This window comes from Rhodovulum sp. 12E13, from assembly GCF_003340565.1.
GTDB lineage: Bacteria > Pseudomonadota > Alphaproteobacteria > Rhodobacterales > Rhodobacteraceae > HLUCCA09.
Map to the genome: position 1 here is coordinate 1 of NZ_QPLK01000008.1, position 113,316 is coordinate 113,316.

A 113,316-nucleotide genomic window follows, 5' to 3' on the forward strand; every position below is an offset into this window, starting at 1 on the left:
TGATGTCGGCCTCCTTCACCAACCAGGTGCTCGCCCAGATCGAGCTCTGGACGAAGGGAGAGCAGTACGACAACGCCGTCCACGTCCTGCCCAAGCACCTCGACGAAAAGGTCGCCCGCCTCCACCTCGGCCGCATCGGCGTCAAGCTCACCGAGCTCGCCCCCGACCAGGCCGACTACATCGGCGTCACCCCCCAGGGCCCCTTCAAGCCAGACCACTACAGGTATTGAGGGGCGCGAGCCCGGCAAGAAGGCCGCCGGCCATGCCCATCGGGGCGCGGCCGGCGGCCTTTTTCGTCGGGCCCGGTTGTGCAGGGCGACCGCCGTTCAGGCGGTGCCGGCGTCGGCCTCGGCGCCCGCGTCCTGCGGCTGGAACGTTTCGGCGAAGCACGCGAAGAACTTGGCCGACAGCTTCTTTGCGGTGCTCGCCACCAGCCGGCTCCCGAGCTGGGCGAGCTTGCCGCCGATCTCGACATGCGCCTTGTAGGCAAGGATCGTGCGCTCCGGCCCGTCCTCGGTCAGCGTCACGTCGGCGCCGCCCTTGGCGAAGCCGGCCGCGCCCCCGTTGCCCTGCCCGCTGAGGGTGAAATGCTCGGGCGCGCCGCTCGGGTCGAGGTGCACGACGCCCGTGAACCGGGCCTTCACCGGCCCGATCTTGAGCGTGACCTTCGCTTCGAGGTCTCCCTCCTCGTTGCGTTCGAGCTCCTCGCATCCCGGGATGCACTGGCGCAGCACCTCCACGTCGTTGAGCCGCGCGTAGACTTCGTCGCGCGGGGCCTCGATGACGACTTCCTCGGCGAGATCCATGGCGTTTCCTTTCTCTTCCGTCCCTGTCCAGTGTTATCGGTCGCGCGCCCCCACGTCACCGGGCGGCGTCGGCCATCTCGTCGCGGACTCGAGCGAGGTCGTCCGCGGTGTCGACATCCGCGAAGAAGGCGGGCAGATCGGTCTCGAAGCGGTGCACGAGGCCGGGGTTGCGCCGGGTGAAGCCGCCGCAGCCGAGGCGCGGCCCGCCAGCCAGCACGGCCGCCCGCGCCTGCCGCGACAGCACGACCGGGTTGCCCCGCACCCTGCCCCGCATCGGCACGGTCACCCGGCCGGGTGGCGCCGTGCGCGCTGCGGAGAGCAGGTTGAAGAGCGCGGAAGCGGTCAGACGGGGCAGGTCGCCCGGCACGACGAGCGTCAGGTCGGCATCGGCCACGCGGGCGAGGCCGAAGGCCACGCTGCCCTGCTGCCCCGCGGCGTGCTCGGGATTGGTGGCGAGATCGACCGGCAGGCCGCCGAGGCGCGCGCCCACCGCCTCGGCCTGATGGCCGAGCACGACGAGCGGCGGCGCGGTGGTCGCACCGAGCACCGCATCGAGCGTGCGCAGCAGGAGCGGCCGGCCACCCACCTCCGCGAGCAGCTTGTTCCCGGCACCGAACCGGGTCGAGAGACCGGCGGCGAGCACCACGGCGGCGACGCTCATCGCGCCCCCTTGCGGCGCACCTGCACGATCTCGGCCAGGATCGACAGGGCGATCTCGTCGGGTGTCTCGGCGCCGATGTCGAGGCCCGCGGGCGCCGAGAGCGCGGCGAGGGCCGCGGCGTCGGCCCCCTGCCCGGCCAGCTTCTCGCGCAGCGCCGCCGCCTTGCGCCGGCTGCCGACGAAGGCGACATGGGCCGCCCCCGCACCCAGCGCCTCGGCCAGCGCCCGCGCATCTCCCTTGCCCTGGGTGGCGACCACCACGTAGGCGCCGGGCCCCGTCGCAGCCTCGCACAGGCGGAAGTCGAAGCCGCGGGCGAGCGCGCGCAAGGCCCGCGCCACCGGCCCCTCGCCCATGACCACGAGATCGGGCAGCGGCACGAACGGCTCGACGAAGACGTCCATCGAGCCCTTCGAGGCGCAGCCGTTGCGCTCGTAGATCATGCCGTCGCGCACCTCGCAGGGCTCGGCGCCCTCGGCGGCCAGCCGGTCGTCGGGGCGCAGCGCCACCAGCACCGGCTCGCCCCGCGCCACCGCCGACCGCGCCGCCCGGCCGAGTGCGGCGCGCACGCAGCCGCCGCCCACCCAGCCCTCGATCAGTTCTCCCTCGGCGGACAGCAGTGCGCGCGCGCCAGCGCCGGCCGAGGTGCTGTCCATCGTGCGCACGATGGTGGCGGTGGCGAAGGGCGTGCCGGCCGTGCGCATCTCGCGGGCCAGCGCGTCGATCCGTTCGACGGTGAGGGCGGCGGGTTTCACAGGCGGGCGAGCTCCCCTTCGAGCGCGGCGAGGCCGGCGAGCGTGTTGACGGAATGCACAGCGTCGAGATGCGGGCGCGCCTCGGCCATGCCGGCGGCGATGGCACCGTGATCGGCCCAGCCCTTGAGCGGGTTGAGCCAGACGATCCGGCAGCCGCGGCGCCCGAGGCGGGCGAGGGCGGGGCCGATCGCCCCCTTGCCTTCGCTGTCGTAGCCGTCGGACAGGATGAAGACGACCGTGCGCCCGTCGACGAAGGCGGGGGCGTAGCCGCGGGCGAACCGCTCGAGGCAGGCCCCGATACGCGAGCCACCGCCGAACCCCTCTGCGAGCAGGCTCATCCGGTTGAGCGCGCGCAACGGGTCGGGGTCGCGCAGCGCCTCGGTGATCCTGACGAGGCGGGTGTGGAAGAGATAGGCATCGGCCGACGGATCGCCCCGCATCAGCCCCGCGAGAAAGGCGAGGAAAGGGCGCGCATAGACCGTCATCGACCCCGAGACGTCGGCCAGCGCCGCGATCCGTACCGGACGGTCGGGGCGGGCCTTGCGCGGCAGGTGCAAAGGCTCGCCGCCGATGGCCAGCGAGCGGCGCACGAGGCGGCGAAAGTCGATCTCGGCCCCCCGCTTGGCCGCGCGGCGCCGGCGCGAGCGGCGGTCGCGCAGCGCCCGGCCCAGCCGCTCGGCCACCCGCTCGGCCTCGGCGATGTCGTCGCGCGAGACCAGCTCGCGCAGGTCGCGGCGGGCGATGCTCTGGCTGCGCACGGCCAGAAGCCGCCCCTCGCCGCCGCCCTCCGCCTCGCCCTCGCCCTCGCCATCGGGGCTGTCCTGCTGTCCCGCCCCCTCGGCCTGCGGCCCCGTCGCCTCGGCCGTGCTGCGCATCGCCCTGGTCGGCGTTCGGACACTGGGCGTGGCCCGCGTCACCACCCGCCCGCCGTTCATCCAGAAGGCCTCGAACAGCGCGTCGAAGCGCCGTGCCTCGTCGGCGCTCCCGCAGCACACGGCCTTCAGCGCGGCGCGGGCCTGGGCGGGATCGGCCGCCTCGACGCTTGCCAGCGCGCGCAGGGCCGTCTCCGTCTCCGACACGCCGAGGCGCAGCCCGTTCTCGCGGCAATGCCCGAGAAAGCCCGCGACGCGCGCGCTCGGCCCGGGGTCGCGCCCCGCGAAGCGGGTGACGCGGCTCATGCCGCCTTCCCCGCGAGGCGCTGGGCGACCTCGGTCGTCATGTTGGCGCGATCGGCCCGCGTCTTGAGCAGGGTGGCGAGGGCGGCCTGCAGCACGGCCGGGTCCTCGGTCAGGTCGTTGACGCCCAGCCCCGCCAGCGCCGCGGCGAAATCCAGCGTCTCGGCGACGCCCGGTACCTTGTCGAGCTCTTCGCGCCGCAACGCCTGCACGAAGCCCACGATCTGCGCTGCAAGCCTCTCCTCAACCTCCGGGCAGCGGGCGGCGAGGATGGCGATCTCGGTCGCCCGGTCGGGGTAGTCGACCCAGGCATACATGCAGCGCCGCCGCAGCGCGTCGGACAGGTCGCGCGTGCCGTTGGCCGTCAGGATTACGATGGGCCGCGCGGTGGCCTGCATCGTGCCGAGCTCGGGGATGGTGATCTGGTAGTCCGACAGCACCTCGAGCAGGTAGGCCTCGAATTCCTCGTCGGCCCGGTCGATCTCGTCGATCAGCAAGACCGGCGGGGCGTCCTGCCGGATCGCCTGCAGAAGCGGACGGGCGAGCAGGTACTCCTCCGAGAAGACCCGTTGCTCCACCTGCCGCCCCGTCTCGCCCCCCTCGGCGGCGGCGCGGATGGCCAGAAGCTGGCGCTGGTAGTTCCACTCGTAGATGGCGTGCGCGGCGTCCAGCCCCTCGTAGCATTGCAGCCGGATCAGGCGCGTGGCGCGCGCCGCGGCCAGCGCCTTGGCCACCTCGGTCTTGCCCACGCCGGCCGCCCCTTCGAGCAGCAGCGGACGGCCGAGCGTGACGGCAAGGTGCAGCGCCATCGCCAGATCGGGCGCGGCGACGTAGCCCTGGGCGGCGAGATCGGTCGCAAGCTCGGTCCAGTCAGCCATTCCGTAGCTCCGAGTACCGGGCGTTACCCGCTTCTTCCTGTGCCAAATCCGCGTCGCCCACGCTCTGGTCACCAGCGTCCGGCGGGGGCCGTGGCGCCCGCCCGCCGCACTCGGGCGGGAGGTCGCCGCCGGGCCTTCCCCGGCGCGCGGGGGTGGGCGGGCGGGCCGCGTGCCGGGGAAGGCCCGGCGGCGCAGCCCGCGCCGCGGACGGATCAGCCGTGCAGGCCGAGCCCGTTGGCGATCTTCCACACGCGCCAGTGATCGTGCGGCATGTGGCTCTGTCGCAGGCCGAACGCGCGGAAGGCGTCGTGCACCGCGTTCGAGAAGGCCGGCACGCCGCCGACGTTCGGGCTCTCGCCCACGCCCTTGGCCCCGATCGGGTGGTGCGGCGAGGGCGTCACCGTGTGGTCGGTCGTGTAGTGCGGCGTCTCCCAGGCGGTCGGCACGAAGAAGTCCATCAGCGTGCCGGTCTTGACGTTGCCCATCTCGTCGTAGGCGATCTCCTGCCCCATCGCGATGGCCAGCGCCTCGGTCAGCCCGCCATGCACCTGCCCCTCGATGATCATCGGGTTGATCCGGGTGCCGCAATCGTCGAGCGCGTAGAACTGCCGGATCTCGGTCTGGCCGGTATCGACGTCGATCTCCATCACGCAGACATAGGCGCCGAACGGATAGGTCATGTTGGGCGGGTCGTAGTAGCTGACCGCCTCGAGGCCCGGCTCGATGCCCGGAATCGCCTGGTTGTAGGCGGCGAAGGCGATCTCCTTCATCGTCTTGAAGCGCTCCGGGTCGCCCTTGACCGCGAAGCGGTCGACGTCCCACTCCAGATCGTCGTCGTGGACCTCCAGAAGGTAGGCCGCGATCATCTGTGCCTTGGCGCGGATCTTGCGGCCGGCCATCGCCGTCGCCGCCCCCGCCACGGGCGTCGAGCGCGAGCCGTATGTGCCGAGGCCGTAGGGCGCGGTGTCGGTGTCGCCCTCCTCGACGGTGATCGAATCCGCCGGCAGCCCGATCTCGCTGGCCAGGATCTGCGCGAAGGTCGTCGCGTGCCCCTGCCCCTGTGAAATCGTGCCGAGCCGCGCGATGGCCGAGCCGGTGGGATGGATGCGGATCTCGCAGCTGTCGAACATCCCCAGCCCGAGGATGTCGCAGTTCTTGACCGGCCCGGCGCCCACGATCTCGGTGAAATGCGTCAGCCCGATGCCGAGGAGCTTGCGGGTCTCGCCCCGCTTGAAGGCCTCGACCCGCTCGGCCTGTTCGCGGCGCAGGCCGGCGTAATCGACCGCCTCCAGCGCCTTGTCCCATGCCGTGTGATAGTCGCCGCTGTCATACTCCCAGCCCAGGGCCGACTGGTAGGGAAACTGCTCGGCCTTGATGAAATTGATCCGGCGCAGCTCGGCGGCGTCCATCCCCAGCTCGATGGCGAGGATCTCGATCATCCGCTCGATGAAATAGGCGGCCTCCGTCACCCGGAACGAGCAGCGATAGGCCACGCCACCCGGCGCCTTGTTGGTATAGACGCCGTCGACCGAGAGATAGGCGGTCGGGATGTCGTAGCTGCCCGTGCAGATGTTGAAGAAGCCTGCGGGAAACTTGGTGGGGTCGGCGCAGGCATCGAACCCGCCGTGATCGGCCGTGACGTGACACCACAGGCCGGTGATCTTCCCCTCCTTCGTCGCCGCGATCCTACCCTTCATCCAGTAGTCGCGGGCGAAGGCGGTGGTCATCAGGTTGTCCATCCGGTCCTCGACCCATTTCACCGGCTTGCCGGTGACGATCGAGGCGACGGCCGAGCAGATGTAGCCCGGATAGGCGCCCACCTTGTTGCCGAAGCCCCCGCCGATATCGGGCGAGACGATCCGGATGTTGTGCTCCTCGATGCCCGAGATCAGCGAGACCACGGTGCGGATCGCGTGCGGCGCCTGGAAGGTGCCCCAGATCGTCAGCTTGCCGTTCACCTTGTCCATGCTCGCCACGCAGCCGCAGGGCTCCAGCGGGCAGGGATGGGTTCGGTGGTAATAGATCATCTCCTCGGCCACCACGTCGGCCTCGGCGATGACCTGCTCGGTCGCCTCGCGGTCGCCCTGCTCCCAGGTGAAGATGTGGTTGTGGTGCTTGCGCGGCCCGTGGGCGCCCTCGGTCTTGCCCTCGAGGTCCTCGCGCAGCACCGGGGCGTCGGGCTCCAGCGCCTTGAACGGGTCGACGACGACCGGCAGATCCTCGTATTCGACCTCCACCGCCTCGATCCCGTCGGCGGCGGCGTAGCGGTCGGTCGCCACGACGAAGGCCACCTCCTGGCCCTGGAACAGCACCTTGCCGTCGGCCAGCACCATCTGCTTGTCGCCGGCGAGCGTGGGCATCCAGTGCAGGCCCAGCGGCTCGAGATCCTTGGCGGTGATGACGGCCAGCACGCCCGGCACCTTCATCGCCTCCTCGGTGTGGATGGCCGTCACGCGGGCATGGGCGTGGGGCGAGCGCACGAAGTCGCCAAACAGCATCCCGGGCAGCGTGATGTCGTCGACGTAATTGCCCTTTCCTTGGGTGAATCGGGCGTCCTCCACCCGCTTGCGGGACGAGCCGAGGCCCTTGAGCTTTTCGGCGCGCTCGGCGCTTTCGGGAAGGTCCTTCATTCCGCGGCCTCCTTCGATGCGTTCATCTCCGCCGCGGCGGCGAGAATGGCTTTCACGATGTTCTGGTAGCCGGTGCAGCGGCACAGGTTGCCCGCCATGCCGAAGCGCACCTCCTCCTCGGTGGGGCTGGGGTTCTCCTGCAGCAGACGGTAGGCGCGGGTGATCATCCCCGGCGTGCAGTAGCCGCATTGCAGCCCGTGATGCTCGCGGAACGCCTCCTGCAGCGGGTGCATCGCGTCGGGGCTGCCCAGCCCCTCGACCGTGGTGATCTCCTTGCCCGCCACCTGCGCAGTGAACACGGTGCAGGACTTCACCGAGCGGCCGTCGATATCCACCGTGCAGGCCCCGCAATGCGAGGTCTCGCAGCCGATATGCGGCCCGGTGATCCGAAGCTGCTCGCGCAGGGTGTGGATCAAGAGTTCGCGCGGCTCGGCGAGCACGTCCTGCGGCTCGCCGTTCACCGTGATCTGGTAGTGTTGCTTGCCCATGGCTGGCTCCCCTCCCCTTACGCGCGGCTCACGGCGCGCTCGATGGCGCGGCGGATCATGACGCCCGCGACATGGCGCTTGAAGTCGACGGGGCCGCGATTGTCCTCCGTCGGGTCGATGTCGGCCTTCGCGGCCTCGACGGCAGCCGAGACGGCCTCGGCGTCGCAATTCGTTCCCACCAGCGCGGCGCCGGCCGCCTCCGACCACACGGGCACGTCCGACAGGTTGGTCATGGCGATCGAGGCGGCGGTGCAGCGCCCCCCCTCCATCGTCACCAGCGCGGCGCAGGCGGCGGTGGCGTAGTCGCCGATCTTGCGCTTCTGCTTCTCGTAGGCATAGCCGCCCGCGGGCACGGCGAAGGAGATGGCGGTCAGGATCTCGTCATCCTCCCGCGCGGTCATGTAGGCGGCCTCGTAATAGTCGCGCGCCGCCACGCTCCGCTCGCCGCCGGGCCCCGCCAGGTGGAAGGTGGCGCCGAGGCACTGCATCAGCCCCGGCATGTCGTTGCCCGGATCGCCGTTGGCGACGTTGCCGCCGACGGTACCGCAATAGCGCACCTGCGGGTCGGCGATCTGCAACGCGGCCTCGCGGACGAGCGGCGCCGCCCGTGCCAGCTCGGCGCTCGCGATCAGCTCGGCCTGCGTCACCATCGCGCCGAGGCGGACGGTGCCACCCTCGACCACAATGCCGCGCAGTTCGGCGATGTCCTGCAGATCGACCAGATGGCCGAGGTCGGCCATTCGCAGCTTCATCATCGGGATCAGGCTGTGCCCGCCTGCGATCACCCGCGCCTCGTCGCCGTGCTCGCCGAGGATGGCGAGGGCGGCAGCGATGTCGCCGGGCCGGTGGTAGTCGAACCGCGCCGGTATCATGTGCTCCTCCCTGGTGCGTTCTTCTGACGCATGCGGTGTTGTATGCCGCCGTCGACGGGCGCGGGAACGGCGAATGAACGACACCGGTCGCCCGATGCACGAGATGCGAAATACGCGCACGAACGGCGAAGCCGGGGCGAACGGCCTTCGAAGGCCGTTGGGTCAGGCCGCATCGGAGTGACGTGGAAGGCGGAACGGCGCCACGGGGCCAAGGCGTTTCGAAACGCCTTGCGCCCGGCCCCGGCCTTGCCGTCAGAGGCCCAGCGCAGCCCGGACGTCTGGCAGACGCGAGCGGGAGACCGGCACCTTTCCCAGCGTGCCGACACCGTCGAAATAGGCTATGCCGCCGTCCTTCTTGCGCTCGAAGGCCGAGACATGCGCGGGATTGATCAGGTAGCTGCGATGCGCCCGCACGAAGGGCGCCGGCGCGAGCCGGCGCTCCGCCTCCGAGATCGACCAGGGGCAGAACCCGCGGGCCTCGCCGCGGTAGATCACCGTGTAATGCCCCTCGGCCCGGAAGGCGGCGATATCGCCGGGATCGGCGAAGAGCGTTCGCCCGTTCTGCTCGTAGGGCACGCCACGGCGCGGCGGAACAGGGCGCGGCGCGGGCTCCGGGGCCGGCTCGGGCACCGTCCCGATGGCGCGCGCGACGGCGGCGGGTGCATCGTCAGCCGGGGCGGTGTGCGCGTCGGGGGCGGACGCAAGCGCAGTCTCTGGCGTCGCCGTGGCGGGCGCTGCCGCGGCAGCCGCCATGCCCCGGGCCGCGCCGCCGGTCGTCGCCCCGCCCGGAAGGAAGGTCGCGCCCGAGAGCAGGAACCCGCCGCAGATGGCGAAGGAGGCCAGCGTCACCACCAGCGCCAGCATCTCGTTGCCCAGGGTCAGTTCGGGCATCCGCGGCACCGGGTCGGCGAAGAAGCGCGTTCCCGCGATGGCGAGGTAGTGCAGCGCCACGACCGCCACTGCGAAACACACCGTCCCGAGCACGATGTTGCGCCGCGTCCGCTCGCCGTAGGCGACGCGGATCGCCACGACCGAAAGGCCGAGCGACACGGTGGCCGAGGCGGCAAGGCCGAGCGGTGCATAGGCGGCGCGGCACGCCTCCATCCCCGCCATGCCGATGTAGTGCATCGCCAGAATGCCCACGCCGAAGACAAGGCCCGCCAGCGTGATCGTCGAAGCGGTCCGCGCGCGGAAATGCAGCAGGATCAGGCCGAGGCCCACGATCAGGATGCCGACGAGCGCCGAGATCAGCGTGGTCAGCGCATCGTAGAAGAACGGGATCGGCAGTTGCAGCCCCAGCATGGCGACGAAGTGCATCGACCAGATGCCGCCCCCGAGCACGATGGCCGAGGCCGCGACGGCCCGCTTGCGCGGCCCCACGTCGAGGGCCTGCGCCCCGCGGGTGAGGCACAGACCCGTGAATCCGGCCATGAGCGCGATCGCGAAGGACGCGACCACGAGCAGCGGATCGTGCGAGACGTCGAGCGCCAGCGTCAGACCCTCCCCTGCCTGATGCCCTGGCTCTCGATACGCCATTTCCCGGCCCGGGCAAAGTAACGACGCGCGGACCTGCGCCGTCCGCGGGCCGACTGCGGCCGGCGCTGCGCCGGCGAGCGCCGGGGCCCGGCCACCGCGGAACTTCGGCCGGACGGATCGACTTTCCCCGAGACGGCCCGCCGCGGAACGATGGGAGAGACACCATGACGATCGACAGCCTGAAAGACCTATACATCGCCGAGTTGCAGGAGGCCCGGTCGTTCGAGGGCCAGATCGCCAATGCCCTCGGCGGGTTCGCCGACAGGGCCAGCGACGGCGCGCTGCGCGAGGCGCTCGCCGGCGACAGGCCGGAGAGCGTGCGCCACGGCGAGCGCATAACCGCGCTGCTCGAGCGGCACGGCGCCGACCCGCGCGCCCACGAGGACCAGACCATGAAGGCCATTCTGGCGGAGGCCGGCAAATGGGCCGCAGAGATCGACGACCCGGCCGTGCGCGACGCCGCGCTCATCGCCAGCGTCCAGCGCATCCAGCACTACGAGATCGCCGCCTACGGCGCCCTCGTCGCATGGGCGAGGGAAGAGGGCCTCGACGACGCAGAAACGCTGGCCGAAATTCTCGAAGAAGAGAAGGCCGCCGACGAAAAGCTCAGCGCCCTGGCCGGCGAGCGGGTGAACGAAGGGGCATCGTAGGCGCGCCGATCCGGCATCGGCCGGAGATGCGGGCGACCTCTCCCGGCCGGTCGGGTCTCGTGCCGTGTCGCCGTGACCGGGCGGGCTCGCTGCGCACGGAGCCGGCGGCGGCGCTTCCCCTTGCCGCTCTGCGCTCGCCTCACCCCTGTGCCCCTTCCAATGCCGCGGCGAGGTTCGGCCCGAGATCGTCGGAGAGGTAGCCGCCCTCCTGCACCCAGAGCGTGGGCAGCCCCGCCCCGGCGATGGCGCGGGCGATGCGGCGGAAGCCGTCCGTGGTGACCGCGAGGCCCTGGAAGGGGTCGTTCACATGCGCGTCGAGGCCGAGCGCCACGACCAGCGCGTCGCAGCCGAAGGCGTCGATGCGGGCGAGGGCGGTATCGAGGGCGCGCAGGTAATCCTCGTCGCCCGTCCCGCGGGGCAGGGCGAGGTTGAGGTTGGCGCCACGGCCCGCGCCTTCTCCACGCTCCTCCGGGTAGCCCCAGAAGAACGGATAGAACCGCTCCGGGTGGGCATGGATCGACACGGTCAGCACGTCGCCGCGGGCGTAGAAGATGCCCTGCGTGCCGTTGCCGTGATGCACGTCGACGTCGAGCACCGCAGGCCTGCGGCCCGCGCGCAGCAGGCGCTCGGCGGCGATGGCGGAGTTGTTGAGAAAGCAGAACCCGCCGGCGAGGTCGGCATAGGCGTGGTGCCCCGGCGGGCGCGAAAGCGCATAGGCCGCGCGCTCGCCGTCGAGCACGAGGTCGGCCGCCGTCACCGCGCTCTGTGCCGACCAGTAGGCCGATTCCCACGTATGGGCACCGATCGGGCAGGCCGTGTCGGCCTGGTGGTAGCCGGCCTGCCCGACGGCGGATTTCGGGTAGCCGTCGGTGCGGGCAGCGGGGTGGATGTTGGGGATCACCTCTTCGCCCGCGCCCTCGATCCGCAGCCACCGGGCGTGGATCGTGCGCAGGAAGTGCAGGTATTCGGCACTGTGCACGGCGGCGAGGGGGGCCATCCCGTGATCCTGCGGCGCGACGAAGCCGCAGCCCGCCCGTTCGGCGGCGGCGCGCAGGCGCACGACGCGCTCGGGCTGCTCGGGGCTCGGCCGGGGCACGCCGTTGACGAGGAAGAACTTCGGGTCGTGGCGGGCCTGCCTGTCGTCATGGACGGCTTTCATGGGTCTCCTTTCACTCTGTCCGGCTCAATCTGGCGGTCGCCTCGGGGCCGAGCGTCAGCCGCGCCTGCCCCTCGACGGGGGCAAAGCCGAGCCGGTCGTAGAAGGCCCGCGCCCCGGGGCTCGTCTCGTAGACGGCAAGGGCGAGGTAGAGCGCGCCCCACTGCGCGGCCGCATCCCGCGCCACGGCCCCGAGCAGGCGGCGGCCGAGGCCGGTGCCGCGCGCCGCCGGCGCCACCCAGAGGTCCGAGACCCAGGCCCCCGCCCCGCCGGTGACGGTCGAGAACACGGGCGAATAGAGCGCAAGGCCGGCCTCTCCTGCCAGCAGCGCCCGGAAGGGCGGCAGGGGGGCGCGCATCGCGTCGGCGAGGCGCGTGGCGTCCATCCGGTGCGGTTCGCCCAGATCGGCCGAGAGCCGGGCGAGGCCGGCGGCCAGCGCCCCGGCATCCTCGGGCCCCGCGAGGCGGATCTCGGGCGTCATGGGATCGCGGTCGCCGCCGCCCCCTTCAGCCCGAGCAGGGCGCGCGCCTCGTCGGGGGTGGCGGGGGTGCGGCCGAGCTCTTCCACGATGCGGCGCACCTTCTCGACCTGGGCGGCGTTGGAGGGGGCGAGCTGCCCCTTCCCGATCGTCAGGCTGTCCTCGAGACCGACGCGCACATGCCCCCCCATCGCCGCCGCCATGGCGGCGAAGCGCATCTGGTGGCGGCCGGCGGCGAGCACGGAAAAGGCGTAGTCGCGCCCCAGAAGCCGGTCGGCCGTGCGCACCATGTGGCTGAGATTGTCGGGGTGCGCGTCCATCCCGCCCAGAACGCCGAACACGAACTGCACGAAGAAGGGCGGCGCGACCAGCCCGCGCTCGGCGAAGTGGGCGAGCATTGCGATGTGGCCCGCATCGTAGCACTCGAACTCGAACCGCGCGCCGCGCTGGGCGCCCATCTCGTGCAGGACGGTGGCGATGTCGCGCGGGGTGTTCTTGAACACCAGGTCGTCGGAGCCCTCGAGAAACGGCCGCTCCCAGTCGTGCCGCCACTCGCCGATCCGGGCCGCCATCGGGTAGAGGGCGAAGTTCATCGTGCCCATGTTGAGCGAGCACATCTCGGGCGCGGCGGCCTTCGGCGCGGCCAGCCGGTCGTCGAGGCTCATCACCGCGCTGCCCCCGGTGGAAAGGTTGAGAACGGCGTCGGTGCCCGCCTTGAGGCGCGGCAGGAAGCCCATGAAATGCTCCGGCGCGGCCGAGGGGCGGCCCGTTTCGGGATCGCGGGCATGCAGGTGCAGGATGGCCGCGCCCGCCTCGGCCGCCGCAATGCCCTGTTCCACGATCTCGTCGGCCGTCACCGGCAGGTGCGGCGACATGGTGGGCGTGTGGATCGAGCCCGTGAGGGCGCAGGTGATGAGGATCGCCGACATGGGAGGTCAGACCGGCTCGGGCACGGCGAACTCGGCCGAGAACTCGGCCAGGGTCTCGTCGAGCAGGCCAGCGATCTCGTCGATCTGCGGCTCGGTCACGATCAGGGGCGGCGCGACGAGCACATGGTCGCCGGCATAGCCGCCCCGCGTGCGCCGGGAATAGACGATGAGGCCCCGCGCATAGGCCATCTCGACGAAGCGGGCGAAGGCGCGGGCGCCCGGCGGCAGCGGTGCCATCGTCTGCCGGTCGGAGACGAACTCGAACGCCGTCAGCAGGCCCTTGCCGCGCACGTCGCCGATCACCGTGTAGCGCGCCATGAGCGTGCGCAGCCGCGACAGCAGAACGTCGCCCCGCGCGGCGGCGTTGGCGACCAGCCCCTCGCGCTCGATCTCGTCGATCACGGCGAGGCCCGCGGCACAGGCGAGCGGGTTGCCCGCGTAGGTATAGCCGTGCAGGAAGCCGCCTGCGTCGAGGATCGCCTCGACGATGTCGCGGTGCGCCACCATCGCGCCGAGCGGCACGTAGCCGGCGGCGAAACCCTTGGAGAGCACCATGATGTCGGGGCGCGTCGCGCTATGCTCGGCGGCGCAGAAGGCGCCGGTGCGGCCCGCCCCCGTCATCACCTCGTCCAGGATAAGCAGGATACCGTAGTCGCGGCAGACCTCCTCGACCGCCTCCATGTAGCCCGCCGGCGGGACCAGCGCGCCGGTCGAGGCGCCGCCCACCGGCTCGACGATGAAGCCGAGCACGGTCTCGGGCCCTTCCGCCTCGATCCGGGCGCGCAGCTGGTCGGCATAGTGGCGGCCTGTCGCCGGGTCGGCGGGGTCCAGCCCGTCGAGATAGGCGCGCGGGGCCGGAACGCGCGGCATCGGCCGCATCATCGGCAAGAAGGGATCGGTCAGCGCGTCGTAGCCCGTGATCGACAGCGCGCCGAGGGTCGAGCCGTGGTAGGAAGGCTCGCGCGTGATGATCTTCCAACGCCCCGGCTGGCCGGTGGCGAGCGCCCATTGCCGGGCGAGCTTCATCGCCGATTCCACCGCCTCGGAGCCGCCGGAGACGAAGAAAACGCGGTCGAGCCCCTCGGGCATCAGCGCGGCCGTCCGGGCCGCCAGCGCCTCCGACGCCTCGGTCTCGAAGTGCAGGCGGTAGCCGAAGGTCGCCCGCTCCATCTGGCGGCGCATCGCTTCGAGCACGCGCGGGTTCGAGTGGCCGATATTGCAGACCATCGCCCCCGACGAGCCGTCGATGTAGCGGCGGCCGTCGACGTCCCACATGTAGATGCCGCGGGCCTGGTCGAGCACGGGGCGGCGCTCGCGCCCCTGGTAGAACAGGTGCGACGGCGCCCGGCTCATGCCCGCCCCCCGGGCAGGGCGGCGCAATCCTGCGGGCGCAGGTGCAGCGTGACCTCCGCGCCCTCTGGGAAAGGTGCCTCGTCGATCATGTTGATCGCCTGCAGCTGCACCTCGCCCGCGCGCACGAAGTAGCGCACCGCCTGCCCCTGGTAGTCGACCGTCTCGACCCGCGCATCGACCGTGACGGCGCCGTTCGCCTCGGCACCGCGGGGTTTCAGCGTCAGCTTCTCGGCGCGGATCACCAGCTTGGCCGGCCCCTCTGCGCCGACATTCGGCGCCTTCCCGGCCGGCACGGGCAGCGTGCCGAAGACGGGGCTTTCCATCACCGCGGTGCCGTTCGCGCGGCTGGTGCAGCGCGCCTCCATGATGTTGGAGGCGCCGAGGAACTGCGCGACGAACTCCGATGCGGGCGTGTTGTAGACCTCCTGCGGGGCGCCGACCTGCTCGACCCGCCCGTTCGACATCACCACGATCCGGTCCGACATGGCCAGGGCCTCGGACTGGTCGTGGGTGACGAACACGGTGGTCACGCCGATCTGGTCCTGGATGCGCTTGAGCTCGACGCGCATGTCCTCGCGCAGGTTGGCGTCGAGCGCCGAGAGCGGCTCGTCGAGCAGCAGCACGTCGGGCTCGATCACGATGGCGCGGGCAAGCGCGATGCGCTGCTGCTGGCCGCCCGACAGCTCGCGCGGGTAGCGCCCGGCCATCTGCGGCAGTTGCACGAGTTCGAGCGCCTGTCTCACCCGGCCGGGGATCTCGTCTTTCGGCACGTCGCGGTATTTGAGGCCGAAGGCGACGTTGTCGGCCACCGTCTTGTGCGGGAAGAGCGCGTAGTTCTGGAAGACGAGGCCGAGGTTGCGCTTGTGGATCGGGATGTTGGTCACGTCCCGCCCGCCGATCTCGATCGCGCCCTCCGTGGGGTCCAGCAGGCCCGCGATCATCCGCAGGTTCGTCGTCTTGCCGCAGCCCGAGGGGCCCAGCAGCGTGACGAACGCACCTTCGGGGATCTCGAGCGAGGTCTTGTGGACGGCGGTGAAGGTGCCGAACCGCTTGACGATGTTCCTCAGGTGAACCGAGCTCACGTGGCGATGCCTTTCGATGCGCGCCGGCCCGCCTGCCGGGCCGGCGCCTGTTGCGTGCATGAGGGCGCCCCGGCGGAGCGGGCCCGAGCGGGCGGCCGACACGCGCCGGCCGCGCGCCCCTTGCGGCGTCAGTAGCCCCGCGCCACGCGGCCGAATTCCCTCGACCAGTCGGCCTCGTTGCCGTTCCAGTACTCGGGATCGGCGAAGGTGAGGCCCGAGAGCGTGCCGGTCGGGTCGAAGGCCGGCAGCGTGGGGATCTTCGATCCCAGATCCACCTTCGTCGCGTCGAGCGCGGGCGGGTAGTTCTGCCCTTCGGCCACGGCGATCGAGGTCTCGGGCGCGAGCATGAAGTTGAGGAGTTCCTCGCAGGCCGCGACCGGGGAGCCCTTGATGACGAACAGGCATTCCTGCCAGCCGAAGCCGCTCGGCGGGTCGTAGTATCCGATGTCGTGGCCCTGCTCCTGCAGCGCGGCGATCCGGCCCGACCAGCCTTCGGTGACGTAGATCTCCTCCTCCGCGAGCAGGCTCATGAGCTCGGCGCCCGAGCCCCAGTACTTGAGCGCGAGGTCGCGGTGCTGGCGGATGGCGTCCCAGACCGCCTCCATGTCTTCGATGTTGTTGGGGTCCTGCCCGGTCTGCAGCGCGCCATACCAGATGCGGGTGCGCCAGTCCGACCAGCCGCCGATCTTGCCCTCGTAGGCGGCGTCGATGAGAATCCTTGCGCCCTTCTCCTGCATCTCCTCGTCCGAGATGTAGGCGCGGTTGTAGGCCAGCCCCGTGGTGCCGTAGTTGTAGGGAACGGCCGAAAGCGCGTCGGGCGTGATCGCCCGGTAGGGCGTGACGATGTTCTCCATCACCAGCGCGAAGTTGGGGATGTTGTCGAGGTTGAGCTCGGTCGTCAGGCCGAAGTTGTTGTAGCGGGCATAGTCGAACACGCCCGACAGGTGGGCGATGTTGTACTCGCCCGGCTGACTCGCGCGCACCTGCGCGAGATACTCGTCGCCGCCCGAGAAGGTCCCGTCGACCACCTCGATTCCGGTCTCGGCGGTGTAGGGGTCGAAGGCGTGCTCGCGGAAGGCCTCCGAGACGACGCCGCCCCAGCCGTCGAAGCGGACCTGGCTCACCTCCTGCGCGCGGGCGTAGCGCGCGAAGGGCGTTTGCATGCCATAGGCGAGGCCCGCGGCCCCGATCAGGCCGAGGAAGTTGCGGCGCTCGATGTCGCCGTTGCGGTAGCGCTCGAGCAGGCGCTCGTAGCGGGTCGTGTCGTCGATCTTGCGGGTCATCTCCCTGTCTCCTTTTTTCTGTGGGTGGGGTCGGGGCGGTTCACCCGCCGCTTCTGATGGCGAGCGCGCGGGCGAGGGCGAGGCCCAGCAGGGGCAGGCCCACGGTCATGACGATCATCACCGTGCCCAGCGCGTTGATCTCGGGCGAGATGGAGTTGCGCAGCATCGAGAAGATCTGCGTCGGCACCGTCTCCACGCCGCCCGGCTTCCAGAAGAGCGTCCCGGTGATGTCGTCGAAGCTGATGGTGAAGGCGAAGAGCGCGCCCGCGAGCACCGCCGGCATCATCAGCGGCAGGGTGATCTGGAAGAAGGTCTGCACCGGCGAGGCGCCGAGGCTCTGCGCCGCCTCCTCGATGTCGCGCCGGATCGAGACGAGGCGCGCCTGCACCACGAGGATCACGAAGGGCAGGGTGAAGATGACGTGGCCGAGCAGCAGCAGCGTGAAGCTCTTGTTCACCTCGAGGAAGTTGAGGAACAGCAGCAACGCCACCGCCAGCACCACCTCGGGCACGAGAATGGGCGCGATCAGCAGCGTCGAGATGTAGTTCTCGCCCGGGACGCGATAGCGCACGAGCGCAAGCGAGGCGAGCACGCCCAGCGTGGTCGAGATCAGCGCCGTCAGCGCCCCGAGGATCAGCGAGGTGCGGAAGGCCCGCAGGATCGCGTCGTTCTGCGCCAGTTCGACGAACCAGCGGAACGAGAAGCCCGTCATCGGGAAGGAGCCGAATTGCGAGGCGTTGAACGACAGCAGCACCACCACTCCCACGGGCAGGAACATGAACCCGTAGACCAGCAGCGTGTAGAGCCTCAGCGCCCCCCAGCCCATCAGCCCAGTCCCTTCATCAGCTGCGCCATGCCGAGATAGCGGTTGTAGATCAGCACCAGCGCGCCGAGCACGATCAGCAGCATCAGCGAGAGCGCCGAGCCGAGCGGCCAGTTGAGCTGGGTGATGATCGCCTCGTAAACGAGGTTGGCGAACATCGCGTCGCGCGGCCCGCCCAGCACCATCGGCGTGATGTAGGTGCCCGCGCCCAGCACGAAGCACAGCAGCGATCCGGCCGCGAGGCCGGGCAGCGACAGCGGCAGCGTCACCTGAAGGAAGGCCTGCCAGCGCGTCGCGCCGAGCGAGGTCGCGGCATCCTCGAGGTTGGTGTCGATCCCCTCGAGGCTGACGAACACGTTCAGCACCATGAAGGGCAGCAGGAAGTGAACGAGGCCGAGAATGACGGTCGTCTCGTTGTAGAGCATCTGGACGGGTTCGGAGAGAATGCCCGCGCCAACCAGAAGCGTGTTGAGCGCGCCCGACGTGCCCAGGATGTTGATCCACGACATCGTGCGGATGATGTAGCTGATCCAGAAGGGCAGGATCAGCAGAAGCAGCAGCAGCGCCTTGTTGCCCTTCGAGCGCGCGATGAAATAGGCCGCCGGATAGCCCATCAGCGCGCAGACGATCGTGGTGATCGCCGCGATCTTCAGCGTATTCAGCAGGATGTCGCGGTAGAAGGCGTCGGTCAGCGCCTCCTGCCAGTTCTGCATCGAGAAGGCGGGTATGTCGGCACCGGTCGCCGAGCTCAGCCAGAACGAATACACCACGATGAACAGCAGCGGCACGAACAGGAGCAGCGTCACCGCTGTGAGCGCGGGCGTCAGCAGGATCCAGGGCTGTCGCGCTTCGCGCGCTTCCACCGACATGGTGCGGCGTGTCTCCCTCGCTGGTGCGGGCCGCCTTCTGGCAGGGCAGCCTCGGGGCAGGAGTTGACGCGGCTCCACCCCATCAATCAAATAGATAGGAACGATACTTGTCAGAGGCCGTATCTATGCTGCGCCCCGACGCCCCCGAGCGCATCGTGCGCGAGCTCGACTGGAACCTCCTGCGCACCTTCGTCGTGCTGGCGCAGTCGGGCTCGATCACCGAGGCCGCGGGCAAGCTGCGCCTCGCCCAGCCCTCGGTTTCGGCCGCGCTCAAGCGGCTGGAAGAGCGGGTGGGCAAGCAGCTCATCGTGCGCGGCGCGGGGCAATTCCACCTGACCGAGGCGGGCGAGGCGCTCAGGCGCGAGGCGGTCGAGATCCAGGGCTCGATCCTGCGGATCGCGACGCTGATGCGCGACGTGACCGACGAGATCCGCGGCCACCTGCGGATCGCGCTGGCCAGCCACGTCGTCTGTCCGCTCTTCGACCGGGTGCTGGCCGAGTTCCATGCCGCCCACCCCCGCGCCACCGTCTCGCTCGAGGTGCGGTCGTCGGCCGAGGCGATCGCAGGCGTGGCCGACAAGAGCGCCTCGCTCGCCGTCTGCCTCGTGCGCGAGCGCAACCCGCGGCTGGAATACCGCCGGCTCTACCGCGAGTTCTTCGGGCTCTACTGCGGCCCGCCCCATCCGCTCTTCGGCCGCGAGGGGCTGACGCGGGCCGATCTCGCCGGGCAGTCGGCCGTGGGCTTCGAGACCGACCGGCTGGGCGGCATCCTGCAGGCGGTGACCCTGCTGCGCGCCGAGGCCGAGATGCGCGACGAGATGGTGGGCGTGTCGAGCCACCTTGAGGAGGTGCGGCGGATGATCGTGGCCGGTCTAGGCATCGGCGCCCTGCCCCTCCACGTCGCCGCCCGTGACGTTGCCGACGGCCTGTTGTGGCGGCTGCCGCCCTACGATGACCCGCCGCCGGCCGACGTGCACGTGGTGTGGAATCCGCGCACGCGGATGAACCGGGCCGAGCGCACCTTCCTCGCCACGCTGACCGAGGCCATCGAGGCGACGCCGATCGAGGAGCGGACGTATTCCTGACCGGTGGCTCGCCCCACGCAGAGCGGCTGAACGCCCCTCAACCGGCCTCCGCCACCGTCATGTCGGGCAACTCGCGCCTGGGCCGCGACAGGAAGTCGGGCACGGGCAGCCCCTTCTCCGCCAGGAAGTCGGCGTTGAAGAGGCGCGAGGCATAGCGGTTGCCGTAATCGCAGAGGACGGTGACGATGGTATGGCCCGGCCCCATCTCGCGGGCCAGCCGCATGGCCCCGGCCACGTTGATGCCCGACGACAGGCCGAGGCAGAGCCCCTCGCGCTCGAGCATCTCGAAGACGAGCGGCAGGCCCTCGGCATCGGGCACGTTGCAGGCGAAATCGGGCGTGAACCCTTCGAGGTTCGCCGTGATCCGCCCCTGCCCGATGCCCTCGGCGATCGACGAGCCCTCGGCCTTGAGCTCGCCATGGGCATAGTAATGATACAGCGCCGCGCCGTCCGGGTCGGCGATGCCGATCTTCACGCCCCTAGGTTGCAGCGCCTCGGCCACGCCCGCGAGCGTGCCGCCCGAGCCCACCGCGCAGATGAAGCCGTCGACGCGCCCGCCCGTCTGCTCCCAGATCTCGGGGCCGGTCGTCTCGACATGGGCCTGCCGGTTGGCCACGTTGTCGAACTGGTTGGCCCAGATCGCGCCGCCCTCCACCCTGTCGGCCAGCGCCTCGGCCAGCCGGCCCGAGTAGCGGACGAAGTTGTTGGGGTTGCGGTAGGGGGCGGCGGGCACCTCGACCAGCTCGGCCCCCGCGATCCGCAGCATCTGCTTCTTCTCGTCGCTCTGCGTCTCGGGGATGACGATAACCGTCCTGAACCCCATCGACGCGCCCACCAGCGCCAGCCCGATCCCGGTATTGCCCGCCGTGCCCTCGACGATGGTGCCGCCGGGGGCGAGCGCGCCGCGCGCCACCGCGTCGCGGATGATGGAGAGCGCGGCGCGGTCCTTGACCGACTGGCCCGGATTCATGAACTCGCACTTGCCGAGGATCTCGCAGCCCGTCGCCTCGGACGCGCCCTTGAGGCGGATCAGCGGCGTGTTCCCCACCGCGTCGGCCAGGTCGTTGCGGATGGTCATGGGCTCGGCCCTCCTCTCGCTCGCGCCCCCGGTTCAATCCCTGCCCGGAGCCGCTGTCAACTCGCGGCCGGCAAGGCCCGGCCATGCAGCCCTTCCGCCGCCCGCCGCACCGCGCCTGCCACCTCGTGCAGCCGGTCGGCGAGGGGCGATGAGCGGCGCCAGACCATGCCGATGGTGCGCGAGGGCTGCGGCTCGGGAAAACGCGCCACCGACACGTCGGCCGAGCGCGTCTCGACCGGCACCGCCATCTCGGGGATGAGCGTGACGCCGATGCCGGCGGCCACCATCTGCACCAGCGTCGACAGCGACGAGCCGTCGAGCAGGTCGCGCGGGCGCGCCGGGCCGAGATCGCAGAACGACAGCGCCTGGTCGCGGAAGCAGTGGCCCTCTTCCAGCAGCAGCAGGCGCATCCGCGCCAGCGTCTCGGCAGACGGCACGGGGCGTCCGGCCTCGGCCGCCGGCCGCACCAGAACGAAGGCCTCGGTGAACAGCGCCACCTCCGCGAGCGCGGGCTCGGAGACGGGCAGCGCCACGATGGCGGTGTCGAGCCGCCCCTCGGAAAGCTCGGTCAGCAGCTTCGGCGTGACCGTCTCCCGCACACGGATGTCGAGCGCGGAATGGGCGCGGCCGAGATCGCCGACGATGGCGGGCAGCAGGTAGGGCGCGACAGTCGGGATCACCCCGATCCGCAGCCGCCCCGCAAGGCGGTCGCGCGAGGCACGGGCGAGGTCGTCGAGCTCGTCGACACCGCGCAGGATGTCGCGAACCCGCGCCGCCACCTCCTCGCCGAAGCCGGTCAGCCGCACCTGGCGCGCGCCCCGCTCGAACAGGGCCGCGCCGAACGCCGCCTCCAGGTCGCGGATCTGCATCGACAGTGCCGGCTGGCTGATCGCGCAGGCCTCGGCCGCCCGACCGAAATGGCCATGCCGCGCCAGCGCCTCGAAATAGCGGAACTGCTTGAGAGTGAGCCCCTTCATAAGCCCATCTTATCCTTCTGATCAGAAGATTCAACTTACCCTGATGGGGCCGCTCTGGTAACGATCATCGCGGGAGGGCTGGGCGAGTCGCGCCGCATCGCGCCGCAGCGGCTCCGGCGACGGCCTCCCGCCGCCCGTGCGCACCGGGCGGCCGCACCCTGAGAGGCACGATCGGAGAAGACGATGGACGGAAACGACATGGAGACCGGGTGCCCGGTCATGCACACGCGGTTCGGCGGCCGCTCCAACCGCGACTGGTGGCCCAACCAGCTCAACCTGCGGATCCTGCACCAGCGTCCCGTCGCGGGCAATCCGATGGGTCTGGACTTCGACTACCGCGAGGAGTTCCTCAAGCTCGACCTCGACGAGATCAAGAAGGATCTCTACGCCCTGATGACCGACAGCCAGGACTGGTGGCCGGCCGATTACGGCCACTATGGCGGCCTCTTCATCCGCATGGCGTGGCACTCGGCCGGCACCTACCGCACCGGCGACGGCCGCGGCGGCGCGGGCGCGGGCCAGCAGCGCTTCGCGCCGCTCAACTCGTGGCCCGACAACGCTAACCTGGACAAGGCCCGCCGCCTGCTCTGGCCGATCAAGCAGAAATACGGCAACCGCATCAGCTGGGCCGACCTGATGATCCTCGCCGGCAACGCCGCGATCGAGCACATGGGCGGCAAGACCTTCGGCTTCGCCGGCGGCCGGGAAGACGTGTTCGAGCCCGAGGAAGATGTCTACTGGGGCTCCGAGGTCGAGTGGCTGGCCACCTCCGACAAGGAAAACAGCCGCTACCAGGGCGAGCGCCTGCTCGAGAACCCGCTCGCCGCGGTGCAGATGGGCCTGATCTACGTCAACCCCGAGGGGCCTGACGGCAAGCCCGACCCGCTCGCCTCGGCCAGGGACATCCGCGAGACCTTCGCGCGCATGGCGATGAACGACTACGAGACGGTCGCGCTCACCGCCGGCGGCCACACCTTCGGCAAGTGCCACGGCGCCGGCGACGCCGCGCTCGTTGGCGCCGAGCCCGAGGCGGCCGACATCGCCGAGATGGGCCTCGGCTGGAAGTCGTCCTACGAGTCCGGGCATGGCGCGCAGGCGATCACCTCGGGCATCGAGGGCGCGTGGACGCCCAACCCCACCAAGTGGGACATGGGCTATTTCGACATGCTCTTCGGCTACGAGTGGGAGCTGGTGAAATCGCCCGCCGGCGCCTGGCAGTGGCAGCCCAAGGACGTCGACGCCGATCACATGGCGCCCGCCGCCGACGACCCCTCGAAGAAGGTGACCACCATCATGACCACCGCCGACATGGCGATGCGGATGGATCCCGACTACGAGAAGATCTCGCGCCACTTCCACCAGAACCCCGACGAGTTCGCCGACGCCTTCGCGCGTGCATGGTTCAAGCTGACCCACCGCGACATGGGGCCGAAGTCGCGCTACCTCGGCGCCGAGGTGCCGGCCGAGGATCTGATCTGGCAGGATCCGGTGCCGGCCGTCGATCACCCGCTCGTCGACGAGGCCGACGTCGAGGCGCTCAAGGCCAAGGTGCTCGACAGCGGTCTCTCGGTGCAGGAGCTCGTCCGCGTGGCGTGGGGCGCGGCGGCCACCTTCCGCGGCTCCGACATGCGCGGCGGCGCCAACGGCGCGCGCATCCGCCTCGCCCCGCAGAAGGACTGGGAGGTGAACCAGCCCGACGAGCTGGGCAAGGTGCTGGGCGTGCTCGAAGGCATCAAGGCCGACTTCGACGGCAGCGCCTCGGGCGGCAAGAAGATCTCGCTCGCCGACCTGATCGTGCTGGCCGGCTCGGCCGCCGTCGAGGCTGCGGCGAAGGCCGCCGGCCATGACGTGACCGTGCCCTTCACCCCCGGCCGCACCGACGCGACCGAGGAGCAGACCGACGTGGAGAGCTTCGAGGTGCTCGAGCCCTTCGCGGATGCGTGGCGCAACTACCTCAAGGCCGAGTACAACATGTCGGCCGAGGAGCTGATGGTCGACCGCGCCCAGCTGCTGACCCTCACCGCGCCCGAGATGACGGTGCTCGTGGGCGGCATGCGCGCGATCGGCGCCAACCATCCCCAGGCGGGCGACCGCGGCCTGTTCACGACCCGCGTCGGCCAGCTCACGACCGACTTCTTCCGCAACCTCATGGACATGGGGCTCGAGTGGAAGCCGGCCGACGACAGCCAGCAGACCTTCGAGGGCCGCGACCGCAAGACGGGCGACCTGAAGTGGAAAGCCACGCGCGTCGACCTCGTGTTCGGCTCGAACTCGCAGCTGCGAGCGATCTCGGAGGTCTATGCCCAGGAGGACGCGCAGGAGAAGTTCTTGCGCGACTTCGTGGCGGCCTGGACCAAGGTGATGGAGGCCGACCGCTTCGACCTCGAAAAGCCGACCAGCAGGGCCGCCTGAGCGGCCGCCGGGGCGCACGCCCCTCGGCCCTTGCCCGGCACATGCGGCGGGCCGCCCTGCGCGGCCCGCCGTTTTCCTGCGCGGGCCAGCGCGGCGCAAGCCGTTTCCCGCGCGCCACGCTGTCGCGTCCTTTGGGCGCGCACGCTTTGCGAACGTGGCGAAACCCTGTATACATTCTGGCAAAACAAGCTCCGCAACGGGGCGACCGAGCAGTGCGGCCGAAGTGACGGCCGGAAGAACGCGGGCGCAGACCTGCGTGAAAGGGGCGAAAATGGGCAGCAAGCTTTCCTTGTATGTCGGCGTATCCGTTGCGGCCGTGGTTCTGGCCGGGTGCGAAGATGGCACGGGGCTGGGCTCGTCCCGGCCGGAGACGGCGGCAACCGCGGCCGCCGACCGGCCCGCGGCGACGCGGCTGGTCGAGCGCGACGTCGAGGCGCCCGACGTCTTTCAGATGTCCGAGGCGGGCCTGTGGGACGGGCGCCCCTCGCTCGGCGGTGTCTGGGTCGCGCATCCCGCGGCGACCGACCCCGAGCGCGTGATGATCCGCAACGCCGCCAACGGCGAGACCGTGATCGGCGCCCTGTTCCGGCGCGAGCGGACCGGGCCCGGGCCACGCTTCCAGGTCTCGTCTGACGCGGCGAGCGCCCTCGGGATGCTGGCAGGCGCGCCCGTCGAGCTGGACGTGACCGCGCTGCGCCGCCAGGAGGCGCCCGAGCCTGCCCCCGAAGCCGAGGCCGAAGCCGCCGAACCCGCCGCGCTGGCAGAGGCCGAGCCGGTCGAGACCGAGGCGCTCGACCCGATACAGTCTGCCGCCGCCGCGATCGACCGTGCCGAGGCGAGCGCCGAGCCCGCCGAGCCGGTCTCAGCCGAGACGCAGGCATCGTCCGACGGCGAACCGGCCGCGCCGCAGGCTGCGCCCGAACGCGAACGCCGGGGCCTCTTCGCCGGCCTGTTCCGCCGCCAGGCATCCGAGCCGCTCTCGGCCATCTCCGGTGCGACGGCCGTCGGCGCCGCCGCCGGCACCGTCGTTTCGCCGGGAATCGGATCCGGCGAGCCGTCTCCGCAGCCGGCCGCCGCGCGCGCCCCTCAAGCTGCGAACGGAACCTACATCCAGATCGGCATCTTCTCGGTCGAGGCCAACGCCAAGGAGGCGGCCGACGCCCTGCGCGCCAACGGGATCGTGCCCACGATCTACGAGCAGCAGAGCGCGGAGCGCACGTTCTGGCGCGTCGTCGCCGGCCCCGCATCCTCGGAAGGCGACCGCTCGGCGCTTCTCCGAAAAGTGAAGGGGCTCGGCTATGCCGACGCCTATGCCGTCTCGAGCTAGAGGTGTAATGCGCTGCCCATGACCCGCCTGCTGCCCCTCGCGCTCGCCGCCCTTGTCGCCCTCGCCAGCGCCGCCCACGCGGCCTTCGAGACCCGCGCCACCGCTGCCTGGATCTACGACCAGACAACGGGCACGGTGCTTCTCGAGAAGAACGCGCACCAGCCGCTGCCGCCTGCGTCGATGTCAAAGCTGATGACGCTGAACATGCTGTTCGAGGCGCTGCGGGACGGTCGCGTCACGCTCGACACGCGGTTCTCGGTCTCGTCCAGGGCGCGCGCGATGGGCGGCTCGACGATGTTCCTCGACGAGACCGACCGGCCCACGGTCGAGAGCCTCATAAAGGGCATCATCGTGCAGTCGGGCAACGATGCCTGCGTCGTCGTGGCCGAGGGTCTGGCGGGCAGCGAGGAGGCCTTCGCCCGGCTGATGAACGAGCGGGCGAGGGTGATCGGGCTGACCGACAGCAATTTCGTCAATTCCTCGGGCTGGCCGCACCCCGACCACAGGATGTCGATGGCCGATCTCGGCAAGCTGTCGGTGCGCCTGATCGAGGAGTTTCCCGACTACTACCAGTACTTCGCCCTGCAGGAATACGAGTTCGACGGGCGCGCGCCGTCGAACACGCGCAACCGCAACCCCATCCTGGGGCTCGGCATCGGCGCCGACGGGCTCAAGACGGGCCACACCCAGGAGGCGGGCTACGCACTCGCCGGATCGGCCGTGCAGGGAGAGCGGCGCATCGTGTTCGTGATCAGCGGTCTCGACAGCCGTGCCGCCCGCGCCGAGGAATCCGAGCGGATCATCAGCTGGGCCTTCCGCCAGTTCGTCGAGCGCACCGTGGCCGAGAAGGGCACCCGGCTCGCCGAGGTGCCGGTGCATCTGGGCGCCGAGCGCAGCGTGGGCATGATCGTGCCCGAGGACGTGTCGCTGCTCGTGCCCGCGCTGGTGCAGGGCCAGCTCGAGGCCGAGATCTCCTACGAAGCGCCGCTGGTGGCGCCGGTCCGGGCCGGTCAGCAGATCGGCACGCTGCGGATCGACCTGCCCGAGCTCGGCCTGCGGGAGCTGCCGCTCACGGCCGCGAACGACGTCGCCGCCGGCGGATTCATGCCCCGGTTGCGGACGGCGGCCGAGGTGCTCCTGCGCGACATCGCGGGCCGCGCCTCGCCACTCTGAGCGGCCGCCGCATGAAGGGCGCGACGCGGCGAGGGCTCTTCGTCAGCTTCGAGGGGATCGACGGGTCTGGAAAGTCGACCCAGGCACGGCGGCTGGCAGAACGGTTGCGTGCCGGGGGCGCCGAGCCGCTTCTCACGCGCGAGCCCGGCGGATCGCCCGGCGCCGAGGATATTCGCCGCCTGCTGGTCGAGGGCGACCCGCACCGATGGTCGCCGACCACCGAGATCCTGCTGTTCACCGCCGCCCGGCGCGACCACCTGGAGCGGACGATCCTCCCCGCCCTTGCGCAGGGGCAGACGGTCATCACCGATCGCTTTGCCGATTCCACCCGCGTCTACCAGGGCGCGGCGCGCGACGGCGGCGCGCTGCGCGCGCTGGTCGACCGGCTGCACGCCGAGGTGATCGGCACCGAGCCCGACCTGACGCTCGTCATCGACACCGATCCCGAGGTGGCGCTGGCCCGCGGGCTTGCGCGGCGGTCAGGCGAGGATAGGTTCGAGGAGATGGGTCTCGACTTCCAGTACCGCCTGCGCGACGGCTTCCGCGCCCTCGCCGCCGAGGCGCCCGCCCGCGTGCGGCTGATCGACGGCGACCGCCCCGAGGCCGAGGTGGCGGCGGAGGTGGCGGCTCTGGTCGCCGCGCAGACCGCGCGACCGCCCCCGAGCGCCCCCGAGTGAGCCTCCCGTGAGCCCCCAGTGAGCGACGACGACATCCCCGAGGCCGACCGCCTGCCCGGCGCCCCGCACCCACGCGAGGCGGCGCAGGTCTTCGGGCACGGCGAGGCCGAGGCGGCGTTTCTCGACGCCTATGCTTCGGGCCGGCTCCACCACGCCTGGCTGATCGCGGGGCCCGAAGGCGTCGGCAAGGCGACCCTGGCCTGGCGGCTCGCGCGCTTCCTGCTCGCCCAGCCGGCCGAAGAGGGCGGCGGCCTGTTCGGTGCCCCCGAGCCGCCCGGCAGCCTCGACGTCGCGCCCGACCATCCCGTGGCCCGCCGCGTGGCCGCGCTGTCGGAGCCGCGTCTCTTCCTGCTGCGCCGCCCGTGGGACGACAAGACGAAGAAGCTCAAGACCGAGATCACCGTCGACGCCACGCGCCGGCTCAAGGAGTTCTTCGCGCTGTCGGCGGCCGAGGGGGGGCGGCGGGTGGTGATCGTCGATGCGGCCGACGAGATGAACCGCTCGGCCGCCAACGCGCTTCTGAAGCTGCTCGAGGAGCCGCCCGAGCGCGCCACCCTCCTGCTGGTCGCGCACAGCCCCGCGCGCCTGTTGCCGACGATCCGCTCGCGCTGCCGCACCCTGCGCCTGCGCCCCCTGCCCGCCCCGGACCTCGCCGAGGCGCTGGCCCAGGCGGGCGCCGAGCCGGTCGAGGGACCGACCGCGCCGGGCCTCGCGGCGCTCGCCGACGGCTCTGTCGGCGCCGCCTTCCAGCTTGTCGAGAGCGACGGGCTCGCCTTCTATGGCGGTCTCGTGCAGCTTTTCACCGCCGCGCCGGGCATCGACCGTCCTGCCGCCATCGCGCTCGCCCAAGAGCCGGGGCCGGAGGGCTTTCCCCTCGCGCTGCACCTGACCGAGATGTTCCTCGCCCGCCTCGCCCGGGCGGGCATCACCGGCCCGCCCGAGCCCGAGGCGGTGCCGGGCGAGGCCGCCGCTCTCGCCCGCCTGTCGCCGGATGCCGCCGCCGCCCGCGCCTGGGCCGCCGTGGCGCAGGAGGCCGGCGAGCGCGCCCGCCACGGGTTCGCGGTCAACCTTGACCCTGCCGCGCTCCTCCTCGATATGTTCCTGCGCGTCGACGGGGCCGCCCGCCAGCCCGCCCCGGCCTGAGACGCGCGCCAGCCCAACGCCGCCACACCCCGAGGAGGCCCGGATGCCCACCCCCGCCTCAGGCGAGACCGCGCCCCACGACGGAGCCCAAGCCGCCCGGATCACCGACAGCCACTGTCACCTCGACTTCCCCGATTTCGCCGGCGAGTTGCACGAGGTGATCGCCCGCGCAGGCGACGCGGGCGTGCACCGGATGGTGACGATCTGCACCAGGCTCGCCAACGAGCCGCAAGTGCGCGCCGTGGCCGAGACGCATTTCCCCGTCTTCTACGCCGCGGGCACCCACCCGATGTCGGCCGCGACCGAGCCGATGGCCACGGCCGATCAGCTCGAGGCGCTGGCCGCCCACCCCAAATTCGTCGGCATCGGCGAGTCGGGGCTCGATTACCACTACACCTCCGAGAGCGCCGCCGTGCAGCAGGAGAGCCTGCGCGTGCACATCGAGGCCGCGCGCCGCACCGGCCTGCCGCTGATCATCCACGCCCGCGACGCCGACGACGACATGGCGCGCATCCTGACCGAGGAGCATCGCGCAGGCGCCTACACCTGCGTCATGCACTGCTTCTCGTCGGGGCGCGCGCTGGCCGAGGCGGCGCTCGATCTCGGCTTCTACCTGTCGATGTCGGGCATCGCCGCCTTCCCCAGGTCGACCGAGTTGCGCGAGATCTTCGCCGCCGCCCCCCTCGACCGCATTCTCGTGGAGACCGACGCGCCGTATCTCGCGCCGCCGCCGCACCGAGGCAAGCGCAACGAGCCGGCCTATACCGCCCACACCGCGCAGGTGGGCGCCGAGCTCTTCGGCCTGCCCTATCCCGAGTTCGCCGCCGCGACGGAGGCCAATTTCGACAGGCTGTTCCGGAAGGCGGCCGAGTGGGGCCACACGCGGGAGGCCAGGCACGCCTGATGGGCACCTTGCGCTTCACGATCCTCGGCTGCGGCTCGTCGGGCGGCGTGCCCCGCCTCGGCGGTCACTGGGGCGATTGCGACCCGGCCGAGCCGCGCAACATGCGCCGCCGCTGCTCGCTGCTGGTGGAGCGCGAGGCGGGCGGCAAGACGACCCGCGTGCTGATCGACGCCTCGCCCGACCTGCGCGCCCAGCTGCTCGACGCAGGCGTGGGCGAGCTGCAGGGCGTCGTGTTCACCCACGCCCATGCCGACCATACCCACGGTCTCGACGACCTTCGCATGATCGTCTTCAACATGCGGCAGCGCCTGCCCGTCTGGGCCGACGCGCCGACGCAGGCCGATCTCTATCAACGCTTCGCCTACGCCTTCGTGCAGCCCGAGGGGTCGAGCTATCCGCCCATTCTCGAGATGAACCCGATCGAGGGCGAGATCGCGATCGACGGCCCCGGCGGCACGATCCGCCTCGCGCCGTTCGATGTCGGGCATGGCGACATCGGCGCGCTCGGCTTCCGCATCGGGGGCGTCGCCTACCTGCCCGACGCCAACGCGATACCTGAGGCGAGCTGGGCCGCGCTCGAGCGCCTCGACTGCTGGATCGTCGATGCGCTGCGCCGCCGCCCGCACCCGAGCCATGCCCATCTCGAGATGACCCTGGGCTGGATCGAGCGCGCCCGGCCCGCCCGGGCGATCCTGACCAACATGCATGTCGATCTCGACTACGCCACCGTCGATGCCGAGACGCCCGACCACGTCACCCCCGCCCATGACGGGCTGACGCTGACCTTCCCGGACTGAGCGCTTGGCGGCCCTGCTCGAGGTCATCCTTCCCGTCTTTCTCGTGATCGGGGCGGGCTATGCCGCTGTCTGGCGCGGCGTCTTCGCCGACAGCGCGGTGGACGGGCTGATGATCTTCACCCAGCGCTTCGCCATTCCGTGCCTGCTGTTCCGCGCGCTGGCCGAGCTCGACCTCGGGCTGCACCTCGACATCCGGCTGCTCGTATCGTTCTACGCGGGCTCGGCGGCGAGCTTTGCCGTCGGGCTGGCGGGCGCGCGGGCGCTGTTCCGCAGGCCGTGGCCCGACGCAGTGGCCATCGGCTTCGCCTGCATGTTCTGCAACACGGTGCTGCTGGGCCTGCCGCTCACCGAGCGGGCCTACGGCACCGAGGCGATGGCGGGCAACTACGCGATCATCGCCTTCCACGCGCCGTTCGGCTACGCGGTGGGGATCACGGCGATGGAGACGGTGCGCGCGCAGGGCATGGGCCTGTCGCCCGGCGCCTTCGGCGCCAAGGTGCTGCGCGCGATGTTCTCGAACGCGCTGATCCTCGGCATCGCGGCGGGGTTCGCCGTCAACCTCCTGGCCATCCCCCTGCCCGGCCCCCTGACCGACGCGCTCGACCTGATGATCCGCGCGGCGATCCCGGCGGCGCTGTTCGGCCTCGGGGGCGTGCTCTACCGCTACCGGCCCGAGGGCGATCTGCGCCAGATCGGCTTCATGCTGGTGGTCACCCTGCTGATGCACCCGACGGTGACATTCGGCCTCGGCTCGGCGCTCGCGCTGCCGACGGAGGGTTTGCGCTCTGCGGTGGTTACGGCGGCGATGCCCGCGGGCGTCAACGCCTACATCTTCGCCAACATGTACGGGGTGGCGCGGCGGGTGGCCGCCTCGACCGTGCTGATGGGAACGGGGGCCAGCCTGCTCACCGCGTGGTTCTGGCTGGCCGTGCTGCCCTGAGCGCTCCCTCTTCCGGCCGGTCGCCCGCCGTCAGGCGACGGCCGCAAGATCGGCGAGTCTGACGCCCATGCCGGGCAGGCGGCGCTGGCATTCGGCGTCGCATTCGACCCACTCCACCGCGCCGGGCGTGGCGAAGAGCGCGCGCAACAGGCCGTTGGTCAGCGCGTGGCCCGCGCGGCGCCCCGTATAGGCGCCGAGCAGAGGCGCGCCCGCGAGCGCGAGATCGCCCAGGGCATCGAGCATCTTGTGGCGCACCGGTTCGTCGCTGTGGCGCAGGCCGCCGGGCGAAAGCACGCGGTCGCCCTCGACCACCACGGCGTTGTCCAGCGTTCCGCCCAGTGCGAGGCCCGCAGCCCGCATCCTGTCGATGTCGGCCGCCCGGCAGAAGGTGCGGCTGTCGCAGAGCTCGCGCACGAAGGCGCCGTTGCCCATGTCGAGCGAGAGGCGCTGCCGACCGATGGCGGCGTCGGCAAAGTCGATCTCGAAGGCGATGGACAGCCCCTCGGCCGGCTCGATCCGGGCGAGCGCGCCCCCGGGGCCGGCAACCTCGACCGGGCGGCACACCCGGAGTGCGCGCACGGGGGTGTCGAGCCGGCGAACGCCCGCGCCGAGGATCGCCTGGGCGAAGGCGGCGGCCGAGCCGTCGAGGATCGGGATTTCGGGCCCCGTGACCTCGATCATCGCGTTGTGCACGCCGCACCCCGCGAGCGCCGCCATCAGATGCTCGACGGTGGAGACCGACACACCATCCTCATTGACCAGACGCGTGCAGAGCGGCACCTGCTCGACACCGTCCCATCGCGCCGCGATGTAGGGATCGGCCGCCTTGACGTCGGTCCGATGGAACCAGATGCCGAGCTCGGCAGCGGCGGGCGAGATCGTCACCCGCGCGGGCCTCCCGGTATGGAGCCCGATGCCGCTGAGCGCCACGGGTCGTCTGAGCGTCGTCTGCACGGTCGCGCCCTCGCCTGCTGTCGTCGCGTTTCCACCGACCGTTCCCTTGGTCGGCGCCTGGCCTCCCCGCCGCTTCGGGCGGGTTCGAGGCAGGCTTGCGCTCGTCGCGCCGGCCCGCCCCTTGCCGGATGCGGCACGGCCGAGGCCGCGCCTGCGCACCCACCCAAGAGCCGCATACAGAGCGGACCGGGTAAGAACAATTCAACGATAGTTACCGCCTGAAACATGGGGCGCGGCCCATCGGCAGGATATTGCCGACACATTCACGTCAACACGCAGATTCTTGATATAAAACAAAAAACGGGCCGGCATAGCCGGCCCGAACTGGAGGTTGCTGCTCGTGCGCGTCAGCGCTTTTTTCTTGCCTGTGTCAGTTTGCCTGACGCCTCAGGAAGGCAGGAATCTCGATGCGTTCCTGCTCGGGATTGGTGTCGGGTTCGTCTTCGTAGCCGCGTGGCGGGATGCTCGCGCGCGGTTGCGGGCGCGGCGGTGCCTCGCGCGGCTCGGAGCGCAGGTGCGGCTCGGCGCGGTGGGCCTGTGCCTCGCCGCCATGCCCCGACATGCGGTTGATGAGCGAGCCGATGCCGAAGCGGCCCGCTTGCCCGCGTTCGGCCGCCGCCCGCTCCTCGGTGTGGCCCGGGCCGGCCGGAATGCCGCCCTCCTGTTCGGGGCGCGAGCGGCTCACGGCGGCCTGCAGGCGGGCGAGCGTCTCGGCGCTGGGCTGGCCGCGCGTCGCCGGCCCCTTCGGCGCGACGAAGGCCGGCTCGTCGGGTGTCTGGTCGCGCGCGGCGGCCGGCGGCTCGGGCCGATAGGCCGGCGGCGGCAGGGCGTCGTCGGCCGTCTCGTCGTCATGCGCCTCGTCGGCGTCGCGCAGGGCCGCTTCGCGCGGGGGGAACGTGTCGAAAAGGCCCGGCTCGGGCGCCTCGGCCACCTCGTCCTGCGGCTCGGGGGCGGGGGCGGCTGCGGCAGCCGGTGCCTCGTCGCGCTCCTGCTCCGCAGGCTCGACCGTGCGGAGAGCCAGAGGCTCGCTCATCGACCGGCGCGGACGCGGGATGTCGTGGCTCGCCGCGGTGGCGTCGATCCCCGTGGCGACGACCGAGACGCGCATCCGCCCCTCCATCTCGGCGTCGAGAGTGGAGCCGACGATGATGTTCGCGTCGGGGTCGACTTCCTCGCGGATGCGGTTGGCGGCTTCGTCGAGCTCGAACAGCGTCAGGTCGTGGCCGCCGGTGATGTTGATGAGCACCCCCTTGGCGCCCTTGAGGCTGATCTCGTCGAGCAGCGGGTTGGCGATGGCCTTTTCGGCGGCCTGGATCGCCCGATCCTCGCCGTCGGACTCACCCGTGCCCATCATCGCCTTGCCCATCTCGTCCATCACCGCGCGCACGTCGGCGAAGTCGAGGTTGATGAGGCCGGGGCGCACCATCAGGTCGGTCACGCCCTTGACGCCCTGGTAGAGCACGTCGTCGGCGAGGCTGAAGGCCTCGGTGAAGGTCGTCTTCTCGTTGGCCAGGCGGAACAGGTTCTGGTTGGGGATGATGATGAGGGTGTCGACCACCTTCTGCAGGCGCTCGACCCCCTCCTCGGCCTGGCGCATCCGCTTGCCGCCCTCGAACTGGAACGGCTTGGTCACGACGCCGACGGTCAGCACGCCGAGCTCGCGCGCGGCCTGCGCGATGATCGGCGCGGCCCCGGTGCCGGTGCCCCCGCCCATGCCGGCGGTGATGAAGCACATGTGCGCGCCGGCGAGGTGGTCGACGATCTCCTCGATCGTCTCCTCGGCGGCGGCGGCGCCGATCTGGGCCTTGGCACCGGCGCCGAGCCCTTCGGTCACCTTGACGCCCATCTGGATCTTGGCGGGCGCGCGGCTCTGCTGCAGGGCCTGCGCGTCGGTGTTGGCGGTGACGAACTCCACCCCCGCCAGCTCCTTCTCGATCATGTTGTTGACGGCATTGCCACCGGCGCCGCCCACGCCGAACACTGTGATCCGCGGCTTGAGCTCGGTCTGGTCGTTCTTGGGCATGGAAAGGTTCAAGGTCATTGCTCCGGTCGCCTGCTGCTGTCTCGCGGTGCCTCTCGGGGGGCCTTTTTGCCCTCTCCGACCGCCGTCCCCGTGATTTTTCAGCAACCATAGCCACGGAAGGGCCATTCGTCACGCGGAAATCACGATTCAGCCACGAAATATCGCGTGGGCCGGCAGGAAACCGCCCCGATCTCGGATGCAGACCCATATGTAGCGATCATGGGCGCAGACACACCGAGGCACCCGCGGGAGAGCCCTCGCGCGGGGATATGCGGTATCGACGATTAGGGGGCGACTGCTCTGCCTGCCGCCAGGCCTCTGACGGGCCTTGGGCGTGAGCCTAGCAAGGGCGCACGGCGCCGTCATCCGGAAAATCGCGGACGGGCCCACGCACGAAAAAGGGGCCCGCAGGCCCCTCTCGACAAACGACACGTGCCGACCGCGTCACGACCTGCGGCGCATCACCCGAAGCGCGCCGAACGCGGCCATCCCGCCCAACGCCAGAGGAAGAGCCCCGGGAACGGGAATGGGCGTGGCGTGCACGACCGCGGTGGCGCGGAAACCAGCCTGCCCCCCATCGTCCTCCAGTTCGAAGCGCAGCGTGTTCATCCCGGCATTGAACAAGGTGGCGTCGCTCGTCCCGTAGACTCCGTTCGCGAGGATGTCGTTGAACGTATCGACTGTTGTCGTGCTGAAGCTGGCGAGTTCATTGCCATTGAGAAACACGGTGCCCAAGTTGTCCACCGCCCAGAGCCCCGACAACGACGCCGTGCTGACGATGTATTGCGACATGTCGAACTGGAACTCGAAAATGGCCGAATCGACGGTTTGGATGTTGTCGACCCAGACAAAGTGCGAGGCCGGAGCCGTCGGGGTATCGCCCTCGTCGTCATAGGCTGCATTCGTCGAGCGGATCTCGTCGCCGGAAACGGGTTCGATCCCGCCGAGCGGCCCAGTAAGGGTCGATGCCTCGTACGCAACGGTCGCGGCCAGCGCCGAAGACGCCATCAGCGCGCACGCAATCGCGACCGACGAAGACAGAACTACACGACGCACTTTGAGCACTCCCAAAATCTTGTTGAACCAACCGTAACCTTCGCAATTGCGGCACGTCAAGGCCGGTGTGCAGATCCGCGCTCACCAGTTGTCGCGAAACCACCGGATCGCGCGCTTGAGCGAGCGGGCGGGCAGGCGGTCGGCCGGCATCTCGAAGTCCCACCACTCGTCCTGCGGGTGGGCGGCGAACAGGCACAGGCCCACCGACGAGGCGAAGGCCGGGCCGGCCGCCGCCTGCGGCAGGCCCTGCACGCGCAGCGGGCGCCCGAGGCGCACCTGCTGGCCGAGGATGCGGCTGGCCAGCCCGTCGAGCCCGGGGATCTGGCTGCCCCCGCCCGTCAGCACGATCTGCTGGGCCGGCAGATGCTCGAACCCGGCCGCGTCGAGCCTCTGCCGGACGTCTTCCAGGATCTCCTCCACCCGCGGCCGCATGATGCCGATCAGCTCGGCGCGGCTGACGGTGCGGCGGTCGTGCTCCCAGTCGCCGGTGTCGCCGCCGATCTCGATCATCTCGCGGTCGTCCATGCCCGTGGCCACGACACCGCCATGCACGGTCTTCAGGCGCTCTGCCACATGCATGGGCACCTGCAGGCCCTTCGAGATGTCGGCGGTGACGTGCTCGCCGCCGATTCGCACCGAATCGGCATAGATCATGTGTTTCTTGATGAAGATCGACAGGCTGGTGGCGCCCCCGCCGATATCGACGCAGGCGCCGCCCAGCTCCTGCTCGTCCTCGACCAGCGCCGAGATGCCCGAGACGTAGGCCGACGAGGCCAGGCCCGCGAGCTCGAGATCGCAGCGCTTGATGCAGTAGGCCAGGTTCTGCACCGCCTGCTCCTCGACCGTCAGCAGGTGCATGTCGGCCATCAGCGCGTTGCCCGTCTGGCCGCGCGGGTCCATCAGCCCCGTGCGATGGTCGATGGCGAAGTTCACCGGCTGGGCGTGCAGCACTTCGCGGTGGGGGCCGATGTCGGGCACGTCGCAGGCGGCGAGCACGCGCGCCACGTCGGCCTCCTGCACCACGCTGTCGGTCAGCTCGATCCGCCCCTCCAGCCCGTAGGAGCGCGGCCGCGCCCCCGAGAAGCAGGCGATCACGTGATCGACCCTGACGCCGGCCATCTTCTGCGCCGCCTGGACGGCGGTGCGGATCGCGCGCTCGGTCTCCTGCATGGCGTGGATCTCGCCGAACTGCACCCCGCGCGAGCGCGTCGTCGCCGCGCCGATCACCCGGAACGACGACTGCCCGGCGAGCGAGCCCACGCCCTCGTGCGCCGGCAGGCGGCCGGGGCCGTCGAAACGCAGCACGAGGCAGGCGATCTTGGCCGTGCCGACGTCGAGGATGGCCACCACGCCGCGGTCCATCGCCTGCTTGCGCATGCGGCGCATGGCCCGCTGGGACTGGTAGAGGTCGGTCATCGTCATCAATCTCCGACGGTGTCGAGGGAACGGATGCGCACGAGCTCGGCCATGGCGTCGGCCGTGAGCCGCAGGGTCGGCCGGCCGGGCAGGCGGAGGTCGACATGGGTCAGGTCGCGGTCGAGCAGGTCGCGCGCCTCGTCGAGCGCGATCAGCCGCTCGAGCGCGGCGACGGGCCGTGCTTCGGGCAGCAGGATGCGCTGGCCACGGGTCAGCACCACGTCCCACCGCCGCTCGCCCATGCGTTGCAGGCCGCGCAGGCGGTCGGACAGCGGCCGGGCGGCCTCGAAGAGGGCCAGCGCCTGCGCCGCGGCGTCATTCGCGCCCTCGCCGGCGATCAGCGGCAGCTCGGGCCAGTCGGCCCGGGCCGCGGCGGCGGCGATGGGGTGGCCCTCGGCATCGACCAGCATCAGCCCCTCGACCGTGCGCCAGATCAGCGCCGGCTCGCGTTCGACGATCTCGACCTGCAGGGTGCCGCCGGGCTTGATGCGCAGGTGCGCCGAGGCGACCGCGTCGATCGTCTCGATCTCGGCGCGCATCGCCTCGAGGTCGAGGTCGAAGGAAGAAAGCGGGAAGTCGACCGGCACCGTCTCGCGCACCGCGCGCGACAGCTCGGCCGAGGCGCCGTCGATCGCCATCAGGTGCACCATGAATTCCGGCCGCTCCTCGACGGTGCGGCGCATTTCCTGCGCGGTCTCGCGCAGGGTCTGCACGCGGGCGGGGTCCGACGCCCACCAGACGGCGGCCGCGCCTGCCACGACCAGCGGCAGACCGGTGCGGACGGCGCGGCGCACCAGCGGGCGCAGCCACAGCCGCTCGAGCCGATAGGCCAGGCGCGAGGGGGCGGGATCGCGCCGCATCACCCCGCCCTTCCGCCACGACGCCGTGCGGCGCCTGCCCTGCCGCCGCGCCCGGTCATGACGAGCCGGGCCCGGCGAAGGCGCGCCGCATTTCCGAGAAGGTGTCCGAGACCACCTGCATCGGCTCCGGATGGGCGGCGATCCAGCTCGCCAGCCCGACGACACCGCCAAGCGTGAGCGCCCAGCCCAGCAGTTTCGGGCCGGCGCGCGGCGCTGCGGGCGGCGTCTCCGCCTCGTGCCCGCTCTCCGTGTCCTGTCGCGCGTCGGTCTCTAGCGGTCGCATGAGGCGTCCTCCACAAGCCAGCGGCAGAGCGCGCCGAAGCCGAGGCCGGCATGCTCCGCCTGTTCGGGGGTGAGCGAGGTGGGCGTCATGCCCGGCTGCGTGTTGGTCTCGAGCAGCACCAGCCCGTCGGCGCCGCGCGCCTCGTCCCAGCGGAAGTCGGTGCGCGACACGCCGCGGCAGCCCAGCGCCACGTGCGCGCGGCGCGCGTAGTCCTCGCAGAGGGCGGCGATCTCGGGGGGGATATCGGCCGGGATGACGTGGCGCGACCCGCCCGGGGCATATTTCGCCTCGTAATTGTACCAGCCGTCGGTCAGGATGTCGGTGACGCCAAGCGCGCGGTCGCCCATCACCGAGGTGGTCAGCTCGCGCCCGGGCGCGTAACGCTCGACCATCACGGCGGCAGGCATGTCGGGGGAAAGCTGCGGCGGCCCGCTGGCCGCATCGCGCACGATGTAGATGCCGACCGACGAGCCCTCGTTGTTGGGTTTCACCACATAGGGCGGGGCGATCACATGCCGGGCGCGCACCTCGTCGGCGGGGGCGATCACGCTCTCGGCACAGGGCAGCCCGGCGGCGCGATAGGCGGCCTTGGTCCGCTCCTTGTCCATTGCCAGCGCCGAGGCCAGCACGCCGGAATGGGTGTAGGGCAGGCGCAGCCACTCGAGCAGGCCCTGCACGCAGCCGTCCTCGCCCCAGCGGCCGTGCAGCGCGTTGAAGCAGACGTCGGGCGCGAGGTCGACCAGACGCGCGGGCAGGTCCGGCCCGGCGTCCAGCTCGATCACGTCGTATCCCTCGCCCCGGAGCGCCGCCGCGCATTCGCGGCCCGACGAGAGCGACACCTCGCGCTCCGCCGACGGCCCCCCCATGAGGACCGCGATCCGGGGGGCTGCCCTGCTCGACATGCCCCGTTCCTGCCTCGGGGCCGTTACCCGGCCCGTGTTATCGGCCCCGTTGGGGCCGTCTGCCGATGCGGCGAACAGACATAACGCGCCCCGCCCCGTCCGGGGGCGTCGGGGGCTGGATGTCAGGTGGCCTGCTCGCCTCTGCTCTCGGGGGCCGTTTCGCCGACCCTCATGATCTCCCACTGTAGCTGGAGGCCCTGCGTCTCGTAAACTCTTTTCCGCACGAGTTCTCCCAGCCCCTCGAGGTCCGCGGCGGTGGCGCCACCGGTATTGACGAGGAAGTTGGCGTGCATCGGCGACATCTGCGCGCCGCCGAGCCGCGCGCCCCGCATGCCGGCGTCTTCGATCACCTTCCACGCCTTCAGCTCGTGGCTGTCGTCGGGCGCCCCGGTGGAGGACTGGCCCGACGGGTTACGGAAGGTCGAGCCGGCGGTGCGCTCCTTCGTCGGCTGGGTGGCGTCGCGTTTCGCCAGTTGGTCCGCCATCCGCGCGGCCAGCGCCTCGGGCGCGCCCGCGGGCGGGCGGAACGTCGCCTCGACGATCACCCAGCCTGCCGGCAGTTCCGAGTGGCGGTAGGCGAGGCGCAGGTCGGCGGCGGACAGCGTGACGGCCGCGCCCGCCCGTGTGACGGCGCGCACGCTCTCCAGCCGGTCGGCGGTGTAGGTGCCGTAGCAGCCCGCGTTCATCCGCACCACGCCGCCGATGGCGCCGGGGATCGTGCGCAGGAAGGTCAGGTCGAGCCCCGCCTCGGCCGCGCGCCTGGCCACCTGCGCGTCGAGCGCCGCGGCCCCGGCGACCACCCGCTCGCCCTCGACGCGCACGGCGTTGAAGCCCCGCCCGAGCCGGACGGTCACGCCCCGCAAGCCCCCGTCGCGGACGATCAGGTTCGAGCCGACCCCCATGGGGAACACAGGCACCTCCGCCGGCAGCGCGGCGAGGAACGCCGCCAGATCAGCCTCGTCGGCGGGCTGGAACAGCCACTCCGCCGGCCCCCCCACCCGCAGCCAGGTGAGATCGGAGAGCGGCTTGCCGGCCGTGAGACGGCCGCGGGGGGTGGGGAGGGTCGCTGACGGATCGCGGTTGGTCATGCGGCCGTCCTTCGCCGATTTGTCGTCGGTATGCCAGCGCCGCGGGGAGCGACGAGGGACGCGCCCGACCCTGGGATGGGCGCATGGAGGGCCACGTTCATTCGGAGCGAGGCACCGAGGGAGCTCACGCCGTCAGCGCGGCGCGGAAGGTTCCCCATGCGCCCGACCCGGGGGAGGGTCGGGCGCGGCCCGGCCTGCGGCCTGGCGATGCCCGATCGAGCGATGGACCGGCCCAGGCCGGCCGTCCATGGGGGACACGGGACTGTCGACGCCCTACACCGCCCGCTGCGATCCTGCCCGACGCAGGTCACTCTCCCTGCCGGGCCGGCGAGGCCTCCGTCCGCTCGGTCTGAGGCGGGGCCTTGCGGGGGAAGGCGACGCTGCGCAGCCAGCGGAAGAAGTAGATCAGCGGCCAGCGCAGGATCGAGGCGCCGGCGGCGAGGCAGAGCAGCCCCGCCGTCGGCCCGTTCTCATAGGTGACGTAGCCCAGCAGCGGGATGCCCACCGCGATCAGCACGTAGGCGTGCGGCCAGTGCTGCCGCTTCGAGGGCAGCAGGGCGATGACCGAGGCCACCAACGCCCAGAGGCAGGCCAGGGCCAGGGAGAGCGTCACCGTCGCGCCTCCCTCTGCGGCCCGCGACGGGGATCATGCAGAGGCGTCATCGGCCCGTCCCCTCCGCGGCGGGGGCCGCGGCCAGCCGCTCGGGCAGGCGGCCCGCCCAGGCGCTGATCGTGCCGGCGCCGAGGCACACCACCATGTCGCCCGGCTGGGTCTGCTCGCGCACCAGCCGCTCGAGGTCGTCCTCGCCGAGGATCGCGCGGGCGTGGCGGTGGCCGTGCCGGATCAGCCCCGCCACGAGGTCGTCTCGGCTGGCGCCCGCGATCGGCTCCTCGCCCGCGGCATACACCTCGGCGATGGCGACCACGTCGGCATCGTTGAAGCAGTTGCAGAAATCCTCGAACAGCGTCGAGAGGCGCGTGTAGCGGTGCGGCTGGTGGACGGCGATCACCCGCCCCTCGCAGGCCTGCCGGGCGGCGCGCAGCACGGCCGCGATCTCGACCGGGTGGTGGCCGTAATCGTCGATGATCGTCACGCCCCCCACTTCGCCCACCTTGGTGAAGCGCCGGTTGACGCCGCCGAAGGCCGCGAGCGCGGCGCGAATCTCGTCGCGCTTCATGCCGAGGTGCCGGGCCACCGCCACCGAGGCCAGCGCGTTCGACACGTTGTGGTCGCCGGGCATCGGCAGGGTGCAGCCCTCGATCACGGTGCCCTCGGCCTGCAGCGCCACGTCGAAGCACGCCACGCCCTTCTCGTAGCGCAGGTTCACCGCGCGCACGTCGGCCTGGGCGTTGAAGCCGAAGGTCAGCACGCGCCGGTCGGTGATCCGGCCCACCAGCGCCTGCACCTCGGGGTGGTCGGTGCAGCAGACGGCAAGACCGTAGAACGGGATGTTCGAGACGAAATCGGTGAAGCCCTGCCGCAACGCCTCGATCGTGCCCCAGTGCTCCATGTGCTCTGGGTCGATGTTGGTGACGATGGCGATGGTGGCGGGCAGGCGGTTGAACGTGCCGTCCGACTCGTCGGCCTCGACCACCATCCACTCGCCCTGCCCCGCCCTGGCGTTGGAGCCGTAGGCGTGGATGATGCCGCCGTTGATCACCGTGGGGTCCATGCCGCCCGCATCCAGCAGCGTGGCGACCATCGTCGTCGTGGTGGTCTTGCCGTGGGTGCCGGCGACGGCCACGTTCGACTTCAGCCGCATCAGCTCGGCCAGCATCTCGGCCCGGCGCACCACCGGCAGGCCGCGGGCGCGGGCGGCGTCGAGCTCGGCATTGCCCGGCTTGATCGCCGACGAGATGACGACGACCTCGGCCGCCTCGAGATTGTCGGCGCTCTGCCCCTCGAAGATGCGCGCGCCCAGCGCCTCGAGCCGCTCGGTGATCTTCGATCGCTTCAGGTCCGAGCCCTGCACGTTGTAGCCGTGGGTCAGCAGCACCTCGGCGATCCCCGACATGCCGATTCCGCCGATACCGACGAAGTGGATGGGCCCCACGTCCTGGGGAAGCTTGGTCGCGGGGGTCATGATCGTGCTGCCGTCCATCACTTCGCTGCCTCGTCGTTGTTGTCGTTGTGGGTGCCGGCTGCAACCCGTTCGACCAGCGCCGTCAGCCGTTCGGTCGCGTCCTCGACGCCGAGCCGCCGGGCCGCGAGCGCCATGCCGAGCGCGGCGTCCGGATTGTCGAGGATCTCCGCGACATGGGCCGACAGGTTGTCGACGGCGAGCCGCTCCTCGGCGAGCACGACCGCCGCTTCGGCCTCGGCCAGGGGGCGGGCATTGGCGCTCTGGTGGTCCTCGGCGGCGGCCGCGTAGGGCACCAGGATCGACGGGCGCCCGATCACGGTCAGGTCGGCGACCGACGAGGCCCCGGCGCGGCTGATCACCAGCTGCGCCTCGCTCATGCGGCGGGGGATGTCATGAAAGAAGGTCTCGACCTCGGCCGCGACGCCGTGCTCGGCGTAGTACTCCGCCACGCGCTCGCCATCCTCCTCGCGGGCCTGGTGGGCGACACGCAGCCGCTGCACGGTCTCGAGCGGCAGGGCGGCGAGCGCGGGCGGCACCACGTCGGAGAGGATGCGCGCGCCCTGGCTGCCGCCGATCACGAGGATCGAGAGCGGATAGTCGCCAGGCGGAATGTAGGCCGCGCCCGCCCGCTCGCGCACCGCCGCGCGGACCGGGTTGCCGGTATGCACACCCGCCGCGCCCGCGGGCAGCGCGGTGGGCGAGGTGCCGCAGGCCACCGCGTCGACCCGCCGGGCGAAGGCGCGGTTGACCCGCCCCAGCACCCCGTTCTGCTCGTGGATCATGCGTGGCCGGCGCAGCGCCCAGGCCGCGGTCAGCGCCGGGATCGAAGGATAGCCGCCGAAGCCCACGACCACGGCGGGCCGCTGCCGCAGCATCCGCACCATCGCCGCCGCCACCCCCGCCGCGATGCGCAAAGGCACGAGCGCCTTCGCCGCCAGCCCCCCGCGCGCGAAGGTGGCCGAGGCGACCTGCTCGATCTCCACCGCCTGCGGAAACCCGCCCGTGTAGCGCGCGCCCCGTGCGTCGGTCGACAGGCGCACCCGCCAGCCACGCGCCAGCAGCGCCTCGGCCAGGGCCTGCGCGGGGAACATGTGCCCCCCCGTGCCGCCCGCCGCGATGATGCAGAGCCGCCCGCTCACCGCCCGCGCCCTCCGCCCCGGGCTTCTTCTTGCTGAAAATATCCCCCCCGGAGGGCCGGCCGGCCACACGCGCCGCGGCGCGGAAGGAGGTGCGCCGCCATCATCGCCCGCCCCGCCCGAAGACGTCCGACATCTCGCCTTGCGGCCGCGCGCGTGTGCACGCCAGAAGCATCCCCATCAGGAGGCCGCCGGCGATCAGCGACGAGCCGCCGTAGCTGACGAAGGGCAGCGTCATCCCCTTGGCGGGCAGCAGTCGCACGGCGACGCCCATGTTGATCATGGCCTGCGCGCCGAACATCGCCACCAGCCCCGCGCCCGCAAGACGGATGAACGGGTCGCGCTCGCGCATCAGCCGCCAGAGCGAGCGGATCACGATGGCCGCATAGAGCGCGATCACGAAGAGCACGAGGACGAGGCCGTATTCCTCGGCCGCGACCGCGATGATGAAGTCGGTATGCGCGTCCGGCAGCGACCACTTCACCTGCCCCTCGCCCACGCCCACGCCGAAGAAGCCGCCCTCCTGGATGGCGTTGGTGGCAAAGCCGAGCTGGGTGCGCGGGTCGAGATCGGGGGCGAGGAAGCCGTCGATGCGCCGGGCGAAATGCTCGGACGCGTTGTAGGCGATCGCCCCCGCTCCCACCGCCGCGCCCGCGAGCGCGATCAGCAGCGCGATGGGCGCGCCGGCGACGAAATACATCACCCCCCAGCCGAAGAGCACCAGCGCCGCCTGCCCGAAATCGGGCTGAACGGCGAGCAGGCCCACCACGACGAGCGCCACGGCGAACGACACCGAGCGCCCCGGCGGGCCGGCCACGTCCTGCGCGGCGGCCATGAGCCAGGCGGCGAGGACGACGAAGCAGGGCTTGAGGAATTCCGACGGCTGCACGCTGGCGAAGCCGAGCGAGTACCACCGCACCGCGCCCTTGCCGAAATCGGTGCCGAGAAACGGCAGCAGCGCCAGCGCCACCAGCCCCGCGGCGAAGCCGAGCACGCCGATCCGGCGCACGAGAAGCGGCGACATCATCGAGACGACCAGCATCGTCGCCAGCGCCATCGCGCCGAACACCGCCTGTCGTTCGACATAGTAGAAGGGTGGCAGACCGTTGCGCGCGGCGAGCGGCGGTGAGGCCGCAAGGCCCAGGAGCAGGCCGACGCCGAACAGCAGGAGCACACAGGTGATCGCCCACTTGTCTACCGTGCGCCACCACCGCGGGAGCACCGGATCGCCCGCATGGGCGCGGGCCGTGCCGTGGACCATCTCCGTCATGGAGCCCGCCCGATCTGCCTGTCTCTGCCTCTATGCCCGCGAAGCGCGTTGTAACCCGCGCGGGCGCCCGTTTACCGGGTTTGGGGGGACTCTACGCGCTCGGCGCCGACAATTCCACGGAAATCTGCCCCGATCCTGCCGCCTTTCCGCCGCGCCCGCGCGACGCCGGCATCGAACCCGGGCCGCGCCGCCCCGCTGTCGTGCCCTCACCCCCGCGCGGCGAGCGCCTCATGGACGCGCGCCGCGAAGTCCTCGCCGCGCCGCTCGAAATTGTCGTACTGGTCGAAGCTCGCCGCCGCCGGGGCGAGCAGCACCGTCTCGCCCGGCTCGGCCTCGGCCACGGCCCGCGCCACCGCGCGCTCCATCGTGCCGCAGACCTCGGCCTCGACGCCCGGCCCCAGCCGGCGGGCGAAGGCCTCGGCCTCGCGCCCGATCACATAGGCCCTGGCGACCCGCCCAAGCTGCGGGGCGAGGCCGTCGAGCCCGCCCTCCTTCTCCAGCCCGCCGCAGATCCACCGCACCCGGTCGAAGGCGCCGAGCGCGCGGGCGGCGGCGTCGACATTCGTCGCCTTGCTGTCGTTGACGAAGGTCACGCCACCCGCCTCGGCGATGACCTGCGAGCGGTGGGGCAGGCCCGGATAGGTCTCGAAGGCCGCACCGACGGTGCGGGGCGCGAGGCCCAGCGCGCGGGCGACGGCCCAGGCGCAGCAGGCGTTCTGGTGGTTGTGCGCGCCGGGCAGGCCACGCACGCCGCGCAGATCCCAACTGCCTACCTGCTTCGACTTGCGGTATTCCGAGAGGAACCCCTTGCGCGCAAAGACCGACCAGCCGGGCCCGTCGAGCTTCTGCCCCGCCGAGACGCGGATCACCCGGTCGTCGCCCGGCCCCGTGGCGAGTTGCCCCGCCATGAACAGGCCCTCCACCTCGTCGACGCCGACAACGGCCCGCTCCGGCCCGCCCTCGGCGAAAAGGCGGCGCTTGGCGGCGAAATAGCCGCCCATGCCGCCGTGCCGGTCGAGATGGTCGGGCGAGAGATTGGTGAAAACGGCGATGTCGGGGGTGAGCGCGCGGGCGAGGTCGGTCTGGTAGGAGGAGAGCTCCAGCACCACCACGGAGCCGTCGCCCGGCGGGTCGATATCCATCACCCCGCGCCCGATATTGCCGGCAAGCTGCACGGGCTTGCCCGCCTCCCGCAGGACATGGGCGATCAGCGCGGCCGTCGTCGACTTGCCGTTCGAGCCGGTGACGGCGACGACACGCGGCACAGTATCGAACCGGTTCCATTCGTCGACGGCGAGCGAGCGGAAGAAGAGGCCCACATCGTTGTCGACCGGCACGCCGGCGGCGAGCGCGGCGGCCACGCCCGGATGCGGCGCCGGGTAGAGATGCGGAATGCCGGGCGACAGGATCAGGGTCGAGACGCCCTCGAAGGCCCCGGGCGCCGTGGGGTCGTGCACCGCGAAGCCCTCTCGCTCGGCCCTTTCGCGGGCAGGCGCCCCGTCATCCCAGCAGAGCGGTGTGGCGCCGCCCGCGGCGAGCGACCGCGCCGCCGACAGGCCCGAGCGGCCGAGGCCGAGCACGGCGACGCGTTCACCCTCGTGGCTGCGGGCGGGGATCATGGCTGTGGCGCTCCTGTCCGGCGCGGGCTGGCCGCGTCGCCCATGGGTTAGGGGCGGGGCACCGCGCGTGCAAGAGCGCACTCAGCGCCACAGGTGAGCATGTCCGGCCAGCCAGCCCTGCGCCTTCGCGAGCGCCCGGTTTACAGGGCCGCGGCGCGGCGGCAGGCCCGCCTCCAGACGGTCGAGCGCCACTTCGACCGGGCAGGGCAGGCCCGAGACCGGATCGTGGTAGCGCGGATAGGCGATGAGCGCGGCGTGAACGAGCGCGGCGAGCGTGGGCCGCGCCGCCTGCCGGCGGTCGGGCACCGGCGCGCGGTCGTCGGTCAACCCCCAGCCCGCGTAGAACGGGGCACCGAGGCACGTGACGCGCAGACCGCGGATCAGCGCCTCGAAGCCGGTGGCCGAGGTCAGCGTCCAGACGCCCGCGCACGCGGCCAGCGCGGTGGCGGCGTCGACGCCCGATAGCACGACGTCGGCCAGCCCGTCGGTCTGCTCCTGCGGGACACGGCCCGCCCGCAGACCCGCCTCGACATCCGGGTGCGGCTTGTAGAGGATCACCGCGTCCGGGTTGGCCGCACGGGCGGCCGCCAGCAGCGCGAGGTTGGTGCGCGCCTCGCCGGTGCAGCCGGCACGGATCGAGGCGTCGTCCTCGACCTGCCCGGGCACCAGCAGCCTGCGGCCCTCGGGCAGCGGCGGCAGCGCCCGGCCTCCGGTGTTGTACTTCGTCACTCCGCCGCGCCGCAGCCGCTCGATCAGCCGCTCGGCGCGGGCGAGACGCCCGGGCGGCAGCGCAGCGGCCTCGATCACCGCGCGCTCGAGCCGGCTCTCGCGGCGCGGGTCATAGTAGATGCCGAGATCGTCGGCGACGAGCGACAGCGGCGGCACCAGCTCTGCGCCGAGGCCCCGTGAACGCAGGAACCCGTCTTCGATCCGCTTGAGTTCGGTGCCTGTGCGGGCGGTCGCCGCGTCGAGATCCTCCCCCGCCTGGCCTGCCCAGGCCAGCAGCGGCACGTCCCGCTCCGCCGCCCGGGCCGCCGCGCGGGCGGGCCTGTCCTCGAACACCAGCGCCTTCCGGGTGCCGTAGAAGCCCTGGAGCGGACGCCGCTTCCACAGCCGCATGCCGGTGGCGACGTAGCCGCGCCGATCCTCGCGGTCGGCGCGGACGCGGGCCTCGAGATGGTCGATGGCATCCTCGAGCTCGCAGAGGCGGTCGCGACACGGATCGTACCACGCGGGCGCGAGGATCAGCGCGCCGGCGGCGAGCTGGGCGCGGGTCAGCCGGCGGGTGCGGCGGGGTGGTGGAGCCTCGTCTTCCGACAAGCCCCAGCCGGCGTAGAAGGGCTGGCCGAACACCCGCGGCCGGTGCCCCGCGAGGATCGCCTCGAACCCCATCTGCGACGAGACCGTGTAGACGGCGACCGCCCCCTCAAGCAGCGCCCAGGGCGAGACGGCGTCGGAAAAACGCATGGTCCGCGCATCCTCGTCCTCGGCGCCGAAATGGCCGGGGCGTTGTCCGGCAGCCGTTTCGGGGTGGGTGCGCAAGAGGATGCGCGCGCCGGGATGTTCGATCCGGGCAAAGGCCAGCATCTCGCGGAAGCGCGCCGGCCCGGCACCCGAAGCGATCACCGAGGCGTCGCCGGCGGTCTGGTCGACCACCAGGACGTAGCCGGGCGCAGGCGGCTCGGCGCCCGGGTCGAACATGTTGTATTTCGACAGGTGCGCCGCACGCAGCCGCTCGACCGCGCCGCGCGCCCGGTCGAGCAGGGCGGTGTCGTCGAGCGGATGGCCGACGAGCAGGCGCTCGAGTTCCGACGGCTCGGAAGGGTCGAAATGCACGCCGCGGCGGTCGATCAGCAGCCCCAGCGGCGGCTCGCCCGACCGACCCGTGCGGACGGAGCGCAGAAACGCGTCCTCGACCCGCACGATCGGCACCCCGGTGCGCGCGGCGATTGCCTCGCCCCGGTGCGCGGTCGGGCTCCGGCCCCAGACGCCCACGCGGTCTGCCGGGCCGGGGCGGCCGGTCGTCAGCCGCCAGCCCGCCAGGGTGAGGATACGCCGGACGCGGGGGGCGAGAAAGCCGCCGTTGTAGACGAAAAGACGCCCGGGTGGCGCATCCCGGGCGTCGGTCCGATCACCGACCATGAGCGGCGCGCGGTGCCTGCGACCGCGGCGTCAATTGGCGAGCGCCTGCACGTTGTTGATCGGTGTCAGCGTGCCCGTGACGGCAGAAAGGATCTTCTGGAACTGGGTATAGGGCGCCTCGGTCACGTAGAGCAGGTCGTCGTCGCGGATGGCGAAGTCGCGCGCCTCGAACATCCCGTTCGGCGACGTGAGATTGAGCACGTAGACGATGCGCTGCGGGCCCGTCAGGTCCTCGCGGCCGAGCAACTGCTCCGCGATCGGCTCGGGCTCCGTGCGGAACACGAAGACGCCGGTGGGATCGGCGAGATTGGTGTTGAGCCCGCCCACTTGCGCCAGGGCCTCGATGGCCGAGAGCGTCTGGCTCTCGAACGGCACGCGGTTCTGCGTGCCCGTCGCGCCGAGAACCGAGAACGCGCGCCGATCCTCCTCGACGAGAACGCGGTCGCCGTCGCGCAGGGCGATGTCGAGACGGGGGTCGGTGTAGAGATCCTCGAACCAGATCTTCGCCCGGTGACTGCCGCGCACCACGACGATCTGCGCGATCTCGGGCTCGATGGCGAGGCCGCCGGCGGCGGCGATCATGGCCGACAGCGTGCGCGTTGGCCGCTCGATCGGAAAGACGCCCTGCTGGGCGACACCGCCCACGACCGACACGGTCGCGCCGTTGCCGGCGAGGCGGCGCACCAGCACCTGCGGGTCGGGTGTCTGCTCGTCGAGGCGCTGGGTAATGATCTGGCGGATGCGCTCGGGCGTGTTGCCGGCGGCGCGGATCCGTCCGGCATAGGGCACGAAGATGAAGCCCTGCCCGTCGACCTGCACCTCTTCCAGCGTGCTCGAGGCGAGCCCATCCGAGACGAGAAGCCCGTCGTCGACGTTTTCCCAGATCGTCAGGCCCAGCACGTCGCCGGGCCGGATCGTGTCCGAGCCCAGCAGACCTGCGTCGAGAAACCCCTGGGTGAAGCCGAGAACGGGGGTGACCGACGCGATGCGCGTCACCCGCGGCGACACTTCGAGGATGTAGGCGTCTCCCTCGCGCTGGACGGAGCCGGCGAAGATCTCGTTTTTGTTGGGCCCGGAGCGCGGCAGCGCGCAGCCGGCTAGGAGCGCGAGGGCCGCCAGCAGGGCGAGCCCCCGCGCGACGGGGGAGATCGATAATGGCACTGCTCGGGCTCCTTGACGGATTTTCTGCCTCAAGTTTTGCCCGCAACCCTACCCGTCTGAACGAGAAAGGGTAGACAGCCCGTCGCCGGCGGCAGGCCGCTGTTGCCCATCCGCCGCGCCGGACGAGACCTTGGGCCGCTGCCTGCCGCCCCCCGCAAGGTGTGGGGTCGCGGACAAGAGCCTTGCACAAAGGCTCTTGCAAATCCCTTGCTTCAAGGGATTTGCGGCGCGCCCGGTGGAGTCCGACGCGCGCCGATCGACCGGGAACGCGACGTCGGGGCGGCGCGGGGGAAGAGCCTTTTCGAAGGCTCTTGCAAATCCCTTTCTTCAAGGGATTTGCGCCCGGACGCCGCCGGCGGATACGGCGCGCGGGCGCAATGCCTCACGTCACGGCGCGCAGCAGGCGCCGGGGCGCGGCGGTGCCGCGGGCAAGTGCGTCGTAGGGGTCGTGCGGCGCGAGCATCATGTCGACGACCTGACGCAGGAGCTGCCGCCGCCCGCGGCCGGAGTAGAATCCGCCGGCAACCTGGCTCGTCTCCAGCAGGAAGGTGCGAAAGTCGCGGTAGGCGCGCGTGTCGGGGCGCTGGGGTCCGGAGAAGAACTCCGCCATCGGCTGGGACGAGACGAATTCGGGCTTGGCGTAGACTGCCCGGCCGAACGCCTTGACCGGCAAGCCGCGCCAGAGCGCCTGCTGCGCGGCCGTCGAGTTGACGGTCACCGCGCTCGAGGCGTGATCGAGCAGGGCGGCGAGCTTGCCGCCGCGGATGAAATGCAGCCGGTCGGCCACCCCGTGCGCCCGGCCGAGGCGCGCGAGGTCCGCCCGCAAAGGCGTGCGCCCGTCCTCGAGCGGATGAGCCTTGAAGACGAGGTGGTGGTGGCGCGGCGCCCCTTCCGCGAACCCCGCGATGACGGTTTCGAGGAACTCAGCCATCGAGGCGAAGGGGCCGTGCGCGGTAAAGCTCGAGTCGTGCGCCAGTTGCAGCAGGCACAGATGGTAGGGGAAGCCGCCGCGCCGCACCCGCGTCGTCGCCACCGCGCGCCCCGCGGCGTGGGCGGGCATCAGCATGAGGCGGCGGGCGTAGAGCGCGAATTCCTGCGCGACGGTGCGGTCGCGGTGGGGGCGGAAATTGCGGTAGCGCCCGTTCCGGAACATCACGAACCAGTGATAGAGCGCCCCGTAGAAGACGTGCTGGCGCATGTCGCCCCAATGCGCGGGCGCATCGGGCACCGAGAGGTCGCATTGCGCGAGCGCCGCGCGCATCTCGGCGACGCCGAGTTCCATCAGGCGCGAGTTTCCATTGGTGCCGCCGCGCTCGTAGGTCACCCACCAGGGCCGCAGGTAGCCTTCCTCGAAGACGTGCACGGTCACGCCGGCCCGCTTCGCCTCGGCAACGGCGGTGGCGTGGATGGGGCGCGCGTCGCCGTAGAGCACGAGATCGGTCACGCCCCGCTCGCGGATCAGGCGGGCACAGTCGGCCGGCCAGTCTCCGACCGCGCCGCGATAGGGCACGAAGCTCTCGCGGTGGAACCAGAAGGCGTCGTCGCCGGTGTTGAAGCCGACGCGCAGTGTCGTGCAGCCGGCCGAGCGCAGCATCCGCCCCAGCTGGTGGAAGAAGGGCCCGTGGGGCCCCTGCAGGAACAGGAAGACGCGGTCGCCGGGATCCATGGCACTCGTATCGGGGGCTCGGGTGAACGCTTCCCTTACATGCGTGCCCTGCGAATGCGGCGGTGGCGTGGCGTGCAGAAGGCGAGGGGCGCACACGGGCGAGGAGCGGGGCGGGGGCCAGCCCCCGTCGCCTGACGGCGACTCCCCCGGGATACTTGAAGCAAGAAGAAGGGGCGGGGCTCGCGGCTGGGCGGGGGCGTGCGGCGAGGCGGGCGCGTGCGGCGGGGCGGGCGTCTTGTCTCCGGGGCGTGGCACGGCTAGGTCGCGGGGCGGCCCGCCGGGCCGGGTCGGCAGAGGAGACGTGCGCCATGTTCACCGGGATCGTCACCGACATGGGGGCCATCCGCGCGCTCGAGAGGCGCGGCGACCTGTGGGTGCGGATCGGCACGTCGTACGACGTCGACAGCATCGCCACGGGGGCCTCGATCGCATGCGACGGGGTCTGCCTGACCGTGGTCGAGGCCGGTCGCGACGCGGCCGGCGGCTGGTTCGACGTCGACGTGTCGGCCGAGACGGTATCGAAGACCAACCTTGGCGACTGGGCGCCGGGCCGGGCGGTGAATCTCGAGCGGGCGCTGCGGGTGGGCGACGAGCTCGGCGGCCACATCGTGTCGGGCCATGTCGACGGGCTGGCCGAGGTGATCTCGGTCGCCGAGGAGGGCGACAGCACCCGTGTCCTGCTGCGCGCGCCCGAGGCGCTCGCGCGCTTCGTCGCGCCGAAAGGATCGGTCGCGCTGAACGGCACATCGCTGACCGTCAACGAGGTGTCGGGGGGCGACTTCGGCATCAACTTCATCCCGCACACCAAGGCGGTGACGACCTGGGGGCGCGTGGCCCCGGGCGACCTCGTCAATCTCGAGATCGACACCCTCGCCCGCTATGTCGCCCGTCTCGTCGAGGCCGGCACGGGCTGAGGCGAGGGGCGCCCGCGCCCGCCGCCGGGGGATGCTGCACGGCGCCGCAACGGCGCGTGACGGGCGTATCGCCTGCCGCCGGCTTGCGCTACCGTGCAGCTGCGGCACGGGCGGCAGGCGAGAGGGCGCGGATGGAACGGTTCGGCACGACCCGGGCAGGGGCTGCGGTGCACGCGATCGACCTGCGGGACGGGGCGCTCACGGCGCGGGTGCTGACGTTCGGCGCGATTCTTCAGGATCTGCGTCTCGAGGGCCGCCCGCTGACCCTCGGCGCGCCCTCTCTCGCGGCCTATGACGGGGGGCCGATGGCCTATTTCGGGGCGGTGGTGGGCCCGCTCGCCGGGCGGATGCGCGACGCGCGCGCGCCGCTGGGCGGGGGCCATGTCGCGCTCGACGCGAGCGATCATCCGCACGCGCTCCACAGTGGCGCGGCCGGCCTGCACCGGGCGGTGTGGGAGGTGGCGGAGGCCGCAGCCGACCGTGTGCGGCTGGTGGCGCGGGCCGAGGCCGGGGCCGGCGGCCTTCCCGGGGCACGCCGCTTCCGTGCCATCTACGCGCTGGAAAAGGGGGCCCTGCGGCTGACGCTCGAGGCGGAAACCGACGCGCCGACGCTCGTCAACCTCACCCACCACGGATACTGGCATCTCGGCGGGCCGCCGGGCCTGGACGGGCACAGGCTGTGGATCGCGGCCGACCGCTACCTGCCGATCGACGCCGAGACCCTGCCGACAGGCGAGATACGGCCGGTCGCGGGATCACGCTTCGACTTCCGCGAGGGGCGCAGGCTCGGGGCGGAAGACATGCTCGACCATTGCTTCTGCCTTGCCGGGCGCGAGCGATCGCCCGTCGAGGTGGCCCGACTCGAGGCGCCGGACGGCACGGCCCTCGTCGTGGCCACGAGCGCTCCGGGGCTGCAGGTGTTTACCGGCGACGGGGCGGCGACGCCGGGGCATCCCGGGCATGGGGGGGCCGCCTATGGCGCCCGCCCCGGCCTCGCCCTCGAGCCGCAGGGCTGGCCCGACGCGCCGAACCACCGGGATTTTCCGCCGATTCGCCTCGATCCTGGCAAGACCTGGCGGCGCGAGATCGCCTGGCACGTCATCCCCGGGCTACGTCGGACGCAGGAGTGACGCGGACCCCGGCCGGGCAAGCGATGCTCTGCCGGAATCCGGCGGGCGAGGGGCGTGGCGGCCGGCGAGCGGTCGGGGCAGCCGCGCACGGGGCCGCCGAAAGCCGCCGATCCGCTCGCCCGGACTATCCCCTGATCCGCGAGGGCCTGTTGCTCGACAGGGGAGACCGGCGATGGAGGCTGCGCCGTCGGGAAATACCCCTTCGGCACCGGAGCATCGCCCGGACGTCTGAACCACCTCGCCCGCTGAGCGGGGTGAGACAGGCGGGGAGAGGCGGCGAGGGATGCCTCGCACTGGCCGAGCAGCCTGCGCGTTCACGGCCGCCACCGCGTCGGGCTCTGCCTCGTCCCGCGACGGCTGCCGGCATGAGGCGGAGGCTGCTCTCAAACGTCACGCGTCGAGGTTTTCCACGCTCAGGGCGTTAGACTGGATGAAGGCGCGGCGCGGCTCGACCACGTCGCCCATCAGCTTGGTGAAGATGTCGTCGGCCTCGGCCACGTCGTCGATCTTGACCTGAAGCAGGCGGCGGTCGCCCTCGGGGTCGAGCGTCGTCTCCCAGAGCTGGTCGGGGTTCATTTCGCCGAGCCCCTTGTAGCGCTGCAGCGTCAGACCCTTCTCCCCCTCGGTCAGGATCGCATCGAGCAGTCCCAGGGGGCCGTAGATCTCGACGCCCTTGTCCTTGCGCATCAGTCGGGCGACCTGCGCGTAAACCTGCTGAAGGCTCTCGGTCAGCGCGCCGAGACGCCGTGCCTCGCCAGAGCGGAGCGCCGGGCCGTCGAGCGTGCGCACCTCCTCCACGCCGCGCACCGTGCGCGACAGGCGGATGCCCCGGTCCTGCGTGGGGCGGCCCTGCCAGCCGCGCTCGTACTCCACCGCCACCATGTCGAGCCGCCGTGCCACCGCGTCGGCCACCGCCTGCAGGTCGCCGTCGGCCTGGCCGGGCAGGAAGGCGCCGGCGATGGCCGCCTGCTCAAGGATGTCGCGGCGGTAATGGGTGGGGAAGCTCTCCAGCACCCGCTTCACCTGCCGGGCCTGCTCGACCACGCGGGTCAGATCCTCGCCCGCGATCTCCTCGCCCGTGCCGAGGCGCAGCAGCGCACCCTCGACGCCGGTGGCGATCAGGTACTCCTCCAGCGCCGAATGATCCTTGAGGTAGACCTCGGACTTGCCGCGGCTCACCTTGTAGAGCGGCGGCTCGGCGATGTAGAGATACCCGTCCTCGATGATCTGCGGCATCTGGCGGAAGAAGAACGTCAAGAGCAGCGTGCGGATATGCGCGCCGTCGACGTCGGCATCCGTCATGATGACGATCTTGTGGTAGCGCAGCTTGGAGATGTCGAACTCGTCGCGCCCGATGCCGGTGCCGAGCGCGGTGATCAGCGTGCCGATCTCCTGGCTCGAGAGCATCCGGTCGAACCGCGCGCGCTCGACGTTCAGGATCTTGCCCCGCAGCGGCAGCACGGCCTGGTTCTGGCGGGAGCGGCCCTGCTTGGCGGAGCCGCCGGCCGAGTCGCCCTCCACGAGGAAGAGCTCCGACTTCGCCGGGTCCTTCTCCTGGCAGTCGGCGAGCTTGCCGGGCAGGCTCGCCACGTCCATCGCCGTCTTGCGGCGGGTCAGCTCGCGCGCCTTGCGCGCGGCCTCGCGGGCGAGCGCCGCCTCGACGATCTTGGTGACGATGATGCGGGCTTCCTGCGGGTGCTCCTCGAACCACTCCGAGAGCTTCTCGTTCATCAGGCTCTCGACCACGGGCCTGACCTCGGAGGACACCAGCTTGTCCTTGGTCTGCGACGAGAACTTGGGGTCGGGCACCTTGACCGAGAGCACCGCGGTCAGCCCTTCGCGGGCGTCGTCGCCGGTAAAGCTGATCTTTTCCTTGCGCGCGATGCCCGAGGCGCCGGCATAGTGGTTGAGCGTGCGGGTCAGCGCGCCGCGGAAGCCGGCAAGGTGCGTGCCGCCGTCGCGCTGGGGGATATTGTTGGTGAAGGGCAGCACCATCTCGTTGTAGCTGTCGTTCCACCACATGGCGATTTCCACGCCGATGCCGTCGCGCTCGCCCTCGATGTAGATGGGCTCGGGCATGTGCGAGGTCTTGGAGCGGTCGAGGTAGCGGACGAACTCGCGCACGCCGCCCTCGTAGCACATCTCGGTCTCCTCGACCTCCGGGTGGCGCTCGTCGCGCAGCACGATCTTCACCCCGGAATTGAGGAAGGCGAGCTCGCGCAGGCGGGTCTCGAGCGTCTTGTAGACGTAGTCGAGATTGGAGAACGTCCGGGTCGAGGCGAGGAAGCGCACCTCGGTGCCCTGCTGGCCGTTCGCATCGCCGACGACGCGCAGGGGCTCGACCGTCTCGCCGTGCTCGAAACGGGCGTAGTGTTCCTTGCCGCCCCGCCAGATGCGCAGCTCGAGCCATTCCGACAGGGCGTTGACGACCGACACGCCCACCCCGTGCAGGCCGCCCGACACCTTGTAGGAGTTCTGGTCGAACTTCCCGCCGGCATGCAGCTGGGTCATGATGACCTCGGCGGCGCTCACCCCCTCTTCGGCGTGCATGTCGACGGGGATGCCGCGGCCATTGTCGCTGACCGATACGCTGTCATCGGCATGGATCGTGACGCGCACGGAGTCGGCGTGGCCGGCAAGCGCCTCGTCGATACCGTTGTCGACGACCTCGTAGACCATGTGGTGCAGGCCAGAGCCGTCGTCGGTGTCGCCGATATACATGCCGGGCCGCTTGCGGACAGCCTCCAGCCCCTTGAGAACCTTGATGGATTCCGCGCCATAGGCGTCGGTCGCGCGCGCTTCTTCGGCCATTCGGGGACCGTCCTCCTCAACTTGCCGCCTTATAGGGGTTTCTGGGGGGCATGTCACGCCACACACCCAAGATATGGTGCTATCCGAGCCCGATTGCGACCCCCACGCCGATCAGCAGGACGCCCGCGGCGAGGTTGGTGCGCCGCAGCGCCTGCGGCGAGGCGAGCAGCCGCCGGACGCGCCCGAGGAAGCCCGCCAAGACGAGGTTGCCCGCAAGCGGCACGACCGTCGAGACGGCCACGATGGCGGCGATGTCCGGCCCCGTGACCGAGCCGATGTCGAAGAAGCCCGGCAGCACGCCCATGTAGAACAGGATCGCCTTTGGATTGCCGAGGATGACGGCGAGACCCGCGGCGAAGCCCGCCCACATGCCCGGCCGCGTCAGCCGGCTGTCGGGCGCGAGCTGGCGGTCGGCATGGCGGATCAGGCCGACCCCCATCAGCAGGAAGATCGCCACCGCCACCCAGCGCAGCGCGTCCATGAAGCCGCCGTAGACCGCCGTGATCCACGCCAGCCCGAAGATCGCCGCGAGCGGCCAGATCGCGTCGCCCACGACCACGCCGAGCGCGAGCGGCCACGCCGCGTGAAAGCCGCCCGACACCCCGCGGGCGATCAGCGCCACCCAGACCGGGCCCGGCGTGAGAAACAGGATGGCCACCGCGCCCGCATAGAGCGCGAGGTCGGCCGGCGATAGGGTCATGGACAAGGTCTCCGGCGGCGCAGGCGGGCGCCTCCCGTTCCCTACGCCCGGTGGCGGGGAATGTCACGAGGCTCAGCCGTCGTAGCCCCAGAGCGCGGGCTCGGCGAACTCCACCGAATTGCCGGCCGGGTCGCGCACGTAGACCGAGCGCGCGCCGTTCGGCCAGGTGAAATCGGCCTCGATATCCACGCCCGCATCGGTCAGCCGCGAGCGCCATCGCGCGAGCTCGTCGGAGGTGGCCGCGAAGCAGGCATGGCCCGGCCCGTGCGCGCCGTGCGGCGGCACCGGCAGGTCGGGGTTGCCGGGCGGCTTCCCCGTCTCGTGCGGGTTGAAGACCAGCAGCAACCCCGGCCCGCAGCGGAAGAAGACGTGCCGCTCGCCCACCCGTGCGATTCGCTCCAGCCCCAGAAGACCGCCGTAGAATGCCTCCGCCGCATCGAGATCGTCGGCATAGAGCGCGGTCTCCAGCAGCCGGCGGAGCGGGGGCGGGTCGATCATGCGCTCAACCTAGCGGTCGCGCACCCGCTGCCGCAAGCGTCAGGGCAGCGCCAGCCGCCCGTCGACGTCGAGCGGCCAGAACGGGTTGTGCGCCATCTCCCAGACATGCCCGTCCGGGTCGGCCCAGTAGCCGGAATATCCGCCCCAGAACACCGCCTCGGGTCGCTTGAGCACCTCCGCCCCGGCGGCCTCGGCCCGGGCGAAGGCGGCGTCGACCGCCGCGCGGTCGGCAAAGTTCTGCGCCAGCGTCATCGCCCCGGTCCCCAGCGCCGCCCCCGGCCGCCCCTGATCGGCGGCCAGTGCCGCGCGCCCGAACAGGCTCAGCGCCATGCCGTCCAGCCGGTAGAAGGCCGCGCCCTCGGTCTCCTGCGCCGGCTCCCAGCCGAGCGCGGCGTAGAACCCCGTCGACCGGGCCAGATCGTCCACCCCCAGGGTGATCAGCGTCACGCGCTGGTCCCTCATGCCTCCTCCTTCACCGCGCTGTCGCCGCCCGCTTCCGTCACGGAGAGGAATTGCGCCCGCCCCTCCAGCCCCGCGAACAGCTCGCGCCCCGTGCCCGTGAGCCACGCCTGCGCCCCCAGCGCACAGACCTCGTCATAGAGCGCCGCGCGCCGGCCGGCGTCGAGATGGGCCGCCACCTCGTCGAGCAGCAGGAGCGGCGGCGCCCCGAAATCCTGCGCCAGCGCACGGGCGTTGGCCAGCACCAGCGACAGAAGCAGGGCCTTCTGCTCGCCGGTGGAGCATTGCGCCGCCGGCACCCCCTTCGCGGCATAGACCGCCGTCAGGTCCGCCCGGTGAGGCCCGGCGAGCGTGCGCCCCGCCGCCATGTCGCGCACGCGGCCCGCCGCGAGGGCCTCGGCCAGGCCGCTCTCCGTCGCGGCCGGTTCCGCGCCCTCCGGGCCGGTGAGTGCCAGATCGGCCGCGGGAAAGGTCGTCGCCGCGCCCGCCTGCGCGGCGGCCACCCGGGCCAGCGCCGCGGCCCGGTGGGCCGCGATCCGCGCGCCCGCCTCCGCCATCCGCCCCTCGAGCGCGCCATACCAGGCCGGGTCGCGCACCTCGTCCTTCAAGAGGCGGTTCCGCTCGCGCATCGCCTTCTCGTAGGCCAGAACCGCGTCGCCGTGGCCCGGCTCGAACGACATCGTCATCCGGTCGAGGAAGCGTCGCCGCCCCTCCGCGGCCTCAGTCCACAGCCGGTCCATGGCCGGCACCAGCCAGACCACCCGCGCAAGCCGCCCCAGCGCCACCTGCGGCGCCGCCTTGCCATCGATCCGCACGGTGCGCGGGCTGCCGGGCTCGGCCCCCGTCTCCACCTCGTGGGCATGGCCAAGGCTGTCGATCTCGGCCACCACGCGCCAGCCGACGCCCGCCGCGCGCCGCCCGATCTCCTCCGGCGCGGCCCGGCGCAGCCCCCGGCCCGGCGAGAGCAGCGACACCGCCTCCAGCAGGTTGGTCTTGCCCGCCCCGTTGGGCCCGTAAATCGCCACCGGCCGCCCGTCGAATTCGAGCGACAGCTTCCGGTGCGAGCGGACCTGCGCGAGCGCGAGCGAGGTCACGGCGAGGCGGGACAGGCCGGGGCCAGATGCGGGCGGTCCGGACACGCGGGCGCACCCCCTGCTTCTTTCTGTTCAAAATACGCATTCCGCCCCGGCGCCACACGCGCCGGCGCCGATCAGACGCGCATCGGCATCACCACGTAGAGCGCCGAGGTGTCGGTGCCTTCGCGCATCAGCGTGGGGTCGCCCGACGAGTTGAACAGGAACACGGCGTTCTCGCGGTCCACCTGGCTTGCGATCTCGAGCAGGTACTTGGCGTTGAAGCCGATCTCGAGCTTCTCGTCGCCGTAGGCCACCGCCAGTTCCTCCTCCGCCGCGCCGGCATCGGGGGCGTTGACCGAGAGCACCAGCCGATCCTCGTCGAGCGACAGCTTCACCGCGCGCGAGCGCTCCGAGGACACGGTCGCCACCCGGTCCACCGCCTTGGCGAATTCGGTGGCGTCGACCTCCATCCGGCGCGGATTGTTGACGGGGATGACGCGCGTGTAATCGGGGAAGGTGCCGTCGATCACCTTCGAGGTGAGCGTGATCTCGGGCGTGGCGAAGCGCACCTTGGTCTCCGAGACCGACACCGCGATCTGCGCCTCGTCGTCCTCGAGCAGCTTGCGCAGCTCGCCCACCGTCTTGCGCGGCACGATCACGCCCGGCATCCCCTCGGCCCCCTCGGGAAGGGGCGCGTCGACGCGGGCCAGCCGGTGCCCGTCGGTCGCCACGCAGCGCAGCACCGGGCCCTCCTCGCCCTCCGAGACGTGCATGTAGACGCCGTTGAGGTAGTAGCGCGTCTCCTCGGTCGAGATCGCGAATTTCGACTTGTCGAACAGGCGCCGCAGCACCCTGGCCTCGGCCGAGAAGTTGGCGGCGTAGTCGGTCGCCGCCATGACGGGAAAATCCTCCTTCGGCAGCGTGGCCAGCGTGAAATGCGCGCGGCCCGCCTCCACCTCCAGCCGGCCCGAGGCGCCGTCGTCGGTCAGCTTCACCAGCGCGCCGTCGGGCAGCTTGCGCACGATGTCGTGGAAGGTCACGGCGTTGACCGTGGTGGCGCCGGCCCGCTCGACCTGTGCGGCCGTGCGGTCGACCACCTCGATGTCGAGATCGGTGGCGCGGAAGCTGACCTGCTCGCCCTCGGCCTCGATCAGCACGTTGGCGAGGATCGGAATGGTGTTGCGCCGCTCCACGACCGATTGCGCCTGGGCCAGGGCCCGGAGCAGGGTGCCGCGTTCGATGCTCATCTTCATGTGGGCCGCTCCCCCTTCGACCGTCCCCGCGGCCGGCGTCGTCTGGCAGCCCGACGGGCCGCGCGGGCCGGCCGGGATCGGCACGTTAGCCGAAATGGGGGCGGGCACAAGTGCCGCGCCGCAACACTGCCGGCGCCCGCGCCACCCCGGCCGGGCGGGTTCAGGATTCGAGCATCTGGCGCAGCAGTTCGAGGTCTTCGGCGATCTGCGTATCCTTGGCCTTGAGCTCTTCGACGCGCTTGACCGCGTGCATGACCGTGGTGTGGTCGCGGCCGCCGAAGCGGCGCCCGATCTCGGGCAGCGAGCGCGAGGTGAGAGTCTTGGCCAGATACATCGCCATCTGCCGCGGCCGGGCGATGGTGCGGTGGCGCTTCGGCCCGACCATGTCGGACAGCCGCATGTGGTAATGCTCGGCCACCGTGCGCTGGATCTCCTCGATCGAGACTTTCCGGTCGGACGCGCGCAGGATGTCCGACAGGCATTCCTGCGTCATCTCGAGCGTCACTTCCTTGCCCACGAAGGAGCCGAAGGCGAACAGCTTGATCAGCGCCCCCTCGAGCACGCGGACATTGGTGGTGATCCGGTGCGCGAGGAACTCGAGCACCGCGTCGCGGATCACCACGCCGGCGTAGCTCTCGGCGTACTGGTCGCGCTTCTGCTGGAGGATGCCGAGGCGAAGCTCGTAGTCGGTGGGGTGAAGGTCGACGACCAGGCCCGACTGGAGGCGGCTCGCGATCCTGTTCTCGAGCTTCTTGATCTCGACCGGAGCACGGTCGGCCGAGATGACGATCTGCTTGTGCTGGTCGACCAGCGCATTGAACGTGTGGAAGAACTCTTCCTGCGTGCCATCCTTGCCGGCGATGAACTGGACGTCGTCGACCATCAGCACGTCGACCGCGCGGAACAGCTCCTTGAACTCGATCATCTCGCGCTCGCGCAGGGCCTGCACGAACCGGTACATGAACTGCTCGGCAGAGAGGTAGAGCACGCGCAGGTCGGGCCGAGCCTGCTGCAACTGCCACGCGATGGCGTGCATCAGGTGCGTCTTGCCGAGGCCCACGCCGCCATAGAGGAACAGCGGGTTGAACGTGACGGTCGCCCCCTCGGCCACCCGGCGGGCGGCGGCGTGGGCGAGCTGGTTGGGCTTGCCCACGACGAAGGTGTCGAACGTGTAGCGCGGGTCCAGAGCGCCGCCGGGCAGCTCGGTCCGGGCGGCGCGCGCCTCGGCCGGTGCGGCCCTCGCGGCGCCGTCGGGGGCGCTGCCTGCGAGGGGCGCACCATCTACCCGCGCCTCGGCCGCGGCCGAGCCCCGCCTCGGCACCCCGTTCTCCGGGCCCGGCCGGGCCCCGCGGCTGGCCGCGGCGGGCCGGCCGGCCCCCGGGCCGACGCTCAACTCGATGCGCTCGACGGCGGCGCCGGTGCGCGCGATGTGGTGACGGATCTGGTCGGCGTAGTTACGCGCCACCCAGGAGCGGATGAAGGTGGTCGGCGCCCGGAAGCGGGCCACCCCGTCCTCGAGCGCATCGAATTCCAGCGGCTCTATCCACGCCGTGAAGTTGGTCTGCCCGATGGTCTTCGCCAGATCCTCGCATACGCGCCCCCAGGTTTCATTCGTCATCGCAGCCGGCTCGCCCCCAATTTCTTACTCTGACCGGATACCCGCGCCGCAGCGACCCGGGACCGTTTATGTGCCGTGTCGGACGCGTCACGACGCAAGGGGGGTGGTCGCCGGCGGACCTGCCGCCAACGGGAAAAGCGAGTGCCGGCGATCGAACGCCGACTCCCGCACTCCATTTCCTCGGGTGCATCGTGCCCTGAACCCCGTGCAGCACACCGATGCTCCGCCCCCGAAACGGGGCACGCCTTGGACGATCAAGGTAGCAGGGCTCCCCCAACAGAGCCGTGTCTCGCTGCCTGATCGACCCTGTCCCCCCGGACATAACGAGTCGCATCCGGAAGCTAGCAAGGCCGTGAGAGACCGCGCAACTTATCTTCTCAGTTGACTTCACGGTTTCGTAGGCGAATCCGCCCAAGGGCTTGCAACGTCAATGAAACAAGGGGCAAGGCACTTCGCATGACAAAGGGCGCACCGTCTGGCGCGCCCTTTCGGTCAGGTCGATCCGCGAGGATGCGTGGCGCGGGCGCCTCAGATCCGGAGCCCCGGATCCAGTCGCTCAGCCGCCCAGCGCCTTTACCCGCGACGACAGGCGCGACATCTTCCGCGCCGCGGTGTTCTTGTGGACGACCCCCTTGGTCACGCCGCGCATCAGCTCGGGCTGGGCGGCACGAAGGGCGGCCTTGGCGGCCTCGGCGTCGCCCGAGGCGATCGCCTCCTCGACCTTGCGCAGGAAGGTGCGGATGCGCGAGCGGCGGGCCTTGTTGACGGCGTAGCGGCGCTCGTTCTGGCGGGCGCGCTTCTTGGACTGGGGCGTGTTGGCCATGGGCTCTCTCTTGTCAGGTCTTCACGATACGGCACTTGCGCGGGAAGACCCGACCCCGGGTTCGATACCGGGAGATTCCGGCCAGGCGGGCCTCACGCGCATGTCTGGACGGGCGCATAGGCCAATTCGACGGCGAAGGGAAGCCCCCCGGGACGCCCCTACGAGACGCCCCTGCACGACACCCGCACGCGGCGCCCAGGGGGGACACCACCGGCGCCCCCTGCCCTCACTTGTCGCGGAACTGGGCCTCGCGCTTCTCGAGGAAGGCGCCCATGCCCTCCTTCTGGTCCTCGGTGGCGAAGAGCGCGTGGAACAGCCGACGCTCGAACAGCAGGCCCTCGCTGAGCGGCGTCTCGTAGGCCCGGTTGACCGCCTCCTTGACCGCCATCGCGGTCAGCTGCGACTTCTCGGCGATCTTGCCGGCGGCCTCCATCGCCTCGTCCATCAGCTTCTTCGACGGCACGACGCGGCTGACGAGGCCGCACTGCTCGGCTTCCTCGGCATCCATGAAGCGCCCCGTCAGGTGCATGTCCATGCTCTTCGACTTGCCGACGAGCCGGGTCAGGCGCTGGGTGCCGCCCATCCCGGCCACGACGCCGAGATTGATCTCGGGCTGGCCGAACTTGGCGGTGTCGGCGGCGATGATGAAGTCGCACATCATGGCGAGCTCGCAGCCGCCCCCGAGCGCATAGCCGGCCACCGCGGCGACGATCGGCTTGCGGATGGCGAGGATGCGCTCGGCCTCGTTTCCGAACAGGTCGCGCCCGAACACGTCGACGAACGACTTCCCGGCCATCTCGGAGATGTCGGCGCCCGCGGCGAACGCCTTGTCGGAGCCGGTGAGCACGATGCATCGCACCTTCTCGTTCGCGTCGGCCTCGCGGAGCGCCTCGCCGAGTTCGCGCAGGATCTGGCTGTTGAGGGCGTTGAGAGCCTCGGGGCGATTGAGCTTGATCAGGCAGATATGGTCGCTGACCTCGACGATGAGCGTCTCGTAAGCCATGGCGTCGCGCCTTTCGCTGGTTTCGCCCGGGCGAGGCTTAGCAGCCCGGACCGCGGGTTCAAGCTATCTCTGGCACACCGGGCAGTAGAACGACGACCGCCCCGATTGCACGACGCGGCGCACCGTTCCCGCGCAGCCCGGCGTGCGGCACGGCTGGTCCTGGCGGCCGTAGACGCGGAAGACGTGCTGGAAATAGCCGAGTTCGCCGTCGGCCTGACGGTAGTCGCGCAAGGACGAGCCCCCGGCCTCGATCGCCTCGGTCAGCACCGCGCGGATCGCCGGCACGAGGCTTGCCGCGCGCGCGGCCGAGAGGCGCCCGGCCTTGCGCACCGGCGAGATGCCGGTGCGGTGCAGCACCTCGCAGACATAGATGTTGCCGAGACCCGCCACCAGCCGCTGGTCGAGCAGCGCCGCCTTGACGGGGGTGTTGCGCCCCTTGAGACGGGCGGCGAGGTAGGGCTCGTCGAAGGCGTTGCCGAGCGGCTCCGGCCCGAGACCGGCAAGCAGGCGATGCCCCTCTTCCGTGCCGGTCGCCATCAGATCCCACATGCCGAAGCGGCGGGGATCGTTGTAGGTGACGCGGGCACCGCCCTCCATGTCGAGCACGATGTGGTCGTGCGCCTGCGGCGCGGCGTGCTCGTGCTGGTAGGCGCCGAGCTGCACGCCCGAGATCAGCACGCGCCCCGACATGCCGAGATGGATGAGCAGCGTCTCGCCGGTGTCGAGATCGGCGAGGATGTATTTCGACCGCCGCCGCAGCCGCTCCACCCGCGCGCCGGTCAGCCGCTCGGCCATGCGCTCGGGCAGGGGCCAGCGCAGATCGGGCCGGCGGACCTGCGCGGCCGCGATCCTGCGCCCCGTCAGAACGGGCTCGAGCCCACGGCGGACCGTCTCGACCTCGGGTAGTTCCGGCATTCGCCCCCTTCTCGCCCTTCGTTCTCCGACACCCTGGCCGCCAGCGTCTCCTCGAGTTCGTCGCGGCCCGCGAGGTATCTCAGAACTTGCGCGCGCCTCCCATCCCGAAAGCGCAGACGCAGGAAATGGGGATCGGGGTCTTCCACCGCCACCAGCCCGTCGAGCGGCAGGCTGCGCCGCACGAAGGCCAACGTCGGCACGAGAGCCGTGTCACGCCCGATCTCGACCGAGTAGGTCCAGACCCAGGCGAGATACCACAGGAGCAGGGCGAGCGCGCCCAGGCCCAGCCACTGCGCCGTCGCCGCGTCGACGTCGCGGCCCCGCGCGTCGATGAGCATCGTGTTGACGACGTAGAACAGAAGCGGCGCGATCACCGTCGCCAGCGCCTTCACCCCCCATGATGCCCGGTGCCGCCGCGTCTCGAATCCCGCCTCGCGGGCGGGCCGCCCGGTGCCGAGAGCGGCCACGACACGGGCCTCCGCGGCACCTGTCGACATGCGGTCTGCGTGGCGGAACAGGGCCTTTTCCCCGCGCACGCCCCACAGCAGCCGGACCGCCACGTGCAGGGCGAAGGCCAACCCGACCGTCATGCCGAAATAGTAGAGCCCGTCCATACTCGCTTCCCTCGCTGCCTGCGGCCTCGGATGCGTTTGTCACTCTCCCGGCGGGGCTATATGGACGGCGTGACAAGAAAGGGGCGCAACCATGCCAGAGTCCGACCGCACCACGCATTTCGGCTATCGCACCGTCGCGGAGGACGAGAAGAAGGGGCTTGTCGAGGGCGTGTTCACCTCGGTCGCCTCGCGCTACGACATCATGAACGACCTGATGTCGGGGGGCGTCCATCGCCTGTGGAAGGACGCGATGATGGACTGGCTGGCCCCCCGGCCCGGCCAGAAGCTGCTCGACGTGGCGGGCGGCACCGGCGACATCGCGTTCCGTTTCCTCAAGCGCGCCCCCGGCGCCCACGCCACCGTGTGCGACCTGACGGCGGCGATGCTGGAAGAGGGCCGCAAGCGCGCCGAGGCCGCGAACATGGCCGACCGCCTCGACTGGGTGGTCGGCGACGCGATGGATCTGCCCTTCCCCGATGCCACGTTCGACGTCTACACGATCTCCTTCGGCATCAGGAACGTGACGAAGCCCGAGGTGGCGCTGGCCGAGGCGTTCCGCGTGCTCAAGCCCGGCGGGAGGCTGATGGTGCTGGAATTCTCGCAGCTGCCCAACCCGGCGATGCAATGGGCCTACGACCGCTACTCGTTCAACGTGATCCCGACGATGGGCCGCGTCGTGACGGGCGACCGCGACAGCTATCAGTATCTCGTCGAATCGATCCGCAGGTTTCCCGATCAGGAGACCTTCGCGCGGATGATCCGGGCCGCGGGCTTCGAGCAGGTGAAGTATCGCAACCTGACGATGGGCGTCGCCGCGCTGCACTCGGGCTGGAAGCTCTGATCCCTTGCGCGGCCCCCACAACATCTGGCGGCTCGTCCGCACCGGCGCCACGCTGGAGCGCACCGGCGCCATGGGCCAGGTGCTCGAGGCGATGGAGGCGCCGACGCATCTCAGGCTGATCGCCCGAATCCTCGGCTGGCCGTTCAAGTGGCTGGGGCTCAAGGGCGACCCGGAGTTGCCACCAGCCACCCGCGCGCTCACCGCGCTCGGCCCCGCCTACATCAAGTTCGGCCAGATCATGTCGACACGGCCCGACGTGGTGGGCGACGAGCTGGCGATGCAGCTGCGCGTGCTGCAGGACAAGCTGCCGCCGTTCCCCAGGGCGCAGGCCCTGCGGGCGGTCCGCGACGAACTGCAGATGCCGGTCGACGAACTGTTCTCGGAATTTTCCGAGCCGATCGCCGCCGCCTCGATCGCGCAGGTCCACCGTGCGCGGCTCGCCACGACCGGCGAAGAGGTCGCCGTCAAGGTGCTGCGACCGGGAATCGAGAAGGCGTTCCAGACGGATATCGACGCCTTCTACCTCGCCGCCTGGATGGTCGAGACGCTGTCGCCCTCGTCGCGCCGCCTGCGGCCGCAGGGGGTGATCCAGCATTTCGAAAGCGTGGTGCACGCCGAGCTCGATCTGCGGCTCGAAAGCTCGGCCGCCGCCGAGTTCGCCTCGAACACCGCGAAGGACGACGGGTTTCGCGTGCCGAGCGTGCACTGGTTCATGTCGGGCCGGCGGGTGATGACGCTCGGCTGGGTCGAAGGGGTGCCGGCAGGCGATATCGCCGCGCTGGATGCGGCAGGTCACGACCGCGCGGCGCTGGGAGAGCGGGTGCTGCGTCTCTTCCTCAGCCACGCGCTGCGCGACGGCTACTTCCACGCCGACATGCACCAGGGCAACCTCAAGATCGGCCCCGACGGCGATATCATCGCCCTCGACTTCGGCATCATGGGTCGGATCGACGAATACACGCGCCGCGCCTATGCCGAGATCCTGTTCGGCTTCATCCGTAAGGATTACCGCCGCGTCGCCGAGGTGCATTTCGAGGCGGGCTATGTGCCCCCCGACCGCGACGTGGACGAGTTCGCGCAGGCGCTGCGCTCGGTGGGCGAGCCGATCTTCGGCATGGATGCCTCCCGCATCTCGATGGGCAAGCTGCTGGCCTATCTCTTCGAGGTGACCGAGCGGTTCGGGATGGAGACGCGCACCGAGCTGATCCTGCTGCAGCGGACGATGGTGGTGGTCGAGGGCGTGGCGCGCTCGCTCAACCCGCAGATCAACATCTGGCGCGTCGCGCGGCCCGTAGTCGAGGATTACATCCGCGACAATGTCGGGCCACGGGCGCTGGCCGGCGACCTGCTCAAGACGGCGCGGGTGCTCGCGCGCTTCGGGCCGCGGCTGCCGCAGCTGACCGAGGCGGCGCTTCTCCAGCAGGGGCGCGGCGAGCCGCAGCCTCGGCGGCGCGCGTCGTCGGAGGCGGCGGCGTGGTTCGTCGCCGGAGCGGCGCTCGCGGGGCTGGTCGCCGCCATCCTCGCCTGAGCGCCGCTCAGACCCGCGGCAGCGCGATCACCTTCAACCGGAAGAGGATCGCCATGCCCGCCGCCCAGAGCGCGGCGCCGAGCGCGAGATGGGCGAGCGTGGCGGCCAGCAGCGGCAGGGGAGCCACCAGCGCCGCCAGGGCGAAGACCGAGCTGCCGCACACCGCCGCCAGCCCTGCCCCGGGCAGAAAGGCGGTCGCGACCGCCCGCGCCGAGAGGCCCAGCACCCGAGCGACGGCGGCAAGGCAGACAAGGCTCATCGCGCCGGTGGAGATTGTGACGGCCCACGCCGCCTCGACCGGGCCGAAGCGGCCCAGCGTCAGCAGGGCGAGGAGCAGTGCGGCCCCGCTCGCCAGCCGCAGGCGGAATTGCAGCGCGCCCCGACCTGTGCACATGAGCGCCGGTTCCATCAAGGCCATCGGCACCGAGAGCGCCCGTGCCAGCGCGAGCACCGCGAGCACCGGCGCCGCCGCGGCCCAGGACGGGTCGAAGACCAGCACGACCAGCGGCTCGGCCAGCAGCGCCAGGCCGGTCGAGGCGGGCCAGAGCATCGCGCAGGCCAGCGCCACGTCGCCCCGCCAGCTGCGCGCTATGCCGTCCCGGTCGCCCTCGCGCTCGAGCCGGGCGAGGCGCGACCAGCCGAGCATTCGTACCGGCTGCAGCACCACGTCGGAGGCGGTGACAGCGATGCGCGCGCCCGACCGGTAGGCACCGACCGCCGCCGGAGCGAGGAAGGCCGCGAGCACGAGGTCGGCGCCGTAGGCCGAGAACATCCCGATGCCGGTTGTTCCCCAGAGGGGCCACGCGGTTCGGCTGGCCGTCCGGGCCTCACCGGCGGCGAACCGGGCGCGCGGGCAGCGGCGCACGAGCGCGGAGGTGACGACGAGCCCGGTCAGGGAAGCGACGTAGCGCGAAAGGATGAGGCCCCACAGTCCCAGCCCCGCGTCCAGCGCGGCGACCGCCGCGGCGAGGCCGGTCGCCTCGCCTGCCAGAACCTGCAGGCTCGCCGCGCGCGCCCGGCCCGCCCGCCAGAGCTGCGCCTCGTTCCACGCGGTGGGCACGGCGAGCAGTGGCAGCGGGGCGACGGCGAACAGTGCGCCGCCAATCGGCGCCCCCGGCCCGCCGACGATCAGCCCGGCCGCGGCGAGGATGGCGCCGCCCGCTCCTGCGACCGCGATCTTGACCCAGAACAGAGTGTCGATGCACGCCTCCAGGTCGTCGGCCCGCAGAAGCGCGTGGTAGAATCCGGTGTAGACGAAGCTCGTGGCGATCACCGCCCCCGCCCAGGCCACCGCGTAGGTGCCGAAGGCGTCGAGCCCGAGATGCCGCGCGGCGACGACGACCAGCGCGAAGGCGATGATCTGCCCACCCGCCCGGGCGGCGACCCCCACGGCGAAGGGCGAGGCCATCGGCGCCAGCCCGCGCGTCAGCGCAGAGGCCGCCAAGGGCGCGATCCGGGCCGTCACCGCGCCGCCGGCCCGACCGTGCCGCCCCGCAGCCCCCCCTGCCGATCGAGGCGAAGGTCGATCACCCGCGCCATCCGCTCGAAGCCGCCGCCGAGCAGCGCGTCTTCGTGCCAGCCCTCGAGCGGCAGCACGGGCGTATCCTCGGTCAGGATCCCGCGCCAGCCGAAGAGGGCCGCCGCCGCGCGGGCCGGCTGGCTCTCGGTGGCGAAGAGCAGCGCCTCGCCCGGCCACGGGCCGAAGTCGTGCTCGGCCCAGACCCGCTGGTGATGGGCGTTGACCTCCCATGCGAGACGTTCGGCCTCGGTCGGCCGCGGCTCGAGCCCGGCGGCGCGCATCAGCCGCAAGACGGGGCCGAGGCGGCGGGCGAGATCGCGCGGCCCAAGCCGCCCGCGGGCCGCTCGACCGAGGTAATGCGACCAGCGCATCAGGCCCGACCCGACGCGGCGTGCGAGTGCCACGGCGCGCGGCGGCGCGGTCTCGGCGTCCTCGGGCGACCAGGCGTCGGTGAGGGCGAGCAGCGGCACGTCGTGGCCGCGCGCGGCCAGCGCGTGCGCGGTGGCGAGCGCGGTCAGCCCGTCGGCACAATGGCCCACGAGCACGAGGGGCCGGCCCGGAAAGGCGCCGGCGAGCGTGGCGGCCGCGTCGTCGGCGACGGTGGCCCCGTCCATGCCCAGCTGTCGCGTGTAGGCGGCGCGGTCGGGCACGGTCAGGTTGACGACGGTCCGCCCGGGCGCGAAGGCGCGGGCGATCCCGTGCCAGAGGAAGGTCTGGTTGACGGTCGCGATGACCGGTCCGCCCCTATCGCCCCCGCGCAGGGGCACGATCGACCATGTGCCGGCGCCTTCGGCGCCCGCATCGGCCCCGCCGGGCGAGAGGCGGGCGGCCAGCCCGTCGAGCGTGGGGTCGGCGAGGAAGGCGGCGACTTCGACCTTGCGGCCAAACTCCGCCTCGGCGCGTGCCAGCATCCGCAGCGCGAGGATCGAGTGCCCGCCGAGGGCGAAGAAGTCGCCGGCGCACGCCTCCTCCGGCAGGCCGAGCAGATCCGCCCAGAGCCGGGCGAGGCGCGCGCGGGTCTCGCACGGCGCCGCCGCCCCCGCCGGCTCCGCCCCGGCGGGCGCCGCCGCCCCCGCCGGCTCCGCCCCGGCGGGCGCCGCCGCATCCACGACGCTCCGTGCCGCGCGTCCCGCAGGCGGCGCGTCGAGAAGCGGGGCCGAGGGCGTCTCGACCAGTCGTCCGAGGGCGTCGATCACGCGCTGGCCGAGCGCGGCGATCCGCTCGTCGGAATGGCGAGCGCCGTCATGGTCGATCACCAGCGTCCAGCCATCGCCGTCACCGACGAGATTGAGGTTGAGAGGGTAGAGCGCCCCCGGTGTCTGGCTCATCTCGCCCTCGATGCGGAAGGACCCGTGATCCACCCCCTCGAGGAACCCCCGACTCAGGCCGAAGGCGACCGAGGTGTAGGGGGTCCGCGCCTCGCCGGGATCGACCGGCCGGGGCGGCGGGGCGGCGCGCATGACCTCTTCCAGGGGGCAGGACTGGTGGGCGAGCGCGGCCTCGACGGCGGCGCGCGTCCGCTCGAGATGATCCGCACCGCTCGCGCCGTCGGGGGCGGGCAGGCGCAGCACGATCGTGTTGACGAAGACGCCGACGAGCGGCTCGAGATCGACCTCGTCGCGGCCCGACACCGGCGTGGCGAGCAACACTTCGGGCGCCCCGGTCTCGGCCGCGAGCACGGCCGATGCCGCTGCCGCCCCGACCATGAAGGGCGAGGCGCCGAGACGGGCGGCCGCGCCGGGGAGACGGGCGGCGACATCGGCCGGCAGCGGCAGGGTGAGGCGCCGGGGCGCAGCCCCCGGCTCTGCCGGCGGGTCGGCCACGTCGGGGGGAAGCGCGAAATGCGCGGCCCCGGCGAGCGTGTCCGACCAGAACGCGATCTCGTCGGCGCGGGCGGGGCTCGTCGCGCAGGCCTCCTGCCAGAGCGCGTAATCGGGGTAGTGCAGCGACAACTCGGGCAGGTCGGCAGGCCGGCCGGTCAGCCCCTCGGCTGCCAGCGCCCCGATCTCGCGGCCGAGCAGCCCGCCCGACCATCCGTCGAAGACGCAGTGATGCGCGGTGACGAGCAGCGTCGCCCGGCCCGGCCCGGTGCGCACATGGGTGGCCCTCAGGAGCGGCGGCCGGCCGAGGTCGAAGGGCTCCCCGGCCATGTCGGCAGCGATGCGGGCGATGCGCGCCTCGTGGTCGTCGATCGGCAGGGCGCGGATGTCGACGAGCCCGAGCTTGAAATCGACCGCATCGCGCACTTCCTGCAAAGGGGCGCCATCCTCTTCCACCAGGCAGGTGCGCAGCGCCTCGTGGCGGTGGATCACCGCCCTGAAGGCCGCCTCGAGCGCGTCTGTGGGCAGATCGCCCGTCACCCGCCAGCGCAGGGTGATGGCGTTGTCGGGGTTGCCGGGGCGGACCCTCTCGAGAAACCAGAAGCGGGCCTGCGCGGGCGAGGCGGGAAAACGCTCGATCGACGTCTGCGGACTCTGCCTGCTCACATGTACCCCCTGCGCACCGCGGTCGCGGTGCGGCACGCGATCGCTGAGCCCCCGCGGCAGCAGGTGCGCCGTCGTCCCAGGGAAGTCAAATTCGGGCGCCTATGAGGCTGCTCAGCCGTCGATGACGGCGACGGTCGCGCCCGCGCGCGACCGACTGTGGAGGATCTGGCAACGAATGTGGACCCGACGACGAATGCCCCGCAGCGACCGCGAGGGGAGTCGCGCAAGGCGCCATGCCGGGGATGGCGGAAGAGCGCGCAGAGCGGCCGCCCGCGCGAAGGTCAGGACCCCGGAATGAACCGTGGCAGCGGCTCCTGCATCGCGGCGAGCACCTCCAGCAGACGGGCCTCGGCGGCGGCGTCGGTCTCGTTCCCGCGGATCGGCGTGGTCAGCCGGAGCATCGAACCGTCGGTGCGCCGAGTCGTGATCCCGTCGACCATCAGGTAGAACTTGGCCATGATGTCGGAGGCGATGCGCCGGTCGCGCTGCTGGAACCAGTAGAGCACCATCATGCGGGTCTCGCCCCTCTGGATGATCGCGCGATTGACGTCGAACCGGCCATCAAAGCCGATCTTCGGCCCGACATCGGAGCGCTCCAGCCACGCGATCTCCCATCCGGCGCCGGGCAGGCAGATTTCGGGAGAGTGCACGCCGCCGTCGGTCTGGTCGAGATACCACGCCATGAACAGGTTGACGTGCGCGGCCTCCCCCGCCTTCAGGAGATTGACGGAGTGGTAGTCGTCCGCTCGCAGTTCCCGCTCGACGCGGGCGTCGAGCGTCTCGCGCGGGCCCGACTGGCGCCAGCCCGCCAGGTCGCGCGGGAAGGCTGCGAAGGGCTCGCGCTCGACCTGCGCGTCGCCGGGCTCGGGCACGGCCTGCCATGCCACCGCGGCCAGCACGCCTGCAAGCGCGACACCGACGAGGGCGCTCGACGGGCGAAGGTATTGCAGCCGCATGAATTGCGTGCCGAGGCCCTCGGTGTCGAGGTCGAGCGACTCGGCCAGCGTCATCTTGACCGGGTTGAAGAAGAGCAGCACGCGGGCCAGCCCGAACAGGATCACGACGCAGGCGAGGAAGATCACCCACCCCTCGAAGAAGTGGGTGAAGCCCTCGACCCACTCGACGCCGTAATTGTTCACGATGAGGCCCGCGACCGCGATGCGGACGGAATTCATCAGGACGGTGATCGGGGCCGCCGCCAGAAGCAGGATCGCCTTGTGCCAGATCGAGCCCTGGTAGAGCACGGCGAAGATGTAGGAGAAGCTGAGAATCGGGAACAGGTATCGCAGGCCCGAGCAGGCCTCGGCGACGTGCAGCTTGTACACGCCGAGATCGATGATGTTGCCATCGAGAAAGACCGGCACCGACAGCAGCTTGAGGAACCACACCCCGAGTTCCGACGAGATGAGCTGCAGATTGGCCGACATCTTGAAATAGAGCGTGTCCGGCAGCGGCAGCATGTAGACGAGGTGCAGGACCGGCGGCCAGAACGCCCAGCCCACGCTCCAGCCGAAGCTGACCAGCAGGATACCGAAAACCCACAGGATCAGCCCGTAGGCCACGATGTCGGGGATGCCCGAAAGCTTGCCCAGCGCCGCGATCGTCAGCGACAGGAGCACCACCACAACGCCCACCCATCGGTCGGGCACCGGGCCGCGGTTGACCGGCACATCCTTGAGTTGACGCAGGAAGAGAAGGCCCGACAGGATCGGGATGAGCGGGCCGTGGCTGTATTCGGGGCGCTGCCACTCCTTGAAGAGCTTCTCGATCCCCTCGACGAAGAACAGGCCCGCGCCGACGAGCGCGACAAAGAGCCAGAACATCCCCCAGGTCGCCAGAGGCGCCAGGAACCTGGGCGCGCTCCGCACCTGCTCGACCAACGCCATCGCACCCCTCCAACCTTGCCCTTGCGTCCTTTAGCAGAGGCAGGCGGCGCATGACAAACTCCACGAGACCTTCAAGCCCCCCTCCGTGACATCACGCATGCGTGACGGGCAACGGGCGGGCACCGTTCCCACCGTTCGCACGTCCAACGGCTCGGCAACCGGGCTTCGGCTAGGGTCCGAGCCGTACCGCGCCCGAGGGGCCACGCGCCCCTCGGCCGCCAGCCTAGGAGCCCTTGGATGCCTGTCGACCGCTACGCCGCCTTTTCCCGAGCCCCCTCGCTCCCTGCCACTTCGGTGCAGGAGATCGTTCCCGACGATGCCGCCGACATCGCCCACGTCTCGCTCGCGCTGAACGTGGCCACGCCGGGCAATCTCCGCGTCACCACGCTCGACGGCGACGTGGTCGACATCGAGGTGGCCGCTGGCGTGGCCTTTCCGCTGCGCGTCTCGCGCGTCTGGGCGACCGGCACCACGGCGACGGGGATCCGCGCGCTGTACTGACCTCGCGGGGCAGACCGCCCGCGCCCGACTTGCCCGGGGGCTTGTCCCGGCCGCCGCGGCGGTCCAACACGGCGCTGCCGGTGGGCCGCGTCGAAGCATTCCCGCCGGGCGTTTCCGGATGGCCCGCAGGACCCCGAGGCATGGCAGAGAGCGACGCTACGGCAGACACCGCCCGCGAGGACGAGGCGCCCGAGGCCTCCGCGTCCGGCGACGCCGCCCCCGGCACCCCCGCGTCCGATGCCTACGTCCTCATTACGCCGTGCAGGAACGAGGCGGCGCATGCGCGCCGCACCCTCGACAGCGTTCTGGGGCAGACCCGCCCGCCCGATCTGTGGGTGATCGTCGATGACGGCTCCACGGACGGCACGCCCGGGATCCTTGCCGACTACGCTGCCCGCCATCCCTCGCTGCGCATCGTCAGGCGGCAGGACAGGGGGCGCCGCGCGGTCGGGCCCGGCGTGATCGAGGCGTTCTACGAGGGCCTCGCCACCGTCGACCTCGCGCGCTTTCCCTTCCTGTGCAAGCTCGACCTCGATCTGGAGCTGCCGCCCGGCTATTTCGAAGGGCTTATCGCGCGGATGCGCGCCGACCCGCGGCTCGGCACCTGCTCGGGCATGCCGTGGTTCACCGCCCCCTCCGGCCGGCGTGTGAGCGAAAAATGCGGGCCCGAGATGTCGGTCGGCATGACCAAGTTCTACCGCCGGGAATGCTTCGAAGAGATTGGCGGCTTCGTGCGCGCGGTCATGTGGGACGCGATCGACTGCCACACCGCCCGACGCCTGGGCTGGACGGCGCGCGCCTTCGCCGACGCAGGGCTCGCCTTCGAGCACCTGCGCCCGATGGGCTCGTCGGAAAAGGGGGTGCTGACGGGGCGGCGTCGGCACGGGGCGGGTCAGTACTACATGGGCTCCGACCCGCTCTACTTTGCGGCGACCGCGATCTACCGGATGGCGCACCCGCCCTACCTGCTCGGGGGTCTCGCCATGCTGCGGGGATATGCCGGCGCCTGGGCCTCGGGCGCGCCGCGGCACGAAGATGCCGCGTTGCGCGCCTTCATCCGGGCCTATCAGCGGCGGGCGCTGCGCGTCGGCAAGGCCCGCGCCGTCGCCGAGATCGAAGCCCGCCATCGCCGCCCGGGAACGGACTGACCCGTCACCCCCTTTCCGGACGGCCGGCCGGAGAAACCTCCCCGGCCGGCCGCTTCCGGCTCTGTCGTGCTCAGGAACCGACCGTGGCCGAGGCGGATGCGATGGTGGCTGCACCGCCGGCGCCGGTCACCGTCTCGACGACGCGCAGCAGCGTGCCGGCGTGATCGAGCTGCGGCGTGAACACCTGGCCGGTCGCCCCGGGGATGTCGACGCCGTCGCTCTGCCATTGCCACGCGCGCGGAGGTTCCGTCGCCGCCCCGTCGTAGGCCCAGAGCGCAGGACGCACCTCGAGCGGCACATCCACGACCGGCGGCCCGGAGAGTTCGGGCGGACGCAGGAATACCGGCCCCGAGGCAAGCGCCGCGGGATCGAAAGGATAGGTTCCGGCATAGGCCAGCGGCGCCAGCACGGTCACCAGAAGCGGGGCGTCGCCAGCCGAGAGCAACGCCGTGTTGCGCGTGGTGACGGCGAAGGACAGCCCCGCCTGGCCCATCAGGAGGTAGCTGGATCCGCCAAGCAGCTTCTTGGCGTCGATCGTCTCCATTACACCGCCTCGCGCACGATCAGGGCGGCGGTGAGCCCGGCCTTACGATAGCGCACCTCGCGACCGGCGCGAATCAGCACGCCCTCGCCCTGAAGCAGGTGAAAGCCGTCGTCGGGCGCCGGGCCGGGGGTCGTGGTCAGGAAGACGCTGCCGTGGCGCGTCTGCCAGATCTCGTCGCTGACGAGGGTGACAGGGTCCGACCAGGTGGTCGTTGCGTCGGTGATGAGAGCCATGTCTGCGATCCCGGTTGATTGCGGTTTATCGTGGTCGTCGCTGCAACGCGGCGGCGAGGGCCGGCGCGGGGCGGCAGCATCGGCGGCCTGGGCAAAGACTCCGTCAGACCACCGCACGGTGTTTCGCGGTTTGAGCCACGGGCCGCTCTGGGTTATCTGCCAGGGTGGAGCGATGCGGGAGACGCCGGGGTGGACTGGCTGGGAGAGAGCGACGGCGGCACGGCTCGCGCCCTTGTCGCGCGGGAGGCGCTGCTGGCCGACCTGCGCTCGCGGCTGCGCGCGGGGCGCGGTTTCGCCATCGCCACGCTCAATCTCGATCACGCGGTGAAGCTCCGGGCCGATCCCGCCTTTCGCGCGGCTTACGCGGCGCACAGCCACGTCACCGCCGACGGCCACCCGATCGTCTGGCTGGAGCGGTTGGCCGGGCGGCGGGCCGAGCGCGTGACGGGGGCCGACCTCGTCGTTCCCCTGGCCCGGCTCGCTGCGGCAGAGGGCTGCTCCGTTGCCCTCGTCGGCTCCACCGCGGCATCGCTCGACGGCGCCGCCGAACGGTTGCAGCGCGAGGCGCCGGGCCTGCACGTCGCGGCACGCGTCGCCCCTAAGGCGGGCTTCGACCCGGCATCGAGCGACGCGGCGCGCCTTCTCGACCGGATCGGCGAGAGCGGTGCGGGCCTGTGCTTGCTCGCCCTCGGCGCGCCGAAGCAGGAACTCTTCGCTGCCCGTGCCGCGGCTTGCCTGCCCCATATGGGCTTCGCCTCGGTCGGCGCTGGGCTCGACTTCCTCTCGGGTCGGCAGGTGCGGGCGCCCCGGGCGGTCCAGGCGTTCGCGCTCGAATGGGCGTGGCGGCTCGCCCGCGACCCCCGTCGCCTCGGCGGCCGCTACGCGCGCTGCGCCGCGGCGCTGCCCGGGCTGGCCCTCGCCGCCCGTCGTGCCCGCCCCGCCCGGCGTGGAGGGGCGGGGCCATGACAGGGATGGAAGAGCTTGTCATCTACACGTTTCCCTTCGTTGCCTACGTGGTCTTCGCCACGACGAAGTTGCTCCACGCGATCCCGGCCACGGTGCTCGCGGGCTTCCTGCTCTTGCCGCCGCGCTATGCGTTCAACCTTCCGCTGCTGCCCACCATCGACAAGGCGAACGTGATCGCGCTGACCGTCGCAGGGCTCGCGCTGGCATTCGCGCCGCGCCCCGGGCGCGCGGCGGCGCCGGCCTTCGATCATGTCGCCGCGCAGGAGATGCTTCCCGGCCTGCTGCCGCGAGAGCGCTGGGCGCTGGTCTGCGTCGTGTCCCTCGTGCTCGTCGTGCCCGTCGGCACTGTGTTGACCAACCGGTCTGGGCTCGTTCTCGCCGACGGGTTCGTTCCCGGGCTGACTTTCCGCGACATCGGCAACAGCGTGTGGCTGTTCGGGCTGCCGCTCCTGACGCTGCTTACGGCGCGCAAGTTTCTCGGCGGCGAAGCGGGGCAGCGGACGGTCCTGTACGCGCTGCTGCTGGCCGGGCTTTTCTACAGCCTGCCCACGCTGCTCGAGATCCGCCTGTCTCCGCAGCTGCACAACTGGATCTACGGCGGCTTCCCGCATTCGTGGATCCAGCATCTGCGGGGGGGCGGCTTCCGGCCCGTCGTGTTCATGACCCACGGGCTCGTCCTGGCGCTTTTTCTGTGCATGAGCCTTCTGGCGGCGCTGGCCTGCCTGCGCGTCGCCGATTTCGACCGGCGCTGGCTCTACGCCGTCGCGGCCGGTCATCTCTTCCTCGTGCTGGTCCTGAGCAAGTCGCTCGGCGCGCTCATGATCGCGCTGGTCCTGGCCCCGCTGATCATGCTCTGCTCGGTCAGGACACAGCTCCTCGCCGCAGCTGCCATCGCGATCTTCGTGACGACCTACCCGGCCGTGCGCGGTGCGGGCGTCAATCCCTTCGGAACGGTTGCGCATGTGGTGGAAGCGGCCGGTCAGCCGAGTCGCGCCAGTTCCCTGCGGTTCCGCCTCGCCCAGGAGGAGATCCTGACACGGCGGGGCTGGGAGAAGCCGCTCTTCGGCTGGGGCGGCTTCGGCCGCGCCATGGATTTCGAGGCGGAAGGACGGCATGCCTCGGTCCGCGACGGGCTCTGGCTGATCACCTTCGGAGAGCGGGGCGTGGTGGGCTTTCTCGCCTATTTCGGCTTGTTCGCCTTTCCCCTGGTTCTCCTTGCGGCCCGATCACGCCGGATCGAGGTCTCGCCGGCCACCACTGCGCTCGCCGTGATCCTCGCAGCCAACCTGCTCGACCTGATCCCGAATTCCGGCAGCACGGTCGTCACGATGCTGATCGCCGGGGCGCTCATCGGCCGGCTCGAGCACGCGCGGCAGACAGCCCCGGCAGGCGCGACCCAGGCCGCGACCGCGCCCGTCGGCGGAGAGCGCACATACGGACGCAGCGCCCCGCAGGCGGCGCGGGCGAGAGCGGGGGTGGGGGCAGGCCTCCGGGCGGGGGGGGCGATGCGGACCGCTTCAGCCGCACGCGCGCAACCGGCGCTCCCCGTTGCACCGGCGCGGCCGCGTGGACCGGCGCAACGCGCCGGCCCAACGGAGGTCTCAAGAGCTCGCGACGTGCGCTACACGCGCTTCCCGGCCGGTCCGCCCTCTTCCGAGGGCGAGTGACATACGACGACAGCGGGCAGGCGCGCGCCGCAGCGCGGCCCACGACCGCCGCCCGTGTCCAGCGCCACGCGCAGGCGCCCGCGGGACGGTCATGAACCGTCCCTCGATCGGATGCCGCGCGCCCCCTCACCGGGTTCTGCGCTCTCCGCCCGTGCGGCACCCGGAACGGCCGGCCCCGGCACATTGCCGCCCTCCTGCCTATCCGACCGGAAAAGCGCGGCGAGCTTCGACGCCTCCACGTCGAGGTCGAACCCGGTCTCGACGATCGCGCGCCCGGCCTGCCCGATCTTCCTCCGGATCTCGAACGGCATGCCCGCGAGGCGCTCCAGCGCGCCGGCCAGCGCCGCAGCGTCGCCCGGAGGCACGACGATGCCGCTCTCGCCGTCGCGCACCAGTTCCTCGACGCCGGCCACACGCGTCGCCACCACCGGCAGGCCACTTGCCGCCGCCTCCATCAGCACGACCGGCACGCCCTCGGCGAAACTCGGCAGAACCAGCGCGTCGGCCTCCCGCAGCGCATCGGCCACCTCCGACTGGCTGCGATAGCCCAGAAAGCGCGCTTCGACCCCCAGCCGTCGCGCCTCGGCCTCGAGCGCGGCGCGGTCGGCCCCGTCGCCGATCAGCGTCAGCCGAAGATCGCGCTGCCCCAGCCGGGCCAGCGCCTCGAGCAGCACGAACAGGCCCTTCACCCCGACGAGCCGGCCGACGAAGAGAAGCTCCAGCCCCGTGCCCGGCGCACGCGGCACACCGCCGCCGTAACGGTCAAGCTCCACCCCGCAATGGACGACGTGCAGCTTCGGCCAGTGCCGCCTGTCCGACCACAGCATCGCCTGCGACCGGGCAAAGTGGCTGATGCAGACGACGAAGCGGGCCCGTGCCACCTTTTCGTCCAGCCGCCAGCCCCGCGGGTCGAACAGGTCGGCCGGGCCGTGCAGGGTGAAGCTGTACGGCAGGCCCGACATCTCGGAGGCGATCATGGCGAGACTCGCGCTCGACGTGGCGAAGTGGTTGTGCAGGTGCGTCGCGCCGCGCCGCCGCAGATGCCGGGTGAGCACCGCCGCCTCGAGGAAGTAGAAGACCTGCCACAGCGCGCCGCGCAGACCGGGCCGCGCCGTGCGCGCGGCGAGGGCCGCAGCGCGCATGTAGCGCCCCGGCGCCGCCGCAAGCGCCGCGGCATGGTCGCCCAGAAGCGCCAGCGGATTGCGGGCCCGGGAAAGCACGTAGAACGTCTCGCGCGCGGCGTCCTCCTCCTCGGGCCCGATCAGATCGGCGGCCCCCGTTCGCCGCACGGCGCAGGTGAGCACGTCGAGCCCCTGCCGGCGCAGCGCCGCCACCTCCCGCAGCACGAAGGTCATGGACGCCCGCGGATACTCGCCCGTCAGATAGGCGATCCGGGGATTCGCGCCCGCCGCGCCCTTGTCGCTCATGCGTCCCCCTGCCGATGCTCCGGCCGCTTCTAGGGGCCGTCCGCGCCCGTGTATAGCGGCCCCGGACGCCGCGCGATGCATCGGCGGGTCAGAGCGGCCAGATGAGCGGGATGAGCAGCGAGGCGAGCAGCCCGACCGACAGGTTGAGCGGGATGCCCACGCGCAGGAAATCTCCGAAGCGGTAGCCGCCGGGGCCATAGACGAGCATGTTGGTCTGGTAGCCGATCGGCGTGGCGAAGGCCGCCGAGGCCGCGATCATGACCGCCACGACGAAGGGCCGTGGGTCGTAGCCCAGTGCGACGGCCAGCCCGATGGCGACGGGGGTGACCACCACCGCGACGGCGTTGTTGGTGACGAGTTCGGTCAGAACCGAGGTGATCAGGTAAACGGCCCAGAGCGCGAGCACTGGCGGCAGCGCGCCGATGTAGGGCGCAAGCGCATCGACCACGATGCGCACCGCGCCGGTCTCCTGCAGCGCCGCGCCCACGGCGAGCATCGAGAAGATCAGCGCGAGCAGGCGTCCGTCGACGAAAGAGAACGCCTCGTCGGCATCGACGCAGCGCGCCAGCAGCACCACCGCCACGGCGAGCACGGCCAGCATCAGGATCGGGGCGACCCCGAAGGCGGCGAGCACGACGAGCCCCGCGAGCGCCGCCACCGCCACCCAGGCCCGACCGCGGCGGAAGGCGCGCTCGGTCGGGCGCGACACGTCGACGAGTTCCATGTCGGCGGCCAGCCGCTGGATGTCGGCAGGTGCCCCCTCGAGCAGCAGCGTGTCGCCCACCCGCACCACGAGGTCGTCGAGCTGCCGGCCGATATTCTGGTTCCGTCGGTGCACGGCCAGCGGGTAGACGCCGTATCTGCGCCGCAGCCGCATCGATCCGAGCGAGCGGCCGACCATGCGCGCGCCGGGGGTGATCAGCACCTCGACCGTCGAGGTGCGCACCGACGACAGCTTGTCGACCGCGCGCAGGTTCTTGTTCTCCTGCAGGCTCAGCAGTTCCGCCATCTCGGTGCGCAGCACCACGCGGTCGCCGGCGGCGAGTTCGACCGCGCCCAGGTCGCGCCGGAGCGAGGCATCGCCGCGCAGCACGTCGATCACGCGCACGCCCTCGCGGCGGAACAGATCGACCTCGGTCACCGGCCGGCCCACCAGCGCCGAGCCCTCGGGCACCGCGACCTCGGTGAAGAACTTCATGCGCGAGCGGTCCGACAGGACGCCGGCGAGGCTTTCGCGGTCGGGCAGCAGACGCGGCGAGACGACGCGGATGTAGAGAAGGCCCCACGCAACGAGGATCACCGCGAGCGGCGTCACCTCGAAGATCGAGAAGGCCGCCAGCCCCTCGGCCCGCGCCACCCCGTCGACCAGCAGGTTGGTCGAGGTGCCGATGAGCGTCAGCGTGCCCCCGAGGATCGCGGTATAGGAAAGCGGGATCAGCAGTTTGGACGGCGACAGGCCGAGCGTGTTGGCGATCTGCACGACGACCGGGATCATCACCACCACGACGGGCGTGTTCGACACGAAGGCCGAGGCGACCACGACGAAGCAGATCAGCACGCCGAGCGCGCGTGCCGGGCTTTTCTCGGCCTCGGTCTGCGCGATCTGGGTAAACCGGTCGAGAGAGCCGGTGCGCACGAGCGCTCCCATGACCAGGAACATGGCCGCGATTGTCCAGGGCGCCGGATTGGACAGCACCTCGAGCGCCGACTCGTAGGGGAGCACGCCGGTTACAAGGAGAACCGCGACGCCGCCGATGGCGGTCACCTCGACCGGGAAGACCTCGCGCATGAAGAGCACGAACATGCCCAGCACGACGCCGAGCGCCACGATCGCATCCGCCTGCGGGCCGAGGGGAAGAAGCTCCATGCACGCCCCGTCGATGGTTCGGCGGTCATGGTTCGCATGGCGGTGTCGCGCTGACAAGCGCCGCACGGGGCCCTCGGCACCGGGCGGGCAGGTCGGGCGGCTCGCTTGCCTGGGGACGGGGCGCAAAAGCCTTGGAAAAGGCTTTTGCAAATCCCTTCTTCAAGGGATTTGCACCGGGCCCTGCTCTGCGACGGGGGCGCGCCGCCTTGACTCCATCTCCGTGACACCGATCTCGGATGATGGTGCCATGGTCGCCCTGCGGCGGCACGAAACCGAAGAAGACAGATGAGCCTGCGCGCCTTCGCCACCCGCCTCGCCCTCATGACAGCCGCCGGCTGCGCCCTCGTGCTCGCCTGGCACGTCGGGCTCGCGCTGCAGGCGCGGCTCGACGCGCCCGCGCGGCAGGCGCCCGCGCAGGTGCTGGTCGACCCGGCCCCCGGGGCGCCCGACGAGGAGCAGGTCATCGACCTGTTCGAGCGCGCCAAGAGCAGCGTCGTCTTCATCTCGACGCGCAGGACCGTGCCGGAGTTCTGGACCGGCGCGCAGCGGGAGGTTCCGCGCGGCAACGGCTCTGGCTTCGTCTGGAGCGCCGACGGCCACATCGTCACCAACGCCCACGTGATCCGCGGCGCTTCGTCGGCCACGGTGCGGCTCGCCAACGGCGCCACTCACCAGGCCCGCCTTGTCGGCGCCGCGCCCCGGCACGACCTCGCGGTGCTGAAGATCGAGGCGGAGGGTCTCGAGGCGCTGCCCCGCGGCACGTCGCGGGACCTGCAGGTGGGGCAGTCGGCCTTCGCCATCGGCAATCCGTTCGGCCTCGACTTCACGTTGACCACGGGCATCGTCTCGGCGCTCGACCGCGAGCTGCCGGCGCAGGGGGGGCCCGGCCTGCGCGGCCTGATCCAGACCGACGCCGCGATCAACCCGGGCAATTCGGGCGGGCCGCTCCTCGACAGCGCGGGCCGGCTGATCGGGGTCAACACCGCGATCTTCTCGCCCTCGGGCTCGTCGGCCGGCATCGGCTTCGCCGTGCCGGTCGACACGGTGTCCCGCGTCGTGCCGCAACTCATCCGCACGGGCAGCTACGCCCCGCCCTCGCTCGGCGTCGACATCGACGAGCGGGTCAATGCGATGGCGCGACGGCAGGGCATCGAGGGGGTCCTCGTGCTGGGCGTGGCCGCGGGCTCGGCGGCCGAAGCGGCGGGGCTCGAACCTGCGCGCATGACACCGGACGGCCGATTGCGGCCTGGCGACGTGATCGTGGCACTCGGCGGCGAGCCGGTGGGCAGCGTCGACGACCTGTTGGCCGCGCTACTGGCCCATTCGCCGGGCGACGAGGTCAGCCTGCGCGTGCGAAGGGGGGGCGAGACGCGCGAGACGACCGTCACCCTCGACCCGCCCCGCCGCGGCTGAGCGCCACGGCCGCAGGTCGGTCGCCGGTCATGCGGGAAACGCTTCGTCCGCCGGATGCCAAGCGTTTCGCTCATGAAAGCCTTGAAAGCGCACCCGCGCTCCCCGATATTCCCAACGATGCCCTCGCCCGCCTGCGACCGGGCTCTTTGTGGACGGCTATGGAGGAACGAATGGCTGACTATCAGACGGCGCGGACGCAGACGGGCTACGCCGGCGCCCGCACCGCCGCGATCGACGAGGGCCTCAAGGCCCACATGAACAAGGTCTACGGCACCATGTCCGTGGGCATGCTCATCACGGGCGCGGCCGCCTGGGCCATCTCGGGCCTGGCGACCACGGCCGACCCGGCGATGGGCGTGGCCCAGATCGGGCCGAACGAGTATCTCACCAGCTTCGGCGCGGCGATCTACACCTCGCCGCTGCGCTGGGTGATCATGTTCGCGCCGCTGATCTTCGTCTTCGGCTTCGGCGCCATGGTCAACCGCATGTCGGCCGCCGCGGCGCAGCTCGTCTTCTACACCTTCGCGGTGGTGATGGGCCTGTCGCTCAGCTCGATCTTCCTCGTCTTCACCGGCTACTCGATCGCCCAGGTCTTCCTGATCACCGCGATCGCCTTCGCCGGGCTCTCGCTGTGGGGCTACACCACGAAGAAGGACATCTCGGGCTGGGGCTCGTTCCTGATCATGGGCGTGATCGGCCTGATCGTCGCCTCGATCGTGAACATCTTCCTGGGCAGCCCCGCGATCATGTTCGCGATCTCGGCGCTGGGCGTTCTGATCTTCGCAGGGCTGACGGCCTACGACACCCAGCAGATCAAGAACGAGTACATCCAGTTCGCCGCCGCGGGCGACCAGGAATGGCTCGGCAAGGCGGCGATCATGGGGTCGCTGCGTCTCTACCTCGACTTCATCAACATGTTCATCATGTTGCTCCAGCTTTTCGGCCAGCGCGAGTGATCGCTGCGCCACATCACGATCCGAGAGGCCGGGCCCAGCGCCCGGCCTTTTTCGTTGCCGCGCCCGTATGCATCGCGCCTCGACACCCACGGACGATGCGCACCGCGGGACAGGCGATGCCCGGCGCGAGCGACAGATCGAACGGGTCCACCTCGCCGAAGCGGAGGGCGCGCGAGAACGGCACTGGGATGCACGTCGCCATGCAGTCGAACGCGCGCACGCCCCGCGCTGCGCCGCCGGCTCGAAGATATGCGTGAGCAGCGCTCGCCCGATGACGCGCCGCAATCGGGCCAGGTCGGTCACAAGGTGGCGGATGCTGGCGTGCCCCGAGCGTCGCCCGCGCGTCCAGCCTCCCGCGGCGGCGGTCCGGCCGGCGACCTCGTCGGCCACGGAACAGGTGCCGCAGGTCACCAGCCGGGGCCGCCCGCGCGATGGGCTGCACCGGCGTCACCCTGACTTGGGGCGGGCAATCCTGGCGCAGCAGAGCGGGAAGCTGCGCACGAGCAGCGCGTCGATGCCGGCGATTTCGGCGGCCCCGGTCGGGCTGACGCTGATCGTCTCGGCCATGCCAGACACTTCCCGGCTCTTCCGGAAACGACGAAGGCCGCACCCGGGGCGGGCGCGGCCTGTCGCATCCTCGAACGGCAGGATAGGCTACTTGATCTTGCCTTCCTTGTACTCGACGTGCTTGCGCGCCACCGGGTCGTACTTCCGGATGGTCATCTTTTCCGTCATGGTGCGGGCGTTCTTCTTGGTCACGTAGAAGTGCCCGGTGCCGGCGGTCGAGTTCAGCCGGATCTTGATCGTCGTCGGTTTCGCCATCGTCGCTCTCCTCGCCGGGCGGGTTTCGCCCCCGCGGTGAATTCCCTGAACCCCGCCTTCTACGCCCCGCCCGTGCGAAGTCAAGCGCCTCCGCCCGCCGTGCAGCCCCCATCCGGCGCCCGCGCGGCGCCCGTGCGGCGCCCGTCAGGCCATGGCCGGCACCCCCATCGCCGCGTGCATCCGGTCGCGCTCGGCATCGGGCAGGCCCAAAGCGCGGGCGAGCTGCGCGAGGTAGGCAGCCTCGCGCTGATTGTCGAGCCGGATCGCCATCAGCGAGGTGGCATAGACCTGCGCGCGCATCGCATGCGCCGTGTCGCGGGCAAGCGCCTCGACATCCACCGGAGCCGCCAGCTCGCGCTCGACGAAGGCGCGCTCCTCCGCGTCGACCTCGCCCAACTGGTCGAGGATCGCCTGCCGCTCCTGCGGGTCGATCTCGCCGTCCGCCTTGGCGGCCTGGATCATCGCCCGCACCATCAGCTTGGCGTTCTCCTCCATCGCGGCCGAGGCGGGCGTGCCGCCGAACAGCGCGCCGACCATGTCGTCCATGCCCTGCCCGCCGGACTGCGCCGCGCCCTGCAGCGCCGCCATCAACCCCCCGAGGCCCGCCGCGCCCGCGGCTTGTTGTCCGCCGCCAAGCGACGCCATCATCTGCTCAAGCGGGTTCGCGCCGGGTTGCGAGCCGGCAGCGCGGCCGCCGGAGCCCTGGCCCGCAAGGCCCTGCACAAGTCCGCCGAGGCCCATCCCCTCGGCCATGCGCTGCAGGTCGGCAAGTCCCGGCGCGCCCGGGCCGCCGGCCCCACCGTGCTGCATCATCTTCTGCAGGCCGGCCATGCCACCCATCTGCTTGTACTTGTCCATGCCCTTCGCCGCGGCGAAGCCGACCGCCACCGTCGCCAGTGTCCGCATGAAGCTCATCGCGCATCCTCCCGTGCATTGCCGGAGGGGTCCGGCACGGGCAGCATGCCACACCTGACGTTGCGTCCGTGCGGGGCACGGCGTCGCGGCGTGAACGGGCGAAAATGCGCGGACGGCCTGTAAGCCGGATTCTGTCCAGGCCCCCGACCGCGAGCGGACAAAGGCCCTGGGCGACCATTCCTCTCGGCCCGCCGTTGCCGGCGGGCTCAAGCTGCCAACCCGATCTCTCGGGGCCGGAGCGGCCCCGGGGCGCTTGCACGCCCCGCGGAGATCCTATTCGGCATTGCTCCCGGTGGGGCTTGCCGTGCCGTCCCCGTCGCCGGGGCCGCGGTGGGCTCTTACCCCACCGTTTCACCCTCACCCGCCCTGAGGCGGGCAGACTGTTCTCTGTGGCGCTTTCCGTCGGCTCTCGCCGCCCGGGCGTTACCCGGCACCGTCGCTCCGTGGAGTCCGGACTTTCCTCGAGCCAAAGGCCCGCGGCCGCCCGGCCATCCGCGCAAGCGGCATCTACGAACGCGCCGTCTCCCCGTCAATGGCCCCGTCCATGCGCCCGTCCGTGGGCCCGTCCGTGGGCCGGTCCATGACCCCGCGGGTGACGGTGTCGATGCCAGGCCCCTCGGGCAGTGCCGCGAGTAGCGCCCGGTCGGCCGCGTCCGCCGGCCCCTCTCCCCCCGGGCGGAAGCGCGCGCGGAAGGCGGCGAGCCGCGCCTCGAGCGGGGCCTCGGCCGTCCAGCCCGCCCGCGCCAGCAAAGCGCCCACATCGCTGCTCGGGTCGAGGCCCGGCTCCGCGTCCGTGTCAGGCCGGAGCGCGAGCCCCCGCAATGCCAGCCGCCGCCAGTCGAAACGCGGGCCGGGGTCGGCCTTGCGCCCCGGCGCGCAATCGGAATGCCCGATCACGCTCTCGGGCCCGATCCGCCACCGCGCCATGACTCCGGCAAGCAAAGCCTCGAGCCGCGCCATCGCGGGCTCCGCGAAAGGCGCGCGGCCGGAATTGTCGATCTCGATGCCGATGGAGGCAGAGTTGACGTCGCGCACCGCACCCCACGCCCCCGCCCCCGCGTGCCAAGCGCGCGCCCGCTCGCAGACGAGTTGCCAGAGCCGTCCGTCGCGCCCGACCAGGTAATGCGCCGACACCGCGAAGGTCGGGTCGCACAGCCGCTCCAGCGCCGCCGCGGCCGTCTCCATCGCGGTGTAGTGCAGCACGACGAGGCGCGGGCGCGCCCCCCCGCGCCGCGCGCCCGCATTGGGCGACGGCAGCCAGATTGCGCCGGGCTCGCCGACACGCGCCCCCTGCCCTTCTTCTTGCCCGGAAATATCCCCGCCGGAGGCTCCCGCGCTGTCGACCCGCGCACCGTCCTGGGGCCTGGCCGGGCGGCGCCCCACCGCCCTCAGCCGCGGGCGGCGCGGAAGGGCGCCGGGTTCCAGTCGCAGGCGAAGCCGTCGCCGTCGGGGTCGAGCCCCATCCGGTCGCGCCAGGGGCCGCCCGCCTCGAGGAAGGCGCGCTGGGCAAGGTCGGCCCCGGCGAAGCGCGCGCATTGCCGCGCGGCGCGGCCCTCGCTCGCCAGCACCCGGCGGTAGAGCGGCTCGCCCACGGCGTTCGTCGTGCGCAGGGCATAGGCGACGATGTCGGGTCCCGTCGCCTCCGACGGCTGGGGCAACTGGGCAGGGCTGACCTCCACGCGGGCGGCGCGCTGCTGCTCGAGGCGCGCCGCGTCGCTCTGGATCGTCTCGCGCGACGAGACGGCGGCGAAGTCCTGCTCGTCGGACAGGCCGGTGGCGCGGCTGCCGGCGGCAGGGGTGATCACCTGCCCCTGCGCAGGGGTGCCGAGGCCCGGCGCGATGCCGGGCGCGGCCAGCGGTGCCGCGGGCACCTGTGAAGCCGCGGCCGTTGACCCCGCGGGGGAGGTGGCCCCTGGCGCGGCCGGCCGCGACACGGTCTCGCTAACGCCGATGCCGGCGGCGGCGAGGTCGGCCGCGGTCAGGCCCGGCGTTCCGCCCGTCGCGTCCGGCGCGCCGGTGGCACGCGGAGACGAGGGCGCGAGCCCAGCCAGCTGGGCCTCACGCGCTTGTCGTTCGGCAAGGTAACTCTCGTAATCGCCGAAGCCCACGCCGCGCAGCGGATCTGCCGCGCTGTCGGCCATCGGGGCCGGCTGGCAGGCGGCAAGCACCCACACTCCAGCGGCAGCCATTGCCCATCGCGTCGTCATCGGATCGTCCTGCTCGTGCTCTTTTGCAGGGAGAGTAGCAACTGCAGGCCCCCCGATCTAGTTCGGCGCGACCCGGACGCCCGGGGTCAGTGCCAGATCGGCCGCACTCGCCGGCCACGGCCCGTGGCGCAGCCGGCCCAGCCCACCCCGCTCGTGCCACACGCGCAGATCGGGCGTGATGTCGGCGCCGGCCGCCACCAGACGCTCGGCGGTGATCGTCTGCCCGTGCGGATTGCGCGCTCGCGGCGGCGGCGCCCCGGTCGCCTCCGGCGACAGCCGCAGCGGAGTCTGGAGCTGGCCGTCGCGGGCGTGGGCGATCCGCACCTCTTCGGTGGGCTCGACCGTCAACAGCACCGGCAGGTGGCGCTGGGGGGCCACGGCGCCCCGCTGGGCGGTGGCCTCCGCCCCCTGCTGCGCGGCGCAGGCCGAAAGGGCAAGTGCGGCCGCAACGGCCACGAGCGGGCGAAACGCGCGGACAACAGGCGCATCGAGGCGGCGGGTCATGGGCGGCTCCCTGTCGGTGACCTGGCTGGCTCTGGTCGTCACGGGAAGGCTACCACCAACGCTCCGGCCGCGCCACGAATCCCGCGGCGCGCTCGAGCACGTCGGCGCAATCGAGCAACGCCTCCTCGCCCCAGGGCCGCCCGATCAGCTGCAGCCCCAGCGGCAGGCCCCGCGCGTCGAGGCCGGCGGGCACCGAGATGCCGGGCAGGCCGGCGAGGTTGACCGTGACGGTGAAGACGTCGTTGAGGAACATCGCCACAGGGTCGTCCTCGCCCACCTCGCCGAGGCCGAAGGCGGCCGACGGGGTGGCCGGGGTCAGGATCGCGTCGACGCCAGCCTCGAACGCGGCGTCGAAGTCGCGCTTGATGAGCGTGCGCACCTTGCGGGCGCGGTTGTAGTAGGCGTCGTAGAAGCCGGCCGAGAGCACGTAGGTGCCCACGATCACCCGCCGCTGCACCTCGTCGCCGAAACCCTCGGCGCGGGTCTTTTCGTACATGTCGACGATGCCGTCGCCCTGCTCGAGCCTGGCGCGGTGGCCGTAGCGCACCCCGTCATAACGGGCGAGGTTCGACGACGCCTCGGCCGGTGCGATGACGTAGTAGCAGGGCAGCGCGTACTTCGTGTGCGGCAGCGAGATGTCGACAATCTCGGCGCCGGCGTCGCGCAGCATGTCGGCGCCGTTCTGCCAGAGCCGCTCGATCTCGTCGGGCATCCCCTCCATCCGGTATTCCCGCGGGATGCCGATACGCTTTCCGCGGATGTCGCCCCGGAGCGCCGCCTCGAAATCGGGCACGGGAATGTCGGCCGAGGTGCTGTCTCTGGGGTCGTGGCCCGCCATGGCGCCCAGCATGATCGCGCAATCGCGCACCGTGCGGGCCATCGGCCCGGCCTGGTCGAGCGAGGACGCGAAGGCGACGATCCCCCAGCGCGAGCAGCGCCCGTAGGTGGGCTTGAGCCCTGTGATCCCGGTAAAGGCCGCGGGCTGGCGGATCGAGCCGCCCGTGTCGGTGCCGGTCGCGGCGGGGCACAGCCGCGCGGCGACCGCCGCCGCCGAGCCGCCCGACGAGCCGCCGGGGGTGAGGGGCGTGGCGTCGCCCTGCCGCCGCCACGGGCTGATCGCCGGGCCGTAGGCGGAGGTCTCGTTCGACGAGCCCATGGCGAACTCGTCCATGTTGAGCTTGCCGAGCATCACCGCCCCCGCCCGCCAGAGCTGCGCCGTCACGGTGCTCTCGTATTCGGGACGGAAGCCGTCGAGGATCCTCGAGGCGGCCTGGCTCGGCACGCCCTGGGTGCAGAACAGGTCCTTCACGCCGACGGGGATGCCGCACATCGCCGGCGCCTCGCCCGCCGCGAGCCGCGCCTCGGCGGCATGCGCCTGCTCCATCGCGATCTCGGGCGTGAGGTGGACGAAGGCGTTGAGCGCCCCCGCCGCCTCGGCCCGGCCAAGGCAGGCCTCCGTGAGCGCGGTCGGAGTCGTCTCGCCCTTGCGCAGCGCGTCGCGCGCCTCGGCGATGGTCAGGTCGGCCAGATCGTCTGACATGCTCACTCCACCACCTTCGGCACCGTGAAGAAGCCCTCGCGTGCATCCGGCGCGTTGGACAGTATCTTGTCGGGATAGCCGCCGTCGGTCACCCCGTCCTGGCGCCGTTTCAGCCGCATCGGCGTGACGGAGGTCATGGGCTCCACGCCCTCGACGTCGACCTCCTGCAACTGCTCGATGAAGCCGAGGATCGCGCCGAATTCGCCGGCCAGCGCCGGCAGACGCTCCTCCTCCACGCGGATGCGGGCGAGCTTGGCGACCTTGCGCGCGGTCTCGATGTCGATCGACATGGGGCCTCCATCGGGCGGGGTGGGACAGGCGACGGGCTCGAGGCGCCGGGGACGCCACCGGCGGCGGTGTAAAGGCTCGCCCCGCGCCCCGCAAGCGCGTCGGTCACGGTGCGCGGCCGGCCGGCGCGCGGGCTGCCCGCCTGCCTTGACCACCTCGCGGGAGGAATGACGGCCTGCCTCCGGACGAGACGGTGGCGCGCCTTCGGCGCATTCTCCCTCGCGGCGCCCCGCAAGCGGGGCGATGTGCCTCCGGCGGGGATACTTGGAGCAAGAAGAAGGCCATGGCGCGGCGCGGACCGGCTAGGGCGCGCGCAGGCCGGGCTATTCTGCCGGAACGGGTGCGCGCGGCGCGCGGACGCGGTTGGGAAAGGGGATGAGGCGGCCCTGCTCCTCGTCCCACAGCTTGAGGCGGAAGGAGCGGAGCGCCTCGGACCAGCCGATCGTGCGGATATCCATCTCCTCCCGCAGGGCGCGGTGGCAGCGCCGCAGGTTGTAGAGAGGGATGCGCGGGTTGAAGTGGTGGATGTCGTGGTAGGCGATGTTGCCGGTGCCGAGATCCCACCACCAGCCGAGATCGAGCGCGGACGAGCCCTGCAGCGTGGCACGCGCGTAGTCGAGGTCAGGCTTTCGATCCCAGTAGGTGTCTTCGAAATTGTGCTGGAGGTAGACCAGGAAGACCCCGATGGAGCCCGAGATCAGCACCGTCAGGCCGTAGACGCCGAGCCCCGACCAGCCGTAGCCCGCGAAGATCAGCGCCAGCCAGCCGAGCACGGCGAGGTCATGGGCGACGATCCCGGGCACCCCCACGCGCCGGGCGTTCTTGGGCCAGCGATAGCGGATCGCGAAGGTCCAGAAGCCGCCGAAGGGGATCATGAGGAACGGGTTGCGGTAGAGACGGTAGGCGAGGCGCTGCAGAGGGCTCGCCCGCTCCCATTCGCGCAGGGTCATCGTGTGGATCTCGGTCGAGTCGCGCTCGTCGAGGTTGCCGATATGGGCGTGGTGGCGATTATGATTGTACTGCATCGCCTTGTAGGGCGTCAGCGTGAACGTCGAGGCGAGGTAGCCCGCGAGATCGTTCTGCCGCCGCGTGCGGAAATGCGACCAGTGACCGAGGTCGTGCTGGATCACGTAGAGCCGCACCGCCGCGAAGGAATTGACCACGAGCAGCGGCAGAAGCACCGGCCATGCCCACGCGGCCTCGAGCGCCAGCCACAGCGTGGCGAGGTAGGCCGCCATGGTGCCGAAGAAACTGACCGATGCGGCCACGTTGCTCCGCTCCATGTAGCGGCTGGTGAATTGCTTTATCGCCTGAGCCTCGGACATCGCCCCCTCCCGGATATGCCAGACCCGATTCGCCGGCCGCCGCCCGCCCCCGTAGCAATAGGGTAAAGAGGCGGCCACGCTCAACAAATCGGTGACCGTGTCGGCGGGTTCAAGCCGCGGTGCGCAGGCTGTGGCGGCGATAGACCTCGATCATCCAGCCAAGCATCAGACCGTTGAGAATATGCCACAGGAAATGGGTGCCGAAGGGCACCGCCGGGCACACCATCTCGTCGAGAGAGCGGAAGACGAGCGAAACCACGAGGATCAGGGCCCCGATGGCCAGCCCACGGGCCGTGGCGGGGTGGCGACGCCAGAGCGCGGCGGCGTAGGCGGCGATGAGCAGCGGCACGGGCCAGTAGGCGGCCGATACCTCGAAGAAGGGAAGCGCGCCGAAAGCGGGCGCCGTCACGGCCGCGTAGGGCAGAAAGGCGGCGGTGGCGAGGCCGGCCTTGCCCGGCGAGAGCTCCCAGAAATGGCGGTTGGCCACGTAGACGTAGGTGAGGATGAACAGCACGATCGGCACGACGTCTGCCGTCGCCGCCCAGGCGGTGGCGTGGGTGTGGAACAGGTAGCTGCCCACCCCGATGGCGAAGAGGATGACGCAGAGAGCCTCGGCCAGCGGCAGGCCGCGCCCCGAGACGCGCCGCCACATCCAGAGCGCGGCGATCAGGAAGGCCACGTTGGTGACGGCATTGACCGGCTCGGACCAGTAGGTGAAATCCGTCCGCTCGCAATAGCCGTCGAACTGGCGCGCCCACCCTTCCATTCGCCCCTCCGCGCGTTACGCTTCCGGGACAGTAGCGGCGCAGAGGGAGGCTGCAATGAAGATCACGTGGCTCGGCCATTCGGGCTTTCGCATCGAAATCGGCGACCAGATCCTGCTGATCGATCCGTGGCTGGCGGGCAACCCCGTCTTTCCCGAGGACCGGCGGGAAGAAGCAGTGGCCGGGGCCACGCATATCCTGGTCAGCCATGGGCACTTCGACCATGCCACCGACGCCGCTGCCCTGTCAAAGGAGACGGGCGCGCCGATCGTCGCCATCGCCGAGCTGGCCGGCTTTCTCGAAGCGACCGAGAGCGTCTCGGTCGTCGGCTTCAACAAGGGCGGCACGGTGGCCCTCGGCGACGTCTCGGTGACGATGGTCAACGCCGTGCATTCGTCGTCGACGAGCGGCGATGGCGGCCCGATCTACAGCGGGGGCGAGGCGGGCTTCATGATATCGCACGGGGGCCGCACCATCTATTTCTCGGGCGACACCGACGTGACCGCAGACATGGGCGTGATGCAGGCGCTGCACGCGCCCGAGATCGGCATTCTCTGCTGCGGCGGCCATTTCACGATGGACATGCGCCGCGCGGCTTATGCCGCCCGCACCTTCTTCGACTTCAAGACGGTGATTCCCTGTCACTACAAGACCTTTCCGCTTCTCGCGCAGTCGGCCCAGCCGCTCGCCGATGCCCTGCCCGGGATCGACGTGCAGCAGCCCGACGTGATGGAGACGCTGGAGCTGTAGACCCGGGTTTCCGGACGAGAATTCGGGGTCGCACACGACCGCCGGCGGCACGCCGACAGGCGCGGGACGGCAGAATATCGTCGAGAATTCTGCGGGGCGGCCGATCCTCCGTGCGAGGACGGGGTGCTGCTATCGCTCCGTGAGCTTCAGCTCGATGCGGCGGTTCTGGGCCAGGGCCTCGGGATCGTCGCCCGGGGCGATCGGCTGGTACTCGCCGAAGCCGTTGGCAGCGAGGCGGGCCGGCGGAAAAGCCAGGTCGTCGACCATGTAGCGCACGACCGACAGGGCGCGCGCCTGGCTGAGTTCCCAGTTGTCCTCGAAGGGCGAGCCGCTACCCAGCGGCGTGTCGTCGGTATGGCCGTCGACCCGGATGATCCAGTCGAGCTCGTCGGGAATCTCAGCCGAGATCTCTCCCAGAACCCGCGCCACGCGCGCGATCTGCGCGCGCCCGCCCTCCGACAGGGTGGCCGAACCCGGGGCGAACAGCACCTCGGAGGCGAAGATGAAGCGGTCGCCCTCGATCCGCACGTCGTCGCGCCCGCCGAGGATGCGGCGCAGCGAGCCGAAGAATTCCGAGCGGTAGGTCTCGAGCTCGCGCTTCTCCTGCTCCAGCCGCCGCGCCTCCTCCTCGAGCCGGGCAGCGCGTTCGGCCTCGAGTTCGGCGCGCGCCCGCTGCTCCTGGGAGACCCGCGCGAGCGCCTGGTTGAGCCGGTTGCCCAGGCTCTCGATCTGCACCTGTGCCTGCGCATCGCGCGCCTCGGACGCGTCGAGCAGGGCCTGCAGCGACGAAAGCTGCGAGCGCAGGGCGGCGACCTGCTCGTTGAGCACGGCCATCCTGCGCCGGCTGTCCGCGGATTCGGCTTCCGTCCGTTCGAGTTCGGCATTTGCCGTGGCGAGCAGCGCGGCGCGTTCCTCGGCCTCGCTCAGCGCCCGTTCCGCGCGCTGCTCGGCGGCGGCGCGGGCGGCCAGGGCGGCGGCCAGGCGGGCGCGGATGTCGTCGGCGTCGCCGGTCGCGTCGCGGAGGCTGGCATTCTCCGCCTCGAGCTGCGCGATGCGGTCGCGCGCGCCAGCAAGATCGGACGACAGCTGGTCGACCGTGGCGCGCGCCTCGCGCAGCGCCGCCTGCGAGGCGGCGAGGTTGGCCGCCGCGGTCTCGGCCCGGGCGGCGCGCGCCTCCGCTTCCGCGAGGCTGCCCTCCAGCGTGGCGATCCGGCCCTCTGCCGCGCTCAGGCGCGCGGCCCGGCTCGCGGCGGCCTCCTCGGCGCCGCCGAGGGCCGCGGCCAGTTCCTCGCTTTCGCTGCGTACCGCGGCAAGGTCCTGCGTGAGCTGGCCGATCCGTGTCTCGGCAGCCGACAGCGCCGCGGCGGTATCCTCCTCGCCAGAGCGCGCCTCGGCAAGCGCCGCGGCCAGCCGGGCGCGCTCGGCCTCCGCCGCGGCGAGGGCGTCGCGCAGGCGCCCGGCCTCGGCGCGCGCCTCCGCCAGCGCGGCGCGGTCGGCCGCGGCGGCCTCCTCCGACAGCGACAATTCCTCCGAGAGCGCAAGCCTTTCGGCCAGCGCGGCGGCAAGACGTTCGTCGAGCTCGGCCTCGGCCGATTGCGCGGCGGCGAGCAGCGTCAGCGTCTCCTCGGCGCGCGCCCGCTCGGCCTCGAGCGCGAGGCTCATCGCCGTCAGCTCGTCCTCGGCGCCCTCGAGACGCTCGCGCAGCGCGCGGGCCGCCTCGGCCTCGGCCAGCCGCGCCGCCTCTTCGTCCGAGAGCTGTGCGGCAAGATCGTCGGCCTGCGTGGCCAGCGCCTGCAGCTCCTCCTGCTGACCCGCATTGCGCGCGCGCAGGTCCTCGACCAGAGCCTGCAGCGCCTCGCGCCGCGCGGCCGCGAGGCGCGCAGCCTCGGCTGCCGCGTCGATCTCGTTCCGGCTCTGCGCCAGCGCCTGCTCGAGATCGGCGCGCGCCGCCTCGAGCGAGGCGACCTCTTCCGACAGCGCGGCGCCCTCGTCGCGGGCGGCGTCGCGCTGTGCCAGCGCCGTGTCGCGTTCGGTCAGCAGCTGCGCCACGCGCGCCTCGAAATCGGTGATCGTGGCGCGCGCCTCGTCCAGCGCGCCCTCCTGTCGCTCGACCTGCCGGGTGAGCGAGGCGATCAGCGCCGATTGCCGGTCGCGCTCGACCTCCGCCTCGCTCAGCGTGCCTTCTAGCGTGGCGACCTCCCCCTGCAGACGCTCCGTCCGGGCGCGCTCGACGCCGAGGGCCTCGGCCAGCGCGGCCACCTGCGCCTCGAACGACGATATCTGCTCGCGCGCCTGGTCGAGCTCGCTCTCCTGCCCGGTGATCGTCTCGCGCAGCATGAACTGCACGATCATGAAGATCGACAGAACGAACATCAGCACCAGCAGCAGCGCCGTCATCGCGTCGACGAAACCGGGCCAGATCGACGAGGAGAACCTGTTCCCTCCGCGGCGGGCGAGGGCCATGCGCTATTCCCCCGGGCCGGCCGCCCGGCGCTCCGCGACATCGACACCCGCGGGCCCACCCCCCGCGGGGCCGGGCCCGCGCAGGCGGCGCAGCTCCTTCGTCAGCTGGGCAATGTCGGCGCGGATATCGGCCACCGTCTCCTGCCGTCCGGCCGACAGCTCCTCGAGCAGGCGCAGCAGTTGCACGTCGATCGAGCGCAGACGCATCCGTGCCTCGCCGTCTTCGCCCGCGTCGCCGCCGTACCCGTCGCGCGCGCCCCGGTCGAGCCGCGCGACCAGCGCCTCCTGCGTCTCGGCGAGACGGGCGAGGGCGTCCGTTGTCCGGTCGCCGTGCTCCATCTGACGGGTCAGAGACGTGACGGCGGTCGCCACCTCCGACAGCTTGTCGTCGGTGGTGCGGCCGGCGGCGACCGAGCGCATCAGGGCCTCGCGCATCTGGTCCATCTGCTCCGCCATCTGGTCGAGCACCGCCACCATCGCGCCGGTTTCGCCCGACAGCTCGGTTTCGCCCGATGCGAAGCCGAGGCGGGTGATCGACGACAGCCATTCCTCGAGCTCGCGGTAGAAGCGGTTCTGCCCGCGCGAGGCGAAGAGCTCGAGCAGCCCCACCACGAGCGATCCCGCAAGGCCCAGCAGCGACGAGGAAAACGCCGTGCCCATCCCCTCGAGCTGGATCTCGAGGCCCGACATGAGCCGATTGAAGATCTCGACACCGCCCTCGCCGTCCTGCGGCGCGAGCGAGCGGATCGTCTCGACCACTCCGGGCACGACGGTGGCCAGCCCGTAGAACGTGCCGAGCAGGCCGAGAAAGATGAGCAGCGAGACGAGGTAGCGCGTGATGTCGCGCGCCTCCTCGATGCGGGTGGCGACCGACTCGAGAATGGAGCCCGCCGAGGCCGAGCTGATCTTGCGGTTGGCCCCGCGCGTGCGCAGCAGGGCGGCGAGCGGGACGAGCAGGCGCGGCACCGCGCCCGACCGCGCGCCGCCGATGGCGAAATCCTCGATCCACCGGACCGAGGTCGTCAGCTGGTAGACCTGCGCGAAGCACGACACCACGCCGATCACGAAGACCGCCGCGATCAGTCCGTTCAGCCAGACATTGGCGAGAAAGACGGGCGCCACATTGGGATAGATCGCGTAGACGCCGGCGCCCACCACGGCGAGCACGACGAGCATCTGCACGATCTGCCGGACGGGGCGGGAGAATTGCGGTTCCGGCGCCTCGTCGTCGGAAGGGGCGGTGAACTCCATGCCGCGTCTCGTTCCCCTCGGTGGCCCGCTCGCTGGGTCCGCTTCCGGCCGCCGGATCTGCCCCGGGGCTGGCGTGCCCTAGACTAGGGGGAGTGCGGCGTAAAGGCCAGCGACCGAGGCGCCTGCAAGGGCGGCAACTCCGCGAAAACCCGCGATCGTGTCGCCAGCGCCCGCCTGCCGGGCGCGCCGGGGCCGGGGCCGGGAGAGGCGCCGGCGCGGCTGCGGCGTTTGCTCAGGCGGCGCCGACAAGGGCGCGCACGCGGGCCGCGAGCCAGTCCAGTTCGCCATCCTGCACGCCCAGCGCCTCCAGGTGTTCCACGGTGTTGAAGAGGTAGTCCGCGTTCGGCCCCCGCCCGCCCACCGCGCGCGCGATGATGCGCGCCTGCTCTTCCAGCGGCAGGCCACCGCAATATTGTGCGTGGGAAGGGTCGATGACGTAGGCAAGCGCCGTCACCTGCCGCCCGTCGGTCAGCCACAGCGTCACCAGTTTCTCGACATAGGCCGACGAGATCAGCTCGCGCGCGCGCAGGGCGGCGAGCGCCTCGGCTTCGGTTCCCGGCCGGGCGCGCAGCGCCAGCCCCTCGCACGAGGCGCCCGCGCCCGCGTCGAGGGCCAGCACCAGCCCCGGCTCGGCCTCCGAGCCACGGTGGTGGATCGAGCGCATGCAGAACGAGCGGTGCCAGCCCTGCAGCATCGCGGGCGCCCGCTCGGCCACGTCTATCTCGGGGTTCCACAACAGGCTGCCGTAGCCGAAGACCCACAGCGGCGCGGCGGGGTCGTGCTCGGCCGGAATCGTGTCGGAACCCGAGGGCGGGGTTGGCGTGGTCGTCATGGCCCCCCATAAAGCCGATCGGGGTCGGAACGGAAAGGGCGCCGATGCGACGTGTACTGCTTGTCTTCGCCGCCGCGGTCGCGCTCTGGGCGGCATGGTGGCCCCTCGCCGCCTGGCGCAGCGTCTCGGCGACCGAAGCCTGGCTCGAGGCCCGCCGCGAGGCCGGCTGGCAGGCGGAATGGGCGAATGTCGAGATCCGCGGCTTTCCGCTCTCCTATGTCCGGACGCTCCTCGCCCCCGAACTGGCCGACCCGGACACGGGGTGGGCCTGGCGTGCCCCCGACCTCACGTTGGCCCGCGCCCGCCACCCCGAACTCGCCCAGCCGGGCCTCGTCGTGCAGTTCCCGCCCGAACAGGACGTCCGCACGCCCGAGCAGCGGCTGACCGTGGCCGGCGGGCTGCTGCAGGCCGAGATGCGGCTCGACGGGCCGGAGGCGCGGCTGGAGGGCGCCACGCTCACCGCGCAGGCCCTCGGCGTGACGTCGGATGCGGGCTGGCGGGCCTCGCTCGCCGCCGGGCGGCTGACGGCGCTGGCCTCGGAGGCTGCTCCCGAGGTGATGACCGTCACGCTGTCGGCCGAGGCCCTCGCCCTGCCCTCCGAGACGGCCGAGCGGCTGCGCCGGGCCGACCTCGCGCCGGGCACGATCGAGCGGATCGAGGGGGAGGCGGAAGTGACCTTCGACCGCGCCTGGGACATCGCGGCGCTGGAGGAGACGCGGCCCCAGCCCCGCCGCATCGTGGTCAAGGACGCCGCCCTGCGTTGGGGCGCGCTCGACCTTCGTGTGGCGGGAACGCTGGACGTGGACGACGGCGGGGAGCCGGACGGCGAATTGCTGGTGAAGGCGACGAACTGGCGCGAGATCCTTGCCGCGGCACGGGCGACGAACACCCTGCCCGACGGCATCGCCGACGCCGCCGAGGGCGCGCTCGAACTCGTCTCGCGCCTCGCCGGGAGCCCGCGCACGCTCGACATCCCGCTGGTCTTCTCGGGTGGCCGCACGCGCCTCGGGCCGGTGCCGGTCGGGCCGGCCCCCCGGCTCGCTCTGCCCTGAGCCTCGCGCGGGCCGGCCCGGATCAGGGGGGCCAGCCCCCCGTCGCCTTCGGCGCCTCCCCCCGGGATACTTGGAGCAAGAAGAAGCATGCAGGGGGCTCTGAAAGCCGAGCCCGGGAACGGAACGCCGCCGCGCGTCCCGTTGCCGGAACGCGCCGCACCTCGCGAATCGCGCCCGCCGAGGGGCGCGCGGCAGCCCAGGCCGGCGCGGGCGGGCGGCACTTCGGCGCGCGGGCGAAGGCGGGACGGGTGCAATCAGGCCCGTCGACGGGCGCTCACCGACAGTAGGGGCCGGAGCGGTAGCGGGCGGTATCGAAGTGGAAATGATCCTGGTGAAAGCGGTCAGAGTCGGGGCCGAGAACGGTGCCGAAGGGGCCGCAGGCGGCGGCGTGCATCCGGCGCAGGATCGGCCCGGCCTGCCGCGAGCGCCAGCCGTGCAGCACCGTTATGCGCTCGCCGCTCGCCAGGACGAGGGCGGAGATGTCGATGGCGCGGCCCCGCCCGTGCTCGGAGATGCGCGCGCCTGGGCGGTTGTTACGGGTTCGGCAGGCGTAGTGAGCGGCGACCTGCAGGGCGACGAGGCCGCCCCCGGTTGTGCCGACGGCCGGCTTGGCCCCCTGCTCCACCCAGTCATGCAGGGCCTGGGCGGTGACGCAGTCGACCGTGGCCGAGGTGGAGAGGCGAATGCCGGCGACCTCGGTGATGCGGACGGGGTCCGGAATCCCGCAGCCTGCCCGCTCGCCGGGAACGGGCGGGATGACCTTCCCCCGAATCGCGCGGTTGCCGCAGACCGATCCCTGCGCCGGCGGGGCCGGCTGGGCGCTGCGCCGGAACAGGCCGCCGAACAGGCCCGGCCGCTCTGGCGGGCGCGGCGCGGCGACGGCCGCCGCGGTGGCGACGCGGGTGGGCGCGGGCACGGCGGACGCCGAGGCGGACGCGGCCGCGGCGCGCGCCGCCTCTTCGTGGCGGGCGGCGGCGCGGGCGAGACCGGCGGGGCGCGCGGGCGGGCGGGGGACGGCGCGCGGGCCGGGCAACTGGACGGCGACCGTGCGCACCGCCGCCTCCGCCATCTCCGCCCCGACCGGCATGCCCGCCGGCCGCGCCTTCGGGCGAAGGACAGGCGACGGGGTGGGTGCTCCCGCCGCGGTATCCGCATCCGCCGCCGTCGCCGGCGCGGGTCGGGGCGGGGGCGGGGCCAGGCCAGGGGACGGGGCCGGGGGCGGAGGTGACGCCGCCGCGCGGCCGGTCTGCCCCGCGACGGCCTCGCTGTCCGGGGGCGGGGCCGCGGATGCGGCGGCCCTTCCCGGCCCGTTCTGCAGGGTGCCTCGGTCGGGAGCCGAGCCTGAACCGGCGGCCTCGCCGGCGGGATCGGTCTCGACGCCGCGAGGCCCGCCCCCGGGAGAGGAAGAAGGAGACAGGACCGGTGGAGGGGCGGCCGCGGTGATGCCCGCACCCGACGCGGCACCGTGGGATCCGGGCGCAGGCGTCGCCGCCACGGCCATGCGGGGCTCGGGTCGCAGGCTCTCCGCGGGGGCATCGGCCGTGGCAGGGGCGCCGAGCGTCGTGCCGACGGCCAGCGCCGCGGCGGCGAGCGCGGTCGAGAGAGCGCGCGGGAGGGTGGCGGCGCTCACCCGGCCCGCGCCGCCCGTGGGCCCGGCGCACCCTCGCCGGATGCCTCGGAGGAGGGGCCATCGGCGGACCCGGCCGACGGGGCGCGGCCGACGACCTTGACACGGCCGAAATCGGGGGCGTCGGTGTCCTGCCCCGCCTCGACGATGCCGCGGCGGATCGCCCGCGTGCGGGTGAAGTAATCGAACAGCAGGTCGCCGTCGCCGGTGCGGATCGCGCGTTGCAGCGCGAAGAGCTCCTCGGTGAAGCGGCCGAGGATCTCGAGCGTCGCGTCCTTGTTGGTCAGGAAAACGTCGCGCCACATGGTGGGGTCCGACGCCGCGATGCGGGTGAAGTCGCGGAATCCGGCGGCGGAATACTTGACGACCTCGCCCTCGGTGACGCGGCGAAGGTCGTCCGCGACGCCCACCATCGTGTAGGCGATCAGGTGCGGCGCGTGGCTGGTCACGGCGAGCACGAGATCGTGCCGGTCGACCGCCATCTCGTCGACATGGGCGCCCATCGCCTCCCACAGCGCGCGGAGGCGCGCGACGGCGTCAGGGTCGGCGCCCTCGCCGGGCAGGATCAGGCACCAGCGGTTTTCGAACAGCTCGGCGAAGCCGGAGCGGGGGCCGGAATGCTCGGTGCCCGCCAGAGGGTGCGCGGGGATGAAATGCACGCCCTCGGGCACGTGGGGGGTCACCGCCTCGACCACCGCGCGCTTGACCGAGCCCACGTCGGTCAGCGTCGCGCCGCGGGCGAGATGGGGCCCGATCTCCGCGGCCACGGCGCCCATCGCGCCGACCGGCACGCAGAGGACAACGAGGTCGGCGTCCTCCACCGCCTCCGCGGCCGTCGCCACCACCCGGTCGCACAACCCGTCCTCGGCGGCGATCCGGCGCGTCTCGGGCGAGCGGGCGGTGCCCACGATCTCGCCGGCGAGGCCCCCGCGCCGCATCGCGTGCGCCATCGACGAGGCGATCAGGCCGAGGCCGATGAGGGCGACGCGGTCGTAGACCGGGCTCATGCAGCCTCCTCGCGGAAACGGGCGAGGGCGTCGAGCACCCGCGTCGTGTCGGCCTCGGTGCCGACGGTGATGCGCAGCCCTTCGGGGAAGCCGTAGCCCGTCACCCGCCGCACGAGGATGCCGCGCGCCTGCAGATGCAGATCGGCGGCGCCCGCCTCTTCGGGCGACCGGAAGCGGGCGAGCACGAAATTGGCCTGGCTGTCGTCGCAGGCGATTCCCATGGCGCGCAGCGCCTGCGTGAGACGCGCCCGCTGGGCGGCGTTGATCGCCAGCGTCTCGGCCACGAAGGCACGGTCGCGCATGGCGGCCTCGGCGGCGGAGAGCTGGGTGCCCGACAGGTTGAACGGCCCGCGGATGCGGTTGAGCACGTCGATCACCGCGCGCGGCGCGTAGCCCCAGCCGATCCGCAGCCCGCCGAGCCCGTAGAGCTTGGAGAAGGTGCGCGTCATCACCACATCGTCGCGCGACTCGACCAGCGCCGCGCCGCCGTCGCAGCCCTCGGCGTATTCGACATAGGCCCCGTCGAGCACCAGCAGGCACGCCTCGGGCAGGCCGGCGGCGAGCCGTGCGACCTCGGCCTCGTGCAGCATCGTGCCGGTCGGGTTGGCCGGGTTGGCGAGGAAGACGAGCCGCGTGCGCTCGCTCGCCATGGCCAGCAGCGCGTCGACATCGACCCGGCGCTCGCGCTCGCGGGCGACGACCGGGGTCGCCCCGGCGGCCAGCGCCGAGATGCGATACATGGCGAAGCCGTGCTCGGGGTAGAGAACCTCGTCTCCCGGCCCGGCATAGGCCTGGCACAGGACGTGGATGATCTCGTCGGAGCCGACGCCGCAGACGATCCGACCCGCGTCGAGCCCGTGGACATCGGAGATGGCGGTGCGCAGGGCCGCGTGATCGGTCGACGGGTAGCGGTGCAGCGTGGCGGCCGAGGCGCGCACCGCCTCCATCGCGGCGGGGCTCGGGCCGCGCGGGTTCTCGTTCGACGACAGCTTGAGCACGTCGTCGCGTCCCGCGATGGCGGACTTGCCCCCCTCGTAGAGCGCGATATCCATGATGCCGGGCTGCGGCGCGATCGGTGCCATGCGGCCCTCCCCTTTTCGCGGCGTTCTATCGGCTGCCGGCCCGCGGGGCCAGAGCCTTGTCGGCCGTGGCGGCAGCAGGCCGCCCACCCCCGCGCCGCGCCTCGGCGACGAAGGGCGCGCGGCGCACCAGCTCCTCGTCGAACAGTGCGTCGACGGCGGCGACCGCGAGGTCGGCCCGCGCGACGCGGCCCGAGACCGGCCGGTCGAACGACAGCGCCGCTCGCCCGGTCGCTGCGCCGTTGGTCAGCCGCGGCGGGCGCAGCATCGTCCACCGCGCTTCGGCCAGCGTCAGGATCGCGAATTCGCGCTGCCGGTCGAGGATCATCTCGCCCACCAGCCGCGCGAGCAGCGGGCCGAAGCGCCGCTCGGGCCATGGCTTGCGGTCGCCCGGCGCGTCGACCGCGGCGCCCGCGACGGTCACGAGGCGCAGGCCGGAACAGGGTCCGAGCGCCTCCGCGAGCGCCGAGCAGGCCCGGTTGCCGCGCGAAGAGGCGAGAGCCGAGATCGCGGCCCCGCCTGCAGCCTCGCGGACCGCGGCGGTGTCGGAAAGGTCGAGCACGCGGTGCGCGGCGGCGCCGGCGACCTCGACCGGGCGCCGGGTGATCGCCAGCGGCGCGTGGCCGCGTCGCGCAAGCTCGGCCACGATCAGCCGCCCCGTTCGCCCGTTGGCCCCGAAAACCGCGACGTCCATGGCAGACCTCCCGAGCCCGAAGGTAGGGCCGCACACGAAAAAGGCCGCCTCGCGGCGGCCCTCTCCCTTGCGGCCCGCACCGCGATCAGTTCTGCGCGTAGAACTCGATCACGAGGTTCGGCTCCATCTGCACCGGATAGGGCACGTCGCCGAGGCCCGGAGTCCGCACGAAGGACGCCGTCATCTTCTGGTGGTCGACATCGAGGTAGTCGGGCACGTCGCGCTCGGCGAGGCCCACGGCCTCGAGCACGATGGCGAGTTGCCGCGACTTCTCGCGGATCGAGACCACGTCGCCCTCGCTCACGCGATAGGAGGGGATGTTGACCCGCTTGCCGTTCACCTCGACATGGCCATGGTTCACGAACTGGCGCGCGGCGAAGATCGTCGGCACGAACTTGGCGCGATAGACCACGGCGTCGAGGCGCCGCTCCAGCAGGCCGATCAAGAGCTCGCCGGTATCGCCGCGCTTGCGCTCGGCCTCGGCGAAGATGCGGCGGAACTGCTTCTCCGTCAGGTCGCCGTAATAGCCCTTGAGCTTCTGCTTGGCGCGGAGCTGCAGGCCGAAGTCGCTCATCTTGCCCTTGCGGCGCTGGCCGTGCTGGCCGGGGCCGTATTCGCGGCGGTTCACGGGGCTTTTCGGGCGGCCCCAGATGTTCTCGCCCATCCGGCGGTCGATCTTGTATTTGGCAGCGGTGCGTTTCGTCACCTCTGGTCTCCTTCCCTGCGGGCGCGGTGCCCGCGTTGCATGAAGGGCGTTGTCCTTTCCCTCGGGCCGGTCGAGCCCGCCCTCGGGCGACAGGCATCCCCTCGCGGGGGCCGCCAACACCAAACGATCCGGCATCCGCCGGAAGCGCGCCGTATACACCCGCGCGCCTCGGTGTCAACCGGCGGGCGCCTCCCCTTCTTCAGGCAGCGGCACGGCGCAGCACCATCCGCGGCGAGGGCCACAGCGCGGCATGGCCGAGCGCGATGGCGGCCTCTCCCGCGCCGAGCCTCCGCATCGGGCTCCGCTCCGCCGGGCCCGCGAGGCAGGGCAGGCCCCCCGCCATCACCAGCGGCGCGCCGTCGAGCGTCAGCGCGATCAGGTCGGCCCGGTGCGCGGACCGGGCGACGGGAAGCGCCCCGAGGTCGCCCGCCCTCACGAGCGCCTCGCCCAGCCCGAACAACTCGGACAGCGCCGCGCCCTCGACGCCGAGCCACGTGTCGTGGCCGACGGTCACCTCGGCGCCGGGCGCCGTCGGGCCGAACAGCCAGGCAGGAAGCGCCACCGCTCCCGCCGCCGGGCGCAGCCGCACCGCCCGCACCGGACGCGCGCCAAGGTCGGTGAGCACCGCGTCGCCGGGGCGAAGCCGCTCCACCGGCACCGGCCCGCGGGGCGTCTCGACCGGCGTGCCGGGCACGAAGCCCGCCAGGGCCCGCGTCGGCGCGCGCGCACTGCCGTGATGGGCCGAGACCACCCAGAGCGGCACGCCGCGCGGCGGCACCGCCCGGTCGAACAGCGCGAGCGCCGCGCCGTCGCGCCCCGGAAGGTAACTGACCGACCACGCCCGGCGGCCGTCCGTCAACACGAAGCCCGTGCGCAGGAGGCGTTCCTCGGCCAGCGGCAGAACGGGCATGCGACGACGCGACAGAACCGGCAGCGGCCCGCCGCGCTGCGTGACCCGTGCCGCCCGCCGCGCCGCGACCCGGCGCAGCGCGGCGCGCCCGACGGCCGCCTCGAGGCGCAGGGGCGTAGGCACCGCGTCGAGCCGCCACAGCTCGCCACGCCACCCCCATTCGCTGCCTACCCTGAGCCCCTGGAGCGGCGCCCCCTCGACCCCGTCGATCTCGACGTGCGACCACTCGGTCGCGTAGAGGGCGCCCCCTCCCGCGGTGCTGCTCATCGCTCTGCCTGCCTGTATGTTCTGTTCTTGTCGATTATTGTGCCGAGACGGTAGCATGCGACGCGACCTGCGCAAAGATGCGGCCGGTCCGACAGCACGGGGGCGTGGAATTGGGCCACACACGCGAGCAGGCACTCTGCCTGCGGCCGGCGCGTCGCGCCGCCCTTGCATCGTCGCGCGCTTCGCGCTTTGCTGCGTCCGCGAACAGGGCCGCGCCTTCTACGCCGCATCGAGGGCGCGCGCCGGGCTCCGATGTCTGGTAACGCGGCGGATCGTTTCGACCCATGGAGATCGCCTTCGTCCTGAACGGCGCGCCGGTGCGGATCGACACCACGCCCACGCGCACCCTGCTCGACTGGTTGCGCGAGGAACGCGCCCTGACCGGTACCAAGGAAGGCTGCAACGAGGGCGATTGCGGCGCCTGCACGGTCATCGTGACCGGCCCCGACGGCACCCCGCGCGCGCTCAACGCCTGCATCCTCTTCCTGCCGCAGCTGCACGGCAAGGCCGTGCGCACCGTCGAGGTGATCGCGGGGCCGGACGGGGCGCTGCACCCGGTGCAGCAAGCGATGGTCGAGCACCACGGCTCGCAATGCGGCTTCTGCACGCCGGGCTTCGTCGTGGCGATGGCGGCCGCACACGCTCGGGGGCGCACCGACCACGAAGATCAGCTCGCCGGCAATCTCTGCCGCTGCACCGGCTACGCGCCGATCCTTCGGGCCGCCCGCGCCGCCGAGGGAGCGCCCATACCCGCCTGGGTCGCCGAGGACGCCGCCGCGGCCCGGAACCACGCCCGGCAAGACACCCAGGCTGACGACGCCCATCCCGTCTTCCGGCCCGACATATCCTCGGGGGAGCGTGGCGATGCCGCGCGGGGGGCGGAAAGCCCCCCTCCGACGGCACCCGACGCGGCGCTGCCCAAGGATTCCGATGCCCTCGCCGCATGGTACGAGGCCCATCCCGACGCGACCCTGATCGCCGGAGCGACCGATGTCGGCCTCTGGGTGACCAAGCAGCTGCGCGACCTCGCTCCGGTCGCCTTCCTCCACCGCTGCCGCGACCTCGCCCGCATCGAGGTGAGCGAGAGGGAGGTCCGCATCGGCGCGATGGCGACTCTTGCCGAGCTGCACGAGGTCATGGCCCCGCTGCACCCCTCCTTCGCGGAACTGATCCGCCGCTACGGCTCGGTGCAGGTGCGCAACGCGGCGACCGTGGGGGGAAATATCGCCAACGGCTCGCCGATCGGCGACAGCCCGCCCGCCCTGATCGCGCTCGGCGCGACGCTGCATCTGCGCAAGGGCGACGCGCGCCGGTCTCTGCCGCTCGAGGACTTCTTCGTCGACTACGGCAAGCAGGACCGCGCCCCGGGCGAGTTCGTCGAGGCGGTCAGCTTCCCGCGCCGCCCCGACACGCTGTCCTGCCAGAAGCTGTCGAAACGGTTCGACCAGGACATCTCGGCGGTCTGCGGCTGCTTCGACATCGCCGTCGAAGATGACACCGTGACGCGGGCGCGCGTGGCCTTCGGCGGCATGGCCGCGACCCCGAAGCGGGCCCGCGCCGTCGAGGCGACGCTGGAAGGGCAGCCGTGGACGGCAGCGACGGTCGAAGCGGCCATGGCCCGCCTCGCCGACGACTTCCGGCCGATCGACGACATGCGTGCCTCGGCCGGGTACCGCCTGCGCGCCGCGCAGAACATGCTCGCCCGCGTTTTCGCCGAACGGGCAGGCGCGCGCACCAGCGTGCTGGAGATCGCGCCATGAGCCGGGGCGAACGAATTTTCGGCGAACATTCGTGGACACGCCGCGCCCTATCGGGCCACGGCCGTCTACGGCGCGCGACGGCTCGACCGGGTGCCCGGATCTTCGACGAAGATTCGGCCCCTTGTCGATCCTTCGAAGAAGGATCGGCCTCCCGCGGGGACGCACGCCCATGACCGTCGCCAAACCGCTCCCCCACGACGCCGCGATGCGCCACGTCACCGGCGAGGCGCGCTACGTCGACGACATCCCCGTGCCGGCGGGCACGCTGCACCTCGCCTTCGGCCTGTCGCAGATCGCCTCGGGGCGCTGGACGGAGATGGACCTCGACGCGGTGCGCGCCGCGCCGGGGGTCGTCGCGGTGATCACGGCGGCCGACCTGCCGGGGCACAACGACGTCTCGCCCGCGCCCACCTTCCACGAGGAGTTGCTGTCGTCGCACGAGATCCACTATGCGGGGCAACCGCTCTTCCTCGTCGTCGCCGACAGCCACCTCGCCGCGCGCAAGGCCGCGCGACTGGCACAGGTGACAGCGGAAGAGACCGAGCCGGTCCTGACCATCGAGCAGGCACTGGCCCGCGACTGGCGCTTCGAGGAGGGCCCGCGCGTCTACGGACGGGGCGATCCGGAGGCGGCCATCGCCGGGGCGGCGCATCTGGTGGACGGCTCGATCGAGATCGGCGGGCAGGAGCATTTCTACCTGGAGGGGCAGGCGGCGCTGGCGCTGCCGCAGGAGGGGGGAGACATGGTCGTGCACTCCTCCTCGCAGCATCCGACCGAGATCCAGCACAAGGTGGCCGAGGCGCTGGCGGTGCCGATGAACGCGGTGCGGGTCGAGGTGCGGCGCATGGGCGGCGGCTTCGGCGGCAAGGAGAGCCAGGGCAACGCGCTGGCCTGTGCCTGCGCCGTCGCCGCGCGGCTCACGGGCCGGCCCTGCAAGATGCGCTACGACCGCGACGACGATTTCGTCATCACCGGCAAGCGCCACGACTTCCGCATCGACTATCGCGCCGGGGTGGACGACGAGGGCCGCATCCTCGGCCTGATCTTCGAGCAGTTCTGCCGCTGCGGCTGGAGCCAGGACCTGTCGCTGCCCGTGGCCGACCGCGCGATGCTGCACGCCGACAACGCCTACTGGCTGCCGGCGGTGCGGATCGTCTCGCACCGGCTGCGGACCAACACGCAGTCGGCGACCGCCTTCCGCGGCTTCGGCGGCCCACAGGGGATGCTGGGCATCGAGCGGGTGATGGACCACGTCGCCCATGCGCTCGGGCGCGACCCGCTGGAGGTGCGGCGCACCAATTTCTACGCTGCGCGGGCCGAGGCGGCGCAGGGGGGCCAGCCCCCCGTCGGCCCGTTCCGGGCCGCCTCCCCCCGGAGTATTTCGGCCAAGATGAGGGGAGAAGAGGGTGCCGCGGCCGACCCCTCTCTCGACCTGACGAGCCGGGGCGCCGCGCAGGCGGTCGCGCCGCAGCCGGCGCCGCGGAGCGAGGTGCCCGGCTCGACGACGCCCTACGGGCAGGTGGTGGAGGATTTCATCCTGCCCGACATGGTCGCGCGTTTGGTGGAAAGCTCCGATTACCGTGCGCGGCGGGCGGCCATCGCGGAATGGAACGCCGCCGAGCCGATCTGCAAGCGCGGGATCGCGTTGACGCCGGTGAAGTTCGGCATCTCCTTCACGCTGACCCATCTGAACCAGGCCGGCGCGCTCGTGCATGTCTACACCGACGGCTCGATCCACATGAACCACGGCGGCACCGAGATGGGGCAGGGTCTGTTCCAGAAGGTGGCGCAGGTGGCGGCCGACCGCTTCGGGGTCGAGGTGGAGCGGGTGAAGATCACCGCGACCGACACCGGCAAGGTGCCCAACACCTCGGCCACCGCGGCCTCGTCGGGCTCGGACCTGAACGGGATGGCCGTCAAGGCGGCCTGCGACGAGATCCGCGACCGCCTCGCCACCTTCGTGGCGGAGCGGCAGCAGGCCGACCCGGCCACGGTCCGCTTCGAGGGGGGGCGGGTGCATGTGGGCGCCCAGAGCTATCCTTTCGAGGACGTGGCGCGCGACGCGTGGATGGCGCGGATCTCGCTCTCGGCGACCGGCTTCTACCGCACGCCCAAGGTGGAGTGGGACCGGATCCGCGGGCAGGGCCGGCCCTTCTACTACTTCGCCTACGGGGTCGCGGTGACCGAGGCCGCGATCGACACGCTGACGGGCGAGAACCGCCTGCTCCGCGCCGACATCCTGCACGATTGCGGCACCTCGCTGAACCCGGCGCTCGACCTCGGGCAGATCGAGGGCGGTTACATCCAGGGCACGGGCTGGCTCACGATGGAGGAACTGGTGTGGGATACGCGCGGCCGCTTGCGCACGCACGCCCCGTCAACCTACAAGATCCCGGCCTGCTCGGACGCGCCGCCCGTTTTCAACGTCGCGCTCTGGGACGGGCGGAACCGCGAGGAGACGATCTATCGCTCCAAGGCCGTGGGAGAGCCGCCGTTGATGCTGGGGATTTCCGCGCTGATGGCGCTGTCGGACGCCGTGGCTGCCTGCGGGGGCCCCGGCGCCCCCTACCCCGCGCTCGACGCGCCGGCCACGCCCGAGCGGGTTCTGGCGGCGGTCGAGCGAGTGCGGTCGGCATGAGCCTCGACCTCGCCGCCCTGCGCGCCGCTCTCGCCCGGCACGGTATGGTGGCGCGCGTCGTGGTGGCGGAGGCGCAGGGCTCGGCACCGCGCGAGGCAGGCGCGGCGATGATCGTCTGGGACAGCGGGCAGCAGGGCACGATCGGCGGCGGCGCGCTGGAATGGGAGGCGGCGCGGCAGGCGCGTGCCGTCCTGGCGGGCGAGGCGTGCGAGGGCCTGCAGCGGATGCCGCTCGGCCCGGGGCTGGGCCAGTGCTGCGGCGGAGCGGTGACGCTGCTGACCGAGGTCATCGACGGCGCGCGGTTGGCCGAGATCGAGGCGGCAGGCACCGTATGGGCACGACCTGTCTCGGGCTGGCCCGTCTTGGGAGGGCCCGTCGCGGGGGGGACCGTCTCGGAGGGAGGCGTCTTGCGGGACGAAGCTGCACCGCTGGCCGTGGAACGGATCCGGGCACGGGCACGGCGCGGGACGGAGAGGCCGGAGGCGCAGCTCGTGGAGGGATGGATGGTGGAGCCCTTGCGCACCGCCGCCCATGACCTCTGGCTGCACGGGGCGGGGCATGTCGGGCGTGCGCTGACCGGCGTGCTGGCGCCCCTGCCCGACTGGCGCATCACATGGGTCGACACCGGGGCGGAGCGGTTCCCGGCCGCGATGCCCGAGGGCGTCGACATGCTGGTGGCAGCCGAGCCGGCGAGGGCCGTGGCCCACGCCCCCGGGGACGCGCATCACCTGATTCTGACCTATTCCCATGCCCTTGACCTTGCGCTTTGCGACGCGGTGCTGCGGCGGGGCTTCGCCTCGGCCGGGCTGATCGGCTCGGCCACCAAGTGGGCGCGCTTCCGCAGGCGCCTCGCGGCGATGGGCCACGCCCCCGGACAGATCGCGCGCATCGCCTGCCCGATCGGCGACCCCGCCATGGGCAAGCATCCCCAGGCCATCGCCATCGGCACCGCCGCCGCGCTGATGCGCACGGTCGGCACGGCGGCGCCGGCCGACGACGGCCTCCTTCCCGACGCGCAGGCCGAGGGCGGGGCGTGAGCGCGCTTCTGCAGGTCCGCGGCCTGTCGAAGGCCTATCCGGGCGTGATCGCCAACAAGGACGTCGACCTGACCGTTCAGCAGGGCGAGATCCACGCGCTTCTCGGCGAGAACGGCGCCGGCAAGTCGACGCTTGTCAAGGCGATCTACGGCCTGGTGAAGCCCGACGCCGGCACGATGGAGCTGCTGGGCAAGCCCTACGCCCCGCCCGAACCGCGGGCCGCGCGTCGGGCGGGCGTGGCGATGGTGTTCCAGCACTTCTCCCTCTTCGACGCGCTGAGCGTGGCCGAGAATGTCGGGCTGGGCATGGAGAAGGCGCCGAAGCTGCGCACGCTGGCCGCCGAGATCGCGCAGGTGAGCCGGGCCTACGGCCTTCCGCTCGACCCGGGCCGCCGCGTGGGCGACCTGTCGGCGGGCGAGCGGCAGCGGGTCGAGATCGTGCGTTGCCTGCTGCAGGAGCCGAAGCTGCTGGTCATGGACGAGCCGACCTCGGTGCTGACCCCGCAGGAGGTGGAGATCCTCTTCGCCACGCTGCGAAAGCTGGCGCGCGAGGGCACCTCGGTCCTCTACATCTCGCACAAGCTGGAAGAGATCCGCGCGCTCTGCCGGCGGGCGACGATCCTGCGGCGGGGCCGGGTGGTGGGCACCTGCGATCCGCGCAGCGTGTCGGCGGCGCAGCTGGCCGAGCTGATGGTCGGCGCCTCGCTCAAGCGGCCGGATCGTGAGGGCCGCAAGCGCGGGCCCGTGGTTCTGGCGCTCACCGGCCTCTCGGCGCCCGCACCGGGGCGGTTCGGCACTGCGCTGTCGGATATCAGGCTGACGGTCGAGGCTGGCGAGATCGTCGGCATCGGCGGCGTGGCCGGCAACGGTCAGGACGAGCTGCTCGCGGCTCTGTCGGGAGAGATGCCGACCGGTCCGCGCATGATCGCGCTCGAGGGCGAGGATATCGGCGCGCTCGGGCCGGTCGCGCGGCGGCGGCTTGGACTGCTCGCAGCGCCGGAAGAGCGGCTGGGCCACGCCGCTGCCCCCGACATGAGCCTGACGGAAAATGCCGCGCTGACGGGCTGGATGCGCGAGCCGATGCTGCGCCGGGGCTTTCTCGACTGGCGGGCGGCGCGCGGCTTCGCGGCCAAGGTGATAGAGAGCTTCGACGTGCGCACGCCGGGGCCTGGCACGGCGGCGCGGGCGCTCTCGGGCGGCAACCTGCAGAAGTTCGTGATCGGGCGCGAGGTGCTGCAGCGGCCCCGCGTTCTGGTGGTCAACCAGCCGACATGGGGCGTCGACGCGGCGGCGGCCGCGGCCATCCGGCAGGCGCTGATCGACCTTGCGCGCGAGGGCGCGGGCGTGGTCGTCATCACGCAGGATCTCGACGAGATCCTCGCACTGGCCGACCGCTTCGCCGCGCTCAACGCGGGCCGCCTGACGCCACCGGTGCCGACCGAAGGGCTGACGATGGAGCGGATCGGGCTGATGCTCGGCGGCGCGCACGACATGGATGTGGCCCGCCCCGACGAGGCCCACCAGATCATGGAGGGCTACGATGCCCCCGCCTGAGCGGTCCGACGTTATGTCTGCGGCGCACGCCGCCGTGCCGTCTGCCGCGGCGCCGCCCCGCGGGGCAGGGAGTCGCGTTCCCCGCCGGGCCCGTGGCGGCGTGCAGCTCGCCGGGCCTCTTCCGTGCGCCGCGCCCCCGACGGCGCAGCGGCGTGCGCCCCCCTGCTTCTTTCTGTTCCAAATACGCACTCGCACTGCCGGGCCGGCCCGCGGGCCGTGGGGATGGCCGTGATCGCGCTCGAGCGGCGCCCGGCCCCGTCGGCGGTATGGCGCTGGGCCACGCCACCGCTCGCGGTGCTGCTGACCATGCTCGCCGGCGGCGCGATGTTCGCCGCGCTGGGTCAGGACCCGCTGATCGCCATCCGGACGATCTTCTGGGATCCGCTCTTCGCCGAGCAGTTCGCCAGCTATGCCCGCCCGCAACTGCTGGTGAAGGCCGGGCCGCTCATCCTCATCGCCATCGGCCTCGCCATGGGCTTTCGCGCAGGAGTGTGGAACATCGGGGCCGAGGGGCAATACATCGTCGGCGCGATCTGCGGGGCGGCGGCGGGCCTGGCCCTCTACCCGGCCGACACCAGGCTGATCCTGCCGCTCATGGCGCTGGCCGGGGCGCTCGGGGGCTGGGCCTGGGCGATGATCCCCGCGCTGCTGAAGACCCGCTTCGGCACCAACGAGATCCTCGTGTCGCTGCTCTTGGTCTACGTCGCCGAGCAGCTCGTCGCCGCGATGGCGCTCGGCCCGCTGAGGAACCCCGAGGGCGGTGGCTTCCCCGGCTCGCGCAACCTCGCCCGGTGGGAGAGCTCGGCCAATCCCGAGCTCATCGCCGGCACCGGCATGCACTGGGGGGTCGTCACAGCGTTCATCGCGGTGATCTTCGCCTATGTCATCTTCACCCGCCATCTTGCCGGCTTCCAGATCAGGCTGATGGGCGAGGCGCCGCGGGCGGCGCGCTTCGGCGGGGTGCGGCCAGGGCGGCTGGTGATCCTGTGCTTCGGCGTGTCGGGGGCGCTGGCGGGCCTCGCCGGGCTGTTCGAGGTAACGGGGCCCGCAGGCCAGCTCAACATCGACTTCGGCGCGGGCTACGGCTTTACCGCGATCATCGTGGCCTTCCTCGGCCGGCTGCACCCGATCGGCATCCTGCTCGCCGGGCTGCTGATGGCGCTGACCTATATCGGCGGCGAGCTGGCGCAGCTGATGCTCGGGCTGCCCGCCGCGGCGATCCAGGCGTTCCAGGGGATGCTGCTGTTCTTCCTGCTCGGCGTCGACGTTTTCACCAACTACCGGCTGCGCCTCGGTCGGCGGAGAATTGCGTGATGGACCTCTCCTCGATCAACTGGCTGCTGCTGCTCGCCTCGCTGATGGTCGCCTCCACACCCATCCTGCTCGCGGGGCTGGGCGAGCTGGTGGTCGAGCGGGCGGGCGTGCTCAATCTCGGTGTCGAGGGGATGATGATCACCGGCGCGGTCTGCGGCTTCGCCATCGGCTTCGAGACGGGCTCGGCGGTCTGGGGCTTCGCCGCGGCCGCGGGGGCGGGCGCGGCGCTCAGCCTCGTCTTCGGCGTGCTCACCCAGGTGCTGATGTCGAACCAGGTGGCGACGGGCCTCGCGCTGACGCTGTTCGGCCTCGGCCTGTCGTCGCTGATCGGGCAGGGCTATATCGGCGAGCGGGGGGTGAACGTGCCCGACGTGCCGCTGGGGCCGCTGGCCGATCTGCCGGTCATCGGCCCCATTCTGTTCCGGCACGACGCGGTCGTGTATCTCTCGCTGCTGCTGTGCCTCGCGATCTGGCTCTTTCTCTACCGCTCGCGCGCGGGCCTCGTCCTGCGCTCGGTCGGCGAGAGCGCCCAGGCCGCCCACGCGCTCGGCACCAAGGTCGTGCGCATCCGCCTGACGGCCATCGCCTTCGGCGGCGCCTGCGCGGGGCTGGGCGGCGCCT

General features: G+C 71.8%; 100 protein-coding genes and 1 other RNA gene (1 of these 101 only partly in view). 29 read left to right on the plus strand and 72 right to left on the minus strand.

Annotated elements, in window-relative coordinates:
- Positions 1 to 230 (plus strand): adenosylhomocysteinase (locus DLJ49_RS08875; RefSeq protein WP_199533316.1); only part of this gene is annotated, 230 nt, incomplete at its 5' end.
- A gap of 96 nt (positions 231 to 326) precedes the next feature.
- Here the strand turns inward: DLJ49_RS08875 and DLJ49_RS08880 are convergent.
- The 9 genes from DLJ49_RS08880 to DLJ49_RS08920 all read right to left on the minus strand — a co-directional run bounded on the left by DLJ49_RS08880 (position 327) and on the right by DLJ49_RS08920 (position 9,798).
- Positions 327 to 806: a CoxG family protein gene (locus DLJ49_RS08880; protein ID WP_115393190.1), complete on the minus strand. Its 480-nt coding sequence runs from the start codon at positions 804 to 806 to the stop codon at positions 327 to 329.
- Positions 807 to 861: 55 nt separating this feature from the next.
- Positions 862 to 1,467, minus strand: coding sequence for a nucleotidyltransferase family protein (locus DLJ49_RS08885; RefSeq protein ID WP_115393191.1), 606 nt, complete (start codon positions 1,465 to 1,467; stop codon positions 862 to 864).
- Positions 1,464 to 2,219 (minus strand): XdhC family protein, encoded by a 756-nt coding sequence (locus DLJ49_RS08890; RefSeq protein WP_233488909.1) that lies wholly within the window; start codon positions 2,217 to 2,219, stop codon positions 1,464 to 1,466. Before DLJ49_RS08890 ends, DLJ49_RS08885 begins: the two co-directional genes overlap by 4 nt.
- Positions 2,216 to 3,397: a vWA domain-containing protein gene (locus DLJ49_RS08895; protein WP_115393192.1), complete on the minus strand. Its 1,182-nt coding sequence runs from the start codon at positions 3,395 to 3,397 to the stop codon at positions 2,216 to 2,218. Before DLJ49_RS08895 ends, DLJ49_RS08890 begins: the two co-directional genes overlap by 4 nt.
- Entirely contained in the window at positions 3,394 to 4,272 is an 879-nt protein-coding gene (locus DLJ49_RS08900; protein WP_115393193.1) for an AAA family ATPase, read from the minus strand. The genes DLJ49_RS08895 and DLJ49_RS08900 overlap by 4 nt, the downstream gene beginning before the upstream one ends.
- Before the next feature lie 212 nt (positions 4,273 to 4,484).
- Positions 4,485 to 6,902 carry an aerobic carbon-monoxide dehydrogenase large subunit gene (locus DLJ49_RS08905; protein ID WP_115393194.1) on the minus strand — a complete coding sequence of 806 codons (2,418 nt, stop codon included), beginning with the start codon at positions 6,900 to 6,902 and terminating at the stop codon, positions 4,485 to 4,487.
- Positions 6,899 to 7,390 (minus strand): (2Fe-2S)-binding protein, encoded by a 492-nt coding sequence (locus DLJ49_RS08910; RefSeq protein WP_115393195.1) that lies wholly within the window; start codon positions 7,388 to 7,390, stop codon positions 6,899 to 6,901. Before DLJ49_RS08910 ends, DLJ49_RS08905 begins: the two co-directional genes overlap by 4 nt.
- A gap of 17 nt (positions 7,391 to 7,407) precedes the next feature.
- The gene (locus DLJ49_RS08915) at positions 7,408 to 8,262 is read right to left on the minus strand and encodes an FAD binding domain-containing protein (protein WP_115393196.1); all 855 of its coding nucleotides are present in this window, start codon (positions 8,260 to 8,262) and stop codon (positions 7,408 to 7,410) included.
- 252 nt (positions 8,263 to 8,514) lie between these two features.
- Positions 8,515 to 9,798 carry an MHYT domain-containing protein gene (locus DLJ49_RS08920; RefSeq protein WP_233488911.1) on the minus strand — a complete coding sequence of 428 codons (1,284 nt, stop codon included), beginning with the start codon at positions 9,796 to 9,798 and terminating at the stop codon, positions 8,515 to 8,517.
- 164 nt (positions 9,799 to 9,962) lie between these two features.
- On the opposite strand from DLJ49_RS08920, the gene DLJ49_RS08925 reads away from it, so the two are divergent.
- The gene (locus tag DLJ49_RS08925; RefSeq protein ID WP_115393197.1) at positions 9,963 to 10,448 is read left to right on the plus strand and encodes a YciE/YciF ferroxidase family protein; all 486 of its coding nucleotides are present in this window, start codon (positions 9,963 to 9,965) and stop codon (positions 10,446 to 10,448) included.
- Positions 10,449 to 10,587: 139 nt separating this feature from the next.
- Here DLJ49_RS08925 and DLJ49_RS08930 read toward each other — a convergent pair whose 3' ends face one another.
- From DLJ49_RS08930 to DLJ49_RS08965, 8 genes are all read right to left on the minus strand, one after another.
- Positions 10,588 to 11,607 (minus strand): histone deacetylase family protein, encoded by a 1,020-nt coding sequence (locus DLJ49_RS08930; RefSeq protein ID WP_115393198.1) that lies wholly within the window; start codon positions 11,605 to 11,607, stop codon positions 10,588 to 10,590.
- A gap of 10 nt (positions 11,608 to 11,617) precedes the next feature.
- On the minus strand, positions 11,618 to 12,085 hold the full coding sequence (locus tag DLJ49_RS08935; protein ID WP_115393199.1) for a GNAT family N-acetyltransferase: 468 nt from the start codon (positions 12,083 to 12,085) through the stop codon (positions 11,618 to 11,620).
- Entirely contained in the window at positions 12,082 to 13,011 is a 930-nt protein-coding gene (locus DLJ49_RS08940) for a 3,5-dioxohexanoate:acetyl-CoA acetone transferase (RefSeq protein WP_115393200.1), read from the minus strand. Before DLJ49_RS08940 ends, DLJ49_RS08935 begins: the two co-directional genes overlap by 4 nt.
- A gap of 6 nt (positions 13,012 to 13,017) precedes the next feature.
- Positions 13,018 to 14,364, minus strand: coding sequence for an aminotransferase family protein (locus DLJ49_RS08945; protein WP_115393350.1), 1,347 nt, complete (start codon positions 14,362 to 14,364; stop codon positions 13,018 to 13,020).
- Positions 14,361 to 15,446, minus strand: a complete 1,086-nt coding sequence (locus DLJ49_RS08950) for an ABC transporter ATP-binding protein (RefSeq protein WP_115393351.1) — start codon at positions 15,444 to 15,446, stop codon at positions 14,361 to 14,363. Before DLJ49_RS08950 ends, DLJ49_RS08945 begins: the two co-directional genes overlap by 4 nt.
- A gap of 128 nt (positions 15,447 to 15,574) precedes the next feature.
- On the minus strand, positions 15,575 to 16,717 hold the full coding sequence (locus DLJ49_RS08955; protein ID WP_115393352.1) for an ABC transporter substrate-binding protein: 1,143 nt from the start codon (positions 16,715 to 16,717) through the stop codon (positions 15,575 to 15,577).
- 52 nt (positions 16,718 to 16,769) lie between these two features.
- On the minus strand, positions 16,770 to 17,555 hold the full coding sequence (locus DLJ49_RS08960; RefSeq protein WP_115393201.1) for an ABC transporter permease: 786 nt from the start codon (positions 17,553 to 17,555) through the stop codon (positions 16,770 to 16,772).
- Positions 17,555 to 18,421 carry an ABC transporter permease gene (locus tag DLJ49_RS08965; protein ID WP_115393202.1) on the minus strand — a complete coding sequence of 289 codons (867 nt, stop codon included), beginning with the start codon at positions 18,419 to 18,421 and terminating at the stop codon, positions 17,555 to 17,557. Before DLJ49_RS08965 ends, DLJ49_RS08960 begins: the two co-directional genes overlap by 1 nt.
- A gap of 125 nt (positions 18,422 to 18,546) precedes the next feature.
- Here DLJ49_RS08965 and DLJ49_RS08970 point away from each other — a divergent pair, with 125 nt between their 5' ends.
- The gene (locus DLJ49_RS08970) at positions 18,547 to 19,506 is read left to right on the plus strand and encodes a LysR family transcriptional regulator (protein ID WP_115393203.1); all 960 of its coding nucleotides are present in this window, start codon (positions 18,547 to 18,549) and stop codon (positions 19,504 to 19,506) included.
- A 37-nt stretch (positions 19,507 to 19,543) separates the two neighbouring features.
- Here the strand turns inward: DLJ49_RS08970 and DLJ49_RS08975 are convergent, their stop codons facing one another.
- Both DLJ49_RS08975 and DLJ49_RS08980 read right to left on the minus strand, forming a co-directional pair.
- Positions 19,544 to 20,584 carry a cysteine synthase A gene (locus tag DLJ49_RS08975; protein WP_115393204.1) on the minus strand — a complete coding sequence of 347 codons (1,041 nt, stop codon included), beginning with the start codon at positions 20,582 to 20,584 and terminating at the stop codon, positions 19,544 to 19,546.
- Positions 20,585 to 20,640: 56 nt separating this feature from the next.
- Positions 20,641 to 21,561 (minus strand): hydrogen peroxide-inducible genes activator, encoded by a 921-nt coding sequence (locus DLJ49_RS08980; protein ID WP_115393205.1) that lies wholly within the window; start codon positions 21,559 to 21,561, stop codon positions 20,641 to 20,643.
- 183 nt (positions 21,562 to 21,744) lie between these two features.
- On the opposite strand from DLJ49_RS08980, the gene katG reads away from it, so the two are divergent.
- From katG to DLJ49_RS09020, 8 genes are all read left to right on the plus strand, one after another.
- Positions 21,745 to 23,973, plus strand: a complete 2,229-nt coding sequence (gene katG / locus DLJ49_RS08985) for a catalase/peroxidase HPI (RefSeq protein ID WP_115393206.1) — start codon at positions 21,745 to 21,747, stop codon at positions 23,971 to 23,973.
- Between the two features lie 271 nt (positions 23,974 to 24,244).
- A complete protein-coding gene (locus DLJ49_RS08990; protein WP_115393207.1) occupies positions 24,245 to 25,300 on the plus strand; it encodes an SPOR domain-containing protein in 1,056 nt (351 codons plus the stop codon).
- 18 nt (positions 25,301 to 25,318) lie between these two features.
- Complete coding sequence (locus tag DLJ49_RS08995) at positions 25,319 to 26,473, plus strand: D-alanyl-D-alanine carboxypeptidase family protein (RefSeq protein ID WP_115393208.1); 1,155 nt, start codon at positions 25,319 to 25,321, stop codon at positions 26,471 to 26,473.
- Positions 26,474 to 26,484: 11 nt separating this feature from the next.
- Entirely contained in the window at positions 26,485 to 27,150 is a 666-nt protein-coding gene (gene tmk / locus DLJ49_RS09000; RefSeq protein ID WP_115393209.1) for a dTMP kinase, read from the plus strand.
- A gap of 18 nt (positions 27,151 to 27,168) precedes the next feature.
- On the plus strand, positions 27,169 to 28,293 hold the full coding sequence (locus DLJ49_RS09005) for a DNA polymerase III subunit delta' (RefSeq protein ID WP_115393210.1): 1,125 nt from the start codon (positions 27,169 to 27,171) through the stop codon (positions 28,291 to 28,293).
- Positions 28,294 to 28,336: 43 nt separating this feature from the next.
- Positions 28,337 to 29,197 (plus strand): TatD family hydrolase, encoded by an 861-nt coding sequence (locus tag DLJ49_RS09010; protein ID WP_115393211.1) that lies wholly within the window; start codon positions 28,337 to 28,339, stop codon positions 29,195 to 29,197.
- The gene (locus DLJ49_RS09015) at positions 29,197 to 29,994 is read left to right on the plus strand and encodes an MBL fold metallo-hydrolase (RefSeq protein WP_115393212.1); all 798 of its coding nucleotides are present in this window, start codon (positions 29,197 to 29,199) and stop codon (positions 29,992 to 29,994) included. The genes DLJ49_RS09010 and DLJ49_RS09015 overlap by 1 nt, the downstream gene beginning before the upstream one ends.
- Before the next feature lie 4 nt (positions 29,995 to 29,998).
- A complete protein-coding gene (locus DLJ49_RS09020) occupies positions 29,999 to 30,934 on the plus strand; it encodes an AEC family transporter (RefSeq protein ID WP_115393213.1) in 936 nt (311 codons plus the stop codon).
- 30 nt (positions 30,935 to 30,964) lie between these two features.
- Here the strand turns inward: DLJ49_RS09020 and lpxC are convergent, their stop codons facing one another.
- The 16 genes from lpxC to DLJ49_RS09100 form a co-directional block, all read right to left on the minus strand.
- On the minus strand, positions 30,965 to 31,888 hold the full coding sequence (gene lpxC / locus DLJ49_RS09025; protein ID WP_115393214.1) for a UDP-3-O-acyl-N-acetylglucosamine deacetylase: 924 nt from the start codon (positions 31,886 to 31,888) through the stop codon (positions 30,965 to 30,967).
- A 370-nt stretch (positions 31,889 to 32,258) separates the two neighbouring features.
- Positions 32,259 to 33,929 (minus strand): cell division protein FtsZ, encoded by a 1,671-nt coding sequence (gene ftsZ, locus DLJ49_RS09030; RefSeq protein ID WP_115393215.1) that lies wholly within the window; start codon positions 33,927 to 33,929, stop codon positions 32,259 to 32,261.
- Positions 33,930 to 34,355: 426 nt separating this feature from the next.
- Positions 34,356 to 34,976 (minus strand): hypothetical protein, encoded by a 621-nt coding sequence (locus DLJ49_RS09035; protein WP_115393216.1) that lies wholly within the window; start codon positions 34,974 to 34,976, stop codon positions 34,356 to 34,358.
- A 72-nt stretch (positions 34,977 to 35,048) separates the two neighbouring features.
- Complete coding sequence (gene ftsA / locus DLJ49_RS09040; RefSeq protein ID WP_115393353.1) at positions 35,049 to 36,383, minus strand: cell division protein FtsA; 1,335 nt, start codon at positions 36,381 to 36,383, stop codon at positions 35,049 to 35,051.
- Between the two features lie 5 nt (positions 36,384 to 36,388).
- Entirely contained in the window at positions 36,389 to 37,243 is an 855-nt protein-coding gene (locus DLJ49_RS09045; protein ID WP_115393217.1) for a cell division protein FtsQ/DivIB, read from the minus strand.
- Positions 37,244 to 37,298: 55 nt separating this feature from the next.
- Positions 37,299 to 37,526, minus strand: a complete 228-nt coding sequence (locus DLJ49_RS09050) for a hypothetical protein (protein WP_115393218.1) — start codon at positions 37,524 to 37,526, stop codon at positions 37,299 to 37,301.
- A complete protein-coding gene (locus DLJ49_RS09055; RefSeq protein ID WP_115393219.1) occupies positions 37,514 to 38,428 on the minus strand; it encodes a D-alanine--D-alanine ligase in 915 nt (304 codons plus the stop codon). The genes DLJ49_RS09050 and DLJ49_RS09055 overlap by 13 nt, the downstream gene beginning before the upstream one ends.
- 122 nt (positions 38,429 to 38,550) lie before the next feature.
- On the minus strand, positions 38,551 to 39,516 hold the full coding sequence (gene murB / locus DLJ49_RS09060) for a UDP-N-acetylmuramate dehydrogenase (RefSeq protein ID WP_115393220.1): 966 nt from the start codon (positions 39,514 to 39,516) through the stop codon (positions 38,551 to 38,553).
- A 307-nt stretch (positions 39,517 to 39,823) separates the two neighbouring features.
- Positions 39,824 to 40,129, minus strand: coding sequence for a DUF2484 family protein (locus tag DLJ49_RS09065; protein WP_115393221.1), 306 nt, complete (start codon positions 40,127 to 40,129; stop codon positions 39,824 to 39,826).
- A gap of 46 nt (positions 40,130 to 40,175) precedes the next feature.
- Entirely contained in the window at positions 40,176 to 41,600 is a 1,425-nt protein-coding gene (gene murC / locus DLJ49_RS09070; protein WP_115393354.1) for a UDP-N-acetylmuramate--L-alanine ligase, read from the minus strand.
- A 17-nt stretch (positions 41,601 to 41,617) separates the two neighbouring features.
- Complete coding sequence (locus DLJ49_RS09075) at positions 41,618 to 42,739, minus strand: UDP-N-acetylglucosamine--N-acetylmuramyl-(pentapeptide) pyrophosphoryl-undecaprenol N-acetylglucosamine transferase (protein ID WP_115393222.1); 1,122 nt, start codon at positions 42,737 to 42,739, stop codon at positions 41,618 to 41,620.
- Between the two features lie 100 nt (positions 42,740 to 42,839).
- Positions 42,840 to 44,006 (minus strand): peptidoglycan glycosyltransferase FtsW, encoded by a 1,167-nt coding sequence (locus DLJ49_RS09080; protein WP_115393223.1) that lies wholly within the window; start codon positions 44,004 to 44,006, stop codon positions 42,840 to 42,842.
- Positions 44,007 to 44,212: 206 nt separating this feature from the next.
- Positions 44,213 to 45,625 (minus strand): UDP-N-acetylmuramoyl-L-alanine--D-glutamate ligase, encoded by a 1,413-nt coding sequence (murD, locus tag DLJ49_RS09085; protein ID WP_115393224.1) that lies wholly within the window; start codon positions 45,623 to 45,625, stop codon positions 44,213 to 44,215.
- 81 nt (positions 45,626 to 45,706) lie between these two features.
- Positions 45,707 to 47,767 carry a capsular polysaccharide biosynthesis protein gene (locus tag DLJ49_RS09090; protein ID WP_115393225.1) on the minus strand — a complete coding sequence of 687 codons (2,061 nt, stop codon included), beginning with the start codon at positions 47,765 to 47,767 and terminating at the stop codon, positions 45,707 to 45,709.
- A gap of 30 nt (positions 47,768 to 47,797) precedes the next feature.
- Entirely contained in the window at positions 47,798 to 48,928 is a 1,131-nt protein-coding gene (locus tag DLJ49_RS09095; protein WP_115393226.1) for a polysaccharide biosynthesis/export family protein, read from the minus strand.
- Between the two features lie 382 nt (positions 48,929 to 49,310).
- Positions 49,311 to 50,594: a capsule biosynthesis protein gene (locus DLJ49_RS09100; RefSeq protein ID WP_115393227.1), complete on the minus strand. Its 1,284-nt coding sequence runs from the start codon at positions 50,592 to 50,594 to the stop codon at positions 49,311 to 49,313.
- 308 nt (positions 50,595 to 50,902) lie between these two features.
- Between DLJ49_RS09100 and DLJ49_RS09105 the strand changes: the two genes are divergently transcribed.
- Both DLJ49_RS09105 and DLJ49_RS09110 read left to right on the plus strand, forming a co-directional pair.
- A complete protein-coding gene (locus tag DLJ49_RS09105; RefSeq protein WP_115393228.1) occupies positions 50,903 to 51,508 on the plus strand; it encodes a riboflavin synthase in 606 nt (201 codons plus the stop codon).
- A 131-nt stretch (positions 51,509 to 51,639) separates the two neighbouring features.
- On the plus strand, positions 51,640 to 52,638 hold the full coding sequence (locus DLJ49_RS09110) for an aldose epimerase family protein (RefSeq protein WP_115393229.1): 999 nt from the start codon (positions 51,640 to 51,642) through the stop codon (positions 52,636 to 52,638).
- A gap of 390 nt (positions 52,639 to 53,028) precedes the next feature.
- Here DLJ49_RS09110 and gyrB read toward each other — a convergent pair whose 3' ends face one another.
- From gyrB to DLJ49_RS09165, 11 genes are all read right to left on the minus strand, one after another.
- Positions 53,029 to 55,449, minus strand: coding sequence for a DNA topoisomerase (ATP-hydrolyzing) subunit B (gyrB, locus tag DLJ49_RS09115; RefSeq protein WP_115393230.1), 2,421 nt, complete (start codon positions 55,447 to 55,449; stop codon positions 53,029 to 53,031).
- 79 nt (positions 55,450 to 55,528) lie between these two features.
- A complete protein-coding gene (locus DLJ49_RS09120) occupies positions 55,529 to 56,149 on the minus strand; it encodes a LysE family translocator (protein ID WP_115393231.1) in 621 nt (206 codons plus the stop codon).
- 72 nt (positions 56,150 to 56,221) lie between these two features.
- A complete protein-coding gene (locus DLJ49_RS09125) occupies positions 56,222 to 56,647 on the minus strand; it encodes a VOC family protein (protein ID WP_115393232.1) in 426 nt (141 codons plus the stop codon).
- 39 nt (positions 56,648 to 56,686) lie between these two features.
- Entirely contained in the window at positions 56,687 to 57,109 is a 423-nt protein-coding gene (locus DLJ49_RS09130) for a VOC family protein (protein ID WP_115393233.1), read from the minus strand.
- Entirely contained in the window at positions 57,106 to 58,215 is a 1,110-nt protein-coding gene (gene recF / locus DLJ49_RS09135) for a DNA replication/repair protein RecF (protein ID WP_115393355.1), read from the minus strand. Before recF ends, DLJ49_RS09130 begins: the two co-directional genes overlap by 4 nt.
- A 101-nt stretch (positions 58,216 to 58,316) precedes the next feature.
- A complete protein-coding gene (gene dnaN / locus DLJ49_RS09140) occupies positions 58,317 to 59,435 on the minus strand; it encodes a DNA polymerase III subunit beta (protein WP_115393234.1) in 1,119 nt (372 codons plus the stop codon).
- 160 nt (positions 59,436 to 59,595) lie between these two features.
- Positions 59,596 to 61,053: a chromosomal replication initiator protein DnaA gene (gene dnaA, locus DLJ49_RS09145; protein WP_115393235.1), complete on the minus strand. Its 1,458-nt coding sequence runs from the start codon at positions 61,051 to 61,053 to the stop codon at positions 59,596 to 59,598.
- Between the two features lie 556 nt (positions 61,054 to 61,609).
- Positions 61,610 to 61,876, minus strand: coding sequence for a 30S ribosomal protein S20 (gene rpsT / locus DLJ49_RS09150; RefSeq protein WP_115393236.1), 267 nt, complete (start codon positions 61,874 to 61,876; stop codon positions 61,610 to 61,612).
- 226 nt (positions 61,877 to 62,102) lie between these two features.
- On the minus strand, positions 62,103 to 62,879 hold the full coding sequence (locus DLJ49_RS09155) for an enoyl-CoA hydratase (RefSeq protein WP_115393237.1): 777 nt from the start codon (positions 62,877 to 62,879) through the stop codon (positions 62,103 to 62,105).
- A gap of 63 nt (positions 62,880 to 62,942) precedes the next feature.
- On the minus strand, positions 62,943 to 63,794 hold the full coding sequence (mutM, locus tag DLJ49_RS09160; RefSeq protein ID WP_115393238.1) for a bifunctional DNA-formamidopyrimidine glycosylase/DNA-(apurinic or apyrimidinic site) lyase: 852 nt from the start codon (positions 63,792 to 63,794) through the stop codon (positions 62,943 to 62,945).
- Positions 63,740 to 64,408: a hypothetical protein gene (locus DLJ49_RS09165; RefSeq protein ID WP_115393239.1), complete on the minus strand. Its 669-nt coding sequence runs from the start codon at positions 64,406 to 64,408 to the stop codon at positions 63,740 to 63,742. The genes mutM and DLJ49_RS09165 overlap by 55 nt, the downstream gene beginning before the upstream one ends.
- 91 nt (positions 64,409 to 64,499) lie before the next feature.
- Here DLJ49_RS09165 and ubiE point away from each other — a divergent pair, with 91 nt between their 5' ends.
- Entirely contained in the window at positions 64,500 to 65,249 is a 750-nt protein-coding gene (ubiE, locus tag DLJ49_RS09170) for a bifunctional demethylmenaquinone methyltransferase/2-methoxy-6-polyprenyl-1,4-benzoquinol methylase UbiE (RefSeq protein ID WP_115393240.1), read from the plus strand.
- A gap of 4 nt (positions 65,250 to 65,253) precedes the next feature.
- Positions 65,254 to 66,777 carry a 2-polyprenylphenol 6-hydroxylase gene (gene ubiB, locus DLJ49_RS09175; protein ID WP_115393241.1) on the plus strand — a complete coding sequence of 508 codons (1,524 nt, stop codon included), beginning with the start codon at positions 65,254 to 65,256 and terminating at the stop codon, positions 66,775 to 66,777.
- Between the two features lie 7 nt (positions 66,778 to 66,784).
- Here the strand turns inward: ubiB and DLJ49_RS09180 are convergent, their stop codons facing one another.
- The 3 genes from DLJ49_RS09180 to xrtD form a co-directional block, all read right to left on the minus strand.
- Positions 66,785 to 68,221, minus strand: a complete 1,437-nt coding sequence (locus DLJ49_RS09180) for an oligosaccharide flippase family protein (protein ID WP_158547436.1) — start codon at positions 68,219 to 68,221, stop codon at positions 66,785 to 66,787.
- 17 nt (positions 68,222 to 68,238) lie between these two features.
- Complete coding sequence (locus DLJ49_RS09185) at positions 68,239 to 70,782, minus strand: condensation domain-containing protein (RefSeq protein WP_147277291.1); 2,544 nt, start codon at positions 70,780 to 70,782, stop codon at positions 68,239 to 68,241.
- 281 nt (positions 70,783 to 71,063) lie between these two features.
- Complete coding sequence (gene xrtD, locus DLJ49_RS09190) at positions 71,064 to 72,668, minus strand: VPLPA-CTERM-specific exosortase XrtD (protein ID WP_115393244.1); 1,605 nt, start codon at positions 72,666 to 72,668, stop codon at positions 71,064 to 71,066.
- A gap of 237 nt (positions 72,669 to 72,905) precedes the next feature.
- On the opposite strand from xrtD, the gene DLJ49_RS09195 reads away from it, so the two are divergent.
- A complete protein-coding gene (locus tag DLJ49_RS09195; RefSeq protein WP_115393245.1) occupies positions 72,906 to 73,169 on the plus strand; it encodes a spike base protein, RCAP_Rcc01079 family in 264 nt (87 codons plus the stop codon).
- Between the two features lie 140 nt (positions 73,170 to 73,309).
- The gene (locus DLJ49_RS09200) at positions 73,310 to 74,317 is read left to right on the plus strand and encodes a glycosyltransferase family 2 protein (RefSeq protein ID WP_115393246.1); all 1,008 of its coding nucleotides are present in this window, start codon (positions 73,310 to 73,312) and stop codon (positions 74,315 to 74,317) included.
- Positions 74,318 to 74,387: 70 nt separating this feature from the next.
- On the opposite strand, the gene DLJ49_RS09205 is transcribed toward DLJ49_RS09200, so the two are convergent.
- Positions 74,388 to 74,861 carry a hypothetical protein gene (locus DLJ49_RS09205; protein ID WP_115393247.1) on the minus strand — a complete coding sequence of 158 codons (474 nt, stop codon included), beginning with the start codon at positions 74,859 to 74,861 and terminating at the stop codon, positions 74,388 to 74,390.
- On the minus strand, positions 74,861 to 75,094 hold the full coding sequence (locus tag DLJ49_RS09210) for a hypothetical protein (RefSeq protein WP_115393248.1): 234 nt from the start codon (positions 75,092 to 75,094) through the stop codon (positions 74,861 to 74,863). Before DLJ49_RS09210 ends, DLJ49_RS09205 begins: the two co-directional genes overlap by 1 nt.
- A 189-nt stretch (positions 75,095 to 75,283) precedes the next feature.
- Here DLJ49_RS09210 and DLJ49_RS09215 point away from each other — a divergent pair, with 189 nt between their 5' ends.
- Both DLJ49_RS09215 and DLJ49_RS09220 read left to right on the plus strand, forming a co-directional pair.
- Positions 75,284 to 76,060: a WecB/TagA/CpsF family glycosyltransferase gene (locus DLJ49_RS09215; RefSeq protein ID WP_233488913.1), complete on the plus strand. Its 777-nt coding sequence runs from the start codon at positions 75,284 to 75,286 to the stop codon at positions 76,058 to 76,060.
- Positions 76,057 to 77,727 carry an O-antigen ligase family protein gene (locus DLJ49_RS09220; protein ID WP_147277292.1) on the plus strand — a complete coding sequence of 557 codons (1,671 nt, stop codon included), beginning with the start codon at positions 76,057 to 76,059 and terminating at the stop codon, positions 77,725 to 77,727. Before DLJ49_RS09215 ends, DLJ49_RS09220 begins: the two co-directional genes overlap by 4 nt.
- Positions 77,728 to 77,816: 89 nt before the next feature.
- Here the strand turns inward: DLJ49_RS09220 and DLJ49_RS09225 are convergent, their stop codons facing one another.
- Both DLJ49_RS09225 and DLJ49_RS09230 read right to left on the minus strand, forming a co-directional pair.
- Positions 77,817 to 79,154 (minus strand): glycosyltransferase, encoded by a 1,338-nt coding sequence (locus tag DLJ49_RS09225; protein ID WP_115393250.1) that lies wholly within the window; start codon positions 79,152 to 79,154, stop codon positions 77,817 to 77,819.
- An 88-nt stretch (positions 79,155 to 79,242) separates the two neighbouring features.
- On the minus strand, positions 79,243 to 81,036 hold the full coding sequence (locus tag DLJ49_RS09230) for an SLC13 family permease (RefSeq protein WP_255566612.1): 1,794 nt from the start codon (positions 81,034 to 81,036) through the stop codon (positions 79,243 to 79,245).
- Positions 81,037 to 81,306: 270 nt separating this feature from the next.
- On the opposite strand from DLJ49_RS09230, the gene DLJ49_RS09235 reads away from it, so the two are divergent.
- Together DLJ49_RS09235 and DLJ49_RS09240 are read left to right on the plus strand one after the other, a co-directional pair.
- A complete protein-coding gene (locus DLJ49_RS09235; RefSeq protein WP_233488915.1) occupies positions 81,307 to 82,434 on the plus strand; it encodes a S1C family serine protease in 1,128 nt (375 codons plus the stop codon).
- Between the two features lie 170 nt (positions 82,435 to 82,604).
- Positions 82,605 to 83,390, plus strand: a complete 786-nt coding sequence (locus DLJ49_RS09240) for a Bax inhibitor-1/YccA family protein (protein WP_115393252.1) — start codon at positions 82,605 to 82,607, stop codon at positions 83,388 to 83,390.
- 654 nt (positions 83,391 to 84,044) lie between these two features.
- Here the strand turns inward: DLJ49_RS09240 and rpmG are convergent.
- From rpmG to DLJ49_RS09285, 10 genes are all read right to left on the minus strand, one after another.
- A complete protein-coding gene (gene rpmG / locus DLJ49_RS09245) occupies positions 84,045 to 84,212 on the minus strand; it encodes a 50S ribosomal protein L33 (RefSeq protein WP_010441901.1) in 168 nt (55 codons plus the stop codon).
- A 144-nt stretch (positions 84,213 to 84,356) separates the two neighbouring features.
- Positions 84,357 to 85,127 (minus strand): DUF533 domain-containing protein, encoded by a 771-nt coding sequence (locus DLJ49_RS09250; protein WP_115393253.1) that lies wholly within the window; start codon positions 85,125 to 85,127, stop codon positions 84,357 to 84,359.
- Positions 85,128 to 85,231: 104 nt separating this feature from the next.
- Positions 85,232 to 85,623: RNase P RNA component class A (rnpB, locus tag DLJ49_RS09255), an RNA gene on the minus strand.
- An 11-nt stretch (positions 85,624 to 85,634) separates the two neighbouring features.
- On the minus strand, positions 85,635 to 86,441 hold the full coding sequence (locus tag DLJ49_RS09260) for an N-acetylmuramoyl-L-alanine amidase (RefSeq protein WP_369932508.1): 807 nt from the start codon (positions 86,439 to 86,441) through the stop codon (positions 85,635 to 85,637).
- A gap of 74 nt (positions 86,442 to 86,515) precedes the next feature.
- Positions 86,516 to 87,316, minus strand: a complete 801-nt coding sequence (locus DLJ49_RS22410; RefSeq protein WP_233488919.1) for a hypothetical protein — start codon at positions 87,314 to 87,316, stop codon at positions 86,516 to 86,518.
- A gap of 75 nt (positions 87,317 to 87,391) precedes the next feature.
- Positions 87,392 to 87,838: a hypothetical protein gene (locus tag DLJ49_RS09265; protein ID WP_115393255.1), complete on the minus strand. Its 447-nt coding sequence runs from the start codon at positions 87,836 to 87,838 to the stop codon at positions 87,392 to 87,394.
- A 49-nt stretch (positions 87,839 to 87,887) separates the two neighbouring features.
- On the minus strand, positions 87,888 to 89,378 hold the full coding sequence (gene gatA, locus DLJ49_RS09270) for an Asp-tRNA(Asn)/Glu-tRNA(Gln) amidotransferase subunit GatA (protein ID WP_115393256.1): 1,491 nt from the start codon (positions 89,376 to 89,378) through the stop codon (positions 87,888 to 87,890).
- A gap of 2 nt (positions 89,379 to 89,380) precedes the next feature.
- Positions 89,381 to 89,668, minus strand: coding sequence for an Asp-tRNA(Asn)/Glu-tRNA(Gln) amidotransferase subunit GatC (gene gatC / locus DLJ49_RS09275; RefSeq protein ID WP_115393257.1), 288 nt, complete (start codon positions 89,666 to 89,668; stop codon positions 89,381 to 89,383).
- A 321-nt stretch (positions 89,669 to 89,989) separates the two neighbouring features.
- Positions 89,990 to 90,991: a fatty acid desaturase gene (locus DLJ49_RS09280; protein ID WP_115393258.1), complete on the minus strand. Its 1,002-nt coding sequence runs from the start codon at positions 90,989 to 90,991 to the stop codon at positions 89,990 to 89,992.
- A gap of 109 nt (positions 90,992 to 91,100) precedes the next feature.
- Positions 91,101 to 91,757: a ceramidase domain-containing protein gene (locus tag DLJ49_RS09285; RefSeq protein ID WP_115393259.1), complete on the minus strand. Its 657-nt coding sequence runs from the start codon at positions 91,755 to 91,757 to the stop codon at positions 91,101 to 91,103.
- A 55-nt stretch (positions 91,758 to 91,812) separates the two neighbouring features.
- Here DLJ49_RS09285 and DLJ49_RS09290 point away from each other — a divergent pair, with 55 nt between their 5' ends.
- Positions 91,813 to 92,505: a metal-dependent hydrolase gene (locus tag DLJ49_RS09290; protein WP_115393260.1), complete on the plus strand. Its 693-nt coding sequence runs from the start codon at positions 91,813 to 91,815 to the stop codon at positions 92,503 to 92,505.
- A 129-nt stretch (positions 92,506 to 92,634) separates the two neighbouring features.
- On the opposite strand, the gene DLJ49_RS09295 is transcribed toward DLJ49_RS09290, so the two are convergent.
- From DLJ49_RS09295 to DLJ49_RS09305, 3 genes are all read right to left on the minus strand, one after another.
- Positions 92,635 to 94,968 (minus strand): peptidoglycan -binding protein, encoded by a 2,334-nt coding sequence (locus DLJ49_RS09295; protein ID WP_115393261.1) that lies wholly within the window; start codon positions 94,966 to 94,968, stop codon positions 92,635 to 92,637.
- Positions 94,969 to 94,971: 3 nt separating this feature from the next.
- Positions 94,972 to 96,219, minus strand: a complete 1,248-nt coding sequence (locus DLJ49_RS09300) for a biopolymer transporter ExbB (RefSeq protein WP_115393262.1) — start codon at positions 96,217 to 96,219, stop codon at positions 94,972 to 94,974.
- Between the two features lie 232 nt (positions 96,220 to 96,451).
- Complete coding sequence (locus tag DLJ49_RS09305; RefSeq protein ID WP_115393263.1) at positions 96,452 to 97,051, minus strand: gamma-glutamylcyclotransferase; 600 nt, start codon at positions 97,049 to 97,051, stop codon at positions 96,452 to 96,454.
- Positions 97,052 to 97,095: 44 nt separating this feature from the next.
- On the opposite strand from DLJ49_RS09305, the gene DLJ49_RS09310 reads away from it, so the two are divergent.
- Positions 97,096 to 98,103 (plus strand): DUF2125 domain-containing protein, encoded by a 1,008-nt coding sequence (locus tag DLJ49_RS09310; RefSeq protein WP_115393264.1) that lies wholly within the window; start codon positions 97,096 to 97,098, stop codon positions 98,101 to 98,103.
- Between the two features lie 274 nt (positions 98,104 to 98,377).
- On the opposite strand, the gene DLJ49_RS09315 is transcribed toward DLJ49_RS09310, so the two are convergent.
- The 6 genes from DLJ49_RS09315 to DLJ49_RS09340 all read right to left on the minus strand — a co-directional run bounded on the left by DLJ49_RS09315 (position 98,378) and on the right by DLJ49_RS09340 (position 104,393).
- Entirely contained in the window at positions 98,378 to 99,190 is an 813-nt protein-coding gene (locus DLJ49_RS09315; RefSeq protein ID WP_233488921.1) for an extensin-like domain-containing protein, read from the minus strand.
- A gap of 539 nt (positions 99,191 to 99,729) precedes the next feature.
- On the minus strand, positions 99,730 to 100,737 hold the full coding sequence (locus tag DLJ49_RS09320; protein ID WP_115393265.1) for a prephenate/arogenate dehydrogenase family protein: 1,008 nt from the start codon (positions 100,735 to 100,737) through the stop codon (positions 99,730 to 99,732).
- The gene (gene hisC, locus DLJ49_RS09325) at positions 100,734 to 101,819 is read right to left on the minus strand and encodes a histidinol-phosphate transaminase (protein ID WP_115393266.1); all 1,086 of its coding nucleotides are present in this window, start codon (positions 101,817 to 101,819) and stop codon (positions 100,734 to 100,736) included. The genes DLJ49_RS09320 and hisC overlap by 4 nt, the downstream gene beginning before the upstream one ends.
- Positions 101,820 to 101,844: 25 nt before the next feature.
- Positions 101,845 to 102,510, minus strand: coding sequence for an NAD(P)-dependent oxidoreductase (locus DLJ49_RS09330; RefSeq protein ID WP_115393267.1), 666 nt, complete (start codon positions 102,508 to 102,510; stop codon positions 101,845 to 101,847).
- Between the two features lie 85 nt (positions 102,511 to 102,595).
- Positions 102,596 to 103,216 carry a 30S ribosomal protein S4 gene (gene rpsD, locus DLJ49_RS09335; RefSeq protein WP_115393268.1) on the minus strand — a complete coding sequence of 207 codons (621 nt, stop codon included), beginning with the start codon at positions 103,214 to 103,216 and terminating at the stop codon, positions 102,596 to 102,598.
- A 199-nt stretch (positions 103,217 to 103,415) separates the two neighbouring features.
- A complete protein-coding gene (locus DLJ49_RS09340) occupies positions 103,416 to 104,393 on the minus strand; it encodes a Hint domain-containing protein (RefSeq protein ID WP_115393269.1) in 978 nt (325 codons plus the stop codon).
- Positions 104,394 to 104,677: 284 nt separating this feature from the next.
- Here DLJ49_RS09340 and xdhA point away from each other — a divergent pair, with 284 nt between their 5' ends.
- From xdhA to DLJ49_RS09370, 6 genes are all read left to right on the plus strand, one after another.
- Positions 104,678 to 106,153: a xanthine dehydrogenase small subunit gene (gene xdhA, locus DLJ49_RS09345; RefSeq protein WP_115393270.1), complete on the plus strand. Its 1,476-nt coding sequence runs from the start codon at positions 104,678 to 104,680 to the stop codon at positions 106,151 to 106,153.
- A gap of 169 nt (positions 106,154 to 106,322) precedes the next feature.
- Positions 106,323 to 108,791, plus strand: coding sequence for a xanthine dehydrogenase molybdopterin binding subunit (locus DLJ49_RS09350; protein ID WP_115393271.1), 2,469 nt, complete (start codon positions 106,323 to 106,325; stop codon positions 108,789 to 108,791).
- Positions 108,788 to 109,828: a xanthine dehydrogenase accessory protein XdhC gene (xdhC, locus tag DLJ49_RS09355; RefSeq protein WP_115393272.1), complete on the plus strand. Its 1,041-nt coding sequence runs from the start codon at positions 108,788 to 108,790 to the stop codon at positions 109,826 to 109,828. Before DLJ49_RS09350 ends, xdhC begins: the two co-directional genes overlap by 4 nt.
- Positions 109,825 to 111,381 (plus strand): ABC transporter ATP-binding protein, encoded by a 1,557-nt coding sequence (locus DLJ49_RS09360; protein WP_115393273.1) that lies wholly within the window; start codon positions 109,825 to 109,827, stop codon positions 111,379 to 111,381. Before xdhC ends, DLJ49_RS09360 begins: the two co-directional genes overlap by 4 nt.
- Before the next feature lie 228 nt (positions 111,382 to 111,609).
- The gene (locus DLJ49_RS09365) at positions 111,610 to 112,695 is read left to right on the plus strand and encodes an ABC transporter permease (RefSeq protein WP_115393359.1); all 1,086 of its coding nucleotides are present in this window, start codon (positions 111,610 to 111,612) and stop codon (positions 112,693 to 112,695) included.
- On the plus strand, positions 112,695 to 113,316 hold the 5' portion of the coding sequence (locus tag DLJ49_RS09370; protein WP_115393274.1) for an ABC transporter permease. Its footprint extends 311 nt past the window's final position; 622 of the gene's 933 nt are visible here — the first part of the coding sequence; its start codon is at positions 112,695 to 112,697; its stop codon lies off the right edge, out of view. The genes DLJ49_RS09365 and DLJ49_RS09370 overlap by 1 nt, the downstream gene beginning before the upstream one ends.

Coding starts and splice junctions, on each gene's coding strand:
- DLJ49_RS08905 (WP_115393194.1), bottom strand. CDS start 6,902: ATGAAGGACCTTCCCGAAAGCGCCGAGCGCGCCGAAAAGCTCAAGGGC.
- DLJ49_RS08910 (WP_115393195.1), bottom strand. CDS start 7,390: ATGGGCAAGCAACACTACCAGATCACGGTGAACGGCGAGCCGCAGGAC.
- ftsA (WP_115393353.1), bottom strand. CDS start 36,383: ATGACCGACCTCTACCAGTCCCAGCGGGCCATGCGCCGCATGCGCAAG.
- DLJ49_RS09240 (WP_115393252.1), top strand. CDS start 82,605: ATGGCTGACTATCAGACGGCGCGGACGCAGACGGGCTACGCCGGCGCC.
- DLJ49_RS09225 (WP_115393250.1), bottom strand. CDS start 79,154: ATGAGCGACAAGGGCGCGGCGGGCGCGAATCCCCGGATCGCCTATCTG.
- murB (WP_115393220.1), bottom strand. CDS start 39,516: ATGACCAACCGCGATCCGTCAGCGACCCTCCCCACCCCCCGCGGCCGT.
- DLJ49_RS09220 (WP_147277292.1), top strand. CDS start 76,057: ATGACAGGGATGGAAGAGCTTGTCATCTACACGTTTCCCTTCGTTGCC.
- xdhA (WP_115393270.1), top strand. CDS start 104,678: ATGGAGATCGCCTTCGTCCTGAACGGCGCGCCGGTGCGGATCGACACC.
- xdhC (WP_115393272.1), top strand. CDS start 108,788: ATGAGCCTCGACCTCGCCGCCCTGCGCGCCGCTCTCGCCCGGCACGGT.
- xrtD (WP_115393244.1), bottom strand. CDS start 72,668: ATGGCGTTGGTCGAGCAGGTGCGGAGCGCGCCCAGGTTCCTGGCGCCT.
- ubiE (WP_115393240.1), top strand. CDS start 64,500: ATGCCAGAGTCCGACCGCACCACGCATTTCGGCTATCGCACCGTCGCG.
- gatA (WP_115393256.1), bottom strand. CDS start 89,378: ATGTCAGACGATCTGGCCGACCTGACCATCGCCGAGGCGCGCGACGCG.
- DLJ49_RS08900 (WP_115393193.1), bottom strand. CDS start 4,272: ATGGCTGACTGGACCGAGCTTGCGACCGATCTCGCCGCCCAGGGCTAC.
- DLJ49_RS08895 (WP_115393192.1), bottom strand. CDS start 3,397: ATGAGCCGCGTCACCCGCTTCGCGGGGCGCGACCCCGGGCCGAGCGCG.
- rpsT (WP_115393236.1), bottom strand. CDS start 61,876: ATGGCCAACACGCCCCAGTCCAAGAAGCGCGCCCGCCAGAACGAGCGC.
- DLJ49_RS08925 (WP_115393197.1), top strand. CDS start 9,963: ATGACGATCGACAGCCTGAAAGACCTATACATCGCCGAGTTGCAGGAG.
- DLJ49_RS09350 (WP_115393271.1), top strand. CDS start 106,323: ATGACCGTCGCCAAACCGCTCCCCCACGACGCCGCGATGCGCCACGTC.
- katG (WP_115393206.1), top strand. CDS start 21,745: ATGGACGGAAACGACATGGAGACCGGGTGCCCGGTCATGCACACGCGG.
- DLJ49_RS09285 (WP_115393259.1), bottom strand. CDS start 91,757: ATGGAAGGGTGGGCGCGCCAGTTCGACGGCTATTGCGAGCGGACGGAT.
- DLJ49_RS09315 (WP_233488921.1), bottom strand. CDS start 99,190: ATGCCGGTCGGGGCGGAGATGGCGGAGGCGGCGGTGCGCACGGTCGCC.
- tmk (WP_115393209.1), top strand. CDS start 26,485: ATGAAGGGCGCGACGCGGCGAGGGCTCTTCGTCAGCTTCGAGGGGATC.
- murD (WP_115393224.1), bottom strand. CDS start 45,625: ATGATCCCCGCCCGCAGCCACGAGGGTGAACGCGTCGCCGTGCTCGGC.
- DLJ49_RS09295 (WP_115393261.1), bottom strand. CDS start 94,968: ATGGCCCTCGCCCGCCGCGGAGGGAACAGGTTCTCCTCGTCGATCTGG.
- DLJ49_RS08980 (WP_115393205.1), bottom strand. CDS start 21,561: ATGAAGGGGCTCACTCTCAAGCAGTTCCGCTATTTCGAGGCGCTGGCG.
- DLJ49_RS09165 (WP_115393239.1), bottom strand. CDS start 64,408: ATGGACGGGCTCTACTATTTCGGCATGACGGTCGGGTTGGCCTTCGCC.
- rpmG (WP_010441901.1), bottom strand. CDS start 84,212: ATGGCGAAACCGACGACGATCAAGATCCGGCTGAACTCGACCGCCGGC.
- DLJ49_RS09210 (WP_115393248.1), bottom strand. CDS start 75,094: ATGGCTCTCATCACCGACGCAACGACCACCTGGTCGGACCCTGTCACC.
- DLJ49_RS08930 (WP_115393198.1), bottom strand. CDS start 11,607: ATGAAAGCCGTCCATGACGACAGGCAGGCCCGCCACGACCCGAAGTTC.
- DLJ49_RS08960 (WP_115393201.1), bottom strand. CDS start 17,555: ATGGGCTGGGGGGCGCTGAGGCTCTACACGCTGCTGGTCTACGGGTTC.
- DLJ49_RS09045 (WP_115393217.1), bottom strand. CDS start 37,243: ATGCGGCGCGATCCCGCCCCCTCGCGCCTGGCCTATCGGCTCGAGCGG.
- DLJ49_RS09250 (WP_115393253.1), bottom strand. CDS start 85,127: ATGAGCTTCATGCGGACACTGGCGACGGTGGCGGTCGGCTTCGCCGCG.
- DLJ49_RS09205 (WP_115393247.1), bottom strand. CDS start 74,861: ATGGAGACGATCGACGCCAAGAAGCTGCTTGGCGGATCCAGCTACCTC.
- hisC (WP_115393266.1), bottom strand. CDS start 101,819: ATGGCACCGATCGCGCCGCAGCCCGGCATCATGGATATCGCGCTCTAC.
- DLJ49_RS08995 (WP_115393208.1), top strand. CDS start 25,319: ATGACCCGCCTGCTGCCCCTCGCGCTCGCCGCCCTTGTCGCCCTCGCC.
- DLJ49_RS09120 (WP_115393231.1), bottom strand. CDS start 56,149: ATGACCCTATCGCCGGCCGACCTCGCGCTCTATGCGGGCGCGGTGGCC.
- DLJ49_RS09125 (WP_115393232.1), bottom strand. CDS start 56,647: ATGATCGACCCGCCCCCGCTCCGCCGGCTGCTGGAGACCGCGCTCTAT.
- DLJ49_RS09155 (WP_115393237.1), bottom strand. CDS start 62,879: ATGGCTTACGAGACGCTCATCGTCGAGGTCAGCGACCATATCTGCCTG.
- DLJ49_RS09320 (WP_115393265.1), bottom strand. CDS start 100,737: ATGAGCCCGGTCTACGACCGCGTCGCCCTCATCGGCCTCGGCCTGATC.
- dnaN (WP_115393234.1), bottom strand. CDS start 59,435: ATGAAGATGAGCATCGAACGCGGCACCCTGCTCCGGGCCCTGGCCCAG.
- DLJ49_RS08975 (WP_115393204.1), bottom strand. CDS start 20,584: ATGACCATCCGCAACGACCTGGCCGACGCGGTGGGGAACACGCCGCTG.
- DLJ49_RS08920 (WP_233488911.1), bottom strand. CDS start 9,798: ATGGCGTATCGAGAGCCAGGGCATCAGGCAGGGGAGGGTCTGACGCTG.
- DLJ49_RS09010 (WP_115393211.1), top strand. CDS start 28,337: ATGCCCACCCCCGCCTCAGGCGAGACCGCGCCCCACGACGGAGCCCAA.
- DLJ49_RS09265 (WP_115393255.1), bottom strand. CDS start 87,838: ATGACCCGCCGCCTCGATGCGCCTGTTGTCCGCGCGTTTCGCCCGCTC.
- DLJ49_RS09105 (WP_115393228.1), top strand. CDS start 50,903: ATGTTCACCGGGATCGTCACCGACATGGGGGCCATCCGCGCGCTCGAG.
- DLJ49_RS08990 (WP_115393207.1), top strand. CDS start 24,245: ATGGGCAGCAAGCTTTCCTTGTATGTCGGCGTATCCGTTGCGGCCGTG.
- DLJ49_RS08885 (WP_115393191.1), bottom strand. CDS start 1,467: ATGAGCGTCGCCGCCGTGGTGCTCGCCGCCGGTCTCTCGACCCGGTTC.
- DLJ49_RS08915 (WP_115393196.1), bottom strand. CDS start 8,262: ATGATACCGGCGCGGTTCGACTACCACCGGCCCGGCGACATCGCTGCC.
- gyrB (WP_115393230.1), bottom strand. CDS start 55,449: ATGGCCGAAGAAGCGCGCGCGACCGACGCCTATGGCGCGGAATCCATC.
- DLJ49_RS09110 (WP_115393229.1), top strand. CDS start 51,640: ATGGAACGGTTCGGCACGACCCGGGCAGGGGCTGCGGTGCACGCGATC.
- DLJ49_RS09200 (WP_115393246.1), top strand. CDS start 73,310: ATGGCAGAGAGCGACGCTACGGCAGACACCGCCCGCGAGGACGAGGCG.
- DLJ49_RS09290 (WP_115393260.1), top strand. CDS start 91,813: ATGAAGATCACGTGGCTCGGCCATTCGGGCTTTCGCATCGAAATCGGC.
- DLJ49_RS08945 (WP_115393350.1), bottom strand. CDS start 14,364: ATGAGCCGGGCGCCGTCGCACCTGTTCTACCAGGGGCGCGAGCGCCGC.
- DLJ49_RS09050 (WP_115393218.1), bottom strand. CDS start 37,526: ATGCGACCGCTAGAGACCGACGCGCGACAGGACACGGAGAGCGGGCAC.
- DLJ49_RS09300 (WP_115393262.1), bottom strand. CDS start 96,219: ATGGAGTTCACCGCCCCTTCCGACGACGAGGCGCCGGAACCGCAATTC.
- DLJ49_RS09195 (WP_115393245.1), top strand. CDS start 72,906: ATGCCTGTCGACCGCTACGCCGCCTTTTCCCGAGCCCCCTCGCTCCCT.
- DLJ49_RS08940 (WP_115393200.1), bottom strand. CDS start 13,011: ATGTCGGCGATCCTCATCACCTGCGCCCTCACGGGCTCGATCCACACG.
- mutM (WP_115393238.1), bottom strand. CDS start 63,794: ATGCCGGAACTACCCGAGGTCGAGACGGTCCGCCGTGGGCTCGAGCCC.
- DLJ49_RS09015 (WP_115393212.1), top strand. CDS start 29,197: ATGGGCACCTTGCGCTTCACGATCCTCGGCTGCGGCTCGTCGGGCGGC.
- ftsZ (WP_115393215.1), bottom strand. CDS start 33,929: ATGACCTTGAACCTTTCCATGCCCAAGAACGACCAGACCGAGCTCAAG.
- DLJ49_RS09340 (WP_115393269.1), bottom strand. CDS start 104,393: ATGAGCAGCACCGCGGGAGGGGGCGCCCTCTACGCGACCGAGTGGTCG.
- DLJ49_RS09280 (WP_115393258.1), bottom strand. CDS start 90,991: ATGTCCGAGGCTCAGGCGATAAAGCAATTCACCAGCCGCTACATGGAG.
- DLJ49_RS08965 (WP_115393202.1), bottom strand. CDS start 18,421: ATGTCGGTGGAAGCGCGCGAAGCGCGACAGCCCTGGATCCTGCTGACG.
- DLJ49_RS09330 (WP_115393267.1), bottom strand. CDS start 102,510: ATGGACGTCGCGGTTTTCGGGGCCAACGGGCGAACGGGGCGGCTGATC.
- DLJ49_RS08970 (WP_115393203.1), top strand. CDS start 18,547: ATGCTGCGCCCCGACGCCCCCGAGCGCATCGTGCGCGAGCTCGACTGG.
- murC (WP_115393354.1), bottom strand. CDS start 41,600: ATGACCCCCGCGACCAAGCTTCCCCAGGACGTGGGGCCCATCCACTTC.
- DLJ49_RS09235 (WP_233488915.1), top strand. CDS start 81,307: ATGAGCCTGCGCGCCTTCGCCACCCGCCTCGCCCTCATGACAGCCGCC.
- DLJ49_RS09090 (WP_115393225.1), bottom strand. CDS start 47,767: ATGGTCGGTGATCGGACCGACGCCCGGGATGCGCCACCCGGGCGTCTT.
- gatC (WP_115393257.1), bottom strand. CDS start 89,668: ATGTCGATCGACATCGAGACCGCGCGCAAGGTCGCCAAGCTCGCCCGC.
- dnaA (WP_115393235.1), bottom strand. CDS start 61,053: ATGACGAATGAAACCTGGGGGCGCGTATGCGAGGATCTGGCGAAGACC.
- DLJ49_RS09305 (WP_115393263.1), bottom strand. CDS start 97,051: ATGACGACCACGCCAACCCCGCCCTCGGGTTCCGACACGATTCCGGCC.
- DLJ49_RS08880 (WP_115393190.1), bottom strand. CDS start 806: ATGGATCTCGCCGAGGAAGTCGTCATCGAGGCCCCGCGCGACGAAGTC.
- DLJ49_RS09055 (WP_115393219.1), bottom strand. CDS start 38,428: ATGTCGAGCAGGGCAGCCCCCCGGATCGCGGTCCTCATGGGGGGGCCG.
- DLJ49_RS09100 (WP_115393227.1), bottom strand. CDS start 50,594: ATGGATCCCGGCGACCGCGTCTTCCTGTTCCTGCAGGGGCCCCACGGG.
- DLJ49_RS09080 (WP_115393223.1), bottom strand. CDS start 44,006: ATGACGGAGATGGTCCACGGCACGGCCCGCGCCCATGCGGGCGATCCG.
- DLJ49_RS09130 (WP_115393233.1), bottom strand. CDS start 57,109: ATGAGGGACCAGCGCGTGACGCTGATCACCCTGGGGGTGGACGATCTG.
- DLJ49_RS08935 (WP_115393199.1), bottom strand. CDS start 12,085: ATGACGCCCGAGATCCGCCTCGCGGGGCCCGAGGATGCCGGGGCGCTG.
- DLJ49_RS22410 (WP_233488919.1), bottom strand. CDS start 87,316: ATGGCTGCCGCTGGAGTGTGGGTGCTTGCCGCCTGCCAGCCGGCCCCG.
- DLJ49_RS09310 (WP_115393264.1), top strand. CDS start 97,096: ATGCGACGTGTACTGCTTGTCTTCGCCGCCGCGGTCGCGCTCTGGGCG.